General features: G+C 39.7%; 96 protein-coding genes, 1 tRNA gene, 3 pseudogenes and 1 riboswitch (1 of these 101 running past the window's edge). Of the genes and pseudogenes, 30 read left to right on the forward strand and 70 right to left on the reverse strand.

The window, feature by feature from the left end:
* Window positions 1-484 precede the first annotated feature (484 nt).
* From ACM44_RS15750 to ACM44_RS09195, 4 genes and pseudogenes are all read right to left on the reverse strand, one after another.
* Window positions 485-1,780 carry an AAA family ATPase gene (locus ACM44_RS15750; RefSeq protein WP_316932555.1) on the reverse strand — a complete coding sequence of 432 codons (1,296 nt, stop codon included), beginning with the start codon at window positions 1,778-1,780 and terminating at the stop codon, window positions 485-487.
* A 198-nt stretch (window positions 1,781-1,978) separates the two neighbouring features.
* Window positions 1,979-2,191: pseudogene (locus tag ACM44_RS15755) on the reverse strand (DNA translocase FtsK); the annotation flags it as partial.
* A 1,248-nt stretch (window positions 2,192-3,439) separates the two neighbouring features.
* Window positions 3,440-3,829: pseudogene (locus tag ACM44_RS15760) on the reverse strand (DUF4236 domain-containing protein); the annotation flags it as partial.
* Window positions 3,830-3,846: 17 nt separating this feature from the next.
* Window positions 3,847-4,107, reverse strand: a complete 261-nt coding sequence (locus ACM44_RS09195; RefSeq protein ID WP_048499751.1) for a hypothetical protein — start codon at window positions 4,105-4,107, stop codon at window positions 3,847-3,849.
* Window positions 4,108-4,845: 738 nt separating this feature from the next.
* On the opposite strand from ACM44_RS09195, the gene ACM44_RS09205 reads away from it, so the two are divergent.
* Window positions 4,846-5,493, forward strand: coding sequence for an SOS response-associated peptidase (locus ACM44_RS09205; protein ID WP_048499753.1), 648 nt, complete (start codon window positions 4,846-4,848; stop codon window positions 5,491-5,493).
* Window positions 5,494-5,736: 243 nt separating this feature from the next.
* Here the strand turns inward: ACM44_RS09205 and ACM44_RS09210 are convergent, their stop codons facing one another.
* Window positions 5,737-6,108: a hypothetical protein gene (locus ACM44_RS09210; RefSeq protein ID WP_048499754.1), complete on the reverse strand. Its 372-nt coding sequence runs from the start codon at window positions 6,106-6,108 to the stop codon at window positions 5,737-5,739.
* A 251-nt stretch (window positions 6,109-6,359) separates the two neighbouring features.
* Window positions 6,360-6,542, reverse strand: coding sequence for a hypothetical protein (locus ACM44_RS15180; RefSeq protein ID WP_152669329.1), 183 nt, complete (start codon window positions 6,540-6,542; stop codon window positions 6,360-6,362).
* A gap of 985 nt (window positions 6,543-7,527) precedes the next feature.
* On the opposite strand from ACM44_RS15180, the gene ACM44_RS09215 reads away from it, so the two are divergent.
* Window positions 7,528-8,277 (forward strand): hypothetical protein, encoded by a 750-nt coding sequence (locus ACM44_RS09215; RefSeq protein WP_048499755.1) that lies wholly within the window; start codon window positions 7,528-7,530, stop codon window positions 8,275-8,277.
* A gap of 1,157 nt (window positions 8,278-9,434) precedes the next feature.
* On the opposite strand, the gene ACM44_RS09225 is transcribed toward ACM44_RS09215, so the two are convergent.
* The 13 genes from ACM44_RS09225 to ACM44_RS09290 all read right to left on the reverse strand — a co-directional run bounded on the left by ACM44_RS09225 (window position 9,435) and on the right by ACM44_RS09290 (window position 27,655).
* Window positions 9,435-10,046: a hypothetical protein gene (locus tag ACM44_RS09225; protein ID WP_048499757.1), complete on the reverse strand. Its 612-nt coding sequence runs from the start codon at window positions 10,044-10,046 to the stop codon at window positions 9,435-9,437.
* A 464-nt stretch (window positions 10,047-10,510) separates the two neighbouring features.
* The gene (locus ACM44_RS09230) at window positions 10,511-12,253 is read right to left on the reverse strand and encodes a hypothetical protein (protein WP_048499758.1); all 1,743 of its coding nucleotides are present in this window, start codon (window positions 12,251-12,253) and stop codon (window positions 10,511-10,513) included.
* Between the two features lie 69 nt (window positions 12,254-12,322).
* Complete coding sequence (locus tag ACM44_RS09235; RefSeq protein WP_048499759.1) at window positions 12,323-13,444, reverse strand: response regulator; 1,122 nt, start codon at window positions 13,442-13,444, stop codon at window positions 12,323-12,325.
* Window positions 13,431-15,905: an N-6 DNA methylase gene (locus ACM44_RS09240; protein WP_048499760.1), complete on the reverse strand. Its 2,475-nt coding sequence runs from the start codon at window positions 15,903-15,905 to the stop codon at window positions 13,431-13,433. The genes ACM44_RS09235 and ACM44_RS09240 overlap by 14 nt, the downstream gene beginning before the upstream one ends.
* A gap of 391 nt (window positions 15,906-16,296) precedes the next feature.
* A complete protein-coding gene (locus ACM44_RS09250; RefSeq protein ID WP_048499762.1) occupies window positions 16,297-16,623 on the reverse strand; it encodes an HIRAN domain-containing protein in 327 nt (108 codons plus the stop codon).
* A gap of 140 nt (window positions 16,624-16,763) precedes the next feature.
* Window positions 16,764-18,026 (reverse strand): DUF2130 domain-containing protein, encoded by a 1,263-nt coding sequence (locus ACM44_RS09255; RefSeq protein WP_048499763.1) that lies wholly within the window; start codon window positions 18,024-18,026, stop codon window positions 16,764-16,766.
* A 20-nt stretch (window positions 18,027-18,046) separates the two neighbouring features.
* Window positions 18,047-18,736: a toll/interleukin-1 receptor domain-containing protein gene (locus ACM44_RS09260; RefSeq protein WP_048499764.1), complete on the reverse strand. Its 690-nt coding sequence runs from the start codon at window positions 18,734-18,736 to the stop codon at window positions 18,047-18,049.
* Between the two features lie 99 nt (window positions 18,737-18,835).
* Entirely contained in the window at window positions 18,836-19,333 is a 498-nt protein-coding gene (locus ACM44_RS09265) for a DUF4411 family protein (RefSeq protein WP_083993694.1), read from the reverse strand.
* Window positions 19,334-20,470 carry an ImmA/IrrE family metallo-endopeptidase gene (locus tag ACM44_RS09270; protein ID WP_048499766.1) on the reverse strand — a complete coding sequence of 379 codons (1,137 nt, stop codon included), beginning with the start codon at window positions 20,468-20,470 and terminating at the stop codon, window positions 19,334-19,336.
* 44 nt (window positions 20,471-20,514) lie between these two features.
* A complete protein-coding gene (locus ACM44_RS09275) occupies window positions 20,515-21,780 on the reverse strand; it encodes a restriction endonuclease subunit S (RefSeq protein WP_048499767.1) in 1,266 nt (421 codons plus the stop codon).
* A gap of 75 nt (window positions 21,781-21,855) precedes the next feature.
* Window positions 21,856-23,307 carry a class I SAM-dependent DNA methyltransferase gene (locus ACM44_RS09280; protein ID WP_048499768.1) on the reverse strand — a complete coding sequence of 484 codons (1,452 nt, stop codon included), beginning with the start codon at window positions 23,305-23,307 and terminating at the stop codon, window positions 21,856-21,858.
* Between the two features lie 60 nt (window positions 23,308-23,367).
* A complete protein-coding gene (gene hsdR / locus ACM44_RS09285; RefSeq protein WP_048499769.1) occupies window positions 23,368-26,586 on the reverse strand; it encodes a type I restriction-modification system endonuclease in 3,219 nt (1,072 codons plus the stop codon).
* Between the two features lie 79 nt (window positions 26,587-26,665).
* Entirely contained in the window at window positions 26,666-27,655 is a 990-nt protein-coding gene (locus ACM44_RS09290; RefSeq protein ID WP_048499934.1) for a helix-turn-helix transcriptional regulator, read from the reverse strand.
* A gap of 228 nt (window positions 27,656-27,883) precedes the next feature.
* Window positions 27,884-27,983, forward strand: a riboswitch (SAM-I-IV-variant riboswitch).
* 66 nt (window positions 27,984-28,049) lie between these two features.
* Here ACM44_RS09290 and ACM44_RS09295 point away from each other — a divergent pair.
* Together ACM44_RS09295 and ACM44_RS09300 are read left to right on the forward strand one after the other, a co-directional pair.
* Window positions 28,050-28,667, forward strand: a complete 618-nt coding sequence (locus ACM44_RS09295; protein ID WP_048499770.1) for a hypothetical protein — start codon at window positions 28,050-28,052, stop codon at window positions 28,665-28,667.
* A gap of 289 nt (window positions 28,668-28,956) precedes the next feature.
* Window positions 28,957-29,199, forward strand: coding sequence for a hypothetical protein (locus tag ACM44_RS09300; protein WP_048499771.1), 243 nt, complete (start codon window positions 28,957-28,959; stop codon window positions 29,197-29,199).
* Between the two features lie 211 nt (window positions 29,200-29,410).
* Here ACM44_RS09300 and ACM44_RS09305 read toward each other — a convergent pair whose 3' ends face one another.
* On the reverse strand, window positions 29,411-30,079 hold the full coding sequence (locus ACM44_RS09305; RefSeq protein ID WP_048499772.1) for a hypothetical protein: 669 nt from the start codon (window positions 30,077-30,079) through the stop codon (window positions 29,411-29,413).
* A 330-nt stretch (window positions 30,080-30,409) separates the two neighbouring features.
* The gene (locus tag ACM44_RS09310; RefSeq protein ID WP_048499773.1) at window positions 30,410-31,030 is read right to left on the reverse strand and encodes a helix-turn-helix transcriptional regulator; all 621 of its coding nucleotides are present in this window, start codon (window positions 31,028-31,030) and stop codon (window positions 30,410-30,412) included.
* 215 nt (window positions 31,031-31,245) lie between these two features.
* Here ACM44_RS09310 and ACM44_RS09315 point away from each other — a divergent pair, with 215 nt between their 5' ends.
* A complete protein-coding gene (locus ACM44_RS09315) occupies window positions 31,246-31,782 on the forward strand; it encodes a plastocyanin/azurin family copper-binding protein (RefSeq protein ID WP_048499774.1) in 537 nt (178 codons plus the stop codon).
* 310 nt (window positions 31,783-32,092) lie between these two features.
* Here ACM44_RS09315 and ACM44_RS09320 read toward each other — a convergent pair whose 3' ends face one another.
* From ACM44_RS09320 to mnmE, 6 genes are all read right to left on the reverse strand, one after another.
* Entirely contained in the window at window positions 32,093-32,908 is an 816-nt protein-coding gene (locus tag ACM44_RS09320; protein WP_316932552.1) for a HipA domain-containing protein, read from the reverse strand.
* A gap of 115 nt (window positions 32,909-33,023) precedes the next feature.
* On the reverse strand, window positions 33,024-33,359 hold the full coding sequence (locus ACM44_RS09325; RefSeq protein ID WP_048499776.1) for a HipA N-terminal domain-containing protein: 336 nt from the start codon (window positions 33,357-33,359) through the stop codon (window positions 33,024-33,026).
* A complete protein-coding gene (locus ACM44_RS09330; protein ID WP_048499935.1) occupies window positions 33,359-33,568 on the reverse strand; it encodes a helix-turn-helix domain-containing protein in 210 nt (69 codons plus the stop codon). The genes ACM44_RS09325 and ACM44_RS09330 overlap by 1 nt, the downstream gene beginning before the upstream one ends.
* Window positions 33,569-33,885: 317 nt before the next feature.
* Complete coding sequence (locus ACM44_RS09335) at window positions 33,886-34,362, reverse strand: hypothetical protein (RefSeq protein WP_152669330.1); 477 nt, start codon at window positions 34,360-34,362, stop codon at window positions 33,886-33,888.
* Between the two features lie 195 nt (window positions 34,363-34,557).
* Window positions 34,558-34,860: a hypothetical protein gene (locus ACM44_RS09340; protein ID WP_048499778.1), complete on the reverse strand. Its 303-nt coding sequence runs from the start codon at window positions 34,858-34,860 to the stop codon at window positions 34,558-34,560.
* A 535-nt stretch (window positions 34,861-35,395) separates the two neighbouring features.
* The gene (gene mnmE, locus ACM44_RS09345) at window positions 35,396-36,856 is read right to left on the reverse strand and encodes a tRNA uridine-5-carboxymethylaminomethyl(34) synthesis GTPase MnmE (RefSeq protein WP_048499779.1); all 1,461 of its coding nucleotides are present in this window, start codon (window positions 36,854-36,856) and stop codon (window positions 35,396-35,398) included.
* 90 nt (window positions 36,857-36,946) lie between these two features.
* Between mnmE and ACM44_RS09350 the strand changes: the two genes are divergently transcribed.
* On the forward strand, window positions 36,947-37,387 hold the full coding sequence (locus ACM44_RS09350) for a phage tail protein (RefSeq protein ID WP_048499936.1): 441 nt from the start codon (window positions 36,947-36,949) through the stop codon (window positions 37,385-37,387).
* A gap of 55 nt (window positions 37,388-37,442) precedes the next feature.
* Here the strand turns inward: ACM44_RS09350 and ACM44_RS09355 are convergent, their stop codons facing one another.
* The 3 genes from ACM44_RS09355 to gyrA all read right to left on the reverse strand — a co-directional run bounded on the left by ACM44_RS09355 (window position 37,443) and on the right by gyrA (window position 43,538).
* Window positions 37,443-39,215 (reverse strand): aminopeptidase P family protein, encoded by a 1,773-nt coding sequence (locus ACM44_RS09355; protein WP_048499780.1) that lies wholly within the window; start codon window positions 39,213-39,215, stop codon window positions 37,443-37,445.
* A gap of 235 nt (window positions 39,216-39,450) precedes the next feature.
* On the reverse strand, window positions 39,451-40,842 hold the full coding sequence (locus ACM44_RS09360) for a tetratricopeptide repeat protein (RefSeq protein WP_048499781.1): 1,392 nt from the start codon (window positions 40,840-40,842) through the stop codon (window positions 39,451-39,453).
* 32 nt (window positions 40,843-40,874) lie between these two features.
* Window positions 40,875-43,538: a DNA gyrase subunit A gene (gyrA, locus tag ACM44_RS09365; protein WP_048499782.1), complete on the reverse strand. Its 2,664-nt coding sequence runs from the start codon at window positions 43,536-43,538 to the stop codon at window positions 40,875-40,877.
* 149 nt (window positions 43,539-43,687) lie between these two features.
* Here gyrA and ACM44_RS09370 point away from each other — a divergent pair, with 149 nt between their 5' ends.
* Complete coding sequence (locus tag ACM44_RS09370; protein WP_048499783.1) at window positions 43,688-44,002, forward strand: DUF4286 family protein; 315 nt, start codon at window positions 43,688-43,690, stop codon at window positions 44,000-44,002.
* Window positions 44,003-44,082: 80 nt separating this feature from the next.
* Here ACM44_RS09370 and ACM44_RS15020 read toward each other — a convergent pair.
* Both ACM44_RS15020 and ACM44_RS09375 read right to left on the reverse strand, forming a co-directional pair.
* A pseudogene (locus tag ACM44_RS15020) lies at window positions 44,083-44,238 on the reverse strand (Bax inhibitor-1 family protein); the annotation flags it as partial.
* Between the two features lie 17 nt (window positions 44,239-44,255).
* Entirely contained in the window at window positions 44,256-45,290 is a 1,035-nt protein-coding gene (locus ACM44_RS09375; protein WP_048499784.1) for an acyl-CoA reductase, read from the reverse strand.
* A gap of 62 nt (window positions 45,291-45,352) precedes the next feature.
* On the opposite strand from ACM44_RS09375, the gene ACM44_RS09380 reads away from it, so the two are divergent.
* The 7 genes from ACM44_RS09380 to ACM44_RS09410 all read left to right on the forward strand — a co-directional run bounded on the left by ACM44_RS09380 (window position 45,353) and on the right by ACM44_RS09410 (window position 52,054).
* The gene (locus ACM44_RS09380; protein ID WP_048499785.1) at window positions 45,353-45,703 is read left to right on the forward strand and encodes a 4Fe-4S dicluster domain-containing protein; all 351 of its coding nucleotides are present in this window, start codon (window positions 45,353-45,355) and stop codon (window positions 45,701-45,703) included.
* 148 nt (window positions 45,704-45,851) lie between these two features.
* On the forward strand, window positions 45,852-46,916 hold the full coding sequence (gene serC / locus ACM44_RS09385) for a 3-phosphoserine/phosphohydroxythreonine transaminase (protein ID WP_048499786.1): 1,065 nt from the start codon (window positions 45,852-45,854) through the stop codon (window positions 46,914-46,916).
* Between the two features lie 40 nt (window positions 46,917-46,956).
* Window positions 46,957-47,916: a D-2-hydroxyacid dehydrogenase gene (locus tag ACM44_RS09390; protein WP_048499787.1), complete on the forward strand. Its 960-nt coding sequence runs from the start codon at window positions 46,957-46,959 to the stop codon at window positions 47,914-47,916.
* Between the two features lie 6 nt (window positions 47,917-47,922).
* Entirely contained in the window at window positions 47,923-49,164 is a 1,242-nt protein-coding gene (locus ACM44_RS09395) for a DUF1015 domain-containing protein (protein WP_048499788.1), read from the forward strand.
* 37 nt (window positions 49,165-49,201) lie between these two features.
* Window positions 49,202-50,566 (forward strand): M20/M25/M40 family metallo-hydrolase, encoded by a 1,365-nt coding sequence (locus ACM44_RS09400; protein WP_048499789.1) that lies wholly within the window; start codon window positions 49,202-49,204, stop codon window positions 50,564-50,566.
* A gap of 92 nt (window positions 50,567-50,658) precedes the next feature.
* Window positions 50,659-51,699 carry a transglutaminase domain-containing protein gene (locus ACM44_RS09405; protein WP_048499790.1) on the forward strand — a complete coding sequence of 347 codons (1,041 nt, stop codon included), beginning with the start codon at window positions 50,659-50,661 and terminating at the stop codon, window positions 51,697-51,699.
* Window position 51,700: 1 nt separating this feature from the next.
* Entirely contained in the window at window positions 51,701-52,054 is a 354-nt protein-coding gene (locus ACM44_RS09410) for a diacylglycerol kinase family protein (protein WP_048499937.1), read from the forward strand.
* Window positions 52,055-52,214: 160 nt separating this feature from the next.
* Here the strand turns inward: ACM44_RS09410 and ACM44_RS09415 are convergent, their stop codons facing one another.
* The 4 genes from ACM44_RS09415 to ACM44_RS09435 all read right to left on the reverse strand — a co-directional run bounded on the left by ACM44_RS09415 (window position 52,215) and on the right by ACM44_RS09435 (window position 57,929).
* The gene (locus ACM44_RS09415; protein ID WP_048499791.1) at window positions 52,215-52,988 is read right to left on the reverse strand and encodes a patatin-like phospholipase family protein; all 774 of its coding nucleotides are present in this window, start codon (window positions 52,986-52,988) and stop codon (window positions 52,215-52,217) included.
* 290 nt (window positions 52,989-53,278) lie between these two features.
* Entirely contained in the window at window positions 53,279-54,670 is a 1,392-nt protein-coding gene (gene lpdA / locus ACM44_RS09420) for a dihydrolipoyl dehydrogenase (RefSeq protein ID WP_048499792.1), read from the reverse strand.
* Window positions 54,671-55,104: 434 nt separating this feature from the next.
* Window positions 55,105-57,534: an alpha-ketoacid dehydrogenase subunit alpha/beta gene (locus ACM44_RS09430; RefSeq protein WP_048499794.1), complete on the reverse strand. Its 2,430-nt coding sequence runs from the start codon at window positions 57,532-57,534 to the stop codon at window positions 55,105-55,107.
* Window positions 57,535-57,698: 164 nt separating this feature from the next.
* Window positions 57,699-57,929, reverse strand: a complete 231-nt coding sequence (locus ACM44_RS09435) for a hypothetical protein (RefSeq protein ID WP_152669331.1) — start codon at window positions 57,927-57,929, stop codon at window positions 57,699-57,701.
* Between the two features lie 333 nt (window positions 57,930-58,262).
* Between ACM44_RS09435 and ACM44_RS09440 the strand changes: the two genes are divergently transcribed.
* The gene (locus ACM44_RS09440; RefSeq protein ID WP_160304002.1) at window positions 58,263-59,840 is read left to right on the forward strand and encodes a helix-turn-helix domain-containing protein; all 1,578 of its coding nucleotides are present in this window, start codon (window positions 58,263-58,265) and stop codon (window positions 59,838-59,840) included.
* Window positions 59,841-59,953: 113 nt separating this feature from the next.
* On the opposite strand, the gene ACM44_RS09445 is transcribed toward ACM44_RS09440, so the two are convergent.
* The 3 genes from ACM44_RS09445 to amaB all read right to left on the reverse strand — a co-directional run bounded on the left by ACM44_RS09445 (window position 59,954) and on the right by amaB (window position 63,326).
* A complete protein-coding gene (locus ACM44_RS09445; protein ID WP_048499797.1) occupies window positions 59,954-60,181 on the reverse strand; it encodes a DUF2007 domain-containing protein in 228 nt (75 codons plus the stop codon).
* A gap of 97 nt (window positions 60,182-60,278) precedes the next feature.
* Window positions 60,279-61,613, reverse strand: a complete 1,335-nt coding sequence (lat, locus tag ACM44_RS09450) for an L-lysine 6-transaminase (RefSeq protein WP_048499798.1) — start codon at window positions 61,611-61,613, stop codon at window positions 60,279-60,281.
* 162 nt (window positions 61,614-61,775) lie between these two features.
* A complete protein-coding gene (amaB, locus tag ACM44_RS09455; protein ID WP_048499799.1) occupies window positions 61,776-63,326 on the reverse strand; it encodes an L-piperidine-6-carboxylate dehydrogenase in 1,551 nt (516 codons plus the stop codon).
* Between the two features lie 113 nt (window positions 63,327-63,439).
* On the opposite strand from amaB, the gene ACM44_RS15490 reads away from it, so the two are divergent.
* The gene (locus tag ACM44_RS15490) at window positions 63,440-63,601 is read left to right on the forward strand and encodes a hypothetical protein (RefSeq protein WP_168712024.1); all 162 of its coding nucleotides are present in this window, start codon (window positions 63,440-63,442) and stop codon (window positions 63,599-63,601) included.
* Window positions 63,602-63,710: 109 nt separating this feature from the next.
* Here the strand turns inward: ACM44_RS15490 and ACM44_RS09460 are convergent, their stop codons facing one another.
* The 10 genes from ACM44_RS09460 to ACM44_RS09510 form a co-directional block, all read right to left on the reverse strand.
* Window positions 63,711-64,256: a GNAT family N-acetyltransferase gene (locus tag ACM44_RS09460; RefSeq protein ID WP_048499800.1), complete on the reverse strand. Its 546-nt coding sequence runs from the start codon at window positions 64,254-64,256 to the stop codon at window positions 63,711-63,713.
* A gap of 106 nt (window positions 64,257-64,362) precedes the next feature.
* A complete protein-coding gene (locus ACM44_RS15915) occupies window positions 64,363-65,385 on the reverse strand; it encodes a bifunctional transcriptional activator/DNA repair enzyme AdaA (RefSeq protein WP_316932553.1) in 1,023 nt (340 codons plus the stop codon).
* Window positions 65,386-65,522: 137 nt separating this feature from the next.
* Window positions 65,523-66,122, reverse strand: coding sequence for a DUF2911 domain-containing protein (locus tag ACM44_RS09470; protein ID WP_083993709.1), 600 nt, complete (start codon window positions 66,120-66,122; stop codon window positions 65,523-65,525).
* 118 nt (window positions 66,123-66,240) lie between these two features.
* Window positions 66,241-66,678: a cold shock domain-containing protein gene (locus tag ACM44_RS09475; protein ID WP_048499802.1), complete on the reverse strand. Its 438-nt coding sequence runs from the start codon at window positions 66,676-66,678 to the stop codon at window positions 66,241-66,243.
* A 52-nt stretch (window positions 66,679-66,730) separates the two neighbouring features.
* Window positions 66,731-67,480, reverse strand: coding sequence for a DEAD/DEAH box helicase (locus ACM44_RS09480; protein WP_048499803.1), 750 nt, complete (start codon window positions 67,478-67,480; stop codon window positions 66,731-66,733).
* Between the two features lie 146 nt (window positions 67,481-67,626).
* On the reverse strand, window positions 67,627-68,958 hold the full coding sequence (locus tag ACM44_RS09485) for a cbb3-type cytochrome c oxidase subunit I (protein ID WP_083993698.1): 1,332 nt from the start codon (window positions 68,956-68,958) through the stop codon (window positions 67,627-67,629).
* A complete protein-coding gene (locus ACM44_RS09490; protein WP_048499805.1) occupies window positions 68,927-69,334 on the reverse strand; it encodes a c-type cytochrome in 408 nt (135 codons plus the stop codon). The genes ACM44_RS09485 and ACM44_RS09490 overlap by 32 nt, the downstream gene beginning before the upstream one ends.
* Before the next feature lie 195 nt (window positions 69,335-69,529).
* A complete protein-coding gene (carB, locus tag ACM44_RS09495) occupies window positions 69,530-72,733 on the reverse strand; it encodes a carbamoyl-phosphate synthase large subunit (RefSeq protein WP_048499806.1) in 3,204 nt (1,067 codons plus the stop codon).
* A gap of 346 nt (window positions 72,734-73,079) precedes the next feature.
* Window positions 73,080-74,162, reverse strand: a complete 1,083-nt coding sequence (carA, locus tag ACM44_RS09505) for a glutamine-hydrolyzing carbamoyl-phosphate synthase small subunit (RefSeq protein ID WP_048499808.1) — start codon at window positions 74,160-74,162, stop codon at window positions 73,080-73,082.
* Between the two features lie 164 nt (window positions 74,163-74,326).
* On the reverse strand, window positions 74,327-75,217 hold the full coding sequence (locus ACM44_RS09510) for an aspartate carbamoyltransferase catalytic subunit (RefSeq protein ID WP_048499809.1): 891 nt from the start codon (window positions 75,215-75,217) through the stop codon (window positions 74,327-74,329).
* A 230-nt stretch (window positions 75,218-75,447) separates the two neighbouring features.
* Between ACM44_RS09510 and ACM44_RS09515 the strand changes: the two genes are divergently transcribed.
* The 9 genes from ACM44_RS09515 to acs all read left to right on the forward strand — a co-directional run bounded on the left by ACM44_RS09515 (window position 75,448) and on the right by acs (window position 86,910).
* Entirely contained in the window at window positions 75,448-75,864 is a 417-nt protein-coding gene (locus tag ACM44_RS09515) for a transposase-like zinc-binding domain-containing protein (RefSeq protein ID WP_048499810.1), read from the forward strand.
* 467 nt (window positions 75,865-76,331) lie between these two features.
* Window positions 76,332-77,651, forward strand: a complete 1,320-nt coding sequence (locus ACM44_RS09520; protein ID WP_152669332.1) for a hypothetical protein — start codon at window positions 76,332-76,334, stop codon at window positions 77,649-77,651.
* A gap of 140 nt (window positions 77,652-77,791) precedes the next feature.
* Window positions 77,792-79,306, forward strand: a complete 1,515-nt coding sequence (locus tag ACM44_RS09525; protein ID WP_048499939.1) for an MFS transporter — start codon at window positions 77,792-77,794, stop codon at window positions 79,304-79,306.
* Between the two features lie 105 nt (window positions 79,307-79,411).
* Window positions 79,412-79,639, forward strand: coding sequence for a DUF6814 family protein (locus tag ACM44_RS09530; protein ID WP_048499812.1), 228 nt, complete (start codon window positions 79,412-79,414; stop codon window positions 79,637-79,639).
* 75 nt (window positions 79,640-79,714) lie between these two features.
* Window positions 79,715-79,909, forward strand: a complete 195-nt coding sequence (locus ACM44_RS09535) for a hypothetical protein (RefSeq protein ID WP_048499940.1) — start codon at window positions 79,715-79,717, stop codon at window positions 79,907-79,909.
* Window positions 79,902-82,577, forward strand: coding sequence for an ATP-binding protein (locus ACM44_RS09540; RefSeq protein WP_048499813.1), 2,676 nt, complete (start codon window positions 79,902-79,904; stop codon window positions 82,575-82,577). Before ACM44_RS09535 ends, ACM44_RS09540 begins: the two co-directional genes overlap by 8 nt.
* Before the next feature lie 56 nt (window positions 82,578-82,633).
* Complete coding sequence (locus tag ACM44_RS09545; RefSeq protein WP_048499814.1) at window positions 82,634-82,999, forward strand: response regulator transcription factor; 366 nt, start codon at window positions 82,634-82,636, stop codon at window positions 82,997-82,999.
* 46 nt (window positions 83,000-83,045) lie between these two features.
* A complete protein-coding gene (locus tag ACM44_RS09550; protein WP_048499815.1) occupies window positions 83,046-84,932 on the forward strand; it encodes an AMP-binding protein in 1,887 nt (628 codons plus the stop codon).
* A 70-nt stretch (window positions 84,933-85,002) separates the two neighbouring features.
* Entirely contained in the window at window positions 85,003-86,910 is a 1,908-nt protein-coding gene (acs, locus tag ACM44_RS09555; RefSeq protein ID WP_048499816.1) for an acetate--CoA ligase, read from the forward strand.
* Window positions 86,911-87,033: 123 nt separating this feature from the next.
* Here the strand turns inward: acs and ACM44_RS09560 are convergent, their stop codons facing one another.
* The 3 genes from ACM44_RS09560 to ACM44_RS09570 all read right to left on the reverse strand — a co-directional run bounded on the left by ACM44_RS09560 (window position 87,034) and on the right by ACM44_RS09570 (window position 89,311).
* Entirely contained in the window at window positions 87,034-88,083 is a 1,050-nt protein-coding gene (locus ACM44_RS09560; RefSeq protein ID WP_048499817.1) for a glucokinase, read from the reverse strand.
* A 112-nt stretch (window positions 88,084-88,195) separates the two neighbouring features.
* Window positions 88,196-88,774: a hypothetical protein gene (locus tag ACM44_RS09565; RefSeq protein WP_048499818.1), complete on the reverse strand. Its 579-nt coding sequence runs from the start codon at window positions 88,772-88,774 to the stop codon at window positions 88,196-88,198.
* A 249-nt stretch (window positions 88,775-89,023) separates the two neighbouring features.
* A complete protein-coding gene (locus ACM44_RS09570) occupies window positions 89,024-89,311 on the reverse strand; it encodes a rhodanese-like domain-containing protein (RefSeq protein WP_048499819.1) in 288 nt (95 codons plus the stop codon).
* Between the two features lie 82 nt (window positions 89,312-89,393).
* Here ACM44_RS09570 and queG point away from each other — a divergent pair, with 82 nt between their 5' ends.
* Window positions 89,394-90,323: a tRNA epoxyqueuosine(34) reductase QueG gene (gene queG, locus ACM44_RS09575; protein WP_048499820.1), complete on the forward strand. Its 930-nt coding sequence runs from the start codon at window positions 89,394-89,396 to the stop codon at window positions 90,321-90,323.
* A 340-nt stretch (window positions 90,324-90,663) separates the two neighbouring features.
* A complete protein-coding gene (locus ACM44_RS09580) occupies window positions 90,664-91,344 on the forward strand; it encodes a TIGR02117 family protein (RefSeq protein ID WP_048499821.1) in 681 nt (226 codons plus the stop codon).
* Window positions 91,345-91,449: 105 nt separating this feature from the next.
* Here the strand turns inward: ACM44_RS09580 and ACM44_RS09585 are convergent, their stop codons facing one another.
* The 8 genes from ACM44_RS09585 to ACM44_RS09625 form a co-directional block, all read right to left on the reverse strand.
* Window positions 91,450-91,962 carry a hypothetical protein gene (locus tag ACM44_RS09585; protein ID WP_048499822.1) on the reverse strand — a complete coding sequence of 171 codons (513 nt, stop codon included), beginning with the start codon at window positions 91,960-91,962 and terminating at the stop codon, window positions 91,450-91,452.
* Between the two features lie 58 nt (window positions 91,963-92,020).
* Window positions 92,021-93,367 carry a type 1 periplasmic-binding domain-containing protein gene (locus ACM44_RS09590; RefSeq protein ID WP_048499823.1) on the reverse strand — a complete coding sequence of 449 codons (1,347 nt, stop codon included), beginning with the start codon at window positions 93,365-93,367 and terminating at the stop codon, window positions 92,021-92,023.
* A gap of 28 nt (window positions 93,368-93,395) precedes the next feature.
* A complete protein-coding gene (locus tag ACM44_RS09595) occupies window positions 93,396-93,929 on the reverse strand; it encodes a YceI family protein (protein ID WP_048499824.1) in 534 nt (177 codons plus the stop codon).
* A 572-nt stretch (window positions 93,930-94,501) separates the two neighbouring features.
* Window positions 94,502-94,750, reverse strand: a complete 249-nt coding sequence (locus tag ACM44_RS09605; RefSeq protein ID WP_048499826.1) for a GIY-YIG nuclease family protein — start codon at window positions 94,748-94,750, stop codon at window positions 94,502-94,504.
* 70 nt (window positions 94,751-94,820) lie between these two features.
* A tRNA-Arg gene (locus ACM44_RS09610) sits at window positions 94,821-94,894 on the reverse strand.
* Window positions 94,895-94,897: 3 nt separating this feature from the next.
* Complete coding sequence (locus tag ACM44_RS09615; protein WP_048499827.1) at window positions 94,898-96,679, reverse strand: TonB-dependent receptor; 1,782 nt, start codon at window positions 96,677-96,679, stop codon at window positions 94,898-94,900.
* 56 nt (window positions 96,680-96,735) lie between these two features.
* Window positions 96,736-99,696 (reverse strand): tetratricopeptide repeat protein, encoded by a 2,961-nt coding sequence (locus tag ACM44_RS09620; protein WP_048499828.1) that lies wholly within the window; start codon window positions 99,694-99,696, stop codon window positions 96,736-96,738.
* Between the two features lie 246 nt (window positions 99,697-99,942).
* Window positions 99,943-103,494 carry a T9SS type B sorting domain-containing protein gene (locus ACM44_RS09625; protein ID WP_160304006.1) on the reverse strand — a complete coding sequence of 1,184 codons (3,552 nt, stop codon included), beginning with the start codon at window positions 103,492-103,494 and terminating at the stop codon, window positions 99,943-99,945.
* A 127-nt stretch (window positions 103,495-103,621) separates the two neighbouring features.
* Between ACM44_RS09625 and ACM44_RS09630 the strand changes: the two genes are divergently transcribed.
* Both ACM44_RS09630 and ACM44_RS09635 read left to right on the forward strand, forming a co-directional pair.
* Window positions 103,622-105,310, forward strand: a complete 1,689-nt coding sequence (locus ACM44_RS09630; RefSeq protein ID WP_048499830.1) for an APC family permease — start codon at window positions 103,622-103,624, stop codon at window positions 105,308-105,310.
* A gap of 144 nt (window positions 105,311-105,454) precedes the next feature.
* Complete coding sequence (locus ACM44_RS09635) at window positions 105,455-105,766, forward strand: DUF962 domain-containing protein (RefSeq protein WP_048499831.1); 312 nt, start codon at window positions 105,455-105,457, stop codon at window positions 105,764-105,766.
* 31 nt (window positions 105,767-105,797) lie between these two features.
* On the opposite strand, the gene ACM44_RS09640 is transcribed toward ACM44_RS09635, so the two are convergent.
* The 8 genes from ACM44_RS09640 to ACM44_RS09675 all read right to left on the reverse strand — a co-directional run bounded on the left by ACM44_RS09640 (window position 105,798) and on the right by ACM44_RS09675 (window position 112,992).
* Window positions 105,798-106,472 (reverse strand): hypothetical protein, encoded by a 675-nt coding sequence (locus ACM44_RS09640; protein ID WP_048499832.1) that lies wholly within the window; start codon window positions 106,470-106,472, stop codon window positions 105,798-105,800.
* Between the two features lie 83 nt (window positions 106,473-106,555).
* Window positions 106,556-107,455: an SPFH domain-containing protein gene (locus ACM44_RS09645; RefSeq protein WP_048499833.1), complete on the reverse strand. Its 900-nt coding sequence runs from the start codon at window positions 107,453-107,455 to the stop codon at window positions 106,556-106,558.
* Between the two features lie 79 nt (window positions 107,456-107,534).
* Entirely contained in the window at window positions 107,535-108,143 is a 609-nt protein-coding gene (locus tag ACM44_RS09650) for a DUF1684 domain-containing protein (protein WP_048499834.1), read from the reverse strand.
* Window positions 108,140-108,547, reverse strand: a complete 408-nt coding sequence (locus ACM44_RS09655; protein WP_152669333.1) for a hypothetical protein — start codon at window positions 108,545-108,547, stop codon at window positions 108,140-108,142. Before ACM44_RS09655 ends, ACM44_RS09650 begins: the two co-directional genes overlap by 4 nt.
* Before the next feature lie 134 nt (window positions 108,548-108,681).
* Window positions 108,682-109,071 carry a hypothetical protein gene (locus tag ACM44_RS09660; RefSeq protein WP_048499836.1) on the reverse strand — a complete coding sequence of 130 codons (390 nt, stop codon included), beginning with the start codon at window positions 109,069-109,071 and terminating at the stop codon, window positions 108,682-108,684.
* 54 nt (window positions 109,072-109,125) lie between these two features.
* On the reverse strand, window positions 109,126-110,631 hold the full coding sequence (gene mqo / locus ACM44_RS09665; RefSeq protein WP_048499837.1) for a malate dehydrogenase (quinone): 1,506 nt from the start codon (window positions 110,629-110,631) through the stop codon (window positions 109,126-109,128).
* A gap of 664 nt (window positions 110,632-111,295) precedes the next feature.
* Window positions 111,296-111,964 (reverse strand): PAQR family membrane homeostasis protein TrhA, encoded by a 669-nt coding sequence (gene trhA / locus ACM44_RS09670; RefSeq protein ID WP_183325342.1) that lies wholly within the window; start codon window positions 111,962-111,964, stop codon window positions 111,296-111,298.
* Window positions 111,964-112,992 (reverse strand): NAD(P)H-dependent glycerol-3-phosphate dehydrogenase, encoded by a 1,029-nt coding sequence (locus ACM44_RS09675; RefSeq protein ID WP_048499942.1) that lies wholly within the window; start codon window positions 112,990-112,992, stop codon window positions 111,964-111,966. Before ACM44_RS09675 ends, trhA begins: the two co-directional genes overlap by 1 nt.
* A 192-nt stretch (window positions 112,993-113,184) precedes the next feature.
* Here ACM44_RS09675 and ACM44_RS09680 point away from each other — a divergent pair, with 192 nt between their 5' ends.
* Window positions 113,185-114,108 carry a M23 family metallopeptidase gene (locus ACM44_RS09680; protein WP_048499838.1) on the forward strand — a complete coding sequence of 308 codons (924 nt, stop codon included), beginning with the start codon at window positions 113,185-113,187 and terminating at the stop codon, window positions 114,106-114,108.
* Window positions 114,109-114,444: 336 nt separating this feature from the next.
* Here the strand turns inward: ACM44_RS09680 and ACM44_RS09685 are convergent, their stop codons facing one another.
* Window positions 114,445-115,197, reverse strand: coding sequence for a rhamnogalacturonan acetylesterase (locus ACM44_RS09685; protein WP_048499839.1), 753 nt, complete (start codon window positions 115,195-115,197; stop codon window positions 114,445-114,447).
* Window positions 115,184-115,343, reverse strand: the end of a protein-coding gene (gene pelA, locus ACM44_RS09690; protein ID WP_048499840.1) for a pectate lyase. The gene runs 1,808 nt beyond the window's last position; 160 of the gene's 1,968 nt are visible here — the last part of the coding sequence; the start codon falls outside the window, past its right edge — the gene reads right to left on this strand; its stop codon occupies window positions 115,184-115,186. Before pelA ends, ACM44_RS09685 begins: the two co-directional genes overlap by 14 nt.

A 115,343-nucleotide genomic window follows, 5' to 3' on the forward strand; every position in this document is an offset into this window, starting at 1 on the left:
CCCCAGTCATCCCCCACCATAAAGCATGAGAATGCATTAAAATAGAGATCGGCAAATCCGGTCATTTTCGGCAAATTCGGCAGAAAACGCCCTTTTCGGCAATAACCGCCTTTATCGGCAAAAACTGCCGAAACCGGCATAAACACTTGCCTTGTCAGATCTTATTGCCAAATTTTGCCCCATGATCACAACAGGTTTGAACGAGTGTACCTCAACACCTGATTCTTTGATTTTTAAAATTTAAAACAATGGCCAGAGAAAATAGCGAAATTTCCGCAGATCAATTGAAGAACGATCCGCGATTCCAGAGAACCCGAGAAAACATGGCGGAGTTCAAAAAGGCAGGAATTGTCCTTTTGCTCCCCACCCCAAAAAAGAAGAAACATATCCACATAACTAAATCGAATAAAATTATTCTTTTTACAGTGAAGCAGTTGCGTAATAAGAGTATAAATACTCCGTCTGTGGTGAGTCCGCCCCTATTCTACACTATATCATTTTCCGTTATTGTTGTCAGAATTTCTTTTGTTAAATTGCTTTCTTTTGCAATTCGGTTGGCTTGTTGTTCCAGAGTTTTTTCAAAAACATTGCGCACAAAACGACCATTTCCGAATGATCTATCTCTTGTTGAATAGGCATTTTCAAAAACCAATTTCAATTTTGTTTCAGCTTCTTCTGTTAATTGATAATCCAATTTCACACAATTACTTTCAAAAATTTCAAACAATTCACTTGGCGTATAATCCGGAAAGTTGATATAGCGGTTGAATCTCGATTTAAAGCCTGGGTTCGTGTCAATAAAGTTTGTCATTTCGTTGGTGTAACCTGCCAAAACTAAGACCAATTTATCTCGGTCGTCTTCCATTCTTTTTATCAACGTGGCAACAGCTTCTCTTCCAAAATCATCTTTATTTTCTCCCACTAAGGAATAGGCTTCGTCAATAAACAAAATTCCATTTAATGCCGAATTAACAGTTTGATTCACTTTTACCGCTGTTTGTCCGACATATTCCGCTATCAAGCCTGAACGGTCAGTTTCTACTAATTGTCCTTCGGTTAAAATGCCAAGATGTTTGTATATTTTAGAAACAATTCTTGCAACCGTTGTTTTTCCTGTTCCGGGATTTCCTGTAAAAACAATATGGTAAGAAAGCGATGGAGATTTCAGTCCTGATTGCTCTCTTGCTTTTTGTACTTTGATAAAGTTGATCAGCGTATTAATTTCAGACTTCACTTCGTTTAAACCAATTAAAGAGTTGAGTTCGTGCAACACTTCGTCCAACGTTTCATTTTTTGTCCCTTTGGAAATGTACAATGCCTCGTTTTTCTTTTCAGGAATTGGGTTGTGCGTAAGTTGATAAATAACTTTCAATAAAGTTTCTTCAGTTTTTGAAACCACGTTGTCCGCTTTTGAAATGATGGTTGCATACCGATAAATCACAGTTGCGTATTCTTCAAACAAAGGATTATCCGATATTTTCAGAAAAGTCGGAAATGAAAGATTGCTTTGCTGTTCGGTTGAAGAAATTATTTTTTCGTCTTCTTTTTCCTGGATACTAATTTGCATCGGGTTTTCCATTGCTCCAATTTCAAGTAGTTTTCGGGCAATATCCTCATAGAGTCCTTGCTGATGTGCCGTTGCAAGGGTATCAAAATCTTTATCCAGCATATCCCCGCTATGGTCTGGCAACAATTGATTGGTAGCCAAAACCAAACCTGCTGCTTCCAAACTTTTAGCTGAAAGTTTTCCTTTTGCCAGAAGATTGGAAACCTGTATCATATCATAAATTACACAGTTGGCAATAAATTTATCAGATGTAGTTAGTAATTGTTCGGCATTGATCCGCTCTAAAATGGCTTCGTTGGATTGAAGTTTTTGGACAATTTCAGACAATGATTTTGAAAAGTCTTTTAGCAGAGAATAATATTGAAATCCGAACTCCGCTTTGTTTTGTGATACCTGATGGTTATCCGCTTTTTGGTCGAAAATTTTTTCAAGTGTCAAAAGATCTTGAACCAAAGTTTCTCTAGCCTTTGCCCCGTTAAAAGAGCCGACAATCCCAATGCTTTCCAACTCATCCATTATTCTCCCCGCTCGATTATAGCCGATTCTTAGTTGTCTCTGAATGAAAGAAGTAGATGCCTGCTGAGATGAAACTATGATTCTTGCAGCATCCACAGTAAGTGGGTCTAATTTATCAAACTCAATAAGCTGATTATAAATTTTTGGCGGTAAATCAATTAATGCTTGCGGCTCAACTGGTCTTATCAATGAAAGATATTTCCTAAACTCGTTGGCAAATTTTTCTGCCAATTGCAAATTACTGATGTAATACACTTCTTTCAATCCGCTGTTTGTTGCAAATTCAAATGCTCCGTATTCAACAACAGGAATTTGGTAATTGTCCACAAATCTTTTGTCGGGACTTCCATCTTTGTTCACTTTTGCCCAAGTGTAATCCACAACTTGCGTATCGCTTGGGGTAGTGGATTTTTCTTCCAAGAAACGCTGGCTGTGAAAACGGAAACGCAAATCGTGTAAATCAATTAAGGTAATTGCTCCCGAGTGATTGGGTTGCAAAACAAAAGCAGGATAGATGTACAGGTGATCTCCGTCAGTATTTTCCAGTTGAAAAGCCGATTGTTCGGAAAGGATAAAATCAATCTCGCTAAGAGTAAAACGGACTTCTTTTCTGTCAATGGAAGTTCTCGCGGCTGATTTGGTTTCTGTAGATGCTCTTTCAGAAACGATGTCCCAAATTTTGTTCGATTTTGAAAGTTCAATGTATGCCTCTTTCACTCTTTGATACTGATCCTGAATTTCTTTGTCAGTCTCCATGTTTATGTTTGCTTGACTTTCTTCGTATTGACTGTACAGGTCGGTCAGGTATTCGTTAGCTTCTTTTACTTCTGCTTGAAGTTTTTCTACTTGTTCGGGTTTTGCGAAAAATTTTCCAAAACCGCTTTGCTTGCTTTTGAGATTAATTTCTAATTGCCTTGCTACGGATTGTTGTTGCCTGATTTCGGTTTCTAATTCTTGTCTTGCTTGTCTTGCTTCTTCAATATGTTTTTTCAGTTCTTCCAAACTTTGACTTGTCGGGACTGATGTTGTTTTACTATAACCGTTGTTGGAAGAAGAATCGAATGAAAGAAAGGAAACAGGTGTTCCAGAAAGAACTTGACGAACAAGATGGGTGTCATATTTATTTTTTGAGTCGGACTTAAAATTACTATCCAATTTTGTCATTTTCGAGAAACAATCATAACAAAGTCTCGTTCCATCATTTAATTTTCCCAAACCCCATAAAGGTGTATTTATAAAAGCCAAATTTTTGTTGCAAGAAGAACAAGTTTGTGCATTTGTAGAATTGTGAAGACGGTTATATTTACTGTCAAATTTATCTCGCGGCATTACTGCAAAAACAAGAACATCAAACAATGAAATGATTGTCGGAATATAAGTCCAAAAAAACAAAATTGAGAAAATGCCTTTCCAATTTTGTCCAAGATAAAAGCGATGTATTCCGAATGTCCCGAAAAATAAAGCGAGTAATACAGTTGTCGTTTTTGACTTCTCGGATTTTGTGGTATTATGGTTTGGTGCAAATTTATTTGCAGGTGTAAAACTTGGGCCACTTCCGTTTCCTCCACCAATTTTTTGTCGGGAATATAGTCCGGTTCCCGGTATTCCTGTATTGAGAAATGCACCATTTTTTCCGAAATTGATGTTTGCGCCTCTGGGTCCAACCGTTGTGCTAATTCCTCTTTTGCTGAAGTTCAAATAAACTCCGGGCAGTATTTTCTTTCTCTTTCTAAAATTTATAGCCATTATCTTTTCAATGTTATTCAGTTTGTTTCGGTTGCACAGATGTCATAGGATGTCACGCAATGCCTCGGCGGCTTGAAACAGTCTTCATAAGGCTCTGTATAAACCGGAAGTTCTGCAATCTCCACCATCTCCTCCTCATCCGTTTCAGGATTAACACGAAATTCAATCTGGCTCCGGAACTCGAAGATCAGGCATTGGGTATCGTAATCTTTTTTAATGGCTTTGATCTGGGAAAGATCGGTGGCAAAGCTGCCGGACGAGTAGATTTCGGGTTTCATGTTTTCTTAGCTAAAGGATTCCAAATATAACGAAAGAGGCGGACTACACAATGTGGTTTTCCGTAAAAAGAGGTTGGAAAGCAATATATTTTACTGACAAGCAGTCTCCGCTTTGAAGGGATCGGAATCCTCCGCCTTTGGGAGCTTCTGGCGGCTGAGGCTCTCGAAGCTACCGAATTAGGACGGGATCCTCCGCCTTCGAGCCCTTCGAGAGCCTCAGGGCCCGAAATCATCGGTTCTCCATTCAGCCCTTTTCCGGCGGCCGAGGCGCGCGAAGCCCAGGCATCGGTTGAAGCGCTGGTGCGGACCCTGAGGCTCTCGCAGGGTCCGGTGGCTGAGGCTCTCGAAGCCACCTTTTTGAATCATAATCCTCCGCCTTCGCAAGCTACGTGGGCTGAGGCCCTCGAGGTCCAGGCATCTGCCGTGGCTAATAACATCCTCAAATATAAACAATTACAAATAATTCAAAACAATTACTATATCAAAAGAACGTCCCTCCGCCTTCGAGCCCTTCGAGAGCCTCAGGGCCCGAAATCATCGGTTGAAGCTTTCGAACTACCACCTTGCAGGGTCCGGTGGCTGAGGCTCTCGAAGCCAACTTTTTGAATCACCACCTAAAGCCTACCCATCCTATCATTTCCCGATGAACCACCCTGCTGCCGTGGGAGGGAAATATTCCGGCACACTTACAAAGCTTTCATTTATCCAAAATTTTCTAACTTAGCTAAAACTTTAGCAATGTGCTACTACATTTCATTATTGTCCGAAACCCAGGAGTTGGAAGAATTCTTCGATGCGGAATATCACGGGGAGCCCTATCACAGGGAATTTAGAATCAATGGGTTTGCAAACCCAAAAATACCGGTGATTCTGGACAGCGAGCCCAACCACATTGTTCCCGCTCAGTGGGGATTCCTGCCGAGCTGGGCAAAAGACCAGGCACTGGCCAAAAAAACATTGAATGCAAGAATGGAGGAAATCCACGAAAAACCCACCTTCAGGAATGCGGTGAACAACCGCTGCCTCATTCCCGTCAACGCTTTCCATGAATGGAAACATCTGGATGCCAAAGGAAAACAGAAAGACAACTATTTGATCAGCATCAAAAACCAGTCGATCTTCACCATCGGCGGACTCTACAATATTTGGACAGACCCCTCCACAGACCGGGAACTGCTGACCGTCACCATCGGAACCACGGATGCCAATCCACTGATGGCCGAAATCCACAATACCAAAAAGAGGATGCCCATCCTCCTAACGAAACAGAACCAATATACCTGGCTCGATGACATTCCGGTCGAATATTTCCTGTACCCCGAATACGATCCGCCGCTGGAAGCTGAAAACCTCACCAACATCGAAGGCACAGCGACCCTCTTTTAACCCTGCTTCCCAAAAGTTGTAACCTGCCTCCCTCATCACCACATTAACCCATCAACCCATCATCACATCATCACATCAACCCATCACCACATCATCACATCGCCACATCGCCACATCACCACATCACCGCATCAACCCATCAACCAATCACCCCATCAACCCATCAACCCATCAACCCATCAACCCATCACCACATCAGCACATCAACCAATCACCACATCAACCCATCAACCCATCAACCGGCTATTGCACCAAACCGCAAGTCCACCGATGATCCGGAATGGTAGGAAATACCAGAAAAAACTTGTCGGGCCGGTCAATTTTTTCAGCCGTCCCGTCATTCAGGTAACCGCCTTTAAAGTGGAGATTCCCCTTTTCATCCACCGTAAACTTACCATTGCTGGGCTTTTCAAATCCGGAATAGGTATAGGTACCGTCTTTTTTTAAGGTAAAAGAACCTTTGGGAATATACTGATAAGACCCGCCGCTGTATTTGGCAGCCGTACAGCCGTATTTACCCATTTTAGGCGCCCCATTATTGCTTTGGGATTTCACCGTGTTTCCAAAGAAAACCAAGAGCCCTATCGCTCCTAAACGCAAATGTTTGAGTTTCATATTAAAAGATTTTTATCTTCAAAAGTAGAATTTTTTCTTAAAAGTACCGGTGCTAGTGTTTTCTTTTTTGATTTTTGTGCCGCCGGTATAATCATACGGAGGTTTGTCATGGAATGTCACGCGATGCAATCGCGCGGGAGCGGGGGTAGACCTGGAACTTCAAATTCTTGCGGGTAAATAATCTCCCTCCATACAGTACTTAAAAAAAGGCTGCCTTATTTTTGGGGCAGCCTTTTTTATCAGCATTATTTTCAGCCGGTTTTCTGTAAGACATTCCGGATCTGTTCAGAGCTGATGCCCAAATACTCAGAGACTTCCTCTACGGTGACCTTCTGGTGTTTGAGTTTCGATTTTAAGCTTTTAATTTTTCTCAAGATTCTTCTACAGTGGCCGATGCTGTAGTGGGTAACGGCATGAACGTCTACTGCGTCCATAATTAATTTTTCTTTCACTTTTTACCATGTTTTTAAGCTTCATCATTCAGAAGTTTTTATTCAACAATTATTTTATTAAACTGATGTTCTTAAAATAACTGTGAGAAACTAGAAAGGAGCAGGAAAAGCAAAAGAACAGCCTACAGAGAAATTGGTTAATTTTTTCATGTGTAGATTGTTTGGTTTTTTTTTGTTTGATTCTATTTTCTGCCGCAAGAATCGGGCGGCACTGTGGGCTATGTGTTTTTTTGAAGGCACCCGCATCGCGGTACCGAGACAATGTTATCAAGATGTGTTTTCTGTTCTGCCATCTCAGAAGATGCAGTTCGTTTCATAGGTTGATCTGACAGCGGTTGTGCAAACAACGTGTCGATGTCTGGAGGGTTTTATCTCCGAGGACATTCTTTTTACTTTTCCCGAAACCTTAATGAACTTCTCACAGAATATTTCCATAACATTCTTACCAACAAATATAAGGACAAAATATAATAAAAACAATATTTAAAGGAAAATAAGCGATGAAATGTAACGAAATGTCCGTTTTGTTACTTATTGTTCACTAAAACCCACTACTTCTCTTCTCAACCTCCTACCCTTTCTTTACCCTTTCTTTACCCTTTCTTTACCCTTTCCTTTGACTTTCCTTTGACTTTCCTTTGACTTTCCTTTGACCTTGGTTTGTGAAATAAAAACAAACCTGTTGTTACCTAATGCGACACAACGTGCATTTTCAGCCAAAAGAGATTAAAAAAAATCAAACGAACCAAACGTAACATGTTGTTTGCAAACAAGTTAACACCGTCTTATATTTGTCCTGTAAAAGAAGTTGCAACGCATTTACACCGAACTGATCAGGATCGCAAAGGGATGACTGAAATGAATTGTTCACCGGTTCGAAACGGCAGAAGAGGATTTTCAAAATTCCGGAACGGGAGGGAGAGTTCACAGAAATTAATTTAGTAAATAATTTTAAAAAAGAGAAAAAATGGCAAAAGAGAGTTCGATACTAAAATTAAAAGGCACCCTGGACGGCATGACCTTTTACAAGAATTCCGAAGGACACTATGTACGTGCGAAAGGCGGAATAGAGAAAGAACGCATTATGAATGATGCGAATTTTGCGAGAACGCGTGAAAACATGAACGAGTTCGCCAATATCAACGCGGCAGGCAAACTGATCCGCAACAGCGTGAGCGAATACGGGAAGCGGGCCAGGGATATGCGCATGAGCAGCCGCCTGGTAAGCATTATCGCGAAGATCAAAAATCTGGACAGCTTATCAGTACGTGGGCGAAGAACTTTTGCGAACGGGTTTGATACGGCTGCAGGAAAGGCACTGCTTCTGGATTTTGATTTTAACAAATACGCGCCACTGAAAATGGTTCTGAACAAGGATTTTGTGCTGGACGCCGCTGCAGGCAGCCTAACGATTTCAGGCTTCAAACCTCATACTCATCTTACGGTACCGGAATATGCCACTCATGTGAATATCGGGTTGGCGTGCGCTGCTCTGGACGCTGAGAATGACAAGGCGGAGACTGTTTATTCTGTGGCCGCGCCGGTGGTGATCAATGATGATGTGCAGGATCTTACGGTGGCGCTGGATGCGCTGCCTGCGGGCACCGGTGTAAAGATGTTTTATGTGCTGGTGGAGTTTTTTCAGGAGATCAACGGGGAGCTTTACGCTTTGAACGGGAATAATATGAATGCGCTGAAGCTGGTGGAGATTGGGTAATCGCAGGAGAGCGATGATGAAGCGGGCCGGGAGGTCCGCTTTTTTTGGCTTTGACTATTCTCAGCCGCCGGAAATGGGTTTGGAGCGGCGAGGATATTTTGTTCGGCAGATCATGTGATATAGTAAAGCTTGAAGGTTAGGAGATTCGTGCAGCGGGAAATTGAAGTCTATGGATGGGGATTTTGTGAACGTATTACTTTATGTGATGATCCTTCCTTCTATTTCGCCACGCGATACAACCGCGCGGGAGCGGGGGTAAATAAAGGAGGTTTTGCTCAGAAGCGGATACAACAATCCCTTTATACTGCATCCCTACGTTTCCCCCTGAGTCTCCTGGCGTGCGAACACCCGTAGGTGTGAGCCAAAGTAAGCCAAAAGAGGCAAAAGAGGTGAAAAAGGCCAAGAAAAGAGGCAAAAAACCAAAATTTTCTGGGTGTCGGCGGTCAGGATGCACCATTTTTGCAGAAAAAGCCAACTTTCTGCGGCAGCCAAGGAACACTTCCGTCTGCGACCGTTTCTTATTTATTCGTGCGCAATGCACCCGGCTGTTTCGTTTACCTTCCCGAATACCCAGTGGGGATGCAGTACCTGTTGTCAGGGAGGACAGTGCAGGATTTTTTGGGTCGGCATTTCCTTCAGACTGCTTTTTCTGTATTTTGTTTTCCTTTATTCTCCTTTTTCTGTTCCTACTTTTGTCTATCGGAAACCTTGGATGACCTGATGATGTTGGGAGCTGAAAACACCTGAAAAACGCCATACAGAATGGCTCATACTTATACCAGTAAAAATACAAAAACAATTGATAATCAGCATCAAAAAGTTATAAACATTAACTATTTTTTAAAGTTGGGATTCCATTGCTCCATTTACTAGAGATCCATCCGACTGTGCGAATTGAATTTTCTTCGCGGTGACAGATTGTAAATTTAATTGTTTTTTTCAACTGAACTTACTGGGCGATTTTTTGGGGGTACTATAGACTTCCTTTGGAAATTATAATGACATTAACAATAAAAAAACAACCACTCCTATTGCATTGGAAAGTTAGTATGATTTTGATTATGTAAATTGCCGCAGCATAACAGAGATCGTTATTTCATTTCTGTGAAAATAACAGTGAAAACTGTCAATATGATTTGTATGATTTTTTCATATTATTATAAATCAAAAAATCTTTCAGAACAAAAGAACGGTAAGCATTTTTCTTTTTTGGTTATCACTGAAAAATCGCTTCTTCCGTATTCTTTATTTAACTGATTCTCAATGGCAGCAAGGGATTTGCTATCATTGAAAAATTTTTGTTCACCATAACAAGGGAAATAGATTAAAAAATCAGATCCAAAAACACCTGCTAAACTTTGCAGGAATTTTCGGTATGCATTGATTAAGGAAAAGTTTTTCGCTGAAAACCATTCCTTATTAGTAATGGAGAAATCCACAATGAATTTGCTTTCATAAAGTTCAATTTCAAAGCAATATGGCCCCATAAATAGGAAACATTCATCCAAATCTATATATTCGTAATTCTCGCAATACCAATCAAATTCTGAAACCAATTCGATAGGAAGTTCTCCACTTGGAAATCTCCGGAATTTGGATTGACCTTCAACGATTTTATCTTTGTGCTCAATGCAAATGGTATTGAGTTTTTTACAGATATTATCAGCAACTTTTTTGAAATTATCCGAATAAATATCAATATGATGTTCGCCTAAAATATGGACATAGGCGGTATGATAGTCGGCAAAATAATTTGTATTGTTTCGCATTACTTGTTAATTTTTGGACTTAAAGAGTAAAAGCCAAGATGTACTGGCCCACGCTACGCCATTTCCTGTGATTTTTTTTGTGGTGAAATGTATTGCCCTACCCAAAATAATAAATCAAAGTAGAAAGTTGCTTTTCAAAACAGCGTTTAATTGCTTTTAAGGTTTGTCAAGTGCCTGGCTTCAAATTCCGGATCATAATACGGATAAAGAAAATCTTCTACCGTTATATCGTCTTGAGCAGTCCATTTTACTGATATTAAATGTCGTTTTATGCATTTTTTAAAGACGGGATTCCGCTTCTCCATTCACTGGAGATCCATCCGACTGTGCGAATTGATTTTTCTTAAGTGTGACATCGAGTAAATTTAATTGTCTTTTTCAACTAAACTTAGTGTCCGATTTTTCGGGGGTATTATAATTGACTAAAAATAAAAAGCGCCTATAGAAAATAGGCAATCTTTTGATTATTTATCTGCATACATGGAGGTATTAACAATCTCGCTCTCTCTTTCACGAAATTCCTTCTCACCAGAAACAAAAACTTTGATTCCACAGAAACCTATATTATTCCGATCATCTTCAACTGGAAAGTTTGAAATCAGCATACCATAATTGTAATCGTTCTTTTTGAAGAATATACTACCAAAATCTGCATTCAAATCTGCATTCCAGTTTTTATATACTCTATTGCTTTTCATATTATAGCTTGAAGCTATACGAACTGTAACATCTTTCGCATTTAATCTTGTCCCTTTTGTAGAACTATTATAGACATTTGCGTCAAAAAGCCCATTTAACCTATCATAAACCTCATCTGAAAGAAATGACAACTTATTTCTACCTTCCTTTGTAGATAAATCTTCAACTGAAATTGTAAAAATATTGTCAATAGAAGTAAAAATGCCTTCAACCTGTGATATTACAAATTTAGTTTGTGTAGTCAATCCCCTAATTGAATTATCAATCAATTCTTCTTTCCATTCAGGATCGCTGAAAATCTCCCAATCCTGCTCGAATTTTGCATAATTGCTAAGTAATGGAATACTCGCCATTATTCTGAATGTTCGGTTATTGTGATATCCACAACATCTTCCAGCAATTCCTTGCGCACCATTTGCAAGCTGTTTATCTCTCGGCTCAATTCCAAATCTTATTTTTTCCTTTAACCTCCCTAAATCCTTCCCAGCGGTTAAGGCTTGAACAATTATTAAAATAACTCTTTTTCCCATCCTCATAATCAAATTTCCTACTTCAGGGATCCCTTCATTTATTGAAAAGTCACATGCTGAATCAGAGCCGATAACTAAAACTTCAGCATTATGCTTGAGTTTTGATCTCAACATGTTTCTTAATTCCAATGCACGTAATGTAGTTGATTCTCTAATAATCCCCAATCCATCTTCAAAGTTTGATAAATGTTGAACATATTTAATAACATATGGATGAACTATATATTCTCCATTATTCTCCTGCAATGGCGAGAAATCTAAGGGTAAATCATCAATCATATTTTCTCTCAACATTTCTGTGATTCCGAAGTATGTTGGAGGTCTAACTCCTTCAACGACATCAATGTCGGCACTTTTGGTAAAATGTGCATCCAGAATATCATAAGGTGTTGCACTTACAGCAACCAACCCAATTTCCGGCAGTTTGCTCCTTAAATTATCAAAAAACGCAAATTGAAAAGATGACTCTTCACCGCAACCATACTGATCTTCATCTCTAACAATAAGTTGAACTTTAAGGTCACGTACTGCCTTGAATGGATTTGGATAATTGAAAAATTCGTTCATCTTGGTCACCTTTATTCGCGAATATTTCATCTGACCTTCAGAAGCATCATAGAAATCAGCTTCTAAATTTCTGTTATTTTGATTGTATAGATCAGTATCGCGCATACTAGTTACAAACAGTACATTATCATGACCACTTAACAATCCAATTGCTGGTAACACATAATTGCACAGAAAGTAAATGGTCTTTGATTTACCACTTTGCATAGATGCAACAAATGCTATATTTTGATTTCCTTCCTTTATTGAAAGTCCTAACCTTAAAGCATTAATAATCTGATTCTCAAAAATCCCTGTTCTTTGAGAATTTGCAAGCGTATCCACAATGTTGGTGTGAAGAGATGCAGGAGCATCTAACTCATCAAGTAAATTTCTGATTTCCTGATTCCAATAGTTCTGATAATCTGTCATAATGCACCGTTTTTATATTAACAGTACAAAGGTGAGCTCTAACTGTGCAATGAATCTGCACAGTTAAAATTAATCAAGAAAAATATTTTTGATGTGAAGTGGATTATCCTCTTTCGGCTCAATCCTTATCTTCTGATGCAGGGTAAGTGAATATTGATCCATATGAATTGGCAACACGGAAAATCTAGTCCCATTCTCTGAAATAAAAGTTCCGTATTGGTTTGCAGAAATTTCAGCAATCTCTCCGGCAATAATATTTTTTCTAATCCACAAACATTTACTTTTTTCTACTGATTCAATATCATTTAAGAATAAATTGAAATAACTAAGAATTTCAAGTAGTGAATGAACTATCGAAGAATAAAGATGTTTTGCATTATATTTTGAGCAATATTCTTGAACGCGAAAACTTAGTTTTTCACCACTATGAGAACCATCCTGTGCGATATTTAATGTTCGAAATATCAACTCTCCAATAACAGGATGTATGATTTTTTTTGAAAATTCAAACTCATTGTGTCTGCAATTCAAAAATAAGCTGCAACCGTTCAACGATTTGATGTCTGGAGAAATTATGTTTAAATATTTTAATTTATTAAACAATTTTTCTAAAATGATTCTTATTGAATTGTAATCATCGAACTCAATGGTACTTTCAGAATAGAGTTTTGTTAGAATCTTCAGCAAATCATATTTAGTATCCTTATCCAAATGAAAATCAAATATTTCGAAAGAATCTTGATATTTATGAATAAGTTGTGTTTCGAACTGATGATCTGCTTCGTTTTTCAATCTTGTATAAAGCTTTTGGATTTGATTATTGTCTAATTTATCATAAACACAATCTTCCTTTCCCTCAGATTGAATAAAATCGTTCTCATTTTTAATGTTTTCTTTACCTGTGAGGATAAACCATGGAATATGTTTTTTAGGACGAATGTCTTTTAATGAATTTACAACATTCATTAAAGCGGTTTGTCTTGTTGCAATCCCTTCTTCTACAGCAATATTATAGAACAAACCATCCAGAATCGCCGCATCATACCACAGAAAGTTTTCCTTTAAATCAGCAATTGCAGTTTCGGCGTTATCAAAAGCAATCAGCTCTATTCCTTCATCAATAGCCATTTGCCTAATATTGAAAAGCGACTGATGTTCATCATCAACCCAAAAAACTTTATATTTCTTCATCGTCAATTTGTAAATCGTCTAAATTTACAAATTCTTGCTGATAAGGAAGTGATATTTCAAAAGTTGTCGCAAGATCAGTATCATCCAAACCTTCTGGACCAGTCTCGTCAACAATATACCAATCTCCGCCAAAATATTTGATGATTTGGTCAATGATATATCCTCCCATTCCACTTCCACCTTTTTTCCCCTTCTTTATTCCTTTTGATTTAAAATCTTCAAAAGTAAAATTCGCCGGCAGTGGATTTCCAGTATTTGAAATGAAAATAGTGGTGGTCCCAAATTCTTTATCCATTGATCCTGAAACTTCAATTCTTCTCACTTCATCTTTTCCCCAATTAAATCCGTGTTTCTTAATATTGGAAATTAGATTGTCAAGTAAAATACAAAACAGATCTTCATTTCCAATTATGAAAACTTTGAAATCATCACTCTTTATATCATTCAAATTGATGTCAAATAGAATATTGGGATTTTTCTCACCGACATTCTTAAAATAATTTTCCAAGAATGGCACAATTTCAATTGATGAGACAGTATATTCACTCGCAACAAAGTCTTCCGTTTGACTTCTGACTTCTTCTGTAATCCTTCTTGAATCCTTAACTAAATTCTCAATCAATTCTCCCAAATTTAACAATTGATTATCATTCAACTTTAAAGAAAATAATTGAGGAAATTCTGGCAGGACTTTTCTGTCAAGAATATGTTGAATATTAGTTGCAAAAAATTCCAAATTAGAAACTGAGCCTGCAATTTTATGTCTTAGAATTGCATTTTTTTCCGCGTCCTTTATTTGAAAATCTTTATCAACTTTTTGAATTTCATCTTGAAGTTCTTTAATAGCGTAACTTAATTGTTCCTCTATTTTTTCAGTCTGTAATTCTGATGAAACCAAATTGATTTTGATTTTCAACAAATCGTTAATTCGTAAATCTCTTACAACCGATCCAAAAACTTGCGCTTCCACCTGTTTTTGAACATAATCTTTATTCAACTCGCTTACTAAATACTTGTAAGAAATAACATCTTCATCTATGATTTTTAGCAGAGCAATCCTTTGGTGAGAAAGCACAGCATGCTTACCTGAAAAATAAGTTGCGTTTAAAGTTCCTCCTATTAGTGATACCAAAATGCCCTCTTCATCCAGAACATTGTAATACATTAAATTTTCTAGTGTAGAGATTGGTTCCAGCAAATCATAATTAATAGAAGGTAATATTTTTGAATCCTTTCCCAGATCTCGCACAGTTAAAACCTTGGAAATATCACTTAAATTTTCCGGCTTCCGCCTTTTCGAAACTTCTACTAACTCATGCAGTGGAGTTCCATGCAACTCTTCTAGGAAATAAACTTTACCCTGCAAATTATAATCGCTCTTTCTTATATCTTCTGCATCAACGAAAACTGATTCCCATGGTTGAAAAAGAAAATTGTCCAATTCAAAGCTGTCCCAATCAATATATAATTTTCGGTTTCTGTATTTTGAAAGGTAATTGTCAATGTCAATAAATTCTATTTTTGAACTTAATTTCGCGGTATTTAATACCAAAACGTTTGTTGCAACATTGGTATGTCTGAAAACGCCAGTCGGGAAAATAAGGACTTTCTCAACAAGATTTTCATCCACCAGTTTTCGAAAAAGTTCTTTATCTGCTTTTCGTCCCGAAGAAAGGAAAGCAGGTCGAACGAAAAGAATAATCTTTCCACCTATTTTAACTGTTGAGAGCGATTGTTGAATAATAAAATTTTCCAAATCAATCCTATCTCCAAATGTGTCTTTTACATCGATCCTATTAAGAATCGGCAATCGGGAAAAAATTAAATCAAATCGTTCTTCTGAAGGCCAATTCTCAATACTGCTTTCTAAAACATAATTGAATCCTATTTTTTGGTGCGCCCAAAGTCTCAATTTTCCAACTCGCCAAATTTCCGGATTGTATTCTTGTCCAAAATATTCAGTATTATCTTTTAGTTCAGTAACAATTTCCGCATTGGATGCAAACGGATTGTAGACCCTTTGCACATTTTTGACCATCGCAATGTCAAAAACCAATTTCATCAACTTAGGATGAACTATAAATGCACCATTCTTGAAAGATAAGGACTCGGTTATCACTTTAAAAATAAAATCAAATAACTCCGAAAATTGATTTTCAAAGTAAGACTTTTCAAGCAAAGAGAAATAAGTAAATATTTGAATAAGGTCATCAGATGTAAAAAAACTCAATACACGAAAATTCGGTAATAATTTGAATAATTCTGAGGGATTATTGTATTCATCTACTTGTTTCAATTGATGAACAATTTCTGAAATACGCCGATTTTTATCAATTGCTTCATCTTTGTAAATGCATAGCAATAAAAGTGTAAGCGTATAATCGTTGGGCGTAATAAACCCTTTACGACTATAAAATGAAGTAATGATCGTGTTAACTTCAATGATTTTTTTCTTATCCATATTTTGTTTAGTAATCCTACTTAATGATAATATAAAATTAGCAAATTTGGCGCTCAACAATTCTTCTTCTCCAATATTTTTCCGAACCTTGTTGCAAAGAAAAAATTCTCCTGTTCAAATCTTTTTCCTCAATTCCTTCATCCTGTGCAATGAAAATTTCTTTGCATTTCACTATCATTTGAGGTCCGTTTTTATGATAGCCCATCTGAAATTTCACAGTTTCATATTTTTTAGATTCCAAAATTTCGCCTTTTTCATCTACAATACAAAGCCGGTTGGCATAATAATCTGTAAAATCTCTATATTCATCAGTCTTTCTGCCCTCGAGTATTCCGGTGAACCATTATTTGGTAAGAACAAATTAAAGCTACTTTTCGTGAGTTTTCATGATTTAATAGACTTTCTCTTTTTCTGGAATTAAATGTACCACAATTTCCACCATCCTTTCCGTGTGTTCATGCGGATCTACTTTTTGGATTCTCGCTTCAAACTGGGTAATTCCCACTTTTAAGAATTTATAGAAAATCCGGTTTTCAGTTCTTGGAATGAAGCCAATTTTTTCACCTTTAAAATAAATAGCAACGGCTCTCGGATCCCATTTGTTATCTTCTTCCAGTTCAAATTTTACTTTCTTGCCAACTTTCAACTTTTGGAAAACGGAAACGCCTTCGTAAAATGTGAAACCTGCAACGTGGAAATGGGCTAAATGTTCTTTCATGATATTTGATTTTTAATGATTAATGATTGTGAAGTTTGATGTTTCAAAGTTGCGCAACAGGTGTGCAGCAGAAATGCACACGACTGTAGAACTTTGCCAATCCCGAAGTTTCGGGGTTGACAAAGTCGAAACCCTGACCATTAATCAAACTCAATCAGATTTTCTTCATCAATCTCAAGGGCTTTCACCTGCTGAACAGCGTTTCCGGCAATTCCACGGATGGAACCATACATATTCACAGTGTTGGAAATGACTTTTTCAATCTGTTTTTCCCGCTTCTTCCAGTTGCTCATCGTGGATCGTTTTTCTTTTTCCAAATCTTCGCGCATCTGCGAAAACCCTTCCACAATTCCCTCAATTTGGTGTCTGAACTCATCACTGGTTAAGAAATCATACAACATCGACATCTTATCACCTTTGTTCTCCTGATTCTGAACTGCCATTGCGACCTGAATCAGTGACTGACGAAGAACCATTACCAATCCCTTGAACTCATCGAAAGTACAGATCCAGATTCCGTCGCGCATTCCCATTCTTTCCATTCCGGCAGGAAGTACTTCAGTGACCAGAACGCCGATATTGGCTTTCTTTTCGCGGATGTCTGCCTTGAATTTCTCCATCCAGGATGGCTGAAAATTCTTCGTTCTTTTGCTTTCGTAATAGATGGTTCCGCAATTTTGGATTTCGTAGGTGTTGACAGTTTGCAGACAGTCTGCCCCGTTTGCACCTTTCTTGATTTCATCAATTAAGTCAAGTGGAAACTGTTGAGCCAGATATTCCTCGATGGCGAGTTCCATCACTTCTCCCTGTAGCTGCATCGATCCCTGTTCCTGCTTGCGTTTCATTTCTTCGGTAAGCTTCTTCTGATCGTCAATTTGCTTCTGAAGTTCTTTTTCGCGAAATTCAAATTTGTCTTTTTCCAACTTGGCGATTCGCTCGCGCTCAACACTGAGTTTTTCGTTAAAGGATTTTTCCGCTTCTGCCTCTAACTCGTCCCTCATTTCACGTTTTTCTCTTTCAAGTTTTGCAACCTGAGTTTCCAGTTTATTAAGCTTTTGAATTTTCTCAGATTTTTCATTCAGTTCTTTCTGAAGAGCGTCTAAGCTATCTTTCTGTTCATCTTCAAGCTGCTTCTTGATCTTCAGATGCAATTCTGCTTCTGCATCTTTTTTAGCTGCAGCCAATTTCTCTGCGAATATTTCATCCTGCTGTTGTTTCTGTTTCTCAAAATCCTCCTTTGCTTTATTGAAATCTGATAATTTCTTCGTTAAAGCATCTTCCTGACTTTTTGCTTTTTGCTCAAATTCTTTTCTTAAACCTTCCTCAATTTGATGTTTAAGAATGTCGTTCACGTCGATTGAAGTTCCGCAATTAGGGCACTGTACAGCTGTTGTGTTTTTCATGATTATTATTTTTACTGTATTTATATTGATACTAATTCTACCAGCTTAGCCGCAACATTTTTCATCGGCTCTTCTTCGGTACTCAATCCACTTCTTGAACCCAACAATGGACTTACTTCTCTTAGTTTTTCAAAAGTTGTATTGTGTACTATTGGCACAAGTAAATCGCGGGCAAGCAAAGCAGAAAGCTCTTTATCGGCAATACCTTCCTTGGTTACACGATGCAGAAAATTAGGGGTTACCAATACAATTCCAACCTTGGATTTTGCCAATCCTTTGTCAATTTCACGAAGTAATGGTGATCCCAGCAAAACATCTTTTTCGCTAAACCATACACTAACACCTTGAGATTCTAATAAGTCGTGGAGTTCCTTTGCTGAATCTTTTCTATCATCCCATGCATGACACAGAAAAATATCCCGAAGATCAGGTACGACTGTTCTTTTTTCAAAATTTTCTCGGATGGGAGTTAATGTTCTAACTTCTGAATCGGTGTAATAAACCGGTGAAGTTCCTTTTGACCAGCGTGGTTTTCTTGTTCTACCACTTCCACTTCCTACATTTCTACTTCCAGAACTGTAAGATGAAGAAGAATATGACGGTGGATACGAAGAATAAGATCTGTAGCTACTTCTGCTGCTACAAGCAGGACAATTGGCTGCTGCGCTTGCTGTGCGGTGACCATGAACTGGTGCGGTACATCTTGACATAATAATATATTTTGATTAATACCGCAAAGTAAAAACAGACCTGTGCAGTAGAAATGCACAGGATAAGATTTGTTTCTAATTTCAGACTGGGGAAAAGAGCTAGAAAGTTTCTCCCAATTCTCTAAACATTTGAATTGGAGAAATAAACCTTACACCAAAATGGACACAAGGTTCGGGAATTTTTATTTTCCTTTTAATATCTGGCTGACTTGATTCGTTTGTCACGATGACACAATCATTTTTCTTAGCGTATGCAATTAGCCAGGGATCTGCCAAATCTGTTTCTAAAAATTCAGCAATCGCAGAAGGATAATAATGGGTATTAGCATTTGCCCAAGCCGCTATTTGTGCATAGACATCAACACACGATGCGGATTCATTAAAAAAACTTTCTTCCAACTGCGATGCCATCCAGTTGGAAAGTTGATCGGGATTTCCTGTATCACAAATCTCTTTTTTAACCTTGTCAATACTCAAAATCTTTCCAACCTTACCAAGTTCTTTAAGTTTCTGCCAAAATCCAGGAACTACATCGAAGGGATAATACATTCGGTGAGCTTGTATGAAAACATTGCTATCTAATAAATACAATCCCATCTAATATAAATATTCGGTTATGAATTTATTATAAGTATCACCCTTCATATTGGTAAGTCGGTAAGCATCGCGATAAAGCAGTTTATTATCTCTTACTGCGTTATTTACAAAAGCTGCGAATCTTGCACTTACACGCTTTTTTGCAGTTGCATAAAAATCACCTCCAGAACCCTGTCTTTCTTTCTTTAATTTGATTTCAGCAATATAATTGTTGTAGAAACTGAAAAAATGTTGTCGGGAAATTAGCCCTAAATCTAATGCACGACGACCAACCACTATTGGACTTACCTTAAAAATACGGCTCAAATATTTAAAGTCGTTTGTTGTTTCCCACTTTTTTCGAAAATAAACTTCAGGAACTAATAGTTCTGCTGCAATTTTATCACACAAAATTTCTACAGGATCATCGGCAGGAAGCATTTTTTCCATGTCAAAACCTGCACTTTCACCGAGCCAGATGTGCGCAAGCTCATGAATTAGGGTAAACATTTGTGCGGCTTTTGCATCTGCAGAGTTGATAAATAAGAAAGGTGCTCTATCATCTACCAAAACAAATCCACGACATTCCTTCACATCTACAACTCTTTTCGTGTTATTTCCAACAACGCCATTGAAGGTAACAATGATTCCTGCTTCTTCAATTCGGTAAGTTAAGAAATCGAGTGCTTGTTCCCAACTATTGAGTTTCCCGGCCCAATCGGGATCAAGTTGGAGTACATTTCTTATATCATTGACTATAACTTTATAATCGTCATTGATAGTAAATTTTCCAACAAAATCAAGTTTGGGAAAATCCAGTTCCTCCAAATATTCAGTAAGCCAGCTTTGACGATCCATAACGATTTGTATCGTATGAAAAACATTCAAGCTCACCTTTCTGGTTGGTTTTTTGCTACCTGTGCGAAAAAAAGGAAGTGGAATTTCTTCGTTCGGCGGTGCTTGCAGGAACATATATCCAAAAGGAACATGCACTTTGTGAGTGAAGTTCTCAAGTTGTTTTACAGTAGGTAACTTCTCACCGTTCGCCCATCTTTCAACAATGGGGTTTTGAGCATAGAAATCATCTAAGCTGTTTCCATTTCTCAGAATAGCCCATTCGATAATTTCTTTGCTGATATTTTCAACCCGTGTGCTCACAGGACAAATTTATAAATATTAATTGTATGGAAAGCTATTCTTGCTTATTTCTTCACTCCCGCCTTCTTCAGCTCCATTATCTCCTTCAGCAGATCTTTCGCGTCGCCGTCTGTAGGAAGCTGGGGAACAAGTTCGCCTTTGAATGCTTTGTGCAGGATGACCTGTGGAAGCTGCTCTACTTTTTTCTTTAGTTTTTGGTAGCGGCTTTCGATGGCGTCGGCTTTGGCGAAAAGGGATTCGATGCGGGAAACGATTTCTTGTTGTTCAATTATAGACGGTACTCTTGCTTCAATATCATAAATTTTTGATCCTGAAATAACAGGTTGTGCTGTAGAATTATTGTATGTTCCCAATTTTAGATATTTCAACAAAAAAAATAAGAATTTAATATTATTATCCATTAAATTATCAACAATCAAAGCATTATCAGTTACCCAAGCTAATTCTGAAGTCAAATGAATACTTCCACAATAAAATCCAACCCTACCTATGACAATTGTTTCTTGAAAAATATTTGCCTTATTATGGTATCCGGTAATTCCATTACCTCCAAAAACCGGAATTGCACCAACTTCTCTCTGATTCGCAGATAATGAATTCCCAGATTTAACTTTAATAATATTTTTTAACTTTTCTTCTCTCCACTCCTCCAAATCCTTTCCTTCCCGCCATTTCTCTGTCAGTTTCCCCGTCACCGCCTGTGTTAAAACCTGCTGCCGAAAATCTTTCAGCAGTTGCGGAATTTTGTCCAAAGATTTTTTGATGGTTTCGTGCTGTGCAAAAAGCGCATCTAATTTGGCAACAATGCGTTCCTGCTCGGGAAGTGGAGGGAGAGGAAATTTCATATTTTCCAAATACTCCTTGCGAATATTATTAATATTCACGCCTCCAGCTAATTCAGCAATTAAGTTTCGATAATATTTAGTCTGAAAAAAGTAAGAATGAAATTTTTTATCAATTTTCCTTGTTCTTAAAAGCATTAGAAATGCACCGAATGCAACCGAATCAAAATCTTGTTCAGCAATTCCAGCCTTACCAATTAATTTCTTACTTCCGGTTGAGCCAACAATTACAACATCATACTTCTTAACAAATTGATTTTCGTTTATCAATGTCTTATCTACAAAAACATTGTCGTCCGTTTCAAAGTCTAATTTTTCATCTTGAATATTTCCACCTCGAAGAATGTAAACAGAATTTGCATTTGAATCAGAAAAAGCCTGATCTTTTTTATATGAAACGCCTCTAATAATTTCTGAAACATTACCTATACTTGTCTGTACCCAATTCTTCGGCAAGTTATTCTCCATATTTATTTTTGTTTTTCGCTCAACTTTGCCAAAGTTTGAAACTTTGGCAAAGTTATTCCAATTCCGTTTTTTGAGTTACGCCAGTTCTTTTATCAAATCATTTAACTCTTTTTCTATCGCTTTCAGTTCGTGGAGTGCTTCTTTGGCAATATCCAAAGGTTCTCCCAAATCCTCGGCATTGGTTAAACTGCTATCCGCAATCAGTCCCAAATCCAGCGTATCGTTTTTGGCGGCAATGGTTTCGCGGGAAATCTTCTGCCATCTTTCGTCCTGTATTTCAGCACGCTTAGCTTCATCAAAATCGCCATCAAATTCCATTAAGTCTTCCGGTTTCGTTCCACCGGTGTATGCGAGGATCAAATCGTCAAACGCCTTTTCGGTAAACGGCGTTCGTTTTCCGTAACTCGGCGTGTTGGTGCGCATATCGTAAAACCAAATATTTTGGGTATTGGCTTCGTCTTTTTTTCCACGGGTAAAGAACAGGACATTGGTTTTCACTCCGGCTGCATAGAAAATTCCCGTGGGCAAACGCAGAATGGTGTGCAGGTTGCACTTTTCCATCAAATCTTTCCGGATGTGTTGTCCGTCGCCGTCTTCAAACAAAACATTGTCAGGTAAAACCACGGCTGCTTTTCCGCCCGGTTTCAGACTTCGGTAAATATGCTGCAGAAAGTTGAGCTGCTTGTTGCTCGTAAGAAAAGTAAGGTCGTCGCGTGTTGGTCTTTCACCACCTTTCTTGGTTCCAAACGGCGGATTTGCGAGAACTCCATCGAAATTTTTCAGTCCTTTTCCTAAGGAAGTGAGCGTATCACCAAGCATAATGCGGCTTTCCATTCCGTGTAATCTTGCATTCATCAAAGCCAAACGGTGTGCATCGGCAACGAGTTCTACCCCGCTCATCGCATCTTCCAACTGAAAGTTCCTTGCCTTACCTTCCAAACTGTAGAGGTAATCGTATTTGTCGAGCAAATATTGATTGGCAGAAATCATAAATCCAAAAGTTCCGCAAGCAGGATCGTTCCAGCGTTCGCCGGGTTTCGGCGCCATCAGTTTTACCATCACATTAATCAGCGGACGAGGCGTAAAATATTGTCCGGCACCGCTTTTCTTTTCGCCCGCATTTTTTTCGAGCAGACTTTCGTAGATGTCGCCCATCACATCGCGGTCGGTTTCCTCGTACCAATCCAGTTTATCAATTGCCTGAACCAGTGTATTGAAGTTCACAGGTTTAGTTAAAGTAGTGGAAGCATTAGTATAAATTTCTTTTACGCTTTCGCTAGAAGTTTCGTTGCTCACGGTTGCCAGAAATTCCCGGTAAAGGTTGAAAGCGGCGACATTGTCGGTTTCTTTCACAAATTTTTCCCAACGGTATTTTTCGGGGAAGTCGTTTGCGAACCCTTTTACTTCTGAAAGTTTCAGGAAGAGGATGTAGGTTAGTTCGTTTAGATATTGGTGATAGGTAACGCCATCATCACGAAGGACGTTACAGAGGTTCCATAGTTTGTTTGCTATTTCCTGTGCGGACATACTTATAATTTTTTTTTGGGGTTCAACTTTGCCAAAGTTTGGAACTTTGGCAAAGTTCTTTTACGCATAAAGTTCGGTATTGAGCTCGGCGATTAACGGTTCCAGCTCATAATTAAATATCTTGTCTAATCGTTTGAAACCTCCTTCATCAATGAAAGGTTTCAGATCAAGGTCTTTTTTGGTAAGCACCGATTCTGCAAGCAACTGTTTTTCGAAGCGGTCGATCCACTTGGTTTGTATGGCATTAAAAGATTTTTTCTGTTTGATCTTTGCAATGGCATTTTTTATGCGCTGTTCGTGGCTTATCAAATCGGTCCCCAAAGACAGGGTGCGAATATAGGCAATAATATCTGCTGCAATGTCCACGTTTTTTGTAGATTTCCAGGCGGTGTTGAGATGGGATTCAGTATAACCTTTTTCGTCAAGCAATAATTTAAGTTCTTTTAAGGATTTGCGGTCCAGATCCTGTGGCCTGTTACAGATGATTCTAATAGCGTCGATCGTGTTCTTATTGTCTTCGATAAAGGTTTTGAAACCTTCGATATAATCTTCGGGCTTGGATGCATTTCCGTAACCGCGCCTCACCTCTCTTACCTGATCCGGATGGTCTGAAATAAATTGTGGGATTGGTTTATAAACTTTTTGGTCGAGAAAATCCCATAAATCAACATGTTCTTTAATAAAACCATATAAATCCTGACCTTTTTTCTCTTTCAGCGTTTTCATAAAATCTTCCACAGAAACCTCTCGGGAGTAAAATGCAAAAGTTTCTTTTTGCTCCTCCGACATTTTCTTTAGCTTGCGATTAAGCTTGGCAGAGATTACATCTGCCTGTTTCCTAAGGATGTCGTCATTTCTTATCTTATCCAGTTCATCTGTAAGCTGCTTGAAGGTAAAAGATGGATTGGAAACCGGCTTCATCGTAGTGAATTCTTCCATGGCTTCATACTGCTTCACCGCATCAAAGATTCGGAATGATTCTTTCCCAATTTCCGGACACAATCTTGTCGCGCGACCAAGCATTTGCTCATAAAGAATTCTTGACTTCACTCTTCTCAAAAATACGATATTGCAGATGGGACGCACATCTACTCCCGTGGAAAGCAAATCTACCGTAACTACAATATTTGGATATTTTTCGTATTTGAAATCCCGAGTTAACTGTTCGTTATTATACACCGAACCGGTAATTTTCACAATAGCTTTATCGTGTAGATCCACTCCAATATTTTCGAATTCCTCTTTCAGCAAATCCACCACCGTATCGGCGTGGGAATCGCGAGCTGCAAAAATCAAAGTTTTTTCTTCTCCTTCAGGATCGAGATATTCTACAAGCTTTTTTACGACCTCCCTGTTGAAGTTTTCATTAAGCACTCTTTTATTGAAATCATCAATTTCGAATTTCAAATCGTCTTCTAATTCAGCCAAATCCACAATTTCTCCCGTTGCCAGATCATAAACTGTTGGTTTTTCACCTTTCTGCCATTTTATTCCTTCGGAATTCAGTTCGGTAACGATTTCAAACGGCGGTTCAAAATCCACGAGATAACCGTCGATCACTGCCTGTCTATAGGAATAGCTGTAAGTCGGCATTCCGAAAACCTGCGTCGTGTGAAGTGCTGGCGTTGCAGTAAGTCCGATTCTGTAGGCATCGAAATATTCAAGAACTCTCTTATATTGGGAAAAATAGTCTTCTTCGTTCTTGAAAAGCAGTTCGTCATCATCCAGTTCCTTATCCAAATTGTAGCCGCGATGTGCTTCATCTACGATGATGCAGTCATAAGCATCAACCGTTAATGGCGGTTCGTCAGAATAAAAGAGCCGTTTTACCATACTTTGAACCGTGGCAAAATGCAGCCGTGTTTCGGAATCGGGTCTTGCGATTTTAAGTTCCTCTAGCTTGTAGATACCGGAAAAAGATTCCATTAATTCTATCTTATTCTCCTTTATGCTGTCAATAGCCTGCTTTGAAAGTAGTCGTCGGTCAGTAAGAAACAAAATTCTTTCAAATCGATTGGCTTTGATCAAGCGGTAAATTAATCCATTTATGGTTCTTGTTTTCCCGGTTCCCGTTGCCATGACAATAAGCGCTTTCTGCTCTTCGGGCTGATTAATAATTTTATCTTCAACAGCATTGATTGCATCAAGCTGATAATAATAAAGATTAAGACCATTTTTGGAAGTCAGATAATCAGGATTGCTGTCCTGCAATTTCTGATTGGCTAAATGAATGTCTCTTTCAAAAAGCTCTTCTAAACCTTTTGGCGAATACCAACCACGCAATGGCCGTGAGCGGTTTGTAGAAATTCTGATATCCTGAAACCAGATTCCGCTTTTAGTTCTCAACTGCTCAAAATACGCTCTACCGTTCGTGGAAAAAGCAAACGGAACTTTATAATCTTCCCAGATTCCGAGATTATTAACTTCTTCTTTAATAACGATATTTTCAGCATATACTTTCGACTGATAAAGGTCTGTAGAAATATCCGTCCCAAATCTTTTTGCTTCTACCACCGCATATAATTTTGTCCCTACAAATAAAGCATAATCCACATAACCACCTTTGCATGGCCATTCTGCAATCGCCATATTTCTGTTTTTCTCGGGAAGTGTTTTATGGGTTTTATAATTGACGGTTTCGGTATCGCATTCCCAACCTGCATCCCGCAACTGCGGGTCAATCAGTTGAATCCGGGTTTCTTTCTCACTCCACTGAATTTTGTCTGCTTTTTGCTCCGCAAGTTTTCTTCTGCTTGCTTTCTGTTCTTCAGAAATATTGAAGTTTCTAATTTTTTCTTCGTACTGCTGAATGGTTATCGTAAGACCTTCAAGTTTTTTATTCAGTTCTTCAATTTCTTCCTTGTTTTCAGTCGGTTGAAGCGGAATGTATGTTTTATCGGCGATAAAGTCATTTTCATAGGTTTCGAAAAACCACACCAATAATTTATATATGCTTTCGAGGGTGGATAAAGCTTCTTCCTTTGTGCCAATGCCTTCATGCGACGCCGTATTCCCGGATTTTCTAATGAAGTGAAATAGGTTTTTCACCTGATCCGGCAATATATTATAATATTTCAGGAAGTTGATAATGTCAACTTGCTTCATGTCCACGACTTCCAGCTCCTCAAATGCTGCAATGAAACGAATCAGCTTTTCAGCTACCAACCTCGATTTTGCAATTGACGAACTCGGATCAACGAAGTATAATTTTTCGGCTACTGTAGCAAACTGAAACAGCTCCTCATAAGTTGGCAGAAGAAAAGTGAACTTTGATTCCATTTATACTCAGTTTTAAATTCATTTTTTTGACCTTCGGATAATCACAAATATAACAAAACATCTGTGCAACTAAAGTGCATTAATAATAATTGTTTAGATTTCTCACCCTCGCTTGAACACGATCTACAAATTCACTTGGTTTCAAGACCTTCATTTTTTCGCCGAAAGACAAAATTAATGCTTCTAATTCATAATTAAGCTTCACCTCTAAAGTCAAAATATTTCCTTTCACTTTTTGCGAACCATGTAATGGTTTTGTGATGATGTACGGAATAATATTTTCGGACAATTCTATCGTTACTGTTACGGGTTCCTCGTCCAAATTATTACTCACGCCAATAATTTCCTCAAAATACTCATTGAAGTCTATTTCACTTTCTACAAAAGTGCTTTTAAAGGATTCAACACGTTCAATACGATCCAGCGCAAGATTGTTAATGTATTTTTCTTTATTATTCCAACCAAACAAAAACCATCGGTTATTGTACTGTTTCAGATAGTAAGGCGAAATCTCAAAAGAGGAAACCGTTTTTGATTTAAAACTTTTGTACAAAATTGTAATCGGCTGCTTATTGAGGATAAACTGATAGAGTGTACTTAGGAATTCGAGACCCTTCAGATATTCGTTAACTTCAAAATCAATAACTTTTTTCTCGGTATGTTGCAGATTTAAGCCCGCATTAATTTTTGTCGTAATTTCCTCAATCCAATCGAAACCGGGAAGATTTTTCATTCTGCTCATTGTTTCCAAGGCTTCTGTAAGTTGTCCAATTTCTTGTGAGGACAACGGTTTCTTAAGGATAGAAAAATCAGGATCGGAATATCTGTAGAAGACCTTACGACCGTCCTGAATGCTCTCAATGGGTGCATCATAACCAGCTTCACTTTTCATGAAATCCATATCGTCAAAAATCTGACGGCGTGATACTGTGGTTTCTGTTGCGTAATGATCTGTAAGAACATTGGAACAATATTCAATCAGATCATTGATGTAGAATTTTTTATACGGATTTGAGAAGCATTTGTCCAATGCTTTATAACGAATAACCGCGTTTTTGTTTTGAGCCATTAATTTTTTTCGTGGAATGGTAAAAATACAAAATGCAATTGAAAGAAAAAAAAGGTAATCCATATAGGGTGTATGGGTGTAAACAAATTTTCCTATTAACACGCTGTAGGATTATGCAACTGAATGAAACGGATATTTTGAAATGTTTTCTTTTACTTTGATTTACTAAGTTTTTTTTGAAAAAAAACAAAAAAAATATTCACTAAAAATTAATTCCTACATTTGCGTCACAATCATCACGAGATCCGCCGAGTGCGGACGCCAACCGAGAGTTAACCCTCCACGGTGGTATAGTATGAGGGCAGTCCTGCCACAATAAAAGGTTTACAATTGACTTTCTACTACGAATGCTCCTGATGGTTACTGTTTAATATCAACTAACATTAGTACCATCATGAAAAACAAGCACGCCTCTGCACCACCAAAGATCTACCCTCGCAGGAAACACCTGGTCACCCTTGAATACCGTACCCCATTGGGAGAAGTGTATCTGGAACTGTATTATGAAGTGATAAAGCATCACAAATTCCGGATATTATCACGGGTGCTGCTGGATGATGAATATGACAGAAATCCGGATATAACCGAATGTCCTTTAAAAGCAGACCCACAAGTGTATGAACTGACGGATCAACTCCGCCTGGACCTCTATGAAATTGTGGAGCAAAAAATTGAAAGAGACCGCTTTACCGATGGGATTCCCCGACTTTACCAGTCCAGCAAGGTCTTCACCCAAAATGACTGGGAGCGGATGAGGGTGCAGTGGACTAAAAAGACGGTGAGTGACTTCACCGGTCCTTTCATCGAATTTCTAAATGAAAATTCACTTTTTCCGCGACCTTATGACCAGGAAAAAGGCCTGTGGACGGCATCGTGTCCCAATGTTTCCAAACATCCGCTGATGCTCAATGTCTTCGAAGAGCAGTTCGGGTGTGGATGGTGCAGAAAGAAGGGAGGTCTGGCAGAACTGAAGGAATGGATGGAGGAAATCGAAAGGTTTAAAAACAAGTAAGTCACCAGGAATTGCCATCCTAAACAAGCCTCGGTTTCTATCCGGAAAAATGGGATGGATGGGACCGGTCAATCGCCAGACCAATACATCTTCACAACAAGTAAAATATCTTACAAGACGAAATACTGAAAAGAAGTATGGACAGCAGCGCCATCATTGCAGGGCAAACGATGTCTTTAGCAAAACCTGTGGTGCCGGTAGCTAACAGAATTACAACATCTGAGGACAACTAAGTTTCAAAAGCAGTGTACCGACACGAATTCTAAAAAATTCATTAAACAAAAATATTATGAAAACATCTTCTTATCCATTTAAAGCGCAGTTAGCATTAAAATCTGACGCAGAACTTATCGAAACTTTTAACCGGGAAGTAGGAAACGGTGGTTGGGGAAGTGCGCGAGCCGAATTCTTAGCTGCGCTAAAGCAGGAATTTCTGAACAGATCACTTTGCTGCAGCCTGATTATCAACGGCAATAGCATGTCACTATCACGCCGAATAACAATGGATGGAGGCGTTATCAGATTTGCTTAAAATATCTGTATCATTATTTCAGGATTTATTTAGTAACCTGTATAGTTATTTTAGGATGGGTCATAACAGCAAATCAGTCAGTGATGAAGAAGGACCGCTGTGGATCAATGCGCTTTAAGCATGTTTCAAAACGGCATCGAAATTGCGGTCGGGCAACAAAAAAAGGCCTTCGAAACCAATCGAAGACCTTCTGTATTTATCATTGAAATCCTTATCTGGTTTCATAGTACGCCACTTCGGGAGTTCCGATCACCCCGGCCATTTTCATTCTCTTTTTCAAGATTTTGGAGTGTGGGAATTCTTTGGCTTTCTTCATGTCCGTAATATCGTTCACCACCTGCACCATATTGGGGTCATCAATGTTTCTGGCAACCAGCACATCCACCAGTCCGGCCGCATCACGGATGGATTTTCCTTTTTGAAAGCCGGCAAACCAGGTATCGAAATCCTTCACGCGGTGGTTCATAATCATCCATTTGGTTCCGTTGGGCGACGGAACGAAGCGCACCACCTGATAATAGACATTCTTCACTCCGCTCATTTCGCGCATCGCTTCCATGGAATGGGTAGCGTGATTGTTCATTGCTTTTTTGGCATTGGCTACATCATCAACAGTTGCTACGTTCATGATGTAATGTGGTTCACCAATTTTCGAGATGGTGATAAAAGTATCGATTCCATACTGCTTCCGCATCAGGGAATCTTTCAGAAATTGAGGTCTCCAGACATCAAAATCTTTCACCACGAAAGTGGTCTCCACGATTTTGTCCAAGGTGGTCTCATGATGTTGGTTTTGTGCGAAACTGCTGCCAAATGGCATCAGCACGAAAAACAATCCTAAACTTCGCAAAGGATTGCGCATGAATTTTAAAGTTTTCATCGTTATGGGCTTTTGGTTTAAACTACTGATCCTCTGATCAGTTTCTTAAAGTAAAGCTACGACGTTTGACTTTTTTACGTAAGAAAAAAGGATATTTTTTTTGTAACGCTAAAGAAATGTTAAAAAAATAAAGCCCGTGAGAGGATTCGCAGGAAAATACTTTTTACAGGAATTTGAATAAAAACCAATTTCACCCACCCTGCTGATATTCAGAAACATCCGTTTTCAGACCATTTCTGTAATTGCTGATGAAGATTCGGAATAGATGCTGAAGCAAAACTGAAGATGCCACATCATTTCAGACCGGCAAAAAAACCTGTTAAAGAACTGTTAAGAGGTAATCTTATAAACACAGTGATTTGCTCCGGACATCAGGTGATGCACCCGCTCCATTTCAAATTCACTACCGATCAACCGTTTAAAATTCGCCAATTCGGCCCTGCAAAAACCACCACACTCATTCGCAGCCGCCCCAATCGGACAGTGGTTCTGGATCAGGAAATAGTCGCCATTCTCAGTCCGCCATTCCGCCATATATCCCTCCGCAGAACGGATGGCGCACAAACGCTCCAGTCTTTCCTCCAGGGATTTGCTGCCTTCAATTTCCTGCTCATAGCGCTGGTGAACCTGCTGTTCGCGTTCGGTGATCATCAAATCCACCGCATTGTCGCCCAGGAGTTTCTTTACCGACCTCAGCAGTTCTACCGTGACGGTGGCGTGGGCATCCGGAAATTCAGACTGTCCTTTCTTGGACAGCGAGTAATACGTGATCGGCCTGCCTACCCCTTCGGTCTTTTGGGTACTTTTCACGTAATGTTGCTCCGCCAGTTTCAGGAGGTGCAGCCGGGCGCCTTCTTTGGTAATCCCCAATTCAGCCGCCAATGCAGCCACGGAAACCTCGCCACCCTTTTTTAAGATCAGTAAAATACGGTCTGAGACATTTCTTTTCATTTTCCCTAAAAGAACTTGTTAAATTAGATTCCGCAAAAGTAAGTAATCCCAAGTAAAATCCACAAACAACCTCAACAAACTAAAAAAAAACATGATATTAATCCTGTTAATTAAACAAGCAAAACCTTGTTTTATTTATGGCTTAAAGTTATCTTTGCCTAAGAGCTTTAACTCTTATTTAAAGCAAAAACCTAATTTTAAACTATTTTAGTATTATGAAAAAAGTAAAGCAACTTTCAGTATTAGCGATTGCAGCTTTGGTAATGGCCTCTTGCAGCAAAAACACCACCGAGGAGCAGACAACTGCGGCTCCGCAAACAGAAACCACAGCGCCTACTGAGCAAACCGCAGCACCCGCTGAAACTCAAGGTACGGTAGATGTTGAGCTGAATGCTGAAGACGCCATGAAGTTCGACAAAACCGAAATTAAAGTACCCGCCGGAAAGCAAGTCCGTCTTACTTTACATCATGTGGGAACCTTGGCCAAAACCTCAATGGGGCACAATTTTGTATTGCTTAAAATGGGGACAGATGTTGCCGCATTTGCCGCCAAAGCCGTACAGGAAGGAAAAGCTCCCGATTTCGAGGTTCCTGAAAGCCTGCTTCCAGAGGTGATTGCCCACACCAAAACCTTAGGTGGTGGAGAAAGTGCAACGATCGAGTTTGCAGCGCCCGAAAAAGGCACTTATGACTTCATCTGCTCCTTCCCTGGGCACGCAGCACAGATGCACGGAAAATTCATCGTCGAATAATTAGGCGCAAGCAACAAGCTTGACCAAACAGGTTCATCAACAGCAACTCTTACCAATCCGTAAGAAACCCCCTGTTTTTGAACCTGTTTTCATGTGAAAACCTGCACCCATCCTGCACCAAGAAAGCATTGTAGGCATCATCACCTCGCAAAATGCAGTGAATGGGGCATTATGGCAGTATAGTGGGCTGGCTGGTAATGCGGCTTAATGGTCGGTAAAGAAGCATATTTTGCGATACAGAAAGTAAAATTTCTTTTAATAATGCTGTTTTTGAAGCATTGAAGTGTACAAAAGCAGTACAGATTTTACCTTATTGAAATAGTTTTACCCTTTGTTTTATCAACTCACGATACTGAATTTTATTTTCATCATGGAGAAAGGATTGAGAAATCAATGTTGACATTTTCTTTTCTGCTTTGATCAATCTTTTGAAAACATTTTCGATTTGCTTTTCTGAGAGACCAAATTTTAATCCCAAATTGATAAAATCGGTTTTTGTCAGACGATTTTTCTTGCCTCCAATCGTTAAAGCTGTTTCTTCCCTATCTTCTGGAAGATGGAGCTGAACATTTAGCAAATCGTAGGCAGGTGAAAGTACCCAGTTTTCATCCTTTAGAATCAAAGAAAAATTCTTAAGATGCATATCATTATTGCCTGTGATATAACTGAAAATAATAACTTCGTAAAGTCTTAATACGTCCAGTAAAGTATTGGATGAATATTCAATAACTGCTTTTCCTACTTTCTCTACCGAACTTCGATATTTGTCGAAAGCTTCTGTAATTTGAAACATATCCAGCATATGTATTTTTTCGCCATTTGCCGTTCTGTCAATTCTTCTGGTAATGTAAGAAAACTCACCCGACTTTAAGCGTATCAATGACGAAACAACAGTCTGAATACCTAACAGTTCTGCCAATTTCATAGTTAAATGTTCATTCTCGGGCATTTCCGGGAAATTGATATTCTGTGGCTTCAGGATATAATTTCCTCCCAAGGCTTCTAAAACTGTTAATCTTCCTTTTCCACTATCTAAAGTTTCTTTTATAAAGCCTAAGGACAATTTGGGTTGAACACCAGGTACTGAAATAGACGTTTCTATAATTTCCTTCGCTAAAGCTTCCATTTCACCCAAGGTATAATTGAGTAAAGGAGCTGTTGCTGTGCCAAAGATTTTTTTGCAGCATTTGGTGTGAAAATCAATTTCTTGATCTTTCAGATCCTGATAACAAAAAAGACACTTACTCATCGTTATTTAAGTAAAAAGGTTGAACACTCACTGATCCAATACAATTTTTGCAACAAGCTAAAAGCAGTCCCATCCGGTCATTTTTATTAATTTTCCAATTATCTGAAGCAATATCTAAAAGCCATCCCTCTGGAATTAATCCTTCAAAAAAAGGAAACAGCCTCTTCTCCCGATAAACTGTATCCGTTACAGGCATAGAAAATGTGATGAATTGTTTTGGATACTCTTGAATATACATTGCATCATACGAAAATGTATATTCACCATCATTAGTTTCGGTAATGGTCCCTGCAAAAGTGCTGTTGTAAAAAACTTTTCCTTGTCTCATTATTCTATCTCTTTAGTATTTATAGGAATTAGTTTACTGCCAAACATTAAAAGCACCTGATTTACTTTTGCTAAACTTAAGTTTTCTTTTCCTTGCTCTATTTTTCGGATAACAGTAAGTGCAACACCTGCTCTCTCGGCAAATTCTTCCTGGGTTAAATTTGCCTCTTTACGTTTTTGCTTAACAAAATTCGACAGACTACTATACATAATTATATGCTTTTGCAACGATTAATGAACAAATATACAAATTATATGCAAATGAATATAACACAAGGCAATGGAGTTAAATTATATGTTATTGAATATAATTAAAGAGAGTGTTTTTCAGATGTAGAAATAAAAAATATTTATTTTTAAAATAGTGCTTGTTTTCGCTACCATCTCCATTTCTTTTTTGAAGTATCTTCCAAAGTATCTTTATCTACCTGATCTAGTACGCTATCAAATTCATTTTTTGCAGGATTGTTCCAATCCAATTTTCTTTCAGCCCACTGAATCCACTCTTGGTCATCAGGATTTTCAGATTATTTATATTCGAAATATTCCTTTAATACCATAAATTTTTTCCAAGGATGTGCATCATTATAGAAGGCAATGAATTTGCTGAGTTCATCATCTTTTAACTTTTGTTTAGCTTCCTCTATCTTTCGAAGCTCTTGTCGTCTTTCTTCGTCAATTTTCCATCTTCGTCTATTTTCAACCATTTTTTGAAACTCAGTTTCAATTTTGATTAAAATCTTTTCAATCTGATCTTCAACAAGAGATTTGTTAGTATCCGCAAAATCAAAAGTGCCAAATCTTCCAATTTTAACAGCTAATTTACCATTCGCAACCAAGTCTCTGCTTTTCCGGCCTCTTTCATCTATATTGTCAATTGCATTACTTTTTTCTCGAATATGCACCAGCATCTTGTCTTCATCATAAGCCGTAATTGTCATTCCTTCATCACTTAATAGTACTTTATACCCTAAAATTCTAAAGTTCTTAATCAGATTATCCAAAATTCTTAACGAACGAGAAACATTTTTAGGAGAAACTGTAATACTTGGTAATCCTCGGCTTGTACTAATTGTTCCTTTTAGCTTTTCATATGAATTCGGTAATTTTTTCTTATCAAGATTGGATTGTGTTTTTAAAGTAATATCATCTGGTCTGTTCAGTCTATCACCTACTTTTAAAATTAATGATGAGTTATTTTAAATTTTTTCAATAACGGCACTTCTGATTGGGTCCTCAGGAGAAAAATTTTGTTTCAAGACATCAACATTAATATTGATGTCTTTTTCTTCTTCCTTTTTAGGTAAGGGAAACTGAGCTACTTTTTTACCATATTGCAGCTTTTGCCAATAACCAGCAGGGGGAACGGGAATATCAAAATTTTTACAGATTTTTCGTAAGCCATTATCCGACAAATTAAATTCCTTTGCCAGCTGAATCATTGGTGTAGTCCAGACTTTGTCATAAAGTTTTTTCCGCGAAAGTTTGATATTGTTATTCATAGTTTACAATTGCTACATTTTTTGAGATGTTTCTTTCATTACTCTTGTAATTAGTTTTCATCTTTCAGCTAAAAATCACGACATCATTTCTTAGAGCCTGTTTAAAAATTAAATTATAAAAATTTGTATGAAGTATTTTTTTTACAAAATAATTTCATAAAAAAATGATCGTCAGTTGTTTACGTTAAATATTTTTCGTAACTCATTGGTTACTAAACAATTAAGTCGCAGCTGAAAAATTATCCAACCAACATTACTGACAATCAGTGGAAATTTATAAAAAAGACTTTAATTTTCAATGAAAGAAAAAGAAAACATGATTTAAGAACCATTTGGAAAGCTATATTGTACCTTGTGAAAACAGGCTCTTAGAGTATCCTAAAATTCATATTTTTAGAGATTAAAAACAACGGAGTATCACATTTAGCAGTATAAAATATGTCAACAAATGTCAGAAAATGTCAATTAACACTTTCTGTTTTTCATTTATTAATGCGGGTTGTATAGTTGTATTATGGTGCTTAGAAAATAGCGATTACTTTCCGATACAGAACTTAGAAAAAATATTTCCCAAAACCTCATCATTGGTAAACTCACCGGAAATCTCACCCAGGTGTTCCAAGGCGTACCGAAGTTCATAAGCCAAAAGTTCGGTCTGGATTCCCTGCGAGATGGCGGCTTTCACCCGGTTCACAGATTCCAGGGATTTCTGCAAGGCCTCATAATGACGCTGATTGGTGATCACCGTGTTTTCCCCGGTTTTGAGGTTTTCAACGTAGGAAGAGAGCTCCGTCTTCAATTGCTGAAGGTTCCGGTTTTCTAAAGCAGAGATCTTCAGCAGCTTGAAATCAGAAAATGAAAGTCCTGAACGGAGTTGATGGAGCAACCCGGAATATTCGGGATCACCCGCGGAATGGGCGGCATCAGGAGCTTTATCGATCTTTGTAAGACAAATAATGGTTTTCAAATCCGGCCGCATCAATTCATTCAGCATTTGGATGTCGTCGGAAATATCGGTTGAATTGGCATCGACCAGATAAACCAGAATGGAAGCTTTCGCCACTTTTTCTTTGGCTTTCACTACCCCTATTTTTTCAATCTCATCACTGGTTTCGCGCAATCCCGCCGTATCGATCAGGCGAAAAGCGTTTCCGTTGAGGTGCAAAACTTCCTCTATCGTGTCCCGGGTGGTACCAGCAATATCGGAGACAATCGCCCTTTCTTCTTTCAGCAAGGCGTTTAGCAAAGTCGATTTCCCGGCATTCGGCTTCCCAATGATGGCGACTTCCACCCCATTCTTGATCGCATTTCCGTACTGAAAACTTTCGATAAGTGAAGCCAGCTTATTTTCAAGTCGGTTCAAAAGCGCGTTCATTGCACTTCGGTCGGCAAACTCCACATCTTCTTCGGCGAAGTCCAGTTCCAGCTCCACCAAAGAGGTGAAGTTCAGCAAATCGCCCCGCAACAGGGAAATCTCGCTGGATATTCCACCTTTCAATTGGTTCAGGGCAAGTTTTCTGGAGGCTTCATTTTCAGAGGCAATCAAGTCGGCAATAGATTCCGCCTGACTCAGATCGATTCTTCCGTTCATGAAGGCGCGCATGGTAAACTCGCCGGCTTTCGCCATTCTGGCCCCGTTTTTTATCAAAACTTCCAAAATCTTGTTGGCAATATGCGGGGAACCGTGAAATGAGATTTCCACGGAATCTTCGGCAGTAAAAGTTTTCGGTGCCTTGAAAACGGAAACCATCACTTCATCAATCACGTGGTTTTCCGCATCCGGATGAGGGACGGAATGGCTTTGGTTTTCCGATTTTTCAGCGTCTGCATCTACGATATAGCCGTAATGTACCGTGTGGGTAGCTACTTTCGTCAAATCTTTTCCCTGAAAAACTTTATTGACGATTTCAAAGGATTGATCACCCGAAACCCTTATAATTCCTATAGCTCCCACTCCATTTGCCGTTGCCAATGCACAGATTGTGTTTTGATTCATCCTGCAAATTTAGCGAAATTGAAAGAGATTTTTTTCGGCCATTTTCAATCCGTTTTTGTAATTTTGAATTCAACCTTAAAACTTATAATTATGGCTCAACCAAAAACAATCAGCCGCTACCATTTCACTGCGGAATGGGGCGGAAACAGAGTAGAATTCCTTGAAATCAGCGGACTGGACATTTCCGTGGATGTGGTGGCAATGCGAAACGGCAATTCCCGTGAAAATTCGGAATTAAAAATCCCCGGAATCACCAGATTTTCGGAAGTGGTCCTGAAAAGGAATATCATCCAGGGCGACAACCAGTTCTTTGAGTGGATCAATACCAACAATTTCGGAACGGTGGAACGCAGGGATGTGGTGATTCATCTGCTGGATAACCAACACCAACCGATCATGTTTTGGAAATTGAAAAATGCCTTCCCCGCAAAATATTTGGGACCGGTGCTGATTTCCAACGACAGCCATCTTGCCACAGAAAGCCTCATTTTGGCTTATGATGGTTTCCAGATGGAAAAATTCGGGAAATAAAGAAAGTCGGTTCAACGTGAACCGACTTTTTCATCATATCTTATTTTGGAAGCGCTTACAAAGGTTTCACCTGCTCCAGGAACCAGGCCTTCACATCTCCTTCCAAATCGTTCTCTAATTTTTCTTGACACCATTGATGATAATGGTTCAACCATTCTTTTTCAGTCTCGGTCAAGAGAGAAACATCGATCACATTTCTGTCAAAAGGACAAATCGTTAAGGTTTCGAATTCATAGAAACTTCCAAAATCGGTTTTCTTCCATTCTTTCACTGCGATAAGGTTTTCGTGGCGAATTCCGTAATGGTAATCCAGATAGAATCCCGGTTCGTTGGAAACCACCATTCCCGGAATCAATTCTTGCGGATTCATGTCTTTTCTTATGTTTTGCGGACCTTCGTGCACATTCATGAAACTTCCCACACCGTGTCCGGTTCCGTGGTTGTAATCTTTCGCCTCTTTCCACAAAGCCATTCTCGCAAATGCGTCCAGCTGGACACCACGGGTACCTTTAGGAAATTTCAGCATAGAAAGCTGAATCAATCCTTTTAAAGCCAAAGTACAGTTGTGCTTAAATTCATCTGAAACCGCACCTAACGCAAGCGTTCTGGTAATATCGGTGGTTCCTTCCAGATATTGTCCTCCGGAATCCACAAGGATGGAGGACGCGTTGGTCACTTCTTTGCTTCCTTCACTTTTCGCTGAATAATGCATGATGGCGCCATTGTCCAGATAGCCCACAATCGAACCGAAACTTTCGCCCACGAAATTCTTTCCTTCCGCACGGAAACCGCGCAGCTTTTCACCGATCGAAAACTCGGTCATGGCTTCTTTTCCCGCTTGGTGCGTCAACCAATACAGGAATTTCACCATCGCCACGCCATCGCGCTGCATCACGGTTCTGAAACCTTCGAGTTCTGTTTCGTTTTTGATGGCTTTCATCAAATTTCCAGGAACGGGAGCCTTGATAAAGGTATTATTACCCTTTAGATGCTCAAAAATGGATTGGTTGCTGTTTGGTGAAATAAGGATTTTTTCGTCTTTCATGCGGTCCAGTGCCGGGAAAAATTCCTCGTAAGGACGCATTTTCACGAAAGCATCATCCATCTGTTTTCGCGCATCGTGATCCAGTTTTTCCAGGTCCACAAACAGTCCCGCATTATTTTTCGTCAAAATAATATAGCCTAGGAATACGGGATTCGCCTGCACATCACTTCCCCTTAAATTCAAAGTCCATGCTACATCATCCAAACTGGAAATGATATGGGCAGTTGCACCGATTTCCTCCATTTTGCTTCGGATATCGGAAAGCTTATCGGTCACCGATCTTCCCGCTCTTTCGATTGGATGCACAAAAACCGGATTCTTTTTCGCATTGGGGTTTCGGTCTGTCCAGATCTCCTTCAGCAATGGCAAATCAACGAGTTTTCTATTTTTTGCGGTAAGTTTCTCGGTAAGCAATTCCCAATTCGCATTTGAAGTGGCCAAAGCATTCACAGCGACGGTGCCGTTTTCCGGAGTTTCAGAAATAATCCAATCGATATAGTTGGGTGTTTCTTCCTCGCCTTCTTTCATGAGGGTAATTCCGGAATTTTCAAGTTCTATGGCGGCTTGCACGAAATATCTTCCGTCCGTCCATAAACCGGCTTTATTTTTGGTAATGACCACAAACCCTGCCGAACCGGTAAATCCTGAAATCCAAGCTCTTTCCTGCCATTCCGCCGGCAAATACTCGCTCATGTGCGGATCTGCGGAATAGGCGATGAAGGCATCGATATTATTTTCGGACATTTTTTGGCGAAGCGCCGATATTTTTTCTGAAGTCGTCATTTTTTTGAAATTTTGTCGCGTGAAATTACGAAAAAATCGAGGTTTGGCAATGGTAATTTCTAACTTTAAAGGAAATTAACGGTTGGCGGATTTTCAGCATCCCCGTCCTGAACGGTCCCCATTCAACTACCTTAATAAATTTGAAAAGACCGGCAACTTACCGAGTTCCAAGATTTTAAAAAAAAATATGCTGAAAACCAATTCAGCATATTCAAGTTTTTGAAAAAAGTTCCGCTTATTTTTTTCCTGCAGCTTCCAAAGCAGCTTCTTTAGCTTTGAATTCCTGGAACTTCGCGTCGTTTTTGGTGGACATATAAAGCCCTTTCAGCAACGTCACCGCATCGAGGTTCGTGGTGTCGGTTTGATACCATTTCTCTGCATAAGGCAATGCTTCTGCGAATCTTTTCTTTCTTGCATCCATGATTTTATTGGCTGCATCAATCTTTCCGGATTTTCTGGCCTCATTGTAATCATCAATCGCCTTGCCGTCATCTCCCATAATGAGGAAGGTAATGTTTTGAAGGGCATTGGCATAGTTTGGATTAAGTTCGATCGCTTTCAAGAATGCCGCTTTGGCAGCCTCATATTGCGCAGGATCACTTTTCAGCATAATTCCCAGATTGTACCAGCTGTCCACATCTTTTGGGTTGGCTGCAACCTGACCTTTAAGGACTTCAATAAATTCTGCAGATTTCCCTGAACTGAAATAAGCCAGTCCTTTGATATTGACCAGTTTTTCATCATTAGGGAACTTTTTCAGTCCCAGATCCGCATATTTAATTACTTCGTCGTAACGTTTTTCAGTATAAAGTTCATCGGTAAGGTTCTGGTAGATCTGTTTTTCTACACTTGGTGAAGTTTCCACCTTGAAGTCTTTGAATTCAGACGCCTCGCCCAACTTTTTCTGGAAATCAAAAATGGTTTTGTTCATTTTTTCCTGTTCTCCAGACTTTTTGTTGGTCGCCAAATAGTTGGTTTGCACTCCGGTGTAGCCCATTCCGATCAGCTCCTCAAATATCTTGATGGATTCCACATTGTTTTTCCCGTTGGTATATGCGGTTACGGCATTCAACAGGATTGAACCGTCATCACTTCCGGCAGCTTTCAAAAGGTAGTAGGTTTCCTTGAACTTGCTTCCTGAGAGATTAAAATTCTTTTGATTAAAGGCATCGATCGCCATCTTGTTCGCTTTGTCAGCTAAAGGAAATATGGCTTTCTCCACATTTTGCAAAAGCGTAGGGCTGTATGTTTCCTCTTTCAGACCCTGAATTCCGGACGCGTCCGCAGCAGCTTTACCCACGTAGTAAACCCTGTTTTTGGAGGCATCTTTTCCGGAGTAGATCTTATTCTTTGCCAATTCATTGATTTTTGCCAAATAGACCGCTCCTTCGGAAACTTTGCCGGTTTTCACCAAGCCAAGTCCTTTTGCATAGTAGTACTGCTCCTGAAGAGCCGGCTCAAGCAAATAAACATTCCCGTTCATGACGGATTCAGCTGCGGAAACTTGTGCGTTTGCCGTGGCGGTATCTCCTCCGTCAATGGCCTTCACCGCATTGGAGATCTCTTTTTTCTGCGCCAATGCGAAAGTCATCGAAACCACCGCAATGCTTAAAAATATTTTTTTCATTTTTTAATGATAAGATAAGATTGTTTTAAATTCTATTCCTCGGAATCATCATCAGGACTTTCCGAATGTTCTTGGTTTTCTACTGCTCCGTTTTCTGGGGTTTCCTCCTGGTCATCTTTTTTCAGTTCATTGGCCTCATCCATGTCGTTCCCTGCATTTTCATTTGCCTGGGAAGCCTTTTTGAATTCCGGGTTGTTGGAATCAGTGGTTTCTTCATTTCCATCAGTTTCATCTTCTTCCACTTCCTTATCCATTTCCACTTTTGCGATGGCTGCAATTTCATCATTGTTTTTCAGGTTGATCACCTTTACACCTTGAGTATTTCTGCCCATTACCCGCATTTCGTCCATGTTCATACGGATTGCGACACCAGATTTGTTGATAATCATTAGTCCATCATCATCAGTCACGGATTGAATGGCTATCAGATTTCCGGTTTTTTCTGTGATGTTTAAGGTGATTACCCCTTTTCCACCGCGGTTGGTCACCCGGTAATCTTCCACTGCGGTACGTTTTCCGTAACCTTTCTCAGAAACCACCAAAACGGTTTCATTCTGCACATCATTCACAACAATCATACCAATCACTTCGTCTCCTTTTTCCAGGGAAATTCCACGAACACCGATGGAACCTCTTCCCACTGCTCTTGCTTTCTCTTCAGGGAAACGGATGCATTTTCCGTTTTTGGTTGCGATCATGATTTCGGAATTTCCGTTGGTCAATCTTGCTCCCAAAAGTTGGTCGTTATCACGGATTTCAATCGCGTTCACTCCATTCGTTCTCGGTCTGGAATAAGCTTCGAGCGAAGTTTTCTTGATGGTTCCGTTTTTAGTAATCATCACGACATTCATTTGATTCACGTATTCGGAATCTTTCAAATCGTTGGTTCGGATATATGCTTTGATTTTATCGTCCGGTTCTATGTTGATCAAATTCTGAACCGCTCTTCCTTTCGCTGTCTTGGAACCTTCAGGAATTTCGAAAACCCTCAACCAGAAACATCTTCCTTTTTCTGTGAAAAACAACATGTACTGGTGATTGGTCGCGGTCACGATGTATTCAAGGAAATCCTCGTCTCTCGTGGTTGCGGCACGGTTTCCTACTCCACCTCTGCTCTGAACCTTATATTCTGAAAGTGAAGTCCTTTTAATATAACCGGCGTGAGAAATGGTAAGCACCACTTTTTCATCCGGAATCAAATCTTCGATGGACAATTCACCACCGGAATAATCGATTTCGGTTCTTCTTTCATCGCCGTATTTCTCTTTCATTTCAAGAAGTTCAGCTTTGATGATTTCGTAACGTCTTGGTTCGTTGGTCAAAATATCTTCCAAATCCTTGATTAAGTTCATGATTTCTTCGTATTCTGCACGGATTTTGTCCAACTCCATTCCGGTCAAACGGGCGAGTCTTAAATCCAAAATTGCCTGTGCCTGAATCTCCGAAAGTTCGAATTCCTTCATCAATCCATCTTTCGCTTCCTGTGGATTGGCGCTGTGACGGATGATCGCGATTGCTTTGTCCAAATCATCCTGGGTTCCAATCACCTTCATGAAACCTTCCAGGATATGCGCTCTTTCTTTGGCTTTCTTAAGTTCGAATTCGGTCCTTCTCACGATGACCTCATGACGATGCTCCACGAAATGGTGGATAATATCTTTCAGATTCAACTGTACCGGTCTTCCCTTCACCAATGCAATATTATTCACACTGAAAGAAGTTTGAAGCGCGGTGTACTTGTAAAGCATGTTGAGCACCACATTTGGAATCGCGTCATTTTTAAGTTCGTACACGATTCTCATTCCCTGCCTGTCAGATTCGTCACGGATTTCATAGATTCCGGGAATCTTTTCTTCCTTCACGAGTTCCGCAGTTCTTGCGATCATTTCAGCTTTGTTCACCTGGTAAGGAACTTCGGTGACGATGATGGCGTTCCTGTTTCCAACTTCCTCGAAATTCACTTTCGCACGCAAAACAATTCTACCTCTTCCGGTATGGAAAGCATCCCGAACTCCGTCATAGCCGTAAATAATTGCACCTGTCGGGAAATCCGGAGCGATGATGTGTTTCATCAGCTCGTCGATGGTGATATCATTATTGTCGATATAGGCCACAATCGCGTCGATACTTTCAGAAAGGTTGTGCGGCGCCATATTGGTCGCCATTCCCACCGCTATACCGGATGCACCATTCACCAAAAGATTTGGAATCTTCGTCGGAAGCACGCTTGGTTCCGTCATGGAATCGTCAAAGTTATTTTGGAAATCCACGGTTTCTTTATCCAGGTCGGCAAGAATCTCATCGGAAATCTTCTTCAGCCTTGCTTCGGTATATCGCATTGCTGCAGGCGGGTCACCGTCCATAGATCCGAAGTTACCCTGTCCATCAACTTGCGGATAACGCAAACTCCAAGGCTGCGCCATTCTCACCATCGCATCATAAACGGACGTATCGCCGTGTGGATGGTACTTACCGAGAACATCTCCAACAATCCTGGCTGATTTTAAATATTTTCTGTTTGAAAAAACGCCGAGTCCGTACATACCGTAAAGAACTCTTCTGTGAACGGGCTTCAAGCCGTCTCTTACATCTGGTAACGCTCTGGAAACGATTACCGACATAGAATAATCGATGTAAGAGGATTTCATTTCATCAACAATGTTGATAGGAATTAACCTTTCTCCTTCTTTTTGCATAATCTATTTTAATGATTTGAAAATCAGAATATTAGTTGGTATTTTTGATTTTCCTGAATTTCGATTTTTATAACGTGCTAAAATACGAATTTTTTCCCGATTTTTGCCCAATAACTTACTAACAAACATCATAAATAAAGTTAAAAATAATGAGCATTTTAAGCATCACTTTCCATAGCACAGAAAACATTAAAAACGACTGGGAAAATTACCTGGAAAACGAACTTCATCAGATGGTTGAAAACCTCTTCGATGTGGAGAAATACATCCTTTCGGAAGTGAACAGCGAAATGATCAACGAGGGCACCAATACGAACCTGCTATTGGTTTTTGACGATGATGAAAAACGCCTCGATTTTCTGGAAATTGAAATAAAGAACATCGAGGAAAGAATCACCGAAAAATTTGGTGAAGAGGTGATGGTTTTTGTGACTTTTCTAAATCCGCGTAAAAGTAGATTTTAGTTTTTTCCGAAAAAAAACGTGCATTGGTGGTTAAAAGTAATTTCCACGAATGCACGAATATCTTTTTTGGAAAAATTTCCTTAGCTCCTCCTGCTCATCAGAATTCTAAGAATATACCAAAACAGCAGCATCACCGACGCAAACAGCTGCAAAGATGCACCGACATACTGGTCAGTGGAATAGGTATTTTTCAGCTTGCTGGTTTCATAAAGAATGGATGCGGACGCCAAAATGACCTAAACTTGCCGAAGCCTCAAACGACCTCCAAAAAACGCATGGTATCCAAATGATCGGCATAGGTATCCAAACCGGGATTTTGAGCTTCGCCGAAATTGATGGAATTCAGTCCCAATGCAGGATCCGCAACAATTGCCTGGATATTTTCCTCATTGGTCGCAATGAAATCTTTCACGGCATCCAAACTTGAATATCTTGAAAAATTAATCACGGACAGCGGCGAAAACAGTCGCTCGTCCTCTTTCAGCATCACGAAATTATTGTCCCAAAACTTCTCCTGGTTCAGCAGATAGATGGCCCGGTTGTATTCGTAATTATTGGCATAACTGTGGTGATTGATTATTTCTTTAAAATTCAAGAAATTCTCAAATAATCTGTCGATTTTAAAATCTTCAGGGATGAAAATCCTGGTCACATTTCTGCAGCCCAAACCAAAATACCGGAAAATATCTTCCGCCAAAAGCTGGAGTTGCCCATCGGTTTCGTCGCCTTTCAAAACCGCGATAGAGGTTCTGTTTTTTCTAATGACGCTCAAGTGGTCCTTAAAATAATATTCCAGATATCTCGCTGTATTGTTGCTTCCGGTGGCAATCACCGCATCGAAATTCGCTAATCTTTCGGTCAATTCATAGCGCACATTTCCTGCGGAAAACCCATTCCATTTCTCCAACAAATAAGGGATCATCCGTTTATCTTTTGACGAAAGTTTAATCATCGGTATATTTCCACTCAGCACTACCGAAATCACATCGTGGAATCCCACCATTGGAATGTTTCCCGCCAAAATCAATCCTACTTTTTTAGGAATTTTAGCGATTTGATAATTTGAAAGCCATTTCTTTAAATTCTCCTCAGTGAGCAAATTAGCCCATTGCTTTAGGGCAAATTTTTGATTTTCGATGGTAAACCAGGAGTTTTCAATTTCCGATTTTCTCAATATTGTATAGCATTCTTCATCGATTTCATCATAGTTTTCAGATTCTTTTTCTAAAAACGCTTTGATGAAATCACTTAGCTTGCAAAGTCCTGAAATTTGTTTTTCTATTGTCATTTTTGGAGAAAATTGTCGGATTTTTCGTAATTTTGTGCAAATTTATAAATAATATATTAGCAATGGCTATCAGAATAACCGATGAATGTATAAACTGCGGTGCTTGTGAACCAGAATGTCCAAACAACGCAATTTATGAAGGAGCAGTAGATTGGCGTGCTTCCGATGGAACCGCCCTGAAAGGAAAAGTAGTGATGAAATCCGGTCTGACCATAGATGCAGATGAGCCCCAAGAACCAGTTTCTGATGACATCTACTTTATCGTAACCGATAAGTGTACCGAATGTAAGGGATTCCACGAGGAACCGCAGTGTGCTGCAGTTTGTCCGGTGGACTGCTGTATTCCAGATGAGGACCATGTGGAGACTGATGATGAATTACTGGCGAAAAAAGCCTTCCTTCACGGCGAATAATATTCCGCTCACTATTGTGGGCGATTTTTTTTAAAAAAGATGTTAGAAAAAAAAGAGTGAAGCAAAAAAAACTTCGCTCAATCATCTTCGCCTCAGGTTTTTTCCGGCCCAATAAAAAGTTGATATCTAAATCACAAAAAAAATAAAAATGAGTAAAAAACACAATTTCAGCGCAGGACCATGCATTTTGCCGCAGGAAGTTTTCGAAAAATCAGCACAGGCGATTTTAGATTTCAATGGAATCGGCTTGTCTATTCTCGAAATTTCACACCGAAGCAAAGACTTTGTGCCGGTGATGGAAGAAGCGAGAGCAATCGTAAAACGTTTGCTGAAACTTGGTGACGATTATGAGGTGGTTTATCTGGGAGGAGGAGCAAGCCTTCAATTTTTAATGGTGCCTTTCAACCTCATGAAAGCGGAAAATGGAAAAGCGGCCTATTTGGATACCGGAACCTGGGCGGCTAACGCGATTAAGGAGGCAAAACATTTGGGACAAGTCGATGTGGTGGCTTCTTCCAAAGATGAAAACTATTCCTATATTCCGAAAAATTATACGGTTGGTGAAGGTTACGACTATTTTCACTGCACATCCAACAATACCATTTACGGAACCCAGATGAAAACTTTCCCGGATGTGCCCACTTCTTTGGTTTGTGATATGAGTTCGGATATTTTTTCCAGGGTTTTGGACTTTTCAAAATTCGATTTGATTTATGCGGGAGCTCAGAAAAATATGGGTCCTGCCGGAGTGACCATGGTTTGCGTGAAAAAGGATATCTTGGGAAAAACCGGTAGAAACATTCCATCATATCTGGATTATTCGCTTCACATCAAGAAAGAATCCATGTTCAATACCCCGCCTGTGTTTCCGGTTTATGCAACACTTTTAACGCTCCAACATTTAGAAAATAATGGCGGAATAGCAGCTGCGGAAATCAGAAACGAAGCCAAAGCCAAACTGCTCTATGGTGAAATCGACCGCAATCCAATGTTTGAGACTTTCTGCAAAGAAGAAGACCGTTCTTTAATGAATGTTTCTTTCAAATTGACCGACGAATCCAAAAAAGAGGAATTCGACAATGCTTGGAAAGCAGCAGGAATCAATGGTTTGAATGGGCACAGAAGTTTGGGAGGATACCGGGCAAGTTTATATAATGCTCTTCCAATAGAAAGTGTTCAAGTTTTAGTGGAGGTGATGAATTCCATCAAATAAGAATTTCAAATTTTGATTTAGCACAGTTCAAGTTATTATAATGAGAGTTTTAGCAAACGACGGAATTTCCAAGGCAGGTGAAAACGTACTGAAAGAGGCCGGAATTGAGCTGGTGGAAGCAAAAGTTTCCCAGGAACATTTGGCCCACTTTATCAATGAAAACCAAATTGACGTTTTATTGGTAAGAAGTGCCACCAAAGTTAGGCAGGATTTGATCGATGCTTGTCCTTCCCTGAAAATCATCGGAAGAGGCGGTGTTGGGATGGACAACATAGATGTGGAATATGCGATAGACAAAGGGCTCTATGTGATCAATACCCCGAATGCTTCTTCCAGATCGGTAGCAGAAATGGTTTTCGCCCATTTCTTTTCGTTGGCAAGGTTCCTGCATGAATCCAACCGGATGATGCCTCTGGAAGGGGAAACCAATTTCACGGCGCTGAAAAAATCTTATTCCAAGGCCCACGAACTCGAAGGCAAAACTTTGGGCGTTATTGGTTTTGGTGGAATTGGTCAGGAAGTAGTGAAAATGGGGATTTCTTTAGGTATGAAAGTAAAAGTGTTGACCAGGACACCCCATACCAAGACGTTAACCCTTCAATTTTTTGATGGTCAAAAGTTGAATTTCGAGGTATCTTCCAATAATAATATGGACGAATTCCTGAAAGACACTGATTTCATCAGCATCAATACGCCAAAAACCGACACGTACATTTTAGACACCCCACAATTTGAAAAAATGAAGACGGGCGTTTTCATCGTGAACACCGCAAGAGGTGGCGTGATCAATGAAGTCACCCTACTCGACTATATCGAATCGGGGAAAATTGCAGGAGCTGCGTTGGATGTTTTCGAAAACGAACCTACTCCCGAACTTGCGATCCTGATGAACCCCAATTTGTCACTTTCGCCACATTTGGGAGGGAACACGCTGGATGCGCAAGACAAAATCGGAGTAGAGCTTGCTTCGCAAATTATAGAGATTAAAAAGAATTTATAAGAGCCTATGCCTATATTTAGACCTTTTCGCGGCGTTCGTCCGAGTGATGATTACGTCGAAGTTTTTCCCACACATCCTTTGGATAACTTCTCTCAGGAAGAGATCAACAAGAAAGCCCAGGTGGACTCATCTTATATTCAGATGATCAAACCTTTTGTGGTAAGCAAATCGAAAGATGTGGACCGAAATTTAAGGAAAATCAGGACTAATTTTGAAGAACTTTTGGAGGAGAAAAAACTCGTTCAGGACAATTCGTCCTACTATCTTTATGAACAGTTTTTGCCCAACAAAACCGTATTTCGCGGACTGCTTGGTTTGGTGAGCGTGGAAGATTTCCGAAATGGGAAAATAAAAAAACATGAATCCACACTGACCAGCAAGAAGGAAAAACTAGCCTATTATCTGGAAAAAGTAAACATACAGGCGGAACCTGTTTTGCTCACCTACATGGCGAATCCGAAAGTGGAATTGCTGATGAACCATGAGGAAAAAAATGTCCCAATCCTGAACTATTTGGATGACAGCGGAATACGCCACAAAGTCTGGAAAATAGACAACCGATTGAAAATGCAGCAATTTAAGGAAGTTTTGGAGCAAATTGATTCCTTCTACATTGCCGATGGTCACCACAGAATCGGCTCCACCGCTCTGAATGCCAAAAACCTTCGCGAAAAAAACAAAAAGCATACAGGAACCGAGCATTACAATTACGTTTACAGTTTCATCGTTTCCAACCAGTCCATTAAAATCCATGATTACAACAGACTTTTGGCAGATTTAAACGGACTCACCGAAAACCAGTTTCTGAAAAAAATAGAGAAAAACTTTTTGGTTCACAACAAAGGCGAAACTCCCTATTATCCATCCCAAAAATTCCACATTTCGATGTATTTGGGTGGAAACTTCTATTCGCTCCACGTAAAACATGATTTGCGGAAAAAACAAAGCGAAATGAACGATTTGGATCATTTTCTTTTGGAGGAATTTGTTTTTAAAGATATATTGGGAATCGACGATCCCAAAACTACAGACAAAATCACCTATATCAAAGGAAATTCCGGAATCCAGGGAATTATGAGCATTAAAGAAAAAGTAGATTCCGGCGAATTCAAGGTTGGCTTTGGGATTCATCCGCTCAGTTTCAGTGATCTTCTGAAGGTTTCCGACAAAAACATCAAGATGCCGCCAAAGTGTACCTACATTGAACCGAAATTGGTAACAGCTTTGGTGATGTATGATATGAAATAATTTCTTTACATTTGAATCTCAATTCTGAATACGAACAATGAAAACAGCCCTCATCAAAATACTTCCGCTCTTTCTGGGCGGATTTTTATTTGCTCAACCCAAAGCAGACTCCATCCAATTCAAAAATATTTCCGACGAAATTCTGGTAAACAGTACCGCTTATGAAAACCTGCGTGATTTAACCAAAAACATCGGTCACCGACTGAGCGGTTCCGCTGCTTATGAAAAGGCGACAGATTGGGCGGTTCAAAAACTTAAAGAAGCCGGTGCCGACAAAGTCTGGAAGGAAGAAGTGATGGTTCCGGTTTGGGAAAGAGGAAAAGAATCCCTCCAAATTAAAACCGAGAACGGCACATGGAAACCCTTAAATATGCTGTCACTGGGAAATTCTGAAGGTACCAAAGGAAAAGATGTGGAAGCTGAAATCATCTTTGTGAAAAACCGGGAAGATTTCGACAAGCTCCCCGAAAGTCAAGTGAAAGGCAAAATCGTTTTCTTTAATTATGCCTTTAACCAAAAATTCATAAATACCGGACAAGCCTACGTAGATGCGGGAATCTACCGACGATCCGCAGCAAGTTGGGCCGGAAAAAAAGGCGCCAAAGCAGTGATGATCCGTTCGCTTTCTTCAGCTTTCGATGATGTTCCCCACACCGGTGCGATGCGTTACGACAAAGACGACACCGCGAAAATCCCGATTGTGGCAATTGGGGCAAAAAGCGCTGAAGAGCTTGAAAAAGCCTTAAAAACACAAAAGATTTTCGCCAAGCTGAATTCCAACTGCACCATGAAGGGCGAAAAACTTTCGCATTCCGTGATCGGTGAAATTACCGGAAACAAAGACCAAAGTGTCATCGTGGTGAGCGGGCATTTAGATTCGTGGGATGTTGGCGAAGGCGCTCATGACGATGGAGCCGGAATCGTGCAAAGCATCGAGGTTTTGAGGACCTTCAAAAAACTGGGCATCAAAAATAACCACACGATTCGCGTGGTCTGCTTTGCCAATGAGGAAAACGGAGTTCGCGGCGGAAACCAGTATGCCGAAAACATCCAAAAGAAAAATGAAAAGCATATCTTCGCTATAGAAAGTGACGGTGGCGGATTCACTCCGCGCGGAATTGCTTTGGTGATGAGTCCGGAAAAAAAGAAAGAAGTGCAATCCTGGCGAAACCTTTTCCTTCCATATGGCGTTTATCATTTTGAATATGAATATGCCGGAACCGACATTGAACCGATGAAAAAACTCGGTGTTCCTTTAGCAGAGCTCGTTCCCGATTCGCAAAGGTATTTCGACATTCACCACACGTCGGAAGACACCTTTGAAAAAGTAAATCGCCGCGAACTGCTTTTGGGAGCGGTTGCGATGGGACAGCTGATTTGGATGGTGGATGAGAACTGGTGAGATGATTATGAATGCGGATTTTCGATAGTTATCGGAAAGCGCAATAATATTTTAGTTACAGTGAATTATCAGTAATTTTTATAAAAAGCGACGTGACAAAAACTTTTGTTATTTTTCTCGTTTATTGCAATTTGATTTTATTTGGACAGAATAATTTTCAAAAAATCGATAGCATCGCAAATTCGAAAAAGTATCATGGAAATCTTTACACTCTTGTAAATGATTTAACGCAAGACTTTGGTAGTGATTTAGAAAAAACCAGATCAATTTATTCTTGGATAACGGCAAACATTCGCTATGATTACAAACTGTTTAATAAAGGTAAACGCACCATAACTTTCAAGTGTAAAAACCAAGAAGATTGTTCGATAAAAAAACAAGAATTTGAAAACAATCTTATACAGGGCGTTTTGAGGAAAAAAAGAGGAATTTGCTCCGGATATTCCAGCCTTTTCAAGAAAATGTGCGATATCGCCAAGATAAGGTGTCAAATTATAGACGGATTTGTTAAAACAAAATCTTACCACATTGGAAATACCGGAATTTTAGACCATTCGTGGAATGCCGTCATCATAGATAATCAAACTTATTTCGTGGATTTAACATGGGCAGCGGGATATTGTGAAAGTAATGAAAAAGGAAAACTCACGCAATTTGTGCAAAAAAAAAATGATTTCTATTGGTTTACCCCAGTTGAAAAATTTACAGTTGATCACTTTCCAAAAAATCCCGAGAAAATTCAAGACTTTCAAATTTCAAAGGAAGATTATAGAGATCAACCCTATATTGCAAAAGAGATCGTTCCGTTTATTGAAATTCAATTTCCAAAACAGGGAATTCTAAAGCCAAAGATTGGGGATTCCATAAATTTCAGTTTTAAATATCCTGAAAATATCCATAAGATACAGATCAATACAAATCTAAAACGAAATCCAAAATTTTATTTTACAAATAAAAATGGTGAAAGCGTTTTTAATCAAAAAGCATACCTAAAACAGGATTATGTTGATTTTCAGAACATAAACGGTTTATACCGATTTTCATATTTTGTGGAAAATGATGAGTTGAGATATATCGAAATTCTATTTGATTATAATCTAAAAATGAAATACCTGGTAAGAATTGAAAATTAAGATGCGAAAACCTCCATTCCATAAAAGTGTAGGAAACGCCATTCGCGGCGTGATCTGGATGCTGAAATCCGAACGGAATTTCCAGCTGGAGGTTTTGGCTTTGGCCATCAATCTTTTTCTCATTATTTTTTTAAAATTGCAAACAGCCGATGCCGCGCTGATTCTTTTGGTCTGCTTTGCAGTTTTAAGTCTGGAAATCCTCAATACCTGCGTTGAAAAAATCTGCGACATCATTCAGCCGGAATTTGATGAAAGGATTAAAGTCATTAAAGACATTGCCGCCGCTGCAGTTCTGCTGATGGCGTTTGCTTCGGTTTTGGTCGGAGTTTTGGTGTACTGGAAGTATCTTTTCTAAAATGAAAATTCTCCATGAATTCCACCGATTCTTCACTATTTTAGGTCCTCAATCCGGTTCAGAACCGCAGTTGTTCGTTATTCCGAACACCGTGCTGCTAAGCGAAGCATCTGTTTAATACGCAGGTAATTCCCAAATAATATTTGCACATAGCGGCAATCTAACTTGAAAAACCCTCAAAGGAAGTTCTCGCCGTATCATAACCGATGTCGAAAATTTCGTGCAGCCGTTCCGGTTTCCGCTCAAAAGTTCCGTACTGAGACAGTTTTTTTGAGGTAATCAGCCAATCACAATAAGCGAATTTGTAAAATTCTGTGCGGTAAGAAAGCAGGTCATAAGAACGGGAAACCACTGCTCGAATCGAATTAAGATGTTCAACAGTAATTTCCTGCGGTGGCGAAACGAAAACGCCGATCATCTTTTCACATTCATGCTGGATGATATCAGCCGGAAAATTGTTCAGCACGCCACCATCACTGTACATTTCATCTCCCACGAGATATGGGGTTGTAATCCCGGGAATGGAACAAGACGCGATAATGGCGTCGATAATCTTGAAATCCTTTTCAAAAATCTTCTGAGTTCCGGAAACAAGTTCTGTAGCGACAATTCGTACGTCTTTCTTCAAATCACCAATCGCCATGTCATGAAAGACCGGTTCCAAATAATTGCGAAAAATTTTCGAAGAAACCAATCCAGGTTTATTGAAGGCAAAATGCCGCCAATTAAAGAAATACACCGAATGGAAAAAATCCAGAATTTCTTCCGGAGATTTCCCCACCGCATACATCGCACCCACGATAGATCCAGCACTGCAGCATGCCAGGATTTCCGGCTCAATATTTTTTTCATTCAAAAACTTGATCACTCCCGCATGTGCGACACCTTTTGTTCCGCCTCCGGATAAAACCAGTCCGAGCTTTTTCTTTTCCATATGTAATCAAAAGTAAGAAATATACAAAAAACGACTACTACTCTGTGAAGAAAAAGATATGCAGTTCCTTTAATTCATCAGAAAAAAAAATGATGATGATGGTGTTCTCCATCAAATATCAAAGTATTACTATAATTTTTCCTGGCAAAAGCGTCAAATAAATTTCAGATAAACTGTTTTTAAGAGCATAAATTCTTCAAAACAAAAACCACCGAATCATTCCGATGGTTTTATTTATTTATAAAAAGAACTTCGTTATACTAAACTCTTTACTTTTTATTTGCTTCAAATCAAATATGAATCACCTCACCATAAGCAGCGGCAACCGCTTCCATTACAGCTTCCGAAATAGTTGGATGCGGGTGGATTGATTTCAGGACTTCATGACCTGTGGTTTCCAGTTTTCTTGCTACAACCGCTTCTGCAATCATATCCGTAACTCCGTCTCCCACCATGTGGCAACCGAGCCATTCACCATACTTAGCATCGAAGATCACTTTGATGAAACCATCGGTATCGCCGTTTGCAGTTGCTTTTCCGGATGCAGAGAATGGAAATTTCCCCACTTTGATTTCGTAACCTTTTTCTTTCGCTTGTTTTTCAGTCAAACCAACGGATGCAATTTCCGGATGGCAATAGGTACAACCCGGAATATTTCCATAATCAATAGGTTCCGTATGCAGTCCCTTGATTTTTTCAACACAGGTAATTCCTTCTGCGGAAGCAACGTGCGCTAAAGCCTGAGTCGGCAAAATATCGCCAATTGCATAATATCCCGGAACTGAAGTTTCATACCATTCATTGACCAAAACCCTTCCTTTCTCGGTTTTAATTCCCACTTCCTCGAATCCTTGACCTTCGATATTTGCAGCGATTCCTACTGCGGAAAGTAAGATATCCGCCTCCAAAGTGATGTTTCCGGTTGCGGTTTTTACATTGGCTTTCACGCCGTTTCCGGAAGTATCCACCGATTCCACGGAAGCATTCGTCATGATTTCGATTCCTGATTTTTTCAGTGATTTTTCAACGTGTTTAGAAACGTCTTCGTCTTCCACCGGAACAATATTCGGCATAAATTCCACGATGGTCACTTTCGTTCCCAACGAATTATAGAAATCCGCAAATTCCACTCCGATTGCGCCTGAACCAACTACAATCATTGATTTTGGTTGTTCCGGAAGATTCAAAGCCTGTCTGTAACCAATCACTTTCACCCCGTCTTGAGGAAGGTTTGGCAATTCTCTGGAACGCGCACCAGTTGCGATAATGATATGTTGACCGGAATATTCAGTGGTTTTTCCTTCTGCATCCACTACGGAAACCTTCCTACCTTTTTGGATTTTTGCGGTTCCCATGATGACGTCGATTTTGTTTTTCTTCATCAGGAAAGAGATTCCGCCGCTCATTTTCTGGGCAACACCTCTACTTCTCTGGATTACTTTTGAAAAATCAAAACCGGGATTCTCCACTTTATTTAAACCGAATTCCTCGGCTTTTTGCAAATATTTGAAAACATGTGCGGATTTCAGCAAAGCTTTAGTGGGAATACATCCCCAATTTAGGCAAATTCCGCCCAAATTTTCTTTTTCGATAATGGCCGTTTTGAAACCCAACTGTGCCGCTCTGATTGCGGTCACATATCCACCGGGACCACTCCCGATGACAATGATATCGTAATTCATCAGTTAAAAAATTTAGTGCGAATTTACGGAAAATTTCTGAGCATTAATGCATGATTGGTCCAAGTTGAAAATGAGCAACGCATAATTTAATAATTTTTTAAATTCAATTAACGCGTTGATATACAATTAGTTTTTATTTTTGCTTTCTCGTAACACGAAGTCTTATATGATGAAATATACCCTGACAAACCGAAAGAAAAGCATTTTTGCAAGGAATAACTCAGATTTTGTAACCTGGATGCGAAAAAGTGATCTGCAACATTGGAGTTCCAATAAAGAGTTTATCGATGGTTATAGCCGCCGGAAATCTTTATTTGAGAAAATATTTTTGAGCTCGGAATCAGAGGATTCTTTTGTAAGTGACCTGATAAAAAATAAGCTTTTGGAAATTTCTAAACCAAAAGCCAATTTTTTAAGCGTATTAAAATTCTAATTTAAATCTTTGGGAATTTTACAGGATCGTTTTCATAAAACATTCCATAAATTTTCTCCACCATATCATCCGCACTTGGCTTGCTGAAATAATCACCATCACTTGCATAAGCTGGTCTGTGATTTTCTGCACAAATCGTTAACGGATCTGAATCCAAATATCTGAATGCTTTCTGTTTCTCCAAAATCTGCTGCAGTATGAACGCGGAAGTTCCACCTTCCACATCTTCATCAATCACGACTAGGCGGCTGGTTTTTTTCACACTTTCTGCAATTTCATGGGTTAAGTCGAACGGAATCAATGACTGCACATCAATCACTTCCGCAGATATTCCCAAATTCTCGAGTTCGTTTGCAGCATCCATCACCACTCTCCAAGTAGAACCATAAGTCACCAAAGTCACGTCATTTCCCTCTTTGGTAATCTCCACTTTCCCGACAGGAACAGTGAATTCACCCAAATTATCGGGCTGTTTTTCCTTCAATCGATAACCGTTTAAAGTTTCCACGATCACCGCGGGTTCATCGCTTTGGAGCATGGTGTTGTAGAAACCGGCAGCTTTGGTCAGGTTTCTTGGAACCAAAATATTGATTCCTTTTGAAAGATTTAGAATTCCTGCCATTGGCGACCCGGAATGCCAAATCCCTTCCAAGCGGTGTCCGCGGGTTCTGATGATGACCGGCGCTTTTTGTCCTCCTTTTGTTCGGTATTGCACTGTAGCCAAATCATCGCTCATTCCTTGCAAGCAATAAAGAATATAATCGAGATATTGGATTTCCGCGATTGGTCTCAAACCGCGCATTGCCATTCCGATTCCCTGACCGAGAATGGTTGCTTCGCGGATTCCTGTATCGGCAATTCGCAACTCGCCATATTTTTCCTGAAGTCCTTCCAAACCTTGATTCACGTCACCAATATTTCCGGCATCTTCACCGAAAACCAGTGTTTCAGGATATTTTTCGAAAATCTTGTCGAAATTGTTTCTGACCACTACTCGTCCGTCAACGGTTTCGGAACTGTCCGTAAAAACCGGCGGAACTTCTTTCACATTCGCCGCTTTCCATTGGGATTGGGAATAAAGGTGAGAGGAGTAATTATCTTTTTCAACTTTAAAAAGTTCGTCAAATTTCGTTTGAAGATTTTGTCTTTCAGCCGTTTGATTTCCTCTGGTCAAGAGCAAAACCTTTCTCGCCAAATGGAAAACATCTTTCTTCGCAACAGAGATGATTTTATTGAAACGGTCTATTTCAACAGAAATTTCCGGATTTTGAGATTTGCAATTTTCAACCAATGGAAGAATGGCGTCCTTAATTTCTTTGATGGAATTCTGATAACTTTCCCAAGCTCTTTTCTGGCCTTCTTTCACCCACTTTTTCGCTTCTGAGTCTATGGAATCCAATTCTTCGGCAGTTGCCAAAACTTCCTCTTTTCCTTCGATCTCAATGGAATAGTTCAAAATCCATTCTTTAAATTTCGCAAGTCCGTCGAATTCGGTTTCCCAATTCAAACGAGCTTCATTCTTATATCTTTCATGAGAACCTGAAGTGGAATGTCCTTGCGGTTGGGTAACTTCCACCACGTGAACTACTACTGGGACAGACTCCGTTCTGGCGAAATGTTCGGCGCGAGCATAGGCATCCAAAAGCGACGGATAATCCCAAGCTTTTACCTGAATGATTTCGCAGCCCTGGCTTTCACCTTCTTTTCGCTGAAAACCGGAGAGCATTTCGGCGATATCCGCTTTTGCTCTTTGATTTTGAGTGGGAACGGAAATTCCGTAACCATCGTCCCAAATGGAAATAATCATTGGAACTTGCAATGCACATGCGGCATTTAGGGTTTCCCAAAAATGTCCTTCCGCCGTTGATGCGTCTCCAATGGTTCCGAAAGCGACTTCATTTCCATTATTTGAAAACTTTTCCGAACCTTCGAATTTTACTGATTTATAGATTTTTGAAGCTTGTGCCAAACCTAACAATCTAGGCATTTGTCCGGCAGTGGGAGAAATATCTGAGGAGATATTCTTTTGATTCATCAGATTCTTCCAGCTTCCATCTTCGTTTAGGCTTCTGGTCGCGTAATGACCGTTCATCTGTCGTCCTGCTGACGCGGGTTCGCGCTCCACACTGGTATCTGCATACAACTGCGCAAAGAAACTTTCTACTGTCAACGCATCAACCGCCATTGCAAAGGTTTGGTCGCGGTAATATCCGGAACGAAAATCACCATTTCTAAAAACCTTTGCCATCGCCAGCTGAGGCAATTCCTTCCCGTCTCCAAAAATTCCAAACTTTGCTTTTCCGGTGAGGACTTCCCTTCTTCCTAAATAGGACATCTCGCGGGAAATTCTTCCAAGTTTGTAATCTTCTAAGACATTTTTTTTAAAATCCTGAAAAGAGATTTGTTGGGTTTCAATATAGGTTTCTTCCATAATAAAGGATATTTCACAAAGGTACGAAAATAAGGAAACTTGGTGAGATACCAAATAAATATTGAAAATCTCCTATTTCCATAAAAAAGGTTCTTCCATGGAATTAACCACAGAAGAACCAAAACACAAATGATGAAAAAAAAAAAAAAAATTGTTATAGTATGTTATTTTCTTGGAGGTGGAAGAATCTCTCCATCCGCATCTGAAATGGTTGGAGCACTCTGCCCTTCGTTCATATTTATAGTTGTACCTTTGTATAATGACTGGTTTGAGGAATCTTGAGCTCTTCTCAAAGTTGCTGCTTCTTCTGGTGACAATACATCATCTGATTGTCTGCAAGATTGTAATGTAATTGTAGTAAGAACTACTGCTGATAGGATTGCTATTTTTTTCATGTGAATTATTTTTGACAAATGTATGGCGGATCCAATACTCCCTGCAAAAAAATCAACCGTTAGTTTATAAAAAATCACACGAATATTTTAAATTTTATAAAGATTTTTTAAAAAATTTACAGTATTATTGTAAAACAAAAGAATCATTCAAATATATATAACTAATAATCAAAGTGTTAGCCTTTTATGCGGTTGAAATATATATTATCGTTTTTCCTCCTATTATTTCTGTTATTTTTCACCCATTTCCATGCTCAAAGTGTCAAAATTGATAATTTGACCAATGAAGAAATTGAAAAAAAGATTGACAGCTATAGCAATAATCCCTCAAAAATGTGGGAACTCATTAATTTCTATATCAATAAATCTAAAAGGGAGGGTAATGATGAGGCCTTATTTTATGGATATCGGTATGCAAGTATGTCGAGTTCTTATCCGGTGAATCTGAAGTATGCGGACAGCGCGCTTATTACTGCACAAAAGTCTAAAGTCAAAAAAATTCTGTTGGACGCTTATCTTAGCCGCGGTAATATCAATATGGCTGAAGAATTCTATCAAAAGGCACTAACTGATATTCTTATTGCGAATAGATTGTCGCAGGAATATGGTAACACTTATATCTTTAATAAAACCATATATATTATAGCCCAAAATAAAATATATCTTGGCCAATATGAAGATGCAAAAAAAGAATTATTGGTATGCCTTAAATATTTTAAAGATAATCTGAAAAATAAAACCTCACTGGGAAGGAATTACCAGATGTACTACATCTATTCGCTGATGAGCCTGATTGATACCAATACAAAGTTAGGTCAATTCAGCGGAAACGAGGCGCTTTTAAGAGAAGCTTTTGATTACCTCAAAAAAAATAATCTTTCGCAATATGTCCCCTACTTCATCACTTCCGAAGGAATCACCGCTTATCATCTTAAGGATTATAAGACTGCAATCTCTAAATTTTCTGAGGCCTTAAAATTATATAATGACCAATGGGAACACAATACCGAGATTTTTTATTTAGGTTTATCCTATTGGCAAATTGGTAAAAGGAGCTTAGCCATAAAATACCTGGATGAAATCGACAAACATTATAACAAAACAAAAAAACTCGACCCACAGTTCAGACCTGCGTATGAAATATTAATCAAATACTACCATTCTAAAGGAGATACCGAGAAACAACTTGAATATATTAACAAGCTCATGGTCCTGGACCGGTCTTACGAAAAAAACTACAAGTATCTTTATCAAAGAATCGTTAAGGAATACGATACCGAAAAACTGGTTGCAGAAAAAAACAGGATTGAAAACACCCTCCAAAACCAAAGATCTTTCTTTATTACGGTATTCAGCTTACTGATGCTCGGTTTTTTAGTATTTGGCTTCCGGATTTATAGAGAAAAACAAAATTATAAAAAGAGATTCGAGGAAATCCTTTCCCAGCAGGACACCATACGTAGCAAAGAGGAAAAACCACGTGAAGATCTTACCGATAATTTTTCCAAGGAAAAATTCGACTATGATTTCTATAATAAGATACCGGGACTTAATCCAATTTTTGTAGAGAATATTTTGACGCAACTGGAAATTTTTGAAAATGAAAATAAATTTCTCAATCCTCAGCTCTCACAAAAATTGCTCAGTGAGGAATTGGGAACCAACTCCACCTACTTCTCCAAAATCATCAATACCTATAAAGGAAAAACTTTCACCCTGTACATCAATGACCTCCGTTTGGATTACATTATTGACCAACTCCGGCATGACGTAAAATACATTAATATGGATGTTAAAGAACTTGCCTTCATCGCGGGATTTTCCAGTACTGAGAATTTCTCTGATAATTTCCGAAGAAAGTTCGATCTGAAACCTTCAGTCTTTATCAAGATGATGAAGGAAAAGCTATAGCCTTTCATTCCTGGGATTTGCAAAAAAAAAATCGGAGTCAATTTTTGACTCCGATTTCTGTAAAACGTAAAATTTAAAATTATAAAAAACTATTTTTAGCGTTAATAATTTTCTTATTGATCTAATTCTTTCAAGTAACGGTCTATGATTTCAAAAGATTTCTTCTCGTCCGTCAAATTCACCATCACCCGTATCGAATTCGCAGTTGGCGTGGTGGTAAAAGTCAGGTATTTGTCATTCAACGATACCGGGATATTTTCGGCTTCCAGTTTTGATTTAATAATCTGAATTTCCGCCGGCTGATCACTTTCAAACACGGGAACCTTTATGATTTTTTCCATATTCTTTACTTTAAGGAAATAAAATTACGAAGAATTAATCATAAACAGACGTTAAGATTTCTTAAAATTTAAATTCAAAGAGATCTGTCATCTCCATCTAAATTTTTCCGATATTATCTGCAATCTTGTCCAATGCCAGTTGGATTTCCTCCTTGGTCACATTCAAATGCGGACGGAAACGAATGGCGCTGTCACCACATGCCAAAACAATCAAACCGTCATCATAAAGAACTTCACGCATCCTGTCGCGGTCTGCTTCGGTGGGCAAATCGATTGCGCACATCAAACCTCTTCCTCTCGCATTTGAAATTTTATCCGGGAATCTTTGTTCCAGTTCTTTCAGACCTTCCAAAAGATAATCACCAACAAGTCTTGCATTTTCTACAAGATTTTCATTTTCAATAACTTCCAAAGTCAATTTCAACCTCATCATATCCATAAAGTTTCCACCGAAAGTAGAATTGATTCTGGAACTTTCCCGGAAGACATTATTTGGAATCTCGTCAAATTTTTCCTTGTTTGCCAGAATTCCGCAAACCTGGGTTTTCTTGCCGAAGGAGATAATATCCGGTGCGACACTGAAATGTTGGAATGCCCACATTTTTCCGGTCAAACCTATTCCGGTTTGAACTTCGTCAAAGATTAAGAGCACTTCATTATCATCGCAGATATTTCTAAGCCCCACAAAAAACTCGTCGCGGAAATGATGGTCACCTCCTTCTGCCTGAATCGGTTCAATGATGATGCACGCCACACGATCCGGATTCATCAGAATGGCTTCCTGGATTTGCATCAAGGCAAGATTTTCATTCTTAATGGTTTCCTCCAGATTTTCCTCGGTAATCGGGAAATTCAAATGTGGGTTCAAAATTCTTGGCCAGTCGAATTTCGGGAAATATTGGTATTTTCTAGGATCGGAAGTGTTGGTCAAACTCAACGTGTAACCACTTCTGCCGTGGAAAGCCTGTTTGAAATGGATGCAAATATCACCCTCGGTTTCTAAATCTTTTTCAAAGTTTTTTCTGGTTTTCCAGTCGAAACATGCTTTCATCGCATTTTCAACACCCATGCTTCCGCCTTCGATGAAGAAGCAGTACTGCAATTCTTTTGGGATGGCTACTCTTTCGAAAACCTCCATGAAATCGGCGAATTCCTGAGAATAAACATCGGCCAAAGTCGGCTTGTTTACCGCCAGTTTACCGAGCCAGTCAGAATGTTTTACAAGATACGGATGGTTATAACCGATCGCTGCGGAAGCAAACATGGAAAACATATCCAGAAATTCTTTTCCGGTAGTTCTATCGTGAATCCAGCTTCCGTGGGACTTTTCCAAATCCATCACAAAATCAAATCCATCGGCGAGCATGTGTCTGCCAAGTATTTGTTTCACAGTGTTGGTCGGTTGTGGGTGAGATGCAATTGCGTCGTTCATATTATTTCTATTTTGTTTAATGTATTAATGGGATACGTGTTTTGGGTTTGGTGTTATGGGTGATCATGTTAAAGTAGTTTCCAGCGATCAATATTATATTTAAAAATTCACAGATGAAACATATAACTTCCGAAGGAAAATTCACTAACTGATCTAAAAAATTTACAAATCAAACCTAATTCCTTGTGCCAAAGGAAGATGCGTACTATAGTTAATGGTGTTGGTTTGTCTTCTCATGTAGTATTTCCAAACATCAGAGCCGGATTCTCTTCCGCCGCCGGTTTCTTTTTCGCCGCCGAAAGCACCGCCGATTTCCGCGCCGGATGTTCCGATATTTACATTGGCAATGCCGCAATCCGAACCTGCCTGTGAAAGGAAAAGCTCTGCTTCACGAAGATTCTGGGTCATGATCGCTGAACTTAATCCTTGCGGAACATCATTCTGCATTGCGATCGCGTCTTCCAGTTTCTTATATTTGATCAGGTATAAAATTGGGGCAAAAGTTTCGTGCTGCACGATTTCAAAAGAATTTTTCACTTCCGCGATGCATGGTTTCACATAGCAACCGGATTCGAAATTTTTTCCTTCCAAAATTCCGCCTTCCACTATAAATTTCCCACCTTCTTTTTTGCATTTTTTGATGGAATCCAAATATTGCTGAACTGCATTTTGGTCGATTAAAGGACCAACATGGTTTTTCTCGTCCAAAGGATTTCCTATTTTCAATTGTCCGTAAGCTTTTACCAAGCGGTTTTTCACTTCGTCATAAACAGATTCATGAATGATCAAACGTCTTGTGGAAGTACATCTTTGTCCGGCAGTTCCCACTGCTCCGAAAACGGCACCAATAATCGACATATCCAAATCGGCATCTTTAGAAATGATAATAGCATTGTTTCCCCCTAATTCCAGAATTGATTTTCCGAATCTTTGGGCAACATTGGTTCCCACAATTCTTCCAACTCTTGTGGAGCCCGTGAAAGATACAAGTGCAATATTTTTATCATTAACCAATTGATCACCGATTTTGTGGTCGCCCACAATCAGGTTTGAAATTCCTTCCGGAAGATTGTTTTCCTTTAATACTTCGGAAATAATATTTTGGCAGGCAATGCCGCAAAGTGGTGTTTTTTCAGATGGTTTCCAAATCGTGACATTTCCGCAAATCCAGGAAAGCGCATTATTCCAACTCCAAACCGCCACCGGAAAGTTGAATGCCGAAATAATTCCCACAATTCCGAGCGGATGATACTGTTCATACATTCTGTGTCCCGGTCTTTCGGAATGCATCGTGAAACCGTGAAGTTGACGAGAAAGCCCGACTGCGAAATCGCAGATATCGATCATTTCCTGTACTTCGCCCAATCCCTCTTGCAGAGATTTCCCCATTTCATAAGAAACCAGTTTTCCCAGATCGTCTTTTTTCTCCCTTAATTTATTGCCAAACTGGCGAACCAATTCCCCCCTTTTTGGCGCAGGAATCATACGAAATTCCGCGAAGGCAGATTTTGCCGTTTCAATTACTTTATCATAATCTTTAGAAGCTGCAGATTTCACTTTGGCGATCAATTTGCCGTCAGTTGGTGAATAAGATTCTATCAAATCCCCATTGGCAAAGGATTTACCGCCAGAACAAACCCCTTTGTTTTCTTTTGAAATCCCTAAATTTTTAAGTGTTTTTTCGATTCCGAAATCGTTGATTTTTTTAGACATAATTAAAATTAGATTGGTCTCTAAAGTTACAGTTTTTATGCAACTTTGCAAAAAGAGTTTATCAAGATCGACTTCTGACACAAAAAAGCGCTAACTTTGAAAAAAGTTTTGAAATGGAAGATTTGCAACCCGAAAACACTCCGGAAACGAAATGGAAAAAGTGGTTCAAACGCGTGGGAATCGGCGGATTGATATTTTTCACGCTGAAAGGAATTGCGTGGTTGTTCGTGTTCTATTTCGGGGCAGAATTGTTCCAGGATTGTGCAGGGAAATGAATTTCATGACGAAGCTTCCGGTTTCTATCGGAATAGTTTTCAGCATTGAAAATGAATGTAATGCAAACAATTTGAACTCTTTTCCCTCATTGCATCCATTGGGAAAAAACTAATGAAGTTGCTGTTTCACCACCCAGTCCCGTTTCTTAATCCAATACTCCACATTTTCTCTATTCGGTTCTCCGTGGTATGCCACTGAAATGTTTCCCATATTTTCTGCACCCAACCTTTCCATAGCTGTTCTGGAACGCCAGTTTGTTGCTCCAACATGGAATTTCACCAAATCCACATATTGGAAAATATAATCCAGCATGAGTTTTTTGACTTTTGGATTGAGTTTAGAACCCCAAAATTTGGTTCCGTAGAAAGTGTAACCAATGAAAATTGAATTTTCATTTTGGTCAAAATCGTAAAACCTGGTGCTTCCCGCTACTTCATCGCTTTCTTTGTCAATGATCAGAAACGCTCCGCCGGAAATCATCGCGCCCTCAAAGAAATTTCTGAAAACCTCCTTTTCGAAACGGTTCTTGTTGGGATGCATTTCCCAGATTTTCGGGTCGGATGCCACTTCATACAACCTCCCAAAATCATTTTCCTGAAGGGGAAGTAATTTTACGATTTCATTTTCTAAGGTGGGCTGGAGAAAATTCTTCATTGAACTTTTTTTTCAAAGATAAAAAAAAGGAGTGATTTAGTGAGGTAAATATCTATTACTCCTGCCAAACGAATCCAGTTTAGACCAAGATCTTTTTCCTTTAATCTTAAAACAAAAGTGCTTTCTCCAGTTCCAGCAGTTTTTGTTTTCGCCAGATTCCGCCACCATATCCGGTGAGTTTGCCATCACTTCCGATGACGCGGTGACAGGGAATAATGATGGAAATTTTATTCAATCCGTTGGCATTGGCAACTGCCCTAACCGCTTTTGGATTTCCCAGAATTTTTGCCTGTTCCAGGTAACTTTTGGTGGTTCCGTATGGAATTTTTCTCAAGACTTCCCAAACCTTTTTCTGAAAATCCGTTCCCACCGGTGAAAGTGGAACGGAGAAATCTTGCAGGTTCCCTTCAAAGTATTCGGCAAGTTCCTTTTCCAATGTATTGAAATGGGGATTTTCACCCTGTACAATATTGGCGTTGAAATGTTTCGAGATTTCTTTCAATTCTGTGGGAAGCGCCTTCCGGTCAGAAAACTCCAGCATGCAGATTCCGTTTTCATCGGCACAGGCAATCAAAGTTCCAAGCGGTGTTTCCACTCTTTTTAGATCCACAATTTTTTCTGCCTGCGATTTTTTTGGAGAAACGCCAAAGATGTTTTTAAAACTTTCACCAAAACCACTCAAACTTTCGTAGCCACTGTCAAAAGCGGCATCAATCACATTTTCACCATTCTGCAGTTTCTTAAAAGCAGAGTTCAGTTTAAACATCCTTTGAAATGCCTGAAAAGTCATTCCGTGATTTTTCTGAAACCATCTGCGCACCGTGGCAGGTTCCAAACCTCGAAGAACTAAATCATAATCCTTGAACTTCAATGCCGGATTTTCAGCGATTTCATCCAATAATTTTTGAATAAATTCCGGAGTTTTTCCAGGATTTTCAAGTGGTTTGCATATTTTGCATGGGCGGTAACCTTTCAGAATAGCATCTTTGGTATTCGTGAAGAATTCCACGTTTTCAAACTTTGGTTTTCTTGCAGTACAGGTTGGTCGGCAGAAGATTCCGGTTGTTTTCACGCCCATCCAGAAAACGCCCTCGAAATCCGGGTTTTTGTTGAATGAAGCATCGTACATTATTTGCGCAGATAAATTCATGAGTAATGAGTAATGAGTAATGAGTAATGCAAATTTAGTTTTAAATGCATTTCCGTTCAACCGAAAAATTGACAAGTATTTTTAATAAAAAAAAGTGAACCGAAGTTCACTTTTTGCTATTTTTTTGCAGCGGCGTCTTTTTCAATCTGCTTGATTTCTTTTAGTTTATCTACAATTTTAGCAGCGGTTTCTGGATTCCCGGTTTTCAGCGGAACCACCACCTTTGTGAAATCCCACTTTAGCACCAAATCAATTGCATTATCATCAACCGGCTGCAGCGCAATTTCGAAATATTCCTGCTTTTCAGACGATTTTTGAACGGGAACCGTCACATCTGCGACGTTCTTTTTTTCGTCGTATTCATAGGCTCCCCATTGTTGGGAATCCTTATTCAGGATCACTTTCCATTCTTTTTCCTGTGGAATAATGAACAGTCCGTAAGTTCCGGCGGAAACCACTTTCCCACCAAAATCGATTGATTGCGCGAAAGTAATTTTCGTGGATGAATTCGCTCCTGCCCGCCAAACTTTACCGAAAGGAACGAGTTCGCCAAAGATTTTTCTTCCTTTCACACCTGGTCTCCCATAATCAACGGTAATTTTAGCCATTGAAAATTGCTGTTCCACAGTTTGCCGCGGACTCGCCGCAGGAAGGTTCCATTGTGAATAAGCCAAGGTAGAAACCACGCAAAATGCAGAAATAATGAGTTTTTTCATAAGATTTATTTTTGATAAAGGTAATGAAACTTCCCTCATTTCATGAAATCTGTACGAAGGTATTTTGAAAATTTCTGCAATCCACATCAGTTCCGAATTAGATCATGCGCACACCACCCTATTTTAACATCTGCACATTCACTGCCGCAAAACCTTTTGGCGATCTTACTTTTTCGAACGATACTTTATTTCCCATTTTCACGGGATGCGCGCAATTGCTAAAGTGGAAAAAAAGATTTTCACCGGTTTTCGGATGATTGATAAAACCGTATTCTTTCTCGGAATTCACGAAGGATACCGTTCCAGATTTCACCGGACTCTCGGCAATCAACGGCGCCGCTCCCAATTGAATATCAGACAATTCCACATCCACGTGATCCTCTTCACTGGGCGGAGTTTCTACCAATCTGCCAAATTCATCGACATACATAAACATTTCTTTAAAGTTCTTGCCTTTATCGTTGTTCAGTTTACGTTCTTCTCTTCTTTTTTCTTTTTCCTGTTGTTTCTGTAATTTCTTTTTTTTGAATTCTTTTTTTATAAAAGTTTCAGACATACTTATAATTATTTTTAAAGGTTAATAAAATTGTTTTCTAATTCAATCCACATCAGAAAGCGAATGAGCGACCATTTCCTGTTGTGGTGATTTGTTCTGAGATCATATCGGCATGCTCCTTCAGATAGCGTATCGGCAAACTCGCCATCTGCTTCACCGAAAATTCTGCGGGAATATTCACTTCAATTGGGTTTTTAAGGAATTTTCTGACAAACTCCTTCACTGACTTTGAAATATTTTCTGTGTAGAAAACAGACTGCGCTTTGGGCGGAAGTCTGTGCAGGATGTTTGAGGTTTCCTGCAATAAATCCAGTTCGTCAAGTCCGGAGACAGTCGCGATGACCACCGTTTCGATTTTCGAAAAATCACAATGCCCCTGCAAAACCAGGTGGTGAAGTCTTTCGGGAGTCGCCATCAAAATATCCGGTCCTTTTCGGAGCTGATAAATTTGCGAACCATTCAGCTCACCATCTAAAACAGCGAATTTCGAAATCGGGAGATACTCACTGAATATATCAAAATATTGATCCACTTTCATGACTTCTTCATTGGTTGCGCAAATAATCAGCACTCTGATATTGCGGTGGTCCACCATATTTTTCTTCATCATCTGGATGATGGGAATCACGAATGACGCCACTTTTTTCCCGTCATTTTTCGTTTTGCAGAAAACGTCTTTGTTTGAAATGATATTGGGGATCATTTTTCTTTGGATTTCTGTTGGCCTTCCAAAACCTGCCTCAGTTGAAGCCCTTATGATCGGGTTGATCACATTCAGGCTCTTAAAATTCATTGGTTCCATACACATTATTTTTTCAGCTTTTACAAGAACGGATAAGGTACGGAAAAAAATCGTGAAAACCTAATTTCACGATTCAATGCTTAAATATCACCATATCTCAATGGTTATTAAATTCTCCGATTTTGGTTTGATTAGTAGAAAAAAATCTATTTCGCCATCCTATAATGTTTGACAATTTTATAGATAATGATGTAAAAACCAGTCGCAACACCGATTCCTGAAATAAAAAACACGATGAAAGCCGGCCTTAATTCCTTCATCATGTCTGCGAACAATATTTCCGGATGATGCATTTGCCAATCCGCCTTCAAAACTCCGGCAACCAAAAGAGCCACCCAGAAAATAAAAAGACTGATATTCAAGGTGAAAAAAGCGAATGTGAACCTTTTGGCGGAGATTTTTTTTTCCTTAATATTAAAAACATCAAATATAAAAGAAAGCAATAAAAACGAATTGATTCCGATCGTGGCTCCCATGGTATGTGCAACTGTGATATGCGTTCCGTGCGTGTAAACATTGATCGCGGGAACCGACATGGCAATCGCTACAGCCAGGGTCAATAGAATCCAGATATCTGCCGAAAGTAAAAACCGGTAGGAATAAAGGTGATAATTTTTCTTGGCCGTGGTCAAAGATGAGCGCCAAAACCAAATGATTCTGCCCAACAAAATAAGTTCCGTCATACTCACTCCGTATCCGATGTACTGTACAAATTTTGGAGTCGGAAGCGTGAAAATATGGTGACTCCAATTAAACATCAGGTTGAAAAGGCCGAGAAAATAGAGCAAGAAACCGATTTTGGAATAACTGTATTTTTGGTTTCCGCTGATTTTATCCATTAAATAAATACTGCTTCCATAAATCAACTGATTCCAGGAACCGACCATGGATCCGTAAGACTTCCATTGAATGGTCATGTCTGAAACAATATTTGAGCGGAAAAATGGGATCAGCCAAAGATAGGATTCAATGAAGGTAAAAAGAAAAAAAGTGGCACCGGTCATCCACATCCACATGTAAACCGGGAGCTTTTTGAATGAGTGAATCGATTTGAAGACATTGATGATAAATAAAACCCAACTCAGTCCGATAGGAATTGCCAGTAAAGGATGAAATTCCCAATATTCCCTTCCGCCAAAAATTCCAAAAAGATAGGTGGTCAGAATTAAGACCGTTGCACCCGAAAAAAGATAAAACTGAATGTCCATCAATGTTTTGGAGAAAATTGGTTTTTCGTTTCTTTCTGCCAAAAAACTGTACACAGCGCCTACTGCACATGAAATAATCCAAAATACCGCTGCAGTGACATGCAGCGGACGAACTTTTTCAAAAGACAAATCTTCTTTGAGCAAACCTGGAACCAGATATTGGAGCGCACCCATCAATCCAAATAAAAGTGCGAATCCCAGCAGAAACAATCCGAAAAAGAAAAATTTGTGTGCGGGATTATTTTTCAGGTTGTTCAATGGTTCCATCATAATTAATTTTTAATTGGCTTGGTCTCCCGATTCCTGACTTGTCGATACTTTTCAGATATTCAGTGAGATCTTCAACTTCCTGGTCGGTCAATTTAAAATCGGGCATCGTTTGAGTCCCGGATTTTAAGAATGCTTTGATGTATGCTGTGCCTCTTTCGGAATAAGTATTGGTGAGATCCGGCCCTAAATATCCGCCAAGACCATAGATTTGATGACAGCCGGTGCAGTTTTTTTCCTGCCAAATGCGTTTTCCTCGGTCGGCAGAATTTCCGCCAAACGAAGAAAAGTCTAAATTCATACCGTATAATGAAAAGGTATAGATAAAAAACAGTACCGTCAGAAAAACAAAAATCAATATCTTGTTATAATCTTTCATCAATAACTTTTATTGAGCAAATCTATGAAGAATTATGTATCAGGACAAATTTATCTGAATAAAAATTATGCTTGTCATTAGTTAATTATAGAAATCGATTTTCGCAACATTAAGATCAAAGTAGTGTTTGGAATTAAGAAAAAACCTCACCGATCAATTGACGATGAGGTTTTTATTCGCGGTAGAAATTCAAATTTACATGCGCTCCATTTTAAAACTCATACTTTCGATTACTTTCAGTATCGCTTCCACCGTATCCATGGAAGTGAGACACGGAACACCATTTTCTACAGAGGTTCTTCGGATTTGGAAACCGTCTCTTTCGCTCTGTTTTCCTTTGGTAGTGGTATTTACTACATACTGCACCTTTCCTTTTTGGATGAGATCAATCAGGTTGACATCATCTTCACCGATTTTGTAACCGATTTTGGTTTTCACACCGTGCTCTTCAAAAAACTTTGCAGTGCCTTCTGTAGCCCAGATTCTAAAACCAATTTCCTGAAACCTTCTTGCGAGTTCCGCGGCTTCAGCTTTGTGTTTGTCTGAAACGGTGAAAAGTATCGCACCGTGAAGCGGCATTTTCCTTCCGGCACCAATCATTCCTTTATAAAGTGCTTTCTCCAGCGTGGAATCTTTGCCCATCACTTCTCCGGTAGATTTCATTTCCGGACCTAGGGAAACATCAACCTTCGTTAATTTCGAGAAAGAGAAAACCGGAACTTTTACATAAATTCCGTCTTTTTTCGGAACCAGTCCGTTTTTGTAACCTAAATCTTTAAGTTTTTGTCCCAAAATGGCTTTGGTCGCCAAATTCGCCATCGGAACATCTGTAATTTTTGAAAGGAAAGGAACGGTTCTGGATGAGCGCGGATTCACCTCGATCACGTAAACATTTCCTTCATACAGAACATATTGAATATTCATTAAACCAATGATATTCAGTCCTTTTGCCAATCTTTGGGTATAATCCACTAAAGTTTCAATCTGTGTTGCGGTAATATTTTGAGGTGGATAAACCGCAATGGAATCTCCGGAGTGAACACCCGCTCTTTCGATATGTTCCATAATTCCGGGAATAATCACCGTTTCTCCATCGGAAATCGCGTCCACCTCTACTTCTTTTCCGGTCAGATAACGGTCGATCAGGATCGGGTGTTCGGAATCTTCTTTCACCGCGTTGGTCATGTAATGGTCGAGTTCAATTTCGTCGTATACAATCTCCATCGCTCTTCCTCCCAAAACGTAACTTGGCCTAACCAAAACGGGAAAACCGATTTCCTGTGCGATTTTGTGTGCTTCCTCTTTCGTGAAACACGTTTTGCCGAGCGGTTGCGGAATTTCCAGTTCGCGAAGGGCGCTTTCAAATTTATTTCTGTCTTCGGCACGGTCTAAATCTTCTAGCGAAGTTCCCAGAATTTTCACGCCGTGTTTCGCCAATTTATCAGCAAGGTTGATTGCGGTTTGTCCACCAAACTGCACCACGACGCCTTTCGGTTTTTCAAGTTCGATGATGTTCATCACGTCTTCTTCCGTCAGAGGCTCAAAATAAAGTTTGTCTGAAATGGAGAAATCCGTGGAAACGGTTTCAGGATTATTGTTGATGATGATCGCCTCATAACCCATCTGTTTGATGGCCCATACCGAGTGAACTGTGGCGTAATCAAATTCCACGCCCTGTCCGATCCGGATCGGACCAGAACCGAGTACGATGATTTTTTCTTTCCCAGAAGGAACGCTTTCGTTTTCATCCTCGTAAGTTCCATAAAAATAGGGCGTTTGGCTTTCAAATTCTGCGGCGCAGGTATCAACCATTTTGTAAACCGGCATGATTCCGTTTACTTTTCTGAGCCTGAAAATTTCTTCTTGGGTTAAGTTCCACAAAGCGGCGATGCTTGAATCTGAAAAACCGAGTTGTTTTGCTTTCCGAAGCGTCGTTAACGCTTCAGCCGCTATCAATGATCCTACAGGTTTATTTTCAGCAATCACCTTTTCAAAATCAATCAGTTTCTTGATTTTATAGATGAAGAATTTGTCAATCTTGCTCCACTCCACAATTTTTTCCCAATCGTAACCGCGTCGCAACGCGTCACCGATGATGAATAGCCTTTCATCGTCACAGATTCTGATTCTTCTTTCGATTTCTTCTTCGGTCAGTTCTTCTGCCTGTTTAGATTTTAGGCCGATATGCATTAAACCGGTTTCCAGCGAGCGGATGGCTTTTTGCAGACTTTCCTCGAAATTTCTTCCTATGGCCATTACTTCGCCTGTTGCCTTCATTTGGGTGGAAAGCCGTCTGTCGGCGGTTTCAAATTTGTCGAAAGGAAATCGCGGAAATTTCGTCACCACATAATCCAAAGCCGGTTCGAAACATGCGTAAGTCTTTCCTGTAACTGGATTCATGATTTCATCCAAAGTCAATCCTACTGCAATTTTTGCGGCAATTTTCGCAATCGGATAACCGGTCGCTTTACTGGCCAAAGCCGATGAACGGGAAACCCGCGGGTTGACCTCGATCACATAATAGTTGAAAGAATGTGGATCCAGTGCGAGTTGCACATTGCAACCACCTTCAATTCCTAATGCTCTGATTATTTTTAAAGAAGCGTTCCTCAACAACTGATATTCCCTGTCGGAAAGTGTTTGCGATGGTGCCACCACAATGGAATCCCCGGTGTGGATACCTACCGGATCAATGTTTTCCATATTACAGACCACGATAGCGTTATCGTTTGCATCCCGCATCACTTCATATTCTATTTCCTTAAAGCCAGCGATGGATTTTTCCACCAGACATTGGCGCACCGGAGAATATTTTAAGCCCAAATCTGTAATTTCGTGGAGCTGGGTTTCGTTGTCTGCGATTCCTCCTCCTGTTCCCCCCATTGTAAAGGCGGGGCGAACAATCACGGGATAACCAATTTTTTCAGCGAAAGCAATCGCTTCTTCAGCGGTGTGCACTATTTCGCTATCCGGTACGGGTTCGTTTAAATCCTTCATCAGTTCCCTGAACAAATCTCGATCCTCCGCTTTATTGATGGCTGAAAGTTTAGTTCCTAGGACTTCGACTTTACATTCGGCCAAAACTCCCGATCTTTCAAGTTCTACCGCCATGTTGAGTCCGGTTTGTCCGCCAAGCGTAGGCAATAGCGCATCCGGTCTTTCCTTGCGAATGATGTGACTCACAAATTGAAGTGAAATGGGCTCGATGTAAACTTTATCAGCGATTTCCACATCCGTCATAATGGTAGCCGGATTAGAATTGATAAGGATTACGCGGTAACCTTCCTCTATTAGGGCGAGACACGCCTGAGTTCCTGCATAATCAAATTCCGCAGCTTGACCGATGATGATCGGGCCAGAACCGATTACTAGAATTGTTTTGATGTCTGTTCTTTTCATTTTTTGTCCTCCCTACATTGCTCCAAAGGAGTGAATATTTTCGGGGCTTTTTTATTAGATTTTATTTTTCGTTTTCCACAATTTGTATTGGTGGTTATTTTGGTTGAACCGCTTCGTGGTCCGCAATTTTCACCATTTATTTCCGATTTTTTTGGGGGTTGAATTTTTTTCCAAGAATATTTTTCAACCAGTTCAATTCCGTCAGATTTTAAAAGATTTTAATATTCAACTTCATTTTTTTTTAATGGTGTCGTTTTTAGTAATGATGAAATTGCCAATCGTATCTTTTTCACTTTCAGAATGGGTAAATACGGCATAACTGCTTTTCCATTTTCAAATTAAAACCTTATCCAATCTTTGAATTAAAACTTTTCATTAAGTCGATAAACTCATCAAACAAATAGTTTGAATCTTCCGGACCGGGACTTGCCTCCGGATGGTATTGAACGGAGAAACAAGGATGAATTTTGTGCCTGAAGCCTTCGTTGGTTCTATCATTCAAAGCAATGTGGGTTTCTTCCAAATCTGTGTTTTTTAAACTTTCGGAATCTATGGCGTATCCGTGGTTTTGAGCAGTGATTTCCACTCGGTTTTTGTCGATGTAGAGCACAGGGTGATTTCCTCCTCGATGTCCGAACTTTAACTTGAAAGTTTTCGCACCACATGCCAAACCGATCAATTGATGCCCGAGACAAATCCCGAAAATTGGCACTTTTCCCAGCAGTCCGTTGATCATTTCCTGAGCACCTTTCACGTCTTGCGGATCACCGGGACCATTAGAAAGCATTACGCCATCTGGATTGATCATCAGAATCTCATCAGCGGTGATGTCCTGGGAAACTACCGTAATGTCGCAATCTCTTTGAGAAAGTTCGCGGATAATTCCCAATTTGGACCCAAAGTCAACCAACACCACTTTGAAACCTCTTCCTGGAGCGGCATACGCAGTTTTTGTGGAAACGCTTTCCACCTGATTTGTTGGAACCACGAAAGATTTCAATTCGGTGACCACCTGCTTTTCGTCAGCCTCCGCATCTACGATTTTTCCTCTTACAACTCCCTTATTTCTGATGATTCTGGTCAGTTTTCGGGTATCAATTCCCTGAATTCCGGAAAGCCCTTTTTTCTTAAAAAGTTCATCAACCGTCATCTGGCTACGGAAATTGGATGGAAACTCACACAATTCTTTCACAATCAGACCTTTCATGGCCGGTTCCATGCTTTCGTAATCATCTCGGTTGATTCCGTAATTTCCGATCAGTGGATAAGTCATGCAAACCAATTGGCCGCTGTAGGATGGGTCAGAAATCAGCTCCTGATAGCCGGTCATTCCGGTATTGAAAACGACCTCGCCTTCGGTTTGCAGATTCGCGCCGAAACCTTCACCGTGAAACACTTCGCCGGATTCTAATATTAATTTCTTTTTCATTTTTTACGTTCCCTTATCCTCTCCAAATCTTCTTGTTGGCAGAGAGTGGAGAGAATTGCCGGGATTTAAATTTATTTCATTTTTATTTCAGATTATTTCAGTCAAAGTGCGGCAGGTTAATTTACTTCCCCAATTAACATGCTTTTGTAAACTTTCATTTCCAATTACTCAAACTCGAAGCCTCTTTTTTCCAAGGCATTCTTTAAAATAGCCATTCTTGCGAAGACGCCATTTTCCATTTGTTTGAAAATTCTTGAACGATTTCCTTCCACCAGATCGCCATCAATCTCCACACCTCTGTTTACCGGTGCCGGATGCATGATGATCGCATGATCTTTCATCATTTTTTCGCGCTCTTTGGTGATGCCGAATTTTTTGTGGTAATTTTCCAGGGAAATCCTCATTTTCTCGTCGTGTCTTTCATGCTGAATCCGAAGCAGCATCAACACATCTACCTCTTTCACCAGATCGTCAATGGATTGGTACGTTCCATTAATGATGGTCCCTTCATCAAACCATTTTTCAGGTCCTGAGAAATAGACTTTAGCACCCAGTTTTCTTAAGACTTCCGCGTTGGAATTGGCTACTCTGCTGTGTTTCACATCACCCACAATTCCTACTTTCAAGCCATCAAATTTTCCGAACTCTTGCTGAATCGTCATCAAATCCAACATGTTTTGTGAGGGATGATTTCCGGTTCCGTCACCGCCATTGATGATAGACATGTCAATTTCTGAGAGTTCATCGTAGAATTTCTCTTTATAATGGCGAATGACCGCCAAACTGATTCCCAAACTTTTCAGGGTTTTCACGGTGTCATATAGTGACTCACCTTTGTTGACCGATGAATGGTTGATGTCAAAAGGCACCACCTTTAAACCTAATTTTCGCTCAGCCACATCAAAACTCGTCTTGGTTCGTGTGCTGTCTTCAAAGAAAAGGTTGGAAACATAGATTTCTTTTGTAGCTTTTGCAATTTTCCCTTTTGAAAATTCATTGGCCTCCATCAACAACTGGTTGATTTTTTCTACGGATAAGTCGGCTGTCCTTAGCATAATTTTAGTTTTTTAGATAAAAAAAACGAAGCCAAAAAGACTTCGTTAATAAAAATAAATATTGTATAAATCGGCGTTACCGCCATGCTGTAAATCGTCTAATGGAAAATATCTTTTCATTAGCTGCAAAGATAAAAATTTTTTCTGAAATGAAAAATAGCGGACAAATTTTTGGCAGCAGTTGCTATTTTAATGCTAATTTGATATATCTTTGCTAAATAACTATACTTATGCCCAACTCATGTCCAAAATGCCAAAATCAAAATGTTGTGAAAAGCGGCATTATAAAGAATAGGCAAAGGTTTCTCTGCAAAGACTGCAATTACTATTTCACCGTAAAAAAACTCGGAAAACAAATCGACGACTACTTTGTCACCAAAGCGCTGCAGCTTTATCTGGAAGGTTTAAGCTACCGTGAAATTGAAAGGATTCTGGGTGTTTCCCACGTTACCATCAGTTCATGGATCAAGAAATACAACCTCAAAAGACCACCACGTTCTGAATTTCACAGTTCGTATAAAGTTTTTAAACAAAGTGAACTGATCGAATTCATGCAAAAAGAAGAAAACATCAAAGGTTCAGGATTGATCATCACCGAATTTGGTGACAAATATATGATGATCAGGTGGGAGCGGTTCCGCAAATAGAAAACCACGCGGCAAGACCCGTGAAAAAGCTATATCGCCCGATTTTGGGATGAATCACAACCTGGGCAAAAAAACATCTTTTCATTCGAAACTTTAGATTATTTGCCATTTAAGTTTTTCATCCTTTACGTCATCTCAAACTTTGATTACCCTAATCAATAATTGGATCCGCGAGTTGCTCTCCAAGCAATTTTTAATCTGTTTTTAAAATCAGTGCTTGATAAAATAGCTGTGTTTTTTACTTAAAAATTAGAAAATGATGCGCCGATAAACTTAATTTTTATTACAAATTATGTTTACATGACTTTTGACTTCCAGTTCCCGATAATACATACCCTGCATTTAGTTCTCAGCTCTTTTTGCTAGCTTTTATATACTCTTTACAAATATATATATTGAATTTTTTCAGGTGAAATTTTAGTTTGAATTTCGTTTCGGCAAAAAAACGAACTAATTTTTATCAAACCATGAAGAAATCTATACTTTTATTAATAATCATCGTTTATCAAATAATTTCCAATAATATTTTCGCCCAGGAAATCCCCACCAACGAGGAGCTGTTGAAAAGAATCGAAAAACTGGAAGCAGAAAAAGCAAAACCAAAAGAATGGGATGCATCACTCTATGGTTGGGTTCGTGCAGACTATATTTTCGATAGCCGGCAATCCGCCTATTCCCGAGAATATAACCTCAACCTATATCCTCTGGATGAAAAATTGGATGCCAACGGAAAAGATATTAATGCTGCCGGATCGAGCAATTTCCTGGCAATTACTACAAGAGTGGGCATTAATTTCAAAGGACCGGATGTTTGGGGCGCAAAAGCAACCGGAAAAATTGAAGCCGACTTTTTCGGAAATACTGAACTCAACAAAACTACTGCAGGAACTGGCAGCACAGGACTTTTGCGCCTTCGCCACGCTACCGCAACTTTGGATTGGAGAAAAACGGCAGTTACTTTCGGGCAGACTTGGTATCCATCCTTTATCCCCGAAGTCTTTCCAGGTGTCGCCAATTTCAATACCGGAATTATGTTCAATCCATTTGGCTGGGCGGGACAAATCCGGGTTTCACAAAAATTGAATACCGAACTCAGCTTCATTGCGGTTGCCTACAAAGACCGTGAATTTCAGACTGCAAACGCCAACGGAGCATCTGCAAACAGTGCGACGTTTAACTCGGTTATTCCAACTTTTCACGGACAGCTTCAATACAAAAACAAAAATATAGTCGCAGGAATAGCGGCGGAATATCAATCTCTGCAACCCGTCATCGAATCCAATGCTCTTGCTTCTGATGAAAAAATAAACGCTTCTGATTTTCTTGCTTATTTTAAATATTCCAATGAAAAAATAAGCGCAAAAGTTTATGGCATTACCGGTGGAAACCTCCACCATTTGGTGATGCTCGGAGGTTTTGCTGGATACATTGAAGCCAATGGACAGGAATCTTACAAACCTAGCAAAACCAGTGCGTTCTGGGTAGATATTGCGAGCAATAACGCAAAACTGGCACCCGGGGTTTTCTTCGGATATACCAAAAACTCAGGCGTTGATGCTGGTTTTAAGAATCTTTATGTGCGTGGGATTTCAGGCGCAAGAATTCTGGACGATGTTTGGCGAGCATCAGCAAGGGTTGATTTCAAACAAAATAAATTCAGCATTTCACCAGAATTGGAATATACCGCAGCGAAATGGGGCGACCTGAACTCCAGTGGAAAAGCCGAAAATAACATGAAAAACGTGGGGAACCTCCGTGGAATAATCCGAGTGATGTACTCATTTTAAGCCTTCCGGACATCAATTTATTTCAACCGAAAACTTTTAAATAAAACTAAAAAATTATGGCTAAAACATTTAACAGTCAGCAGGAGCACGATGCTTATGTTGAAGAAAAGGAGAAAAACCGCACGATCTGGGGCGTAATCATGGCGTCCTCGCTCGGAACGCTGATTGAGTGGTATGATTTCTATATTTTCGGGAGTTTGGCGGTAGTCCTTGCCACTAAATTTTTCCCTGCAGACAATCCTACTGCGGCTTTTCTTTCCACGCTTGCAACATTTGCAGCCGGATTCGTGGTCCGACCTTTCGGAGCGCTCTTCTTCGGAAGATTGGGTGACATTATCGGAAGAAAATACACCTTCTTGGTCACGCTTTTAATTATGGGGTTCTCCACCTTCCTGATCGGCTGTGTTCCCAGCTACGAAACCATCGGATTCGCGGCACCTGTTTTAGTTTTAATCTTAAGGCTTCTTCAAGGCCTCGCTCTCGGAGGCGAATATGGCGGTGCAGCAACTTATGTGGCAGAATATTCTCAGCCGCACCGACGCGGTTACTGGACTTCGTGGATACAAACCACGGCAACTGCTGGACTTTTCATTTCATTGATTGTGATCCTGGTGACCAAGACTTCTTTGACCGCAGAGGAATTTGATGGATGGGGATGGAGGATTCCGTTTTGGATTTCCATATTAATGGTGGGAGTTTCCTATGTCATCAGAAGAAATATGAAGGAATCACCGCTTTTCGCCAAAGCAAAAAAAGAAGGCAAGACCTCAACCAATCCTTTGAAGGAAAGTTTTGGGAACAAATTGAACTTCAAATTCGTGCTTCTGGCGCTTTTTGGGGCCGTGATGGGACAAGGCGTGATTTGGTACACGGGACAGTTTTATGCGATGAGCTTTATGCAAAAAGTAATGAACATAGAATCTGCACAAGTGGACTCCATGATGGCACTTGCCCTATTTATGGGAACGCCACTCTTCGTCCTGTTTGGCTGGCTTTCGGATAAAGTAGGCAGAAAACCCATTATGATGATTGGGATGCTTCTGGCTATTTTGGCGTACCGACCGATTTATAAGACCATGTATAATTCGGCGAATATGCAGGGAAAGGAAATAGCTAAAGGAGGCTTGATCGAAAAAAGAACCGGAAAAGCCCATGAGTCCATTCCAAAAGACAGCCTCATCACTTTCCACACTGAAAAAGTGTTTACTGATGGATTTTCCCTAAAAAAAGACAGCATCGTTCATTGGTCGCCAAATGGACCAATCATGAAAGAAGGAAAAGCTGAAGCGCCGGTGATAAAAGAAGCAATCACCGTGAATGCAGACACCCGATGGCTTTTGATTTTCATGGTTTTCATTCAGGTGGTTTTTGTGACCATGGTTTATGGACCGATTGCGGCGTTCCTTGTGGAGATGTTCCCGGTGCGGATTCGATATACCTCTATGTCACTTCCTTATCATATCGGAAACGGAGTCTTCGGTGGGCTGCTTCCGGCAGTTGCCACTTATCTGGTAACATCCGGGAAAGCTTCTGGACGTGCCGACTGGTTTCTGGAAGGACTTTGGTACCCCATCGTAGTTGCGGCAGTTTGTCTGGTGATCGGAACCATCTATCTGAAAACGAAAAACAGAAATCTAGACATGGATGAGGTTTAAAGAGCGTACCATTAAGACTGAGGTTCAGTTTATAAATTTCTCTTGAAAACAGAAAAAATGGGCACCCCTATTTCTCAATAAATTATTAACTTTAAAAAACAAAAAATGGATTCAATAAAAAAAATATTAGGCATCGTTTGGATTTTGATGGCGGCGGTGGTCGCATATTATGGACTGACCGAATTTGGGATTCCGAAAATCATGTCAGACAAACAGGAAGACCATGTCTTCGGTTGGATTATCCTCACCATTCTCATGCCGATTATTGTTGGCGGATTGGTGGTTTTCGGGTGGTATTCCTTTACGGGAGAATATTCGGAGGAACATATTTAGAACTTAATGGATGATGATTTGCCGGTCCTGGTTTTCCAGTTATCTGGCAATCATTCATCGTTTCAAAAATCAAGCATGAAAAAGCGGCACAAACAGAAACTGGTCATCCTGAGCATCATTCTTTTTTTGATGTTTAATGTGCCGCTTTTACTTTTATTCAACAGCAGCGAACATTTTTGGGGTTTCCCGATCATTTATGTTTACCTGTTTTCAGTATGGTTTATTGGAATTGCAATCTCATTTATCGTTTTTAAAACTACTGATGAATAGTTATCTGCTTTTTGCACTGGTTGTGCTTTATCTGGGTCTTTTGTTCTTCATCGCTCATTTTGCGGAGAAGAAAAAAAGCAATTTCTGGATGAACAATCCATATGTGTATGCACTATCTTTAGCGGTTTACTGCTCTGCTTGGACTTATTATGGGAGCATTGGTGTGGTTGTAAATCAGGGATTGGAATTTATGGCCATTTACATCGGGCCAATCATCATCATTCCTGCCTGGATTTATATCAGTACGAAAATTGTAAGAATTTCCCGGGTGAACAAAATTTCCAGCATTGCGGATTTTATTTCACTAAGGTACGGAAACCGAAGATTTTTAGGTGCTTTGATTGCATTGATCTGCATTTTTTCAATTATTCCCTATATCGGTTTGCAGATTAAGGCAATTTCTGAAACTTATCACTTGATTACGGGAACGGAAACTTCGAATAATATTCTCTTTGATTCCGCAACATACGTGGTTTTGATCATCGCACTTTTTTCTTCTTATTACGGAACCCGATATGTGGATGCATCTGAAAAGCGGTTGGGGATTATTTCTGCAGTGGCGGTAGAAAGTTTCCTGAAACTGATTTTCTTCATCATCCTCGGTTTGTTTGTGGTTTATGGCGTCTTCCATGGTTTTGAAGACATCTATGAACAGGCCTCCAAACTTCCCGATTTTGCCCAAAAAAATTCGTTTGCCGGTTTGGAAGGTGGCTTCAACTGGTTTTTGATGTCGATTCTTTCCATGACCGCCATTTTCCTTTTGCCAAGACAGTTTCACACCATGATCATTGAAAACCGAAAGGAAAAACACCTGCATACTGCAATCTGGCTATTCCCACTTTATCTGTTGATCTTCAACTTTTTTGTGTTTCCGATTGCTTGGGGCGGAAAAATTCTTTTCTTGAATGAAATGGTGAACCCAGAATTCTACCCGATTCTTATTCCACAAAAATTTGGAAATATTGCAGTATCGGCGATGGTATTCTTCGGAGGTTTGAGTGCTTGCATCTCCATGATTATCATTTCCAGCATTTCATTATCCATAATGCTTTCCAACAATTTAATCATTCCGTACGGTTGGCTGGATAAACTCAAATTTAATTCAGAAGCAGATAATACCAAAATTATTTTCAACATCAGAAAAATCAGCATCTTCCTTTTGATCATAACGGCATTTGCCTTCTACAAATATCTGCTTTTAGGCAAAACTTTGTTTTCCATCGGACTGGTTTCTTTCGTTTTCGTGGCACAGCTGGCTCCTTCCTTTTTTGGTGCGATTTTTTGGCGAAGGGGGACTTTTTCCGGCGCGGTGGCTGGAATTATTGCGGGGGTTTTCATTTGCGTTTTTTCTTTGATTTTGCCTAATGTCACTGAGCAGTTTCAGAACAGTGCAGTTTTCGCCAATCCGATTTTAAATTTCTTTAAGATTCCTTATCTGTCACCGATTTCACAGGCTTTCTTTTGGAGTCTATTAATTAATGGCGGTTTATTTGCCATCATTTCCTCACTTACCGTTTCCAACTACCGGGAAAGGAATTATGCTGAACTTTTCGTGGATATCAACGATTATATCCGAAATCATGAAGGAGCCTATATTTGGAAAGGGAAAGCAAATATATCCGACATCCGCAAAATCCTCACAAGGTTTCTGGGCGAAACCAAAACCAAGCAGGCTCTGAAAATCTTTAACCTAAAATACAATATCGTTGATGAAAATGACAGCGCAGATGCACGGTTCATCAAGTTTTCTGAAAATCTGCTGAGCGGAAGGATCGGAACAGCATCTGCCAAGATTTTGATTGAAGGGGTTACCAAAGAAGATAAGATTTCGCTGCCCGAAGTGCTGAAAATTTTGGAGGAAAGCAAAGAAAATATATCGCTAAACAAGCAACTTACCGAGCAATCTCAGCAATTGCGAGTACTTTCAGATGACCTTCGAAACGCAAACAAGACCCTGATTGTAAAAGACCGGCAAAAAGACGAATTCCTAGATTCTGTCGCACACGAGCTACGCACACCGCTCACCGCCATCCGCGCCACCAGCGAAATCTTGTTGGATGACGACGAAATGCCCGTGGAAATCAAAAAAGACTTTTTAGAAAACATTATCTCGGAATCGGACAGACTGAATGAAATCATTAACGACATTCTCTACCTGGACAAGTTGGAAACCGGAAACGTTTCCATAAATATCCAAAAAAATAACATTATAGAAACTTTTCACCGTGCCTTGAAGCCGCTCGCTCACTTAATTGAGCAGAGAAATCTTCACCATTCAGAAGTCAACCTGTTGCAAGAGGAAGTCTTTGAATATGACGAACAAAGAATGATCCAGGTTTTTCAAAACATCTTGGGAAATGCCCTTAAATTTACAAACGATCAAGGTATGATCCAGACCAAGTTTCAGGATAAAGCCGGCCAACTGAAAATCACGGTTTTCAATACCGGAAAAAATATTCCGGAAGAAGACCTGGAGTTTATTTTCGACAAATTCTATCAGTCAAAAAATCAGAACCTTAGAAAACCAATTGGAAGCGGACTGGGTTTAGCCATTTGCAAAAAAATTATGTTGGCACACCATGGGGATATCCAGGTGAAAAACAAAGAGATTGGAGTCGCTTTCGAACTCTACTTGAATTCCCGAAATGAAAATCATGAAATGGACTAACAGGCAAGTAGCAAAAAACCGAAATCGTGGTTAAAGCCACATTAAAAAGAATAATCATGAAGAAGATATTAATAGCAGACGATGAACATAAAATAGTAATGACTTTAGAATATGCCTTTAGAAAGGCCGGTTATGAAGTTTTCATCGCAAGAGACGGTTCAGAGGTATTAGAAATCTTAAAAACCGAGATTCCCCATATCATCCTTTTAGACATCATGATGCCTAATTTGGATGGACACACCACCCTTTCAGAAATTAAACGAAATACTGATTACAAGGACATCAAAGTGATATTTCTTTCAGCAAAAACCGGCGGAGAAGATATCAAAAAAGGATTGCAGCTGGGTGCTGATGCGTATGTTTCGAAACCATATTCCATCAAAAAACTGACAGAAAAAGTGGAGGAACTTTTAAATTTATGACTGAACTTTCAGAAAAAGTATAAATAAATCAAAAAAAGAAAACGATATGAAAGCGCAACAAATGTTTCAGGAAAGCATTGATAACAAGGAACAATTTTGGGCAGATCAGGCCCGGAATATTAAATGGTCCGCATTTCCCGAAAACATTCTATCAGAAGACGAAAACGGTTATCCGCAATGGTTTGCAGACGGCAAACTGAATATGTCTTATCTCTGCATAGACAAGCATATTGAAGATGGTTTCGGTGAACAAATCGCCGTAATTTATGATTCACCGGTGACCGGAAAACAGCAAAAATTCACCTTCAACCAATTAAAAGATGAAGTATCGAAACTAGCAGGAGGATTAAAATCGCTGGGTTTAGAAAAAGGCGACACTGCGGTGCTCTACATGCCAATGATTCCTCAAACACTTTTCACCATGCTTGCTTGTGCCAGAATCGGGATCATCCACAATGTGGTTTTTGGAGGTTTTGCACCGCATGAACTGGTTGTACGAATCGATGACTGCAAACCAAAAGTCCTGATCACGGCTACAGCCGGTGTAGAAATCGCCCGCAGAATTCCCTACTTGCCTTTGGTTGAAAAAGCAATTGAACTTTCACAGGACAAAGTGGAACATATTATTGTTTACAATCGCCAACTCATTGACAACAAGCATGAATATTTCGAGGGAACAATTGATTATCAGGATTTAGTCAATCAATCCGCACCTGCAGATTATGTGGAAGTGGAATCCAATCATCCGCTATATTTGCTTTATACTTCTGGAACCACAGGAAAACCGAAAGGTGTGGTGAGAGACACCGGCGGTTACGCCACCGCAATGAAATTTTCTATGAAATACCATTATGGAATTAAGGAAGGGGAAACATTTTGGGCGGCTTCCGATTTTGGTTGGGCAGTCGGACATTCCTACATGGTTTACGGACCTTTGATCAACCGGAACACCACCATCGTTTTCGAAGGGAAACCTGTGATGACGCCAGATGCGGGAACATTTTGGCGGGTGATTTCCGAGCACAAAGTCAACACCATGTTTACAGCGCCTACTGCAATTAGGGCAATCAAAAAAGAAGATCCAAATGGCGATCTGATCAAAAAATACGATCTATCGCACTATAAAAAACAATTCCTCGCAGGAGAAAGATGCGATGTGGCGACTTTGGACTGGTTCGATGAACACCTCGGAATCCCCGCAATCGACCATTGGTGGCAAACAGAATCCGGTTCACCAATGCTTGGTCTGCTAACCTATTTTGAAGATTATCAGATTAAAAGAGCGTCAGCAGGAAAACCAATTCCCGGATATGAGATTATGATTTTTGACGAAAACGGATATGAACTCGACGCGCACCACGAAGGTTTTTTGGTCATCAAACTTCCACTCGCTCCAGGTGCTTTGCTGGGAATTTGGAATGATTTCCCAAGATTTAAAAGCGGATACCTCTCCCAATTTCCGGGATACTATTTTTCGGGAGACGGCGCCATCAAAGATGAAGACGGATATGTTTTCGTAACAGGAAGAGTTGACGATGTGATCAATGTGGCAGGACATCGGCTTTCCACCTCTGAAATGGAGGAAGTGGTTTCATCAAATCCTGATATCGCAGAATGTGCGGTGGTGGGAATTGAAGACCAGCTGAAAGGCCAGATTCCAGTTGCCATCGCGGTAACTAAAGCTGGAGTGTCCAAAGATGAAAAACAAATTGAGAAAGAAATCGTGGCTTTGGTTCGGGAAAAAATTGGAGCAGTAGCATCATTAAAAAACGTGATGATCGTAAACCGGCTTCCTAAAACACGTTCGGGAAAAATTCTTAGAAAATTACTCAGAACGATGTTGGATGGAAAAGAATTTCAGATTCCCTCCACTATTGACGACGAAACCATCGTGGAAGAAATCCGGGAAAAAATCAAAATCTATCCATTTTAAGAAATTTTTATTCAGAATGTGCCAATTTGAAAACCTATTTATTAACTTTAAACATTAAATATAAAATATTATGAAGAACCTGTATATCGACGATTTGCCGGATTATTTCAAACAATACAAAAAGTCGATTAAAAACCCGAAAAAATTCTGGGACAAAATTGCCGACGAAGGATTCGTGTGGTATCAAAGATGGAGCAAAGTGGTGGAATATGACATGGAAAAAGCCGAAATAAAATGGTTTAAAAATGCCAAACTGAATATCACAAAGAACTGTCTGGATCGGCATTTGAGTGTTCGGGGCGATAAAACAGCAATCATTTTTGAACCCAATGATCCCAAAGAGAAAGCCCAGCATATTTCCTACAAGGAGCTGCACGAAAGAGTCTGCAAAATGGCGAATGTGCTCAGAGATTTGGGAGTCCAAAAAGGTGACCGGGTTTGTATTTATTTGCCGATGATTCCGGAATTGGCTGTAACCATGCTGGCTTGCGCGAGATTGGGCGCGATCCATTCGGTGATATTCGCAGGTTTTTCTGATACCGCGGTTGCTTCGCGGGTCAATGATTTCGAGGCGAAAATGATCATCTGTTCGGATGGAAGTTTCCGAGGAAACAAGGCCATTGATTTGAAGGGAATCATCGACAAAGCAGTTGAAAAATGCCCAACCGTGGAAAAAGTTTTGGTGGTAAAAAGAACAGCCGGCCAGGTGAAAATGACGGAAGGTAGGGATATCTGGCTCGAACCACTCTATGAAAAAGCATCTTCTGATTTTGTTTCGGTGATCATGGATGCAGAAGATCCGCTGTTTATCCTTTACACCTCAGGTTCTACCGGAAAACCTAAAGGAATGGTGCATACCACGGCAGGCTATATGGTTTTCACCGCCTATACCTTTAAGAATATTTTTAATTATAAAGAAAATGATATTTATTGGTGTACCGCAGATATCGGATGGATCACAGGACATTCCTACATTTTGTACGGACCACTTGCAAACGGTGCAACAACCGTCATTTTCGAAGGAGTGCCAACTTATCCGGAACCGGATAGATTCTGGGACGTCATCGAAAAACACAAAATAACCCAGTTTTATACAGCGCCAACTGCAATTCGGGCTTTAGCCAAAGAATCCATAGATTGGGTAGAAAAACATGATCTTTCCAGCTTGCGGGTGATTGGTTCGGTGGGTGAACCGATTAACGACGAAGCTTGGCATTGGTACAATGACCATGTGGGTAAGAAGAAATGTCCGATTGTGGATACATGGTGGCAAACTGAAACCGGCGGAATCATGATTTCCCCGATTCCTTTTGTGACACCCACAAAACCAACCTACGCCACACTCCCACTTCCCGGAATTCAACCAGTTTTGATGGATGAAAAACGAAATGAAATCACCGGAAATCAAGTAGACGGAAATCTCTGCATCCGTTTTCCGTGGCCGGGAATTGCCAGAACCATCTGGAAAGACCACCAAAGATATAAGGAAACCTATTTCACCGCATTCCCGGGAAAATATTTTACCGGTGATGGTGCGCTGCGTGATGAGGTTGGCTACTACAGGATTACAGGGAGAGTAGATGATGTGATCATTGTCTCTGGTCATAATCTGGGAACCGCACCCATCGAAGACAGCATCAACCAACATCCGGCGGTCGCGGAATCCGCTATTGTGGGTTATCCGCACGACATCAAGGGAAGTGCTTTGTACGGATTTGTCATGCTGAAAGATATCGGCGAAAGCAGAGATAAAGAAAACTTGAGAAAAGAAATCAACCAGTTAATTACCGATACGATTGGTCCTATAGCAAAACTGGACAAAATCCAATTCGTGAACGCACTGCCGAAAACACGCTCCGGTAAAATCATGAGACGTATTCTGAGAAAAATCGCCGAAGGAGATTTCAACAGTTTCGGAGACATCACGACTTTGCAAAACCCAGAAGTGGTGGAAGAAATTAAAAATGAGAAGATTTAAGCAAATCTTCGCTTGCCAAAAACCAAAAACCTCGCGGAAACGTGAGGTTTTCTGTTAATATGGTCAAAAAAAATCAGAACCAATGGATTTTTGGTTCTGATTTTTTATTAGGTCTTTAAAAGCTTAATTTTCAGAAAAAGCGGCATATAGCGCAGCTCCGTTCAAAATTGATTTTTTGTCTTTTACCAAATAGATCGGAATATCTTTCAGGACCGCTTCCATTTTGTCACTCACGATGAAGTTTTTATAGAATTGATCACGGTTGAGGAATTCCTCCATCAAAGTTGGGAGTTCACCGGTTAAAATCAAACCGCCGGTTGCTTTCAGCTTTAAAACCAAACTGTTGGCCTCTCTGGCCAGGAAATTCATGAAAGTGTCTATGGTCATCGTGCAGATTCGGTCTTTCTTTTCTCTCGCCCCATTGATAATGGCTTGGGTGAAATTTCCAGATTCTATTTCTGCCGTGAGCCACTCCGGCTGTCTTTGTCTTTTAATATCCCGCATAAATCGATAGACATTGAATAACCCGGAAGTGGAGAGTACAGATTCCCAGCTTACGATCCCGTAAATCTTATTCAGAAACTGGTAAAATTCCACTTCATCAGCTGTTCTCGGGGAAAACTCGCAGTGGCCACCTTCCGTTGCAAAAGGCCTTAAACTGCTGCCATCCCAAAAAAGTCCTGCTTCACCCAATCCAGCTCCCGGAGCAAGAATGGCCACATTTCCAGGATTATAATTTCCAGATTCATATATTGAAATCACATCCTGCTCACGGACATTTCCCAATCCAAATGCAGATGCTTCCAAATCATTGATCAGAAAAATATTGTCGGCGTGGGTTGCTTTTTTGATTTCTTCGGCATCCAGCTTCCACGGTAATCTTTGCGGAGCACTTTTTCCGCCAATCACCGGACCGGGCACCGCTGCCGAAATCCTGCAAACTTCCTTGATGTTGTGATCAGAAACAAACTTATTAACCAAATCTGAAAACGATCCAAAAACTGAAGTGTCATATTCACTTTCTTCTTTCAAAACCACTCTGCCATTTTCTGCTTCATATAATCCCACCAAAGTTTTATTTTGGCGCAAATCTGCCGAAATAATGGGGCAACCCTTATTTTTTTCAGATGAAATTCCAGGAAGATATAGTTTGAATTGATGCGTGTTTTTCATTCTTCTAATGTTACCTTTCAAAGATAATAATTGTTTTTAAAAGATTTGGGAAAAATCAGAAAACCTTTTTAATTTTCATTAAAAAGGTTTTTCTAATGGCGGTATTCGCCTATTATTTCCCTAATGGAATATTGTACCCAATTCCAACTCCGAGTGCGCCGGCGCTGTATTTTTGGGATCCAATTTCACCCGTAGATCCGGTAAAAGTCTTCTGGTATTGCAATGCGATATTCCAGTCCTGGTTGTGGTAACCAATTTCCGGTTTGATGTAGAATCCCCCATCTGGTCTGTCTGGAGAACCCACGTTGGAAGCCACTTTCTTATCGCCTACAATAAATCCGTAACCTAAATCCGTTCCGAAATAAAATCCGTACTGTTTAGGATAAACTCTAAGAAGGGCCGCTACAGGAACTACCCCGAAATCATTATTGTTGATAGTAACCCCATCCACTGAGTTGTCCCTTCCAAAGAAATGACTGTAACCAGTGGCAATCCCCAAACCGAATCCTGGGGTAACCAGGTTTTGATATGATAAATCAAGACCTAGATTTGCTGAAGCATTTTCGGCAGGAACAGCTAAACCAACATTGGCTCCAATTTTCAGCATATTTCTCATATCTGCATTTTGGGCGGTCAATAATCCGGCGCTGATCAAAGCAGTCGCAAGGATTGTTTTCTTCATTGAATTCATAATTCTAAATTTTATGTTTTACGCCATGAAGCTTGTCAAAATCGTGCCAAAAAACTTAAATTTATGCCGAAAATTTAATTTCTACTTTGCAAATCACTGATTATCAACGGTCATCTTTAAACCAAAATTAAACAGCTTCTTCTAATTTTTGGGCATAAAAAAACATTTTTTCAGGGCATTTATGAAAACAAATAAAGAAAAAAGTCAATCATTTCGATTGACTTTTTTAAATTGGCATCCGGAAAAATCCTAAAGATTTTCTATTTTTTGCTTCAAATCAGCCCATCCTCCTCCATTGTAGCCATTCTTTAATCCTTCATGATTAAGGAAGTCCAGAGCCTTTCCACTACGGTTTCCGCTTCTGCAAAAAATGACGACCGGCTTATCGAGGTTTAGAATTTCTTCTTTTCTGTCTTCCACTTCGCCTAAGGGAATATTTACAGCGCCTTCTATTTCTCCATCCATTTCGAGTTCCATAGGTTCGCGAACATCGATCAATTGGTAATTTCCTGATTGTAGGATTTCTTCTAAAGTCATATCAAATTAAGTTTTGGTTTAAGTTAAGATTTACAGAACGAAAACAAATTTATGAAATAATGCTAATTTTGCAATGTAATTCATGTCACAGAACCGTAAAAAATATTCCGATATCATCAAATTGAAGGCCAAGAAATTTGGTTTTCAAAGTTGTGGAATCTCCAAGGCAGGTTTTTTGGAAGAAGACGCAAAACCACTAGAAGACTGGTTGCAGAATAACTTCCATGGGGAAATGCAGTATATGGAAAAAAACTTTGACAAGCGGCTTGACCCAACAATTTTGGTTGAAGGTTCGAGATCGGTTATTTCACTTTCCTACAATTACTATCCCGAAGAAAAAATAGATAGTTTGGGGAATTTCAAGATCTCCAAATATGCTTACGGACAGGATTACCACGAAATCATCAAGGAAATCTTAAGGGAAATGGTAAGCGAACTTCGGGCGGAAATCGGCGATTTTGATTGTCGGGTTTTCACTGATTCCGCCCCGATTTTGGAGCGAAGCTGGGGAAGAAAATCCGGAATTGGCTGGGTCGGCAAAAACGCAAACCTCATCACGAAACAGCAAGGCTCGTTTTATTTTTTGGCAGAAATCATTTGTGACCTCGACATTGAAGAAGATTCTCCCACAAGCGATCACTGCGGAACCTGCACGAAATGTATAGACGCATGTCCTACTGACGCCATTGTTGCGGACCGAATCATTGACGGCAGCAAATGCATTTCCTATGCGACGATTGAACTGAAAAATGAAATCCCAGATTCCTTCAAAAATAATATGGAAGACTGGATGTTTGGTTGCGATATTTGTCAGGATGTTTGTCCGTGGAATCGATTTTCAGCACCTACTTTAGAAGAAAAATTCAGACCCAACCAATTTCTTAAGACCTATACCAAATCCGACTGGAAAGAAATTACACAAGAATTGTTCTCGGAAATTTTCAGAAAATCGCCGGTGAAGCGGACCAAATTTGCCGGACTGAAAAGGAATATGGATTTTTTAAGTCAATAATCTTGTTGGGAATTTGTTGTTTTCCCAAAAAACAGGGAGAAAATTCCTCAGCTTTAATTTTCGTTTAAAGCTTATTTTCAGATTCTCATAAGAAATTTTCCCGCAGAAAAATATCGGCTTAAAAGAAAAATTGACCTTCAAGAAGATAAGACTTCTATGAAAATCAACGTTTTACCCTGTTTCTTTTTGGCGCAACTTTTACACGAATTTTGAATCTTTTGTGGGATTTAGATCTCTTGTGCATAAATGATAAAGTTTTCGTTAATAAATTTAACAATTATTTTCATTTCCGCAAATAAAATGCAAAAAATTTAATATTAAATTTTATTTATATTTGACAATGAAGAAATTATTCCTGGTTATCCTCAAGGCAATTTCCGCCTTATTCGGCATTGTGGCGCTTTATCTGCTTTGTGGTTATTTCATTCCTTTTATTGCGGTTCCCGCCCAACCGGTTAACGAACCGCGAAATATCGAAGCCTATATTCTGACCAACGGAGTCCATACTGACATCGTGGTTCCCATCAAATCTGCAGAAATCGACTGGAGCAAGCAAATCCCTTTCGAAAATACGCAGTCTAAGAGAACGGATTTCAAGTATTTGGCTGTAGGATGGGGTGACAAAGGATTCTACCTGGAAACGCCGACTTGGGCAGAGCTGAAGGTTTCTGTTGCTTTCAAAGCGGCTTTCTGGCTGAGCGAATCTGCCATGCACTGCACTTTTTATGATGAAATGACTGAAGGAAAGGATTGCGTGAAAATAAATCTGACCAAAACCGAATATTTGAATTTGATCCGCTTCATTAAGCAAAAATTTGAACGGGACCAAAATGGAAACCCCATTTTGATTAAGACCGATGCGGTTTATGGGCAAAACGACGCCTTCTATGATGCAGTGGGGAGCTATAGTTTCTTGAACACCTGCAACACGTGGACAAACGACGGATTGAAAGCAGCCGGACAAAAGGCGGCACTGTGGACCCCGAGCGATTTTGGAATATTTAGGCATTACCAGAAATAGTTGATTTCTGAAGAATGAAACGCATAAAAGAAGCCCCATTTTCATGGAGCTTCTTTATCACATCAAAATAATTATGAAAAAATTTAAACTTAGGCTTTTTATAAACTAATTCTTGTCGATTGCCAAACTGAAAAATAAATCCAGCTCGTCTTTCACATAAACCATTCCGCCCATTTTTTTCGGGGGCACAATATTGAAATCTGAAAATCTCAACCTTTTGTTTCCCACCAGACTTCCTTTGTATTCACTAAATTCTATGGTGTATTTTTTTACCACATTCATCATCTTCACTTCTACCGTTGCACTAAACGCGTTGGTTGTTTGTCTGTAAAAGTTCAGGAATTTAATGGAGAGGTAGGGATATTTTTCTGAGTTCAAAGTCTTCCTGAAATCGGAAGTCATTATTCTGTTTCTGCAATCGAAATCGTTTACCTTAAGGATCACATTCGGAAGTTCATTTCCGGTGAATAAATAAACGTTTGGGGAATTAGAGAAAGAGTTGTTGATGCATTTAAAGGTATTGATGTTGGTCCAGCCATTAATCTCTACCGCGTTCTGCTGAGAAAAATAAAATCCAGTAACTAAAAAAAGAATCAGATGTAAGATTTTGTTTTTCATGAGCTTAAAAACGAAAGAGGGACTTTTTTCATCCCTCTTTCGAAAGAAATATTAAAAATTAGAAACCTATGGTAGCTTCAAGCATTAAGCCATTGAATTTTCCTCCTTGCAATGGGCTTGTTGCTCCCCAGACTTTGCTGTCGTTATATTGTTGGTTCACGTATTCCACTTTTGCGAGTACGTTTTTGGTCATAAACCAACCACCTCCAAGTTGGTAACGATCAATTTTTCTCTCCAAAGTTGCTGCGTCATCATTGTCTTTACCACTTACGTTGTTGTATCTTCCACCTACATAGAACTGTTCTTTGCCACCGAATCTGTAAAGTAATTCTGCGCCCAATTGAGTGTAGTTACCTCTAGTTGCGGTCAATGATTTCAGACCAGTCACATATTCATAGATTCCGAAGAATTCCAATCCTTGATATTTGATGAATGGGTTGATTTGGAAAGCCTGCATTTTTCTCAATCCCGGGTTGAAGCCTCCTGTAGATGGGTTATTGGTACCGGTAAGATCATTAGCGGTCAAGAGTACATAATAATATCTAGAACCTGCACGGTCACCACCATATAGGTAACTTCCTGTATTCCAACCGTTAGTTTGCATGAACGATCCTGTAAGTCTTACTCTCAAATCCGGATTGATTTGTTTGTCCCATCCAATTTTTGCATAAACTGAAGGCGAGTTCCAGCTGGTTCCTTTGATTGGGGTCTGGTTTAATTTACCATTTGAAACCCCTACCATAGCGATGAAATTTTTGTAGAATCCATAAACTTCACCAAAAGGTTCAGTAGTAAAACTATCCATGATGTAATTTCCTACGAATGGGTTGTTGATCGCTTCGGCGTTATCAGTTCTTCTGAAGTGTGAATCCCCGTAATTGATCTCGTCCATACCCACTTTCACTCTGGCATATTTCATGATTTCTCCCAAGAATCCCGGTTTAATGAAGTCCAGGTCATCAATTTGGATATAACCACCTTTCACCCAAGCTTCATTGTGGTGACGAGCGGAAAGATAAGTTCTCAAGTGCATTTTCACACCTTTTGCCAGATAAGCGTTGATGTCTAGGTTTGCAGTTGGAAGGTTGAAATCATTTCCCATATTATATAGATAGTTGGGAGTTGTGGTGTTGTTTCCATTAGCATCTTTTACGAAGCCTAGATTTTTGTTTTCTGTCCAGTGGTCCAAACCTTGGAATTGCAAGGCGAAGTCTCCACCTACTACCACTTTCACGCCGTCATATTCAGGCGAAGCGACTTTCGGATCTTCAAAAACGTTTCGGTTTGCTTTTTCCGGGGCCATATAGTCCCTCATTGAAGTTGTTGCGTCCTCTTGTGCGAACATTAAATTTACTCCTGAGAACATTACTGCGAGCATTGAAGCTCTCATTAACATAGTTTTCATATTTCTAAGATTTTTATTTGTTTAAATATTATTGAGCTACCACATTCACGGTCACTTTGATGTCGTCTCCGGTTTTCACTGTATTCATCATAAATGAAGGAGGAGTAATGCCATAGTCAGACATTTTGATAGATTCTGTTCCGTTGATGGTGTAGGAATTTCCATTTTTTGCAACTGCTACCGGGAATTCAACAGTTTTGGTGACATTGGTTACCGTTAGTTTTCCCGTAATGGTACCTTTGCCTATGTTTACAGATGTAGCAGTGAAGGTGATTGACGGGAACTTGTCAGCCTGTATAGCCTTGTAAGCATTGTTGTCCATCGGTCCCTTTCCACTTTTCAAGGTTTTTGAACCCAGAACGTACTTCACATCAGTAATTGTATTTCCAGAAACGGTTCCTGAAAAAGTACCAGCCGTGGAAGTCATGGTCCAGTCATGCAAGGTAGAAGTTCCAGAAACGGTGGTCTTCACATTGTTACTACTAATCTTCTGCGCGGAAACCAATCCGGCAAAAAGTCCGAAGGCCAACAACATCATTTTAAAGTTCACTGCTTTTTTCATTGTTTCTAATTTTTAATTAATCAAATAATTTTCACTGTTTTTTTCTATGACAAAGATAGAAAGACTTTTATCAATTCACTAACGAAACATCCGTTTTATTCATGATATATATCTCATTTAACTTTCATTTTATTGATAATTAATTTTATTTGCCATTTTTCCACCATACTTAATAATCAAACAAACGTTTTATTAATTATATTATAAAGTAATTTTAAAAGCGTTAAATAATGTTAAATATATTTTAAACCCCCAATTAACAAATAGTGACAAAGGTCATAGTACATCTTCATTTTTGTTAAATGGAAATCAGTATTTTGTAAAAAAAACTTTGAAAAGTGTGAAGAATATGGAATAACGAATACGGATTAAGGAATAAGCAACAAATTGCAAAGAATAGATAAAAAAGATTAGCTTGGCCATCCAATCAAATAAATAAAAAAAGGGACAAATACTACTATTCATCCCATTTTCTGTGACCCGAGAAGGATTCGAACCCTCAACCCTCAGAGCCGAAACCTGCCTGCCGGCAGGCAGGTCTGATATTCTATCCGGCGTGAAATCAATTTTGTTCACGACTCGGACAACACCTTCTTCAAAAATTCTCGACCACTTCCACTTTTGAAATACTTTTCCCTAAGTACGGCTTCCTCGCGAGTCTCAAATTTTTCGAAATAGACCAATTCCCAAGGCAGAAATGGTCTTGTTGAACGGTTACGCCCAGCATTATGCTCCGACAATCGCTTTTCGAGATTTTCGGTCTGACCTTTATATAGATGTCCATTGAGCCGGCTTTTGATTACATAAACATAAAAAGGCATCAGATAATCGATTTTTGTTGCGCATTTAAATAAAAAAAGGGACAAATATTACTATTCATCCCATTTTCCGTGACCCGAGAAGGATTCGAACCCTCAACCCTCAGAGCCGAAATCTGATATTCTATCCAGTTGAACTATCGGGCCGCATTAAAAAGTAATCTTCACTCCCGCCAGAACTTGAGCCCGCAAAACCTTGTAACCCTTGAAAGTCTGATACTTGGCGTTCAGCAGATTATTTCCGAGTGCAAAAATACTGAAATTTTTGTGAATTTTGTACTCCGCAGATAAATTTAAGTCCGCGAAACCACCCACTTTTTCATTGGTACTTTCCTGCATTCCGAAAAACGGGAATGTGTCGGACACCGAATAAGCGTTCGTGGTCATATCCGAAGCGAAAAAGGCTTTCGCACCCAGATTCAGCTTTTTGTCGAGCATCGTGTATTTTCCACCCAAACTTACCTTGATTAAAGGCCTGTTGAAAATATTCTCATAATTATCAAGTTTGTATTTCGCAAAGTTCAATTCCGCATCCAAAGTCAAATTGGCCAAAGGAAAATATTGCACACTCCCCTTCACCTCGCTCACCGTACCATTATCATAAACCGCCGAAAAAGTATTTGCATAGCCATAAGCAGGATTTGTCGCCAAATCGGGGTCATAGAAATTGTTCCCCTGGAAAAACATCACATTATTAATCTTTGCAAACCCCGCACTGAAATCATATTTGATATTTTGGTCGATATCGCCCCGCAAACCGAAATAGCCGTGATATTTCGTTTCGGTTGGAAGCAAAACCTGGTCAGAAACCAGATACGGATTTTGATCCAAAGAATTCGCATAGGAATTCAGCTTTAAACCACCGTCAATACCCGCATAGAATTTGAATTCGTCTGTTGCAGCAAATTGCACCTCCGCTTTTGGAAACCAGTAAAACTTATTGCTTTTTAAGTCCTCCGGCAATGTTTGATTAGAATTCGTACCATTTAATAGGGAGAAATCCGAGCCCAGCATCAAATAGGATTTCCCTTTAAACAAAGTGATTTTCGGTGAAAAAGTCGCATTAAAAAAATTGGAGGTATTCTTATCCAAAATCGAAAAATCCGATTTCAACATTTCCAGATTGATTCCCAAATCCCCATTTAGCCGAACATCATTAAATTTTGGAAGATCTACTCCGTGCTTTGAAAGATTTAGCAAAATTTCCGCCTGAGATTCCTTCGCACCGAAATGGTCGCTTAGAATCGAAGATTTCAATCGGATATCGTTCAAAATTTCATTGGAATAAAAATCGTAATAGCCGTTGATCTTGAACTGATTCACTTTTTGTTGAAGATCAAGATTTGGACCCAGATTGACCTCCGGAATATCGCTGAACGCGTAAATCCCGTAATAATTGTAGTTTTTCAACCCGAAATCCGCATTGATACTGAATTTTCCCAGTTCTCCATAGGAATTCAGAAACGCCCCCAAGTTGCCCGAACTTTGCTTGGAATCCCAATCATAATCATTCTTTAAACCTGATGTGGAAAGGAAATGCAAATCCGCTCCTACTTCCATTTTATTTTCCAAGGTGGCTGAAATATTTCCATCTGCCAAAATCTTCCCATAATTCCCCATGCCGATCTGGAAATAGTTGTTTTGGTAATCCGCATCGAATTTCGGGGAAATATCTTCACCCTGGATCGTGGAAGTTCTGAAGTCAGAAACCGCCGGAACATTGGTAATTTCATAGGTCACAGGATTCTGTGATTTTGCTTCAGGTGGATAATTTTTTTCCTTTTCTACAGAGGTTTTCTTCTTTTCGATTTTTTTTACTTCCGGTTCGCGTTTTCTGTCGAGGATGAGTTTCTCTTCTTTAATCTGCGAAAAAACTGCAGTTGAAAACACCAACAACCCAATGGAAAATATTCTATATTTAAAGTTTATCATTTTATTTCGGTCAATTTTTCACATTTCACCCCTTTATTTGGGATCAAAACTGTAGATTATTTTATCGTTTTCTTAATTTCTTTCGCTTCCGCCACGATTTCAGGGAAATCCTGATAGTTCGCGATGATCTGGTCCAGCGTGTAGCTCGCCTGGTAATTATCTTTCAACCCGATGTAGTTTTTCGCCATCAAGACCAAAGATTTCGCGCCCCAATATTCTTCGGAAGCGTAATTATTTGCTAGTTTAAATATGGTTTCATTCGAAGTTTTGAACGCTTTTGCCTTGTTTTGGTAAAAAGCTTTCGCGTATAGAGATTCGGCGGCAACTTCTGTATTTGACGATTTTTCCAAGGCAGCGTAAGCGGTTTTCGCTTCATTGTCTTTTCCGCTGTTCATCAAACTTCTGGCTTTGATGACTTTCGCCTGCTCCATAATCGATGCCGCGTTTTTGGAATTTTTCATCACCAAATCCGCAAATTTTTCCGCTTTTGAAAAGTCTTTCTCCTCGGCAAAAATTCTCATCAATTCTATATTGGCGAAGTTTTTCACATTCACATTTTCAGAATTGGAAAGGGTTTCCAAGTATTTTTTAGCTTCGGAATTATTATTTTGACTTAAATAAATCTGGGCGATTCTGGTTTGTGCATCTTGCTGATAATCGTTTTGCACATTCGCAACCGTTTGCAGAACCAACAATGCTTTGGTAGGGTTTTGAGTCTGAAAATAACTTTCACCCAATTCATATTGGGCTTGATAAAGACCTTCACCGGTAGGATTTTGGGTCAAATATTTCTCATAAAGCGGAATAGCCGCCTTGAAATTTTTCTGCGCATAATAATTTTTAGCGGAAGTCAAATTGATTTCGTCAATTTCTGAAGCATCGATTCTGACTCCTAAACTATTGGCAAAATTCTGGTATCCAGAAATGTCATTATTCTTAAGGAAAATCGGACGTGCCGCTTGAACAATCTTGCTTGCATAGGCGGTATTTTTGTATTGATTTCCTAATGACTTCAATTCGGAAAGCGCCTTTTCATTTTGATTTTGGTCGATGTAATTTTGGGCACGATAAATCTGTGCGTTCGCTACCAAATCCTTATCAGAACTGGTTTTGATAACTTGGGTGAAATAATCGTTGGAATTATTGTAGTCGTCATTTGCCGCATAAGCCGTCCCGATTTCAAATTGTGCATCATCAACATATTCCGAGTTTTTGTATTGGGCAATCAATTTCTTCAAAGTGGAAATCTTCGCCACGGTATCCCCTTTAAAACCTAAAGACATTCCTTTCTGAAACATGGTGTAATCATCGGCGCTTTCAGCCTTGTCATAGATTGCAATGGCCTCGTTCAGTTCGTTATTTGCATAATAGGTATCCGCCAATCGAAGTTCTGCGTCTGCTTTGAATTCCGGTTTGGGATTTTTCAGGTATTCCTTGAAATATTCTTTGGCTTTTTCAAATTTTTTAGACTTGAAATAGGCATATCCCAAATCGTAATTCAGCTGTTGCTTCTCGAGGAAATTTTCATGGGAAATCTTTTCATAACGAACGATCGCGGAAGGATAATTCCCTTTCTGATAATAGGTTTGAGCCAACCAGTAAGTCGCTCTCGTATTGAATTCTTTGTTGATATTGAATTCCAAACTCCGCATGAAATATTTCTCCGCACCATCGAAATTTCCTTTGTTGAACTCCTCAGTTCCTAACAGGAATGAAACCTCCTGATCAATCTTGTTGGTTTCCGGAGTAGAATTCGGCATCTTATCGATGGCCGCCAAAGTTCCCTTGTAATCGCCGGAATAGAGATAAGATTTTAACAAAAGCGACCTCAGCTCTGCAACCTCTTTGCTTTTCGGATATTTTGAAATATAACTTTGAATAACGTTTGAAGGCGATTCAAAAGGATTCCCGATGTCGTAACTCAGTTTAGCATACTGTAAATGTGCAAGTTGCTGAACTTTTTCATCATAACTCATCTGATAAGCCGAGCGAAATGCTGAAAGCGCTTCCTGCTTTTTCCCTACTTCCAAATACGCGTTCCCCAATTGATAATACGCATTTTGAGAGGTGGCAGACTTGCTGTTGACCAACTGGTTGTAATACGAAACCGCTTCGTCATATTTTTTGAGTTGTGCGGAAACAAAACCCATTTCGTACAAGTCGCTCTCTGAAGGAGCTTGCTTGCTTTCCAAATAAATTTTCAAGTGCGGATAGGCGGAACTGTAATCGCCTTTCATGAAGTAGCTTTCGCCAATAATTTTGTGAACTTCAGCACCGTACTCTTTTGACAATGATTCATTTAACAAAGAATTTCCCTCCGAAATCGCGCGGTCATAATCTTTGTCGTTAAAATACATTTGCACATAATAGGGTTTCACCAACCGTGCATATTTATCATTTTCTTTAATCTGGTCAAAAAACGAAAACGCCTTTTCATTCTGTTTATCTGCATAATACAGGTGTCCCAACATATAGGCAATGTCGTTTCTGTCATTTCCATCCGAATTTTTATAGGCTTCTTCCAATGCCTCGATTGCTCCCTGTGAATCACCGGTCATGAATTTGGCATATCCCAATTTCATCACATACTGCGTGTTCTCCTCACCTGAAAGCCGGTATTGGTTCACGTTTTTCAAGGTTTCCAGCGCCTTTTCAAAATCCTTTTGCGCCAAATAAAAATCAGCCAATGGAAGATTGGCCTGTGCGAAATAAGCCGAATTAGGGTATTCCTTAATGAATGCGGCCAACCCTTCTTCTGCATGATTTTTTCTAAGAATCACGCCAATCATGTTGTCAAAAAACTGTGCTGCTTCCTTTTTGGAGTTTGAAAGGGACGCATTGTAAAAATACTGACGGGCGTATTCGAACTGAGAAGCGTTATAGATTTTGCTGCTGTAAAGGTTTTCGGCCAGGTTGAATCGGTAATTTTCCCGGTCATTAAAGAATTGCGACTGCTGCGCTTCGGAAAATCCGTAATAAAGAATTGCGGTTGCAATCAAGATTTTTTTTGAATTCATGTAATCTGGGTTTGGTGTGCGTCTGTATCGCTTGGAGCAAGAATAATGCTTCCAACATTTTCCACATTTAATCAACGAAAATAGGCAAAAGTTATTGTTTTTCCAAGAAAAAAAAGATATTGTGGATAAGTGGATAAACCTATCGACCAGCGGTTTTTAGGCGTTCGAAAATGGATTCAGAAACCAATCTTCTCCGTAAGGTCCTTTTTAATTTTTCAGCAGGTTCTTACTTGGGTTTTAACTGATTTATTCCCGATTTTTCACCAGAATCCAACCTTGTCTTTGTTCATTGCGACGGGTAACCGGATCAAACCACGTGATCGTGTACCAATAAGTGGATGTTGGCAATGGTTTTCCGTTTATTTTGCCGTCCCAAACGGGGTCTCTTCCGGCAGCGGTTTGAGTGGACGATGCTGAAAAATCATAAACCAGCTTTCCAAAACGATCCACCACTTTAACCTGGATATCCTGCATTTTGCCCAAATTTTCAATCGTCCAGAAATCATTGATTCCATCCGCATTCGGCGTAAAGACATTATGGATTTTAATAAAATAAACGGTTTTTGGTTCGCCTAGACAACCCGTTGCAGATTCCACCTGAATAATATAGGAACTTGCCGTGGGGTCGAGCAAAATGTTTGAATTTTGTGGAATTCCATTAAAATAATACCGATAAGGTTTCACGCCACCTTCTGCAATTACTTCAATTGAACTGTTGGTTTGGTTAATGGCAGTGATCTTCGGCTGGTTCTCATCAGAAACCACGAATTGATGGGTATATGAACATCCATTTGAATTGGTGAGTTTCGCGGAATATGCTCCAACTTTTGAAATCAGAATCGTTTGCTTGGTTTCTCCCGTACTCCATTCCCACTGAACGTTTTCCGAACCTGCATCGATGGTGATTTGATCCCCATAACAGATGTAATACTTGTCTTCAAGTGTGGAAGATAAAGTCGGCACATTCACTTTCAGATGGATTTTCGCGTTTGCCGGACAAAATCCCGGAAGTGTAATCCGCACAAAAACAGTCTGCGCAAATGGAACTTCGTTGGTATAATTGGAATTGATCTTCTGGCTAAAATCGGCATCTTTAAAATATTCAAAAATCGCTGCAGGATCCGCGGTGAAATCTGATTTTTTCGAATCTAAATTAAAATTCGTGATTCCGTCAAAATTATCGTCACATAATATATACTGTGTTTCAGAATTCAATAAGACGGAATTCCCGCCTTTTACAAAAGTCACGGTTTGCACATTGGAAACACAGCCGGTTGCATTGTCCTTAATCAGGAATTTCACGGTTTGCGGAAGCACGGACAGGTTGAAATTTGCCGGAAGTGGATTTCCCAAATCATCCGTAAAGGTGTAATTTGCAGAATTGGTGATGACCGCATTTTTGAAAGTCTGCAAAGGATAAGTGAGTTCGTCACAGATCAAAATCTGGGCGATCTGCGAAACGGGTTTTGTCAGAAGTTTTAAATCAAAGCCAATCTGATCCGAACATTGCAGATTATTCGTTTGGTTATAGACAAAAACCATGTATGGATTCGCTCCCGAAACAGAGGAATCATAATTTTGCCATTGTGCCGGATTCACCATTCTCACGCCGTTTCCATCGTAATATCTGATTTCTGAATAGTGACTCCAGGTTCCGATATAGTCATTGATATTCGTCGTCAAATCATAAATCGTGGAACCGCAGGATTTCGGCAACTTGGTTTCCGGTGTGGTTTTGATCAAAGTGGGTTTCGGATAGATGACAAGCGTCAAAGTCGTGGTGCTGAAACAACCGGTTGTAATATCTAAAATTTTGATGTAAACAGTTCCGCTTCCACGGTATTGCAAATTGGTGATCTGGTCCGTCATGGCAACATCTTTGTAAAAAGTCACCTGAATATTCGGCCCAAATTCCAGCTCAGATTTCGTAATATTCAAATCGAAATATTCTGTGGTGGAAAAGCAATGGGGCGGAAATGGCGTGATCGGATTCACCGGAACTTTTGGGTGGAAATCAAATTTCAGCTTCACCGTGGTTTCGCAGGCAAAATCCGGATGTTTAATTTTAACCAAAATCGGATTGTTTGCTTGCGGATTTACTGAAGTTAAATTCTGAAAAGTAGCTCCACCATCCAAAGAATATTGGAATTGCCAATTCATACCGGCAAAAAACTGGTTTTCGAAATTGCTCAAGGCAAAATCATTTTCACCGAAGCAAAGCTTGTTTGCCGTAAATTGCGTATTTGGCACCGGCAAAGACGCGAAAACAATTTCAAAAGTGGTCGCGAAACTGCAAGCAGAACTGGTTACACTGTTTGCAATAATCCCGATAGTTCGGGTGGTATTTGCATTAATGACGAAATTGGCCGGATTTGGAATATCCACTCCGTTTTCCTGAAATTTCAGGGTATAGTTCGTTGGATCTGCCGGATAATAATCATACAGGTTCACCGTGGTGGAATTGGAACCATCGGTTTTGCAGAGGTATTTCGGCGTGTTGTTGAAATTCGGAAAATTTCCACCTACGGAAACTGGCACCAAATCAGAATCCACGAAACAGGTGGAATTTGGAACTTTCGCACGCACAAAATAATTTCCGTTTGCGGAAGCGGTGAAAGTATTGGTGGTTGACAAAACAGCTGGGTTTCCGCTTTGATACCATTCGTACTGAATTCCCGGAACGGCTGTTGTAGTTAAAATGGCGGTAGAACAATTGGGCTGAGTCATGGTAACCGCCGGTTTTGCAAGTTGGTGAAAAGTCACCGAATCCGTTTCCGGATTTCCGACCTGATTTCCGAGACTGTCAAAATAAGTCACTTCCACTTTCAAAACATCGCCATCATTGGGAACAAAATTAGAGAGGGTGTTTGTATTTTCGGGCAGCAATGTGGTATTTTGGAACCATTTAAACTGCGGCGTCAGATTCTGGTTCGGTTTAAAAACCCAGACCACTCCTTCGCTCGTCCACGGACCGTTATTGTAATTATAAATGCTGTTGCTGTGTACCGGAACCTTGAACTTGGTGGCATTATCATTCTGAATTCCCAAAATGGCGTTGTAACTGCTTTCTGTCTTATTACTGACGTAAACCACGATTCTGCCGTCTTCCAACAACAAAACATGACTGTAATACGCCACAGAAGAAATCCCCCCGGTTCCATTGGTCCTGATCATATTCTGAAAAGAAACCAAGAGTCCATTTACTCCTGCCACAGTGACATTTTTATAGAGATAAGTGACACTCGAATTCTGTGACTTGGGAATCAAATCGGTATATCCAAAAAAAATCTGAGCCAGATTCAGCTCCTGAGTCGGATTATTCCTAAAGACCTTATTGTAATCTTTGGAAGGCAATGCCGAGAAGGTATTGTAACCGGTTATTCCGCTGAAAGTTCGGTCAGTATACGTCGTGACATCTTTCAGATTATCGCGTTGCGGATCATTGGTAAAGACAAGTCTTCCGTTACTTCCCAAAACCGCACGCGTATAATTTTTGCCATAAAAGCTAAAATTAAACCCGATCGGGAACGAGTCACTGAACTTGTTGGTATTTGGCGACTGAAACGTGATCGGTATGGAACCGGCTGACAGCGGGAAATTCGAGAGCTGATCTTTGATGACCTGATAATCCCCGGTGGAAGTAGCTACTGCATCCACCTTTAAATTGAAGCTTTCGCCGGCACAGAAATATTGCTGATCAGGATAAACAGCATTATTTCCGGGATTGTACAGACTGACGGACTGTGCAAAACCAAAAGCAGAAAGTAGGGAAAACAGTATTACATAGAACTTCATCATCATCATTTGTTTTCAACAAAAATAAGGTATTATTTTAAAACCGAAATTCTACCAACTTTAGTATTTCAGCGCAAAAAAATAATTTTTCTGAATTTTTCTTTTACATTTGTGTAAACTATTATTTTTTATGAATCAGCTTTTCAGAAGAAAACATTACAGCGAGAGTGATCACTCATCAGGATTATTGAGGGTTTTGGGAGTTTGGGATATTGTATTTTTCGGAATTGCTGCCATCATCGGAGCCGGAAGTTTCAGCAGTTTGGGAGAAGCCGTTTTCCGTGGCGGACCGGGCGTGATCGTCCTTTACATCATCTGCGGATTTGCCTGTGGTTTCACCGCGCTTTGCTATGCGGAATTTGCGAGCCGGATTCCAACTGCGGGCTCCGCGTACACCTATGCATATGCAAGTTTCGGGGAATTGATAGCCTGGATTATCGGTTGGGCTTTGATTATGGAGTATTCTTTCGGGAATATTTATGTAGCCTTTTCGTGGAGTGATTATTTCACCAGTTTCATGTCCAGAATCGGGATCCATATCCCAGATTATTTCACCTGCAGTTATTCCGAGGCTCAAAAAGCATTTCTGGGAAACTCAATGAACAAGGATCTCATCAATGCTTGGAAAACGGCACCAGTAATAGGAAACCTAAAAATCATCCTGGACATTCCCGCTTTGGTCATCAATGGCTTAATTACTTGGCTTTGCTATGTCGGAGTGCGGGAATCGAAGAATTTCAACAACCTGTTTGTGCTGCTGAAACTGTTCATCATTCTTTTGGTGATTGCTGTTGGAGTGGCCTACATCAATACCGACAACTGGTTTCCTGTAAGCAAAGTCACTGGCGAAAATTCATTTATGCCAAACGGTTTTTCCGGCGTGATGAGTGCGGTTTCAGGAGTTTTCTTTGCCTATATCGGATTTGATGCGCTTAGTGTTTTATCTGAAGAAACCAAGAATCCGCAGAAAAATCTCCCGCGAGGAATGATCATGTCACTTATTTTGTGCACGGCGATCTATATTGTTTTGACTTTGACTTTAACAGGATTGGTGGATTACAGAAAATTCGATGGAGTTGGTGATCCGCTTGCCTTTATTTTCGAAAAATCTAATGCCAATATTCCATGGATGGAATTCGTGGTTTCATTAGGCGCAATCATTGCCATTACCACAGTTTTGCTGGTTTTTCAAATGGGACAACCGAGAATTTGGTATGCGATGAGCCGCGATGGTTTGATGCCAAAAAAATTCATGGAAATCCACCCGAAAAACAATACTCCCGCTTTTGCAACCATTGTAACCGGTTTTGTGGTGGGGATTCCTATTTTATTTACAGACAAATCCTTTATTCTGGATTTCACCAGCATCGGAACTATTTTCGCGTTTGTGTTGGTTTGCGGCGGCGTATTATTGCTTCCGTCAAAAGAAAGGTTAAAGGGAAGGTTTCACTTGCCCTATATCAATGCGAAATTCATTTTTCCAGTGTTTTTTTTAGGTGGGCTGGCTTTCTTTTATTTCTGGCAACCGGCGTTCTTTCACAATTTAATGGATTGGAACGATCCCAATGAAGGCGAATTCAGGATTTCCATTTTCTTTTTCCTGATTATCAATCTGGTTTTGTGCGTTTTAGCTTTTTTTAAAAATCTGTCACTGATTCCGTTGGTGGGTTTAAGTTCTTGTCTTTACCTTTTAACGGGAATGAGCCACAACAACTGGTTTTGGTTCCTCCTTTGGTTCGCCATCGGAATCGTGATTTATTTCTCTTATGGTTACAAAAACAGCAAACTGAACCGCGATTTGAATGGGGACCTGAACTAAAACTGCAAGTCGGAAAAGCGCGGAATAAAGAAAGAAAATCCTCAAAAACTTGAGGGACTTTCTTGACTTAAAATTTTGGTCAATATTTTGCTTCAAAAGAGTAAATTCAGCACTTATTTTTTCGACAATTCAAATGATAAAAATATGTCAGAGAGAATCAAAACGTTTTCAGAATTCTACCAGTTCTATCTCACCGAACACAGCAACAGGTGGACCAGAATCTTCCACTTTATAGGAACTTTGCTGGTTTTCGTGGTAATCATTTATGTGATCAATTCCGGGAAAGAAAGATTTCTTTGGTACCTTCCCATTTTCGGATATGGATTTGCCTGGTTTTCCCACGCCGTTTTCGAAAAGAATAAGCCCGCAACCTTCAAATATCCGATTTGGAGTTTGATTTCAGATTTCAAGTTGTTTTTTGAGTTGCTGATGGGCAAGCAGAAATTCAGTCCATAAAAAAATCCCGAGGAAATTCGGGATTTTGTATTTATTTATAAAGATTTTTTTCGACCTCAATTGCCTGGTTAAGCGTTTCTGAGATTTTGTTGATGGCGTTTTCATAATTTGGTCCCACATTCCATTTGCCATTAATAGGAATATTTTTCATATTATCATTCGCAAAATACAGCGAGTTGTCCGCAAGGTTTACCAACCTATTATCAAAATTGACATATCCTGCTCTTCCAGTTTCAATCATGCTGTAATAACTGATCATCAATCCCCAATTGAGGTTAATGAAAGCTACTTCATCAATTTGGTATTTGTCTTTTAATGGTCTGAAGTCAATATTAGAGTATTTTTTTCCTTCAGCTTTCTCATCTTTAAATTTTTGCACATTCTTCGGGTCAAATTTCTCATCAATAATAACCACTTCTTTCCCTTTCGAACGAAGGATCTCTGAATACATATCGATCAACTTCTGTTTGGGATCCAATTGTTTTTTTGCGAGATCCAGCACTGGTTGATACTTATCTCCCGAAGTTAATGCCAAATCAAGCAATCCCTGTGAACCTTCCCTATATTTTTGAGGCTCCGAAACATTCACATATAGTCCCACTCTTGATGGTTTTTTCAAATACTCGGCATTCATGGGAACTTGGACCTGACATGAGGTCAACAAAAGAAGCAGCGCAATCACTGTGTAAAAATTGATATTTTTCATTTATTTTAATTTTTAACAAATCTAATTTTAAATAAAAAATCCCACAATAAAAATTGCAGGATTTATCTCATTTTTTCGGAAAATTATTTGCTACCCAAATCATCCATTTTCTGAGTTGCCGCCAAAGAAACCATCAAATCGTTCAACATCGTGCTTGCCGAATTTGGAGAGTTTGGCAGAAGCACCAAATTGCTTCTGTTATTCGCACCGATGGATTGAAGCGTGTCGTAGTGCTGTGTCACCACGATCAATGCGGAAGCTTCCTGTGCATTAATATTCGCAGCATTCAGCATTTCCACAGATTCCTGTAAACCTTTCGCGATTTCTCTTCTTTGGTCTGCAATTCCCTGTCCTTGGAGCTTTTTGGATTCCGCTTCCGCTTTTGCCACCGCCACAATTCTGATTTTTTGAGCTTCAGATTCGTATTCTGCCGCGGTTCTTTCCCTTTCTGCAGCGTTGATTCTGTTCATCGCATGTTTCACCTGTTCATCCGGGTCGATATCGGTAACCAAAGTTTTGATGATATCGTAACCATAACTCCTCATCGCTTCCTGTAGCTCACCTTTTACCGCGATGGCAATATCGTCTTTTCTTACAAAAACATCGTCCAGTTTCAGTTTCGGAACTTCTGCCCGCACCACGTCGAAAACATAGGAGGTAATCTGGTTTTCGGGATTTTCAAGTTTATAGAAGGAATCCGCCACCTGCTCTTTGATGACTTGGTATTGCACCGAAACCTTCATCCGGATGAAAACGTTGTCCAGGGTTTTGGTATCAATAATCACGTCCAACTGCTGGATTCTGAGATTCATCCGTTTGGTGACCACATCGATAAAAGGAATTTTCAAATGTAATCCGGCATGCCTCACCGAATGAAATTTCCCAAGTCTTTCCACAATGGCCGCAGTGGCCTGCTTTACCGTGAAAAAAGATGCGAAAAGCACGATGAATCCTAGAAAAAAAATTAAGCCTAAATAAGTCATGTTTAAATTTTTTTGAGGTTAAAATTGTACTGAAAGATATGAAAATATTCCGGGTTACGCCACTAAACCCTCCACCTTTTTAATGAAAATAAACGTCATCATATTTCACTCCGGCCTCTATTCTGATGGGCAATGTATTTTCTACCGGCACAATTGGGCAACTGTAATCAAAGGCATTGTAGGCACAAAACGGCTGATAAGACTGGTTGAAGTCTAAGATGATTTTGTCGGATTTCGGGATCCGCAGATCCATGTATTTTCCGCCACCATAAGTTTCCTTCCCGTTGGTCGCGTCATGAAACGGCAGAAAAAGATAGTCCTCATAACCTTTCTGTCTGATTAGGTTTAAATTTTGATAAACATTCAGGGTATAACTTTTTCCGTCTAAAATAAAAGTTGCCTTTCCGTATTCTACATAAGGCTTTGCTTTGCCGGAAGAGGTCGGAATTTCGAATGGAACTGCATTTTCGGTGCGCGTGAATTTGGCATTAAAGCGGTATTTTAAGTCGATCGGAAAAAAAGGATGTCTATTGAAATTGGTGAAGTTATCGCCACGAAGCGGTGATTCTTTCGGATTTTTGTACTCCATGTTCAATTCTTCCTGAAATTTTTGGATTTCAGAAATTATTTTCGGCTGAGCTGCACAGGAGATCATTATTAGACCGATAAAGACGATCAGCTTTTTCATTTATTTTTCTTTTTGTATTGTCGATATTTTTTTTGCCGGGCCGCAAGATAATTTTCGTTGCCATCAAAATAGAAAGGAACGTCAATAAAGTTTTTGTCCCGGTAAACGCCGATATGCAAAAAACGGGGTTCTTTGGACTTTTCTGTTTCCAGCTTAAAATTAAAAATATCCATAAAGTCTGCCGGTCTGGAATAGGTATGCACCGAAACCAACTCTTTCACCCGAACTGTTCCATATTTTTTTTCAATCCACGCACAAGATTTTCTAAGGCTGTCAGCAGTGATTACGCGCTCAAACTTTTTTGAAATATTGAATCCTTCAAATGGCGTGTAATCTTTCTTTGCACACTTTTCCAAATAAGCTTCCGCAAATTTCCGCGGAACCTCCTTTCTCTCGGCATCCATTTTATCCATGGATACAGACTTATAATATGAGCTGCAGCTGCTTAGAAATAGTGTGGAAATCAAAAATAATATTGCCAACCGTCTTTTATTCATTACTGATTTTTATTTTGCTTGTTAATACTTGTTACTCAACTTCACTCGATGATTACCCGATAAACATCGGTTCCGTTTCTCTTGATATTGGGGACAAAAAAACCACCTTCTTCCGGTATTTCCTCTATTAAATCAAAAGCGGCGCATTCATCCGGCAATCCAGAGAAAACCAGGGTGAACCAAAAGTCCTTCATCGGCGGAACATCCGTCCAATAAGGAAAAAGCGAAATATTCTCCTGATGAATGAGGTAACTTTTGTGGGCCAAACTCCGGTCCACCAAAAACGTGGATCGCCAAACCCGGATCTGGTTCCCCAATTCAAAACTCGCGGGAACGCAACAATGCACGATCACCTGCTTCTCCTCCTCTACTTTGGTTTGCAGAGATTCCAGAATTTCTTGCGAGATTTCGGGTTTGGTTATGGTTTCCATCTGTTCATGCCTAATGAATAGTGAGAAATAAGCGATGAATAATCATGCTTTTTACTAATATTCTAATTCAAGTTTTTCTTTTGAATAGTTTCTAATTTTCTCGGTCAGTTCAGGATTTTCTGAAAGTTTCTGACCATAGCTTGGAATGATTTCCAGGAGTTTTTCGCGCCATTCGTTTTTTATTTTTTCAGGGAAACATTTCTCTAAAACCTGAATCATGGCAAAAGCCGCTGTGGAAGCTCCGGGAGAAGCACCCAGAAGTGAGGCGATGGTGCCGTTTTCATTGACCACTACTTCCGTCCCAAATTCTAATTTTCCGCCTAGATCGGGATCTTTTTTGATGACCTGAACTCTTTGTCCCGCTATTTTCAGTTCCCAGTCCTCCTCTTTTGCATCTTTCACAAACTCCCTTAAATGCTGCATTCTTTGGGATTTAGTCATGGCAACTTGCCGAACCAGATATTGGGTCAAAGGCAAATTATGCCACCACGCGCCAAAAAGGGAGCGGATGTTCTTGAAGTTAATGCTTTCGGGCAAATCGAGATAACTGCCTTCTTTTAAAAATTTCGTGGAAAATCCGGCAAAAGGTCCAAACAGCAATGCCTTTTCCCCATCTATGATTCTCAGGTCTAAATGCGGAACACTCATCGGTGGAGCTTCTAAACCTGCCTGCGTATAGACTTTGGCATGATGTTTTTTGATCAATTCCGGATTGTGCGAGACCAGCCATTCGCCGGAAACCGGAAATCCGCCATAACCTTCGCTTTCCGGGATATCCGAACTTTCCAAAAGCGGCAATGCATAACCTCCGGCTCCAATGAACACGAAATTTGCCACAACTTCTTGACTGTGGTTATGCAGTCGGTCTTTAACTTCCACCGCCCAAGTTCCGTCCGACTTTAAATCTAAATCTTTTGCTTCATGATAGAGAAAAATCTCCACCCTGGAATCTTCTGCGAGGAAAGCACCCATTTTTCGGGTCAATGCCCCGAAATTCACATCTGTTCCCAAATCCATTTTCGTGGCGGCAAGAAGTTCGTAATTTTTCCTTTTGCTCATTACCAAAGGAATCCATTCCTGAAGTTTTTCAAAATTTTCTGAAAACTCCATGCCTTTGAAAAGATTTGATTTGATCATTTCCGCATGTCTTTTCCTTAAAAAATCGACATCATCTTTGCCAAAAACCAAACTCATGTGCGGACAGGAATTGATGAATTCTTTTGGATTCTGAATATAGTTTTTCGAAATCAGGTAAGACCAAAATTGCTTTGAAACCTCGAATTGTTCTGCAATATTTTCTGCTTTGGAGATATCTATATTTCCATCTTCATCTTGCGGCGTGTAATTGAGTTCGCAAAAGGCGGAATGTCCTGTTCCCGCATTGTTCCATGCAGCGGAGCTTTCCCGTGCGAATCTCCCGAGTCTTTCAAAAATCGCGATATCCATTTCCGGCTCCAGCTCATGAAGCAACGTTGCCAAAGTAACGCTCATAATTCCGCCACCGATTAGGATCACGTCGTATTTTGGCTTTGGAGTTTTCTTGACGAAAGATTCGGGCATAATGAAAATATTAGAGTGACGAATTTCGGGAAAAGATTTGAGATTGCGAATTTTTGGGGAAAAAGAAATTTCACCAACCTTAGATATTCTAGCGAATTCATCTGTTTATGGAAACATTCAGTTTTCGTTCACTTTTCTTAAATTGGGATTTTCAGCAAATCGGGGAACAATCTCTCCACAATGCAATGGCTTTTTTATGAGCCGAAATCGCAGAAATTATATGAGTTTGATTTAAACACCAAGAAACTGGTGGAATTCAAAATGGGAAATTAGCTTTTAAAATTATACTGAAACTACGTAAAATTCCTGAAATCATTCACGCAAAGTTTAGATAATTAGCCGTAAAATTAAGGATGCAATGATTATGTCGAAGGCAGAGTAAGTTTACGCTTCAAAAGTCTGCTTTAGTGGACAATACCTTGCTTGCTCAAAACTGGAGCTGTTAATGATAAGTCTTTCCGTAAAAGATAGCCTATTTTGACTACCACTGCTTTTAGTACATTTAAAATTCAAACTTAGTTTAAAAGTCAGTCCTTTTTTCAAATGCACTATTGTTTTGGAATATGAAAAAGGGGATTTTTATTTTACTTGCTTAATCATTCGTGGAATTATAAACAAAGGAAAAATCATTGAAAATTAGATCTTTTCATTCTGGAAAACATCACTAATTCGCCACCGGAACCACATAAAAATAGACCGAAACAAAGTGGCATAAAGTTCCCAGCAAGACAAAAACATGAAATATCGCGTGGTTGAACTTTAATTTGTCGAAAGCATAAAGTACTGCTCCCAAAGTGTAGGCAATTCCGCCGGAAATCAGCCAAACCAAACCGCTGAAATCCAGATTCTGAACCAAACTCCTGAAGCTGAAAACAATCAACCATCCCATTGCCACATAGAGAATCGTGGATAGGACATTGAATCTTCCGGTGAAGAAAATCTTGAAAATAATTCCAAAGAGAGCAATGCTCCAAACCACCGAAAAGATCACCCAACCTTCAGTTCCATTGAGCGTCACCAAAACGAAAGGTGTGTAACTCCCTGCAATCAAAACGTATATTGACGCGTGGTCGAAAATATTCAAATGATAACGGATTTTCGGTGTCTTGGAAAGGTGGTAAAGTGTGGATGCCAAATACAGCACAATCATGCTCATCCCAAATATCGGAAAGCTGATGATTGCCCATAAATCATCGATCTTCACGGCTTTTAAAATCAAAAGAATCAATCCTGCGACACTCAAAACCAGTCCCATCAAGTGCGTGACGACATTTAGCTTTTCTTCCAGCTTAGGATAATGGTGAATGATATATTTTGTTGAATTTTCCGGCATTAGGTCAACTTTGCAGTCAGTTTTTTGAATTGTTTCTCTGCATTCTTTTCTTCATACAGAATTCCGTAAATGGTGTCTATAATCGGGGTTTTCATCCCTTTTTCCTTTGATGTCCTGTAAATGGAATCTGCGGCGTAATACCCTTCAGCAATCATGTTCATGGACTGGATGGCGGATTTCACGGTATATCCTTTCCCTATTAGGTTTCCAAGATTTCGGTTACGCGAGAAAAGGGAATAAGCGGTGACCAGTAAATCACCAAGATAGGCGCTTTCATTCACGTCTCTTGGCGCTTCGTAGATGGCTTCCAGAAAGATCTCCATTTCCCGGATCGCATTGGAAACGAAAACCGCAGTGAAGTTGTCTCCATAACCCAATCCTCCCGCAATCCCAGCTCCGATTGCATAGATATTTTTCAAAATGGCACTGTACTCATTTCCCAGGATATCCTTGCTCGGTTCTACTTTGATAAAGCTGGAAGAAAACAATTGGCAAAGTTTCTCCGAAACCTCATCTTCCACTGTGGCGATGGTGAGGTAAGAAAGCCGTTCCATCGCTACTTCTTCAGCGTGGCAAGGACCGGCAATTACCGCCTGATTCCGAAATCCAATCTCGAAATTATCGCGGAGATAATGCGCTACCACATCATTGGCTTTGGGAACAATTCCCTTGATTGCGGAGACGAAGATTTTGTCCCTGTATTCGCAAGTCATTTTCTCCATTTGGTCAGACAGATAAATGGAAGGCGTGGCTAAAACGATGATTTCGCACTGAGAAACCAGCTCGTTGATATCAGTGGTAACTTTGATCGACTTTGGCGCAAAACTCACCGAGGTTAAATAAGTCGGATTATGGTGCCGCAACTCGATCGCTCCCTTCACAAATTCGTTCCGAACACACCAGTGTACCGTTTTGCTGTTTTCCACCAGCATTTTCACAATTGCCGTGGCGAAACTTCCGCTGCCTAATACACCTACAGCGATTTCCGGTTTTAAGGTTTTCGGTTCGTTGGTCTTCTTTTTTGCCATGATTGCCATTAGGAAATTAGCTACAAAGATATTAAAGCTTTAGGGATTTTCGGGCACGATTATGAATTTAGCGATTTTATGAAAACTTTAACAATATTAAATTCAAAGAAATGCCGAAAGAAACACAATGTCAATAATTATATTTGAAAATTATATTTAAATTTGCAACTTTATTTTTAGAATCAAGACTTAATGAAGAACTTTTTGAGTAGAAAGAGGAACGTGAATGTCGCCTTAGGAATCCTGGTTGCATTGGTTTTTGGACAGGGAATTTTGATCGCAAAACTATATGGCGAAAAAAACCACAAAAATTATCAGGTGAATCTGGTTAAAATCAATACGCAAAAAGACAGCATCGATTACCCGGAAATGAAAAACAACCTGGCTTTAGTGGACAATACGGTGAGAGCACTCCATGCCTTCTTAAAATCCAAAAACATCACGGACGGAAAAATTGCTATGCTCGCTCAGGACAGCCTTTCCAACGCGGTTTATCTTTCTAAGCAAAGCAATCGCTACAGCCAGTATCTGATGGATTTGCAAAACAAACTGCAGCGGGTTCCACTGGGAATTCCCACTGACGGCTACATTTCTTCCCATTTTGGAAAAAGAAAAAATCCGATCCCCTTCAACAACGTGTTGCTCGCATCGGCCGGAAAATTAAGTAAAGAGCAAAACTCAGAACCGCCATTGGTGGAGGAAAAAGACAGCATGGGAAATGTGGTGAAAAGAACTTTGGTAAATCCGGAAAGTTTGGCTAAAAACGCCGCTGAAGTCAACAATACCCCCGCTGAAGCGGACCAAATTCAGTTTCATAAAGGTTTAGACATCGCCGTTCCGTATGGTTCAGATGTTCGTTGCGCGGCAACCGGAACAGTGATTTTTGCAGGCGAAAAAAGTGGCTATGGAAACTGCGTGATTATTTCGCACGGAAATGGTTTAGCAACACTTTATGCGCATCTTTCCCAGGTTTTGGTGAAAGCAAATGATGTGGTGAAAGTAAACGCAGTAATTGCAAAATCGGGCAACACGGGGCGCTCAACAGGACCACACCTTCATTACGAAGTACACCAAAATAATACGCCGGTCAATCCGAAGTTGTTTATGAATCTTTAGAAAAATAAAGCCATAAAGCAAGCCCGCCACAATATCTGAGGCGGGCTTTTTCTTGGAAAACCGTCAGGAGTTGCCTATTTGACGACTGCTGATTCAATCCTAAAATTATGCAATTGCAGCATTTTTTTCAATTTTAAATGATGGAAGGTGACAGCATCAAGTATTTCAATTATTTTGATCGTTCTCATCTTGAAAAAAAGAATCCTCTTAAAACCAGTGAAGCTCTTAAAAATTCAAATCTGCCAAAGCATCATCATGACGACCAGAAATTTGAAAACCTGTTTTGAGACGTAAGTTTTCGCATCTGCAAATCAACTGAACAGGCGTTTCACATTGCTAATTCCGCAAGTATTTTGCTAATGGATGGTGTTGCCTTTTCAGTTCTTCCACAAAAAGTTTCGAGATTTCAGTCGCACCCAAAACCGAAAGATGGGTGTCATCAGTCTTTCCTTCAGGATAATACGGGATTTCGTTTGGTGCAAAATGCAGGTGCAATTTTCTGGAACCCTCTACTCCATATTGCATTTCCAGATTTTCGGTGAGGTATTGCATATCGAAAAATGGGACTTTCATCTCTTGTGCAACCAATCGAGCAATCAGGGTGTAATTCCCATGAGAATCGAGCAAAACTCCTTCTTTGTTGAATTTTCTTCTCGCAATGGAGGAAAACAAAATCGGGATCGCACCTTTGGAACGTGCCTCCTCAATATATCGGATCAAATTGTGCCGGTAAGAAGTTTGCGGATTTGTGTAGCGGGTTGGATCGGTTTCTTTCGCATCATTGTGCCCGAACTGGATGAAGAGGTAATCCCCTTTTTTCAGCGATTCCAAAACAGGTTTCCAGTGTCCGAGTTCCCGGAAACTTTTGGTGCTTCTGCCATTGACAGCGTGGTTGAAAATCTGGACATGATCCGTGAAAAATTGCGGCAAAACCTGTACCCATCCCCTTTCGGGATTTTTGTCGGTATCGGGTTTTATCGCCATCGTGGAATCACCGATGGTGTGGATGGTTATTTTTTTTGAAGGGTTGGTTGCGGCGCAACTCGCCATTAACAAAGAGAAAATGAAAATTAGTTTATAGACTTTCATACCAATTTTTTCTAAGGTTATCTTTCAGTACATTTTGCTTCGTGAATTTTCGGGCTTCTTTTTGGGACAGTTTTTTCGACCATGAAACACGTGAACTTAAATCTGAACCTTTTCCTAGATTACCATATTCACCAAAAAAAGCAGTT

The sequence above is a fragment of the Chryseobacterium koreense CCUG 49689 genome, assembly GCF_001045435.1.
GTDB lineage: Bacteria > Bacteroidota > Bacteroidia > Flavobacteriales > Weeksellaceae > Kaistella > Kaistella koreensis.

Coding starts and splice junctions, on each gene's coding strand:
- ACM44_RS15750 (WP_316932555.1), bottom strand. CDS start 1,780: ATGATACAGGTTTCCAATCTTCTGGCAAAAGGAAAACTTTCAGCTAAA.
- ACM44_RS09195 (WP_048499751.1), bottom strand. CDS start 4,107: ATGAAACCCGAAATCTACTCGTCCGGCAGCTTTGCCACCGATCTTTCC.
- ACM44_RS09205 (WP_048499753.1), top strand. CDS start 4,846: ATGTGCTACTACATTTCATTATTGTCCGAAACCCAGGAGTTGGAAGAA.
- ACM44_RS09210 (WP_048499754.1), bottom strand. CDS start 6,108: ATGAAACTCAAACATTTGCGTTTAGGAGCGATAGGGCTCTTGGTTTTC.
- ACM44_RS15180 (WP_152669329.1), bottom strand. CDS start 6,542: ATGGACGCAGTAGACGTTCATGCCGTTACCCACTACAGCATCGGCCAC.
- ACM44_RS09215 (WP_048499755.1), top strand. CDS start 7,528: ATGGCAAAAGAGAGTTCGATACTAAAATTAAAAGGCACCCTGGACGGC.
- ACM44_RS09225 (WP_048499757.1), bottom strand. CDS start 10,046: ATGCGAAACAATACAAATTATTTTGCCGACTATCATACCGCCTATGTC.
- ACM44_RS09230 (WP_048499758.1), bottom strand. CDS start 12,253: ATGACAGATTATCAGAACTATTGGAATCAGGAAATCAGAAATTTACTT.
- ACM44_RS09235 (WP_048499759.1), bottom strand. CDS start 13,444: ATGAAGAAATATAAAGTTTTTTGGGTTGATGATGAACATCAGTCGCTT.
- ACM44_RS09240 (WP_048499760.1), bottom strand. CDS start 15,905: ATGGATAAGAAAAAAATCATTGAAGTTAACACGATCATTACTTCATTT.
- ACM44_RS09250 (WP_048499762.1), bottom strand. CDS start 16,623: ATGAAAGAACATTTAGCCCATTTCCACGTTGCAGGTTTCACATTTTAC.
- ACM44_RS09255 (WP_048499763.1), bottom strand. CDS start 18,026: ATGAAAAACACAACAGCTGTACAGTGCCCTAATTGCGGAACTTCAATC.
- ACM44_RS09260 (WP_048499764.1), bottom strand. CDS start 18,736: ATGTCAAGATGTACCGCACCAGTTCATGGTCACCGCACAGCAAGCGCA.
- ACM44_RS09265 (WP_083993694.1), bottom strand. CDS start 19,333: ATGGGATTGTATTTATTAGATAGCAATGTTTTCATACAAGCTCACCGA.
- ACM44_RS09275 (WP_048499767.1), bottom strand. CDS start 21,780: ATGGAGAATAACTTGCCGAAGAATTGGGTACAGACAAGTATAGGTAAT.
- ACM44_RS09280 (WP_048499768.1), bottom strand. CDS start 23,307: ATGTCCGCACAGGAAATAGCAAACAAACTATGGAACCTCTGTAACGTC.
- hsdR (WP_048499769.1), bottom strand. CDS start 26,586: ATGGAATCAAAGTTCACTTTTCTTCTGCCAACTTATGAGGAGCTGTTT.
- ACM44_RS09290 (WP_048499934.1), bottom strand. CDS start 27,655: ATGGCTCAAAACAAAAACGCGGTTATTCGTTATAAAGCATTGGACAAA.
- ACM44_RS09295 (WP_048499770.1), top strand. CDS start 28,050: ATGAAAAACAAGCACGCCTCTGCACCACCAAAGATCTACCCTCGCAGG.
- ACM44_RS09300 (WP_048499771.1), top strand. CDS start 28,957: ATGAAAACATCTTCTTATCCATTTAAAGCGCAGTTAGCATTAAAATCT.
- ACM44_RS09305 (WP_048499772.1), bottom strand. CDS start 30,079: ATGAAAACTTTAAAATTCATGCGCAATCCTTTGCGAAGTTTAGGATTG.
- ACM44_RS09310 (WP_048499773.1), bottom strand. CDS start 31,030: ATGAAAAGAAATGTCTCAGACCGTATTTTACTGATCTTAAAAAAGGGT.
- ACM44_RS09315 (WP_048499774.1), top strand. CDS start 31,246: ATGAAAAAAGTAAAGCAACTTTCAGTATTAGCGATTGCAGCTTTGGTA.
- ACM44_RS09320 (WP_316932552.1), bottom strand. CDS start 32,908: ATGGAAGCTTTAGCGAAGGAAATTATAGAAACGTCTATTTCAGTACCT.
- ACM44_RS09325 (WP_048499776.1), bottom strand. CDS start 33,359: ATGAGACAAGGAAAAGTTTTTTACAACAGCACTTTTGCAGGGACCATT.
- ACM44_RS09330 (WP_048499935.1), bottom strand. CDS start 33,568: ATGTATAGTAGTCTGTCGAATTTTGTTAAGCAAAAACGTAAAGAGGCA.
- ACM44_RS09340 (WP_048499778.1), bottom strand. CDS start 34,860: ATGAATAACAATATCAAACTTTCGCGGAAAAAACTTTATGACAAAGTC.
- mnmE (WP_048499779.1), bottom strand. CDS start 36,856: ATGAATCAAAACACAATCTGTGCATTGGCAACGGCAAATGGAGTGGGA.
- ACM44_RS09350 (WP_048499936.1), top strand. CDS start 36,947: ATGGCTCAACCAAAAACAATCAGCCGCTACCATTTCACTGCGGAATGG.
- ACM44_RS09355 (WP_048499780.1), bottom strand. CDS start 39,215: ATGACGACTTCAGAAAAAATATCGGCGCTTCGCCAAAAAATGTCCGAA.
- ACM44_RS09360 (WP_048499781.1), bottom strand. CDS start 40,842: ATGAAAAAAATATTTTTAAGCATTGCGGTGGTTTCGATGACTTTCGCA.
- gyrA (WP_048499782.1), bottom strand. CDS start 43,538: ATGCAAAAAGAAGGAGAAAGGTTAATTCCTATCAACATTGTTGATGAA.
- ACM44_RS09370 (WP_048499783.1), top strand. CDS start 43,688: ATGAGCATTTTAAGCATCACTTTCCATAGCACAGAAAACATTAAAAAC.
- ACM44_RS09375 (WP_048499784.1), bottom strand. CDS start 45,290: ATGACAATAGAAAAACAAATTTCAGGACTTTGCAAGCTAAGTGATTTC.
- ACM44_RS09380 (WP_048499785.1), top strand. CDS start 45,353: ATGGCTATCAGAATAACCGATGAATGTATAAACTGCGGTGCTTGTGAA.
- serC (WP_048499786.1), top strand. CDS start 45,852: ATGAGTAAAAAACACAATTTCAGCGCAGGACCATGCATTTTGCCGCAG.
- ACM44_RS09390 (WP_048499787.1), top strand. CDS start 46,957: ATGAGAGTTTTAGCAAACGACGGAATTTCCAAGGCAGGTGAAAACGTA.
- ACM44_RS09395 (WP_048499788.1), top strand. CDS start 47,923: ATGCCTATATTTAGACCTTTTCGCGGCGTTCGTCCGAGTGATGATTAC.
- ACM44_RS09400 (WP_048499789.1), top strand. CDS start 49,202: ATGAAAACAGCCCTCATCAAAATACTTCCGCTCTTTCTGGGCGGATTT.
- ACM44_RS09410 (WP_048499937.1), top strand. CDS start 51,701: ATGCGAAAACCTCCATTCCATAAAAGTGTAGGAAACGCCATTCGCGGC.
- ACM44_RS09415 (WP_048499791.1), bottom strand. CDS start 52,988: ATGGAAAAGAAAAAGCTCGGACTGGTTTTATCCGGAGGCGGAACAAAA.
- lpdA (WP_048499792.1), bottom strand. CDS start 54,670: ATGAATTACGATATCATTGTCATCGGGAGTGGTCCCGGTGGATATGTG.
- ACM44_RS09430 (WP_048499794.1), bottom strand. CDS start 57,534: ATGGAAGAAACCTATATTGAAACCCAACAAATCTCTTTTCAGGATTTT.
- ACM44_RS09435 (WP_152669331.1), bottom strand. CDS start 57,929: ATGAAAAAAATAGCAATCCTATCAGCAGTAGTTCTTACTACAATTACA.
- ACM44_RS09440 (WP_160304002.1), top strand. CDS start 58,263: ATGTGGGAACTCATTAATTTCTATATCAATAAATCTAAAAGGGAGGGT.
- ACM44_RS09445 (WP_048499797.1), bottom strand. CDS start 60,181: ATGGAAAAAATCATAAAGGTTCCCGTGTTTGAAAGTGATCAGCCGGCG.
- lat (WP_048499798.1), bottom strand. CDS start 61,613: ATGAACGACGCAATTGCATCTCACCCACAACCGACCAACACTGTGAAA.
- amaB (WP_048499799.1), bottom strand. CDS start 63,326: ATGTCTAAAAAAATCAACGATTTCGGAATCGAAAAAACACTTAAAAAT.
- ACM44_RS15490 (WP_168712024.1), top strand. CDS start 63,440: ATGGAAGATTTGCAACCCGAAAACACTCCGGAAACGAAATGGAAAAAG.
- ACM44_RS09460 (WP_048499800.1), bottom strand. CDS start 64,256: ATGAAGAATTTTCTCCAGCCCACCTTAGAAAATGAAATCGTAAAATTA.
- ACM44_RS15915 (WP_316932553.1), bottom strand. CDS start 65,385: ATGTACGATGCTTCATTCAACAAAAACCCGGATTTCGAGGGCGTTTTC.
- ACM44_RS09470 (WP_083993709.1), bottom strand. CDS start 66,122: ATGAAAAAACTCATTATTTCTGCATTTTGCGTGGTTTCTACCTTGGCT.
- ACM44_RS09475 (WP_048499802.1), bottom strand. CDS start 66,678: ATGTCTGAAACTTTTATAAAAAAAGAATTCAAAAAAAAGAAATTACAG.
- ACM44_RS09480 (WP_048499803.1), bottom strand. CDS start 67,480: ATGGAACCAATGAATTTTAAGAGCCTGAATGTGATCAACCCGATCATA.
- ACM44_RS09485 (WP_083993698.1), bottom strand. CDS start 68,958: ATGATGGAACCATTGAACAACCTGAAAAATAATCCCGCACACAAATTT.
- ACM44_RS09490 (WP_048499805.1), bottom strand. CDS start 69,334: ATGAAAGATTATAACAAGATATTGATTTTTGTTTTTCTGACGGTACTG.
- carB (WP_048499806.1), bottom strand. CDS start 72,733: ATGAAAAGAACAGACATCAAAACAATTCTAGTAATCGGTTCTGGCCCG.
- carA (WP_048499808.1), bottom strand. CDS start 74,162: ATGAAAAAGAAATTAATATTAGAATCCGGCGAAGTGTTTCACGGTGAA.
- ACM44_RS09510 (WP_048499809.1), bottom strand. CDS start 75,217: ATGCTAAGGACAGCCGACTTATCCGTAGAAAAAATCAACCAGTTGTTG.
- ACM44_RS09515 (WP_048499810.1), top strand. CDS start 75,448: ATGCCCAACTCATGTCCAAAATGCCAAAATCAAAATGTTGTGAAAAGC.
- ACM44_RS09520 (WP_152669332.1), top strand. CDS start 76,332: ATGAAGAAATCTATACTTTTATTAATAATCATCGTTTATCAAATAATT.
- ACM44_RS09525 (WP_048499939.1), top strand. CDS start 77,792: ATGGCGTCCTCGCTCGGAACGCTGATTGAGTGGTATGATTTCTATATT.
- ACM44_RS09530 (WP_048499812.1), top strand. CDS start 79,412: ATGGATTCAATAAAAAAAATATTAGGCATCGTTTGGATTTTGATGGCG.
- ACM44_RS09535 (WP_048499940.1), top strand. CDS start 79,715: ATGAAAAAGCGGCACAAACAGAAACTGGTCATCCTGAGCATCATTCTT.
- ACM44_RS09540 (WP_048499813.1), top strand. CDS start 79,902: ATGAATAGTTATCTGCTTTTTGCACTGGTTGTGCTTTATCTGGGTCTT.
- ACM44_RS09545 (WP_048499814.1), top strand. CDS start 82,634: ATGAAGAAGATATTAATAGCAGACGATGAACATAAAATAGTAATGACT.
- ACM44_RS09550 (WP_048499815.1), top strand. CDS start 83,046: ATGAAAGCGCAACAAATGTTTCAGGAAAGCATTGATAACAAGGAACAA.
- acs (WP_048499816.1), top strand. CDS start 85,003: ATGAAGAACCTGTATATCGACGATTTGCCGGATTATTTCAAACAATAC.
- ACM44_RS09560 (WP_048499817.1), bottom strand. CDS start 88,083: ATGAAAAACACGCATCAATTCAAACTATATCTTCCTGGAATTTCATCT.
- ACM44_RS09565 (WP_048499818.1), bottom strand. CDS start 88,774: ATGAATTCAATGAAGAAAACAATCCTTGCGACTGCTTTGATCAGCGCC.
- ACM44_RS09570 (WP_048499819.1), bottom strand. CDS start 89,311: ATGACTTTAGAAGAAATCCTACAATCAGGAAATTACCAATTGATCGAT.
- queG (WP_048499820.1), top strand. CDS start 89,394: ATGTCACAGAACCGTAAAAAATATTCCGATATCATCAAATTGAAGGCC.
- ACM44_RS09580 (WP_048499821.1), top strand. CDS start 90,664: ATGAAGAAATTATTCCTGGTTATCCTCAAGGCAATTTCCGCCTTATTC.
- ACM44_RS09585 (WP_048499822.1), bottom strand. CDS start 91,962: ATGAAAAACAAAATCTTACATCTGATTCTTTTTTTAGTTACTGGATTT.
- ACM44_RS09590 (WP_048499823.1), bottom strand. CDS start 93,367: ATGAAAACTATGTTAATGAGAGCTTCAATGCTCGCAGTAATGTTCTCA.
- ACM44_RS09595 (WP_048499824.1), bottom strand. CDS start 93,929: ATGAAAAAAGCAGTGAACTTTAAAATGATGTTGTTGGCCTTCGGACTT.
- ACM44_RS09605 (WP_048499826.1), bottom strand. CDS start 94,750: ATGCCTTTTTATGTTTATGTAATCAAAAGCCGGCTCAATGGACATCTA.
- ACM44_RS09615 (WP_048499827.1), bottom strand. CDS start 96,679: ATGATAAACTTTAAATATAGAATATTTTCCATTGGGTTGTTGGTGTTT.
- ACM44_RS09620 (WP_048499828.1), bottom strand. CDS start 99,696: ATGAATTCAAAAAAAATCTTGATTGCAACCGCAATTCTTTATTACGGA.
- ACM44_RS09625 (WP_160304006.1), bottom strand. CDS start 103,494: ATGATGAAGTTCTATGTAATACTGTTTTCCCTACTTTCTGCTTTTGGT.
- ACM44_RS09630 (WP_048499830.1), top strand. CDS start 103,622: ATGAATCAGCTTTTCAGAAGAAAACATTACAGCGAGAGTGATCACTCA.
- ACM44_RS09635 (WP_048499831.1), top strand. CDS start 105,455: ATGTCAGAGAGAATCAAAACGTTTTCAGAATTCTACCAGTTCTATCTC.
- ACM44_RS09640 (WP_048499832.1), bottom strand. CDS start 106,472: ATGAAAAATATCAATTTTTACACAGTGATTGCGCTGCTTCTTTTGTTG.
- ACM44_RS09645 (WP_048499833.1), bottom strand. CDS start 107,455: ATGACTTATTTAGGCTTAATTTTTTTTCTAGGATTCATCGTGCTTTTC.
- ACM44_RS09650 (WP_048499834.1), bottom strand. CDS start 108,143: ATGAAAAAGCTGATCGTCTTTATCGGTCTAATAATGATCTCCTGTGCA.
- ACM44_RS09655 (WP_152669333.1), bottom strand. CDS start 108,547: ATGGATGCCGAGAGAAAGGAGGTTCCGCGGAAATTTGCGGAAGCTTAT.
- ACM44_RS09660 (WP_048499836.1), bottom strand. CDS start 109,071: ATGGAAACCATAACCAAACCCGAAATCTCGCAAGAAATTCTGGAATCT.
- mqo (WP_048499837.1), bottom strand. CDS start 110,631: ATGCCCGAATCTTTCGTCAAGAAAACTCCAAAGCCAAAATACGACGTG.
- trhA (WP_183325342.1), bottom strand. CDS start 111,964: ATGCCGGAAAATTCAACAAAATATATCATTCACCATTATCCTAAGCTG.
- ACM44_RS09675 (WP_048499942.1), bottom strand. CDS start 112,992: ATGGCAAAAAAGAAGACCAACGAACCGAAAACCTTAAAACCGGAAATC.
- ACM44_RS09680 (WP_048499838.1), top strand. CDS start 113,185: ATGAAGAACTTTTTGAGTAGAAAGAGGAACGTGAATGTCGCCTTAGGA.
- ACM44_RS09685 (WP_048499839.1), bottom strand. CDS start 115,197: ATGAAAGTCTATAAACTAATTTTCATTTTCTCTTTGTTAATGGCGAGT.